Source organism: Streptomyces sp. NPDC052225, from assembly GCF_040679615.1.
In the GTDB taxonomy this organism is placed as follows: domain Bacteria; phylum Actinomycetota; class Actinomycetes; order Streptomycetales; family Streptomycetaceae; genus Streptomyces.
Map to the genome: position 1 here is coordinate 1 of NZ_JBFAVD010000006.1, position 114,443 is coordinate 114,443.

At 72.2% G+C, this 114,443-nt stretch carries 100 protein-coding genes, 1 pseudogene and 1 riboswitch; of the genes and pseudogenes, 62 read left to right on the plus strand and 39 right to left on the minus strand.

The features are described 5' to 3' along the window. The first annotated feature begins 225 nt into the window (after positions 1 to 225). Both AB0L37_RS11060 and AB0L37_RS11065 read left to right on the plus strand, forming a co-directional pair. On the plus strand, positions 226 to 1,245 hold the full coding sequence (locus AB0L37_RS11060) for a hypothetical protein (RefSeq protein WP_365502753.1): 1,020 nt from the start codon (positions 226 to 228) through the stop codon (positions 1,243 to 1,245). Positions 1,246 to 1,258: 13 nt separating this feature from the next. Further along, complete coding sequence (locus AB0L37_RS11065) at positions 1,259 to 2,344, plus strand: hypothetical protein (protein ID WP_365502755.1); 1,086 nt, start codon at positions 1,259 to 1,261, stop codon at positions 2,342 to 2,344. A 66-nt stretch (positions 2,345 to 2,410) separates the two neighbouring features. Here AB0L37_RS11065 and AB0L37_RS11070 read toward each other — a convergent pair. Next, a pseudogene (locus AB0L37_RS11070) lies at positions 2,411 to 2,622 on the minus strand (IS1380 family transposase); the annotation flags it as partial. A 242-nt stretch (positions 2,623 to 2,864) separates the two neighbouring features. Beyond that, a complete protein-coding gene (locus tag AB0L37_RS11075) occupies positions 2,865 to 3,830 on the minus strand; it encodes a pirin family protein (protein ID WP_365502757.1) in 966 nt (321 codons plus the stop codon). A gap of 153 nt (positions 3,831 to 3,983) precedes the next feature. Here AB0L37_RS11075 and AB0L37_RS11080 point away from each other — a divergent pair, with 153 nt between their 5' ends. The 4 genes from AB0L37_RS11080 to AB0L37_RS11095 are packed head-to-tail and all read left to right on the plus strand — an operon-like array spanning position 3,984 to position 7,513. Further along, the gene (locus AB0L37_RS11080; RefSeq protein WP_365503617.1) at positions 3,984 to 4,679 is read left to right on the plus strand and encodes an ABC transporter permease; all 696 of its coding nucleotides are present in this window, start codon (positions 3,984 to 3,986) and stop codon (positions 4,677 to 4,679) included. Next, a complete protein-coding gene (locus AB0L37_RS11085; protein ID WP_365502759.1) occupies positions 4,676 to 5,350 on the plus strand; it encodes an ABC transporter permease subunit in 675 nt (224 codons plus the stop codon). The genes AB0L37_RS11080 and AB0L37_RS11085 overlap by 4 nt, the downstream gene beginning before the upstream one ends. A 50-nt stretch (positions 5,351 to 5,400) precedes the next feature. Then, positions 5,401 to 6,306 (plus strand): ABC transporter substrate-binding protein, encoded by a 906-nt coding sequence (locus AB0L37_RS11090; protein WP_365503620.1) that lies wholly within the window; start codon positions 5,401 to 5,403, stop codon positions 6,304 to 6,306. A gap of 28 nt (positions 6,307 to 6,334) precedes the next feature. Continuing rightward, a complete protein-coding gene (locus AB0L37_RS11095) occupies positions 6,335 to 7,513 on the plus strand; it encodes an FAD-binding oxidoreductase (protein WP_365502761.1) in 1,179 nt (392 codons plus the stop codon). A 31-nt stretch (positions 7,514 to 7,544) separates the two neighbouring features. Here AB0L37_RS11095 and AB0L37_RS11100 read toward each other — a convergent pair whose 3' ends face one another. From AB0L37_RS11100 to rhaI, 7 genes are all read right to left on the minus strand, one after another. Then, complete coding sequence (locus AB0L37_RS11100; protein ID WP_365502763.1) at positions 7,545 to 8,708, minus strand: betaine/proline/choline family ABC transporter ATP-binding protein; 1,164 nt, start codon at positions 8,706 to 8,708, stop codon at positions 7,545 to 7,547. 25 nt (positions 8,709 to 8,733) lie between these two features. Next, positions 8,734 to 9,378 carry an LUD domain-containing protein gene (locus AB0L37_RS11105; RefSeq protein ID WP_365502765.1) on the minus strand — a complete coding sequence of 215 codons (645 nt, stop codon included), beginning with the start codon at positions 9,376 to 9,378 and terminating at the stop codon, positions 8,734 to 8,736. After that, positions 9,375 to 10,853, minus strand: coding sequence for a LutB/LldF family L-lactate oxidation iron-sulfur protein (locus tag AB0L37_RS11110; RefSeq protein WP_365502767.1), 1,479 nt, complete (start codon positions 10,851 to 10,853; stop codon positions 9,375 to 9,377). Before AB0L37_RS11110 ends, AB0L37_RS11105 begins: the two co-directional genes overlap by 4 nt. Next, the gene (locus AB0L37_RS11115; RefSeq protein WP_365502769.1) at positions 10,850 to 11,623 is read right to left on the minus strand and encodes a (Fe-S)-binding protein; all 774 of its coding nucleotides are present in this window, start codon (positions 11,621 to 11,623) and stop codon (positions 10,850 to 10,852) included. The genes AB0L37_RS11110 and AB0L37_RS11115 overlap by 4 nt, the downstream gene beginning before the upstream one ends. A 71-nt stretch (positions 11,624 to 11,694) precedes the next feature. After that, positions 11,695 to 13,134: a rhamnulokinase family protein gene (locus AB0L37_RS11120; RefSeq protein WP_365502771.1), complete on the minus strand. Its 1,440-nt coding sequence runs from the start codon at positions 13,132 to 13,134 to the stop codon at positions 11,695 to 11,697. Between the two features lie 357 nt (positions 13,135 to 13,491). Beyond that, positions 13,492 to 15,531: a bifunctional aldolase/short-chain dehydrogenase gene (locus AB0L37_RS11125; RefSeq protein ID WP_365502773.1), complete on the minus strand. Its 2,040-nt coding sequence runs from the start codon at positions 15,529 to 15,531 to the stop codon at positions 13,492 to 13,494. A 55-nt stretch (positions 15,532 to 15,586) separates the two neighbouring features. Then, on the minus strand, positions 15,587 to 16,753 hold the full coding sequence (gene rhaI / locus AB0L37_RS11130; protein ID WP_365502775.1) for an L-rhamnose isomerase: 1,167 nt from the start codon (positions 16,751 to 16,753) through the stop codon (positions 15,587 to 15,589). Between the two features lie 292 nt (positions 16,754 to 17,045). Between rhaI and AB0L37_RS11135 the strand changes: the two genes are divergently transcribed. The 6 genes from AB0L37_RS11135 (at position 17,046) to AB0L37_RS11160 (ending at position 23,118) form a co-directional block, all read left to right on the plus strand. Beyond that, the gene (locus tag AB0L37_RS11135; RefSeq protein WP_365502777.1) at positions 17,046 to 18,572 is read left to right on the plus strand and encodes a sugar ABC transporter ATP-binding protein; all 1,527 of its coding nucleotides are present in this window, start codon (positions 17,046 to 17,048) and stop codon (positions 18,570 to 18,572) included. Beyond that, a complete protein-coding gene (locus AB0L37_RS11140) occupies positions 18,569 to 19,624 on the plus strand; it encodes an ABC transporter permease (RefSeq protein ID WP_365502779.1) in 1,056 nt (351 codons plus the stop codon). The genes AB0L37_RS11135 and AB0L37_RS11140 overlap by 4 nt, the downstream gene beginning before the upstream one ends. Then, positions 19,617 to 20,612 carry an ABC transporter permease gene (locus tag AB0L37_RS11145; protein WP_365502781.1) on the plus strand — a complete coding sequence of 332 codons (996 nt, stop codon included), beginning with the start codon at positions 19,617 to 19,619 and terminating at the stop codon, positions 20,610 to 20,612. The genes AB0L37_RS11140 and AB0L37_RS11145 overlap by 8 nt, the downstream gene beginning before the upstream one ends. A gap of 62 nt (positions 20,613 to 20,674) precedes the next feature. Then, positions 20,675 to 21,760, plus strand: a complete 1,086-nt coding sequence (gene rhaS / locus AB0L37_RS11150) for a rhamnose ABC transporter substrate-binding protein (protein WP_365502783.1) — start codon at positions 20,675 to 20,677, stop codon at positions 21,758 to 21,760. Positions 21,761 to 21,776: 16 nt separating this feature from the next. After that, on the plus strand, positions 21,777 to 22,097 hold the full coding sequence (locus tag AB0L37_RS11155; protein WP_365502785.1) for an L-rhamnose mutarotase: 321 nt from the start codon (positions 21,777 to 21,779) through the stop codon (positions 22,095 to 22,097). Further along, positions 22,090 to 23,118: a LacI family DNA-binding transcriptional regulator gene (locus AB0L37_RS11160; protein WP_365502787.1), complete on the plus strand. Its 1,029-nt coding sequence runs from the start codon at positions 22,090 to 22,092 to the stop codon at positions 23,116 to 23,118. The genes AB0L37_RS11155 and AB0L37_RS11160 overlap by 8 nt, the downstream gene beginning before the upstream one ends. 32 nt (positions 23,119 to 23,150) lie before the next feature. Here AB0L37_RS11160 and AB0L37_RS11165 read toward each other — a convergent pair whose 3' ends face one another. Continuing rightward, positions 23,151 to 26,252 (minus strand): family 78 glycoside hydrolase catalytic domain, encoded by a 3,102-nt coding sequence (locus AB0L37_RS11165; RefSeq protein ID WP_365502789.1) that lies wholly within the window; start codon positions 26,250 to 26,252, stop codon positions 23,151 to 23,153. A 378-nt stretch (positions 26,253 to 26,630) separates the two neighbouring features. Between AB0L37_RS11165 and AB0L37_RS11170 the strand changes: the two genes are divergently transcribed. From AB0L37_RS11170 to hemC, 4 genes are all read left to right on the plus strand, one after another. Further along, positions 26,631 to 27,659 (plus strand): LacI family DNA-binding transcriptional regulator, encoded by a 1,029-nt coding sequence (locus AB0L37_RS11170; RefSeq protein ID WP_365502791.1) that lies wholly within the window; start codon positions 26,631 to 26,633, stop codon positions 27,657 to 27,659. 89 nt (positions 27,660 to 27,748) lie between these two features. Continuing rightward, positions 27,749 to 29,053 carry an alpha/beta fold hydrolase gene (locus tag AB0L37_RS11175; RefSeq protein ID WP_365502793.1) on the plus strand — a complete coding sequence of 435 codons (1,305 nt, stop codon included), beginning with the start codon at positions 27,749 to 27,751 and terminating at the stop codon, positions 29,051 to 29,053. 215 nt (positions 29,054 to 29,268) lie between these two features. Continuing rightward, the gene (locus AB0L37_RS11180) at positions 29,269 to 30,021 is read left to right on the plus strand and encodes a PIG-L deacetylase family protein (RefSeq protein WP_365502795.1); all 753 of its coding nucleotides are present in this window, start codon (positions 29,269 to 29,271) and stop codon (positions 30,019 to 30,021) included. A gap of 25 nt (positions 30,022 to 30,046) precedes the next feature. Beyond that, entirely contained in the window at positions 30,047 to 30,979 is a 933-nt protein-coding gene (gene hemC / locus AB0L37_RS11185; RefSeq protein WP_365502797.1) for a hydroxymethylbilane synthase, read from the plus strand. Here the strand turns inward: hemC and AB0L37_RS11190 are convergent. Next, on the minus strand, positions 30,867 to 32,324 hold the full coding sequence (locus tag AB0L37_RS11190; protein ID WP_365502799.1) for an MFS transporter: 1,458 nt from the start codon (positions 32,322 to 32,324) through the stop codon (positions 30,867 to 30,869). The genes hemC and AB0L37_RS11190 overlap by 113 nt on opposite strands. After that, entirely contained in the window at positions 32,321 to 32,926 is a 606-nt protein-coding gene (locus AB0L37_RS11195; RefSeq protein WP_365502801.1) for a TetR/AcrR family transcriptional regulator, read from the minus strand. Before AB0L37_RS11195 ends, AB0L37_RS11190 begins: the two co-directional genes overlap by 4 nt. A gap of 130 nt (positions 32,927 to 33,056) precedes the next feature. Between AB0L37_RS11195 and AB0L37_RS11200 the strand changes: the two genes are divergently transcribed. Then, the gene (locus AB0L37_RS11200; RefSeq protein WP_365502803.1) at positions 33,057 to 33,896 is read left to right on the plus strand and encodes an enoyl-CoA hydratase/isomerase family protein; all 840 of its coding nucleotides are present in this window, start codon (positions 33,057 to 33,059) and stop codon (positions 33,894 to 33,896) included. A 42-nt stretch (positions 33,897 to 33,938) separates the two neighbouring features. Continuing rightward, positions 33,939 to 34,370, plus strand: a complete 432-nt coding sequence (locus AB0L37_RS11205) for a PPOX class F420-dependent oxidoreductase (protein WP_365502805.1) — start codon at positions 33,939 to 33,941, stop codon at positions 34,368 to 34,370. A 26-nt stretch (positions 34,371 to 34,396) separates the two neighbouring features. Here AB0L37_RS11205 and AB0L37_RS11210 read toward each other — a convergent pair whose 3' ends face one another. Beyond that, positions 34,397 to 35,296 carry an SDR family oxidoreductase gene (locus AB0L37_RS11210; RefSeq protein ID WP_365502807.1) on the minus strand — a complete coding sequence of 300 codons (900 nt, stop codon included), beginning with the start codon at positions 35,294 to 35,296 and terminating at the stop codon, positions 34,397 to 34,399. Positions 35,297 to 35,346: 50 nt separating this feature from the next. Next, positions 35,347 to 36,366 carry an NAD(P)/FAD-dependent oxidoreductase gene (locus tag AB0L37_RS11215; protein WP_365502809.1) on the minus strand — a complete coding sequence of 340 codons (1,020 nt, stop codon included), beginning with the start codon at positions 36,364 to 36,366 and terminating at the stop codon, positions 35,347 to 35,349. Positions 36,367 to 36,471: 105 nt separating this feature from the next. On the opposite strand from AB0L37_RS11215, the gene AB0L37_RS11220 reads away from it, so the two are divergent. From AB0L37_RS11220 to AB0L37_RS11255, 8 genes are all read left to right on the plus strand, one after another. Further along, positions 36,472 to 37,101 carry an XRE family transcriptional regulator gene (locus AB0L37_RS11220; protein ID WP_365502811.1) on the plus strand — a complete coding sequence of 210 codons (630 nt, stop codon included), beginning with the start codon at positions 36,472 to 36,474 and terminating at the stop codon, positions 37,099 to 37,101. A 97-nt stretch (positions 37,102 to 37,198) separates the two neighbouring features. Then, on the plus strand, positions 37,199 to 38,185 hold the full coding sequence (locus AB0L37_RS11225; RefSeq protein WP_365502813.1) for an NADPH:quinone oxidoreductase family protein: 987 nt from the start codon (positions 37,199 to 37,201) through the stop codon (positions 38,183 to 38,185). Continuing rightward, on the plus strand, positions 38,182 to 39,366 hold the full coding sequence (locus tag AB0L37_RS11230; protein ID WP_365502815.1) for an acyl-CoA dehydrogenase family protein: 1,185 nt from the start codon (positions 38,182 to 38,184) through the stop codon (positions 39,364 to 39,366). Before AB0L37_RS11225 ends, AB0L37_RS11230 begins: the two co-directional genes overlap by 4 nt. After that, positions 39,363 to 40,454, plus strand: coding sequence for an acyl-CoA dehydrogenase family protein (locus AB0L37_RS11235; RefSeq protein WP_365502817.1), 1,092 nt, complete (start codon positions 39,363 to 39,365; stop codon positions 40,452 to 40,454). Before AB0L37_RS11230 ends, AB0L37_RS11235 begins: the two co-directional genes overlap by 4 nt. A gap of 22 nt (positions 40,455 to 40,476) precedes the next feature. Next, a complete protein-coding gene (locus AB0L37_RS11240; protein WP_365502819.1) occupies positions 40,477 to 41,043 on the plus strand; it encodes an AAA family ATPase in 567 nt (188 codons plus the stop codon). Positions 41,044 to 41,168: 125 nt separating this feature from the next. Then, complete coding sequence (locus AB0L37_RS11245; protein ID WP_365502821.1) at positions 41,169 to 42,026, plus strand: phosphatidylinositol-specific phospholipase C/glycerophosphodiester phosphodiesterase family protein; 858 nt, start codon at positions 41,169 to 41,171, stop codon at positions 42,024 to 42,026. A 125-nt stretch (positions 42,027 to 42,151) separates the two neighbouring features. Further along, positions 42,152 to 42,346, plus strand: a complete 195-nt coding sequence (locus AB0L37_RS11250) for a hypothetical protein (RefSeq protein ID WP_365502823.1) — start codon at positions 42,152 to 42,154, stop codon at positions 42,344 to 42,346. Between the two features lie 91 nt (positions 42,347 to 42,437). Beyond that, positions 42,438 to 44,015, plus strand: a complete 1,578-nt coding sequence (locus AB0L37_RS11255) for a hypothetical protein (protein WP_365502825.1) — start codon at positions 42,438 to 42,440, stop codon at positions 44,013 to 44,015. A gap of 4 nt (positions 44,016 to 44,019) precedes the next feature. Here AB0L37_RS11255 and AB0L37_RS11260 read toward each other — a convergent pair whose 3' ends face one another. After that, on the minus strand, positions 44,020 to 45,252 hold the full coding sequence (locus tag AB0L37_RS11260; RefSeq protein WP_365502827.1) for a phosphodiester glycosidase family protein: 1,233 nt from the start codon (positions 45,250 to 45,252) through the stop codon (positions 44,020 to 44,022). A gap of 49 nt (positions 45,253 to 45,301) precedes the next feature. Continuing rightward, on the minus strand, positions 45,302 to 45,658 hold the full coding sequence (locus AB0L37_RS11265; RefSeq protein WP_365502829.1) for a DUF779 domain-containing protein: 357 nt from the start codon (positions 45,656 to 45,658) through the stop codon (positions 45,302 to 45,304). 75 nt (positions 45,659 to 45,733) lie between these two features. On the opposite strand from AB0L37_RS11265, the gene AB0L37_RS11270 reads away from it, so the two are divergent. After that, positions 45,734 to 46,084 (plus strand): hypothetical protein, encoded by a 351-nt coding sequence (locus tag AB0L37_RS11270; protein WP_365502831.1) that lies wholly within the window; start codon positions 45,734 to 45,736, stop codon positions 46,082 to 46,084. A 12-nt stretch (positions 46,085 to 46,096) separates the two neighbouring features. Here AB0L37_RS11270 and AB0L37_RS11275 read toward each other — a convergent pair whose 3' ends face one another. Continuing rightward, a complete protein-coding gene (locus AB0L37_RS11275) occupies positions 46,097 to 47,251 on the minus strand; it encodes a hypothetical protein (protein WP_365502833.1) in 1,155 nt (384 codons plus the stop codon). Between the two features lie 239 nt (positions 47,252 to 47,490). On the opposite strand from AB0L37_RS11275, the gene AB0L37_RS11280 reads away from it, so the two are divergent. The 4 genes from AB0L37_RS11280 to AB0L37_RS11295 all read left to right on the plus strand — a co-directional run bounded on the left by AB0L37_RS11280 (position 47,491) and on the right by AB0L37_RS11295 (position 49,864). After that, positions 47,491 to 47,913 carry an ATP-binding protein gene (locus AB0L37_RS11280; protein ID WP_365502835.1) on the plus strand — a complete coding sequence of 141 codons (423 nt, stop codon included), beginning with the start codon at positions 47,491 to 47,493 and terminating at the stop codon, positions 47,911 to 47,913. 205 nt (positions 47,914 to 48,118) lie between these two features. Next, entirely contained in the window at positions 48,119 to 48,937 is an 819-nt protein-coding gene (locus AB0L37_RS11285) for a SigB/SigF/SigG family RNA polymerase sigma factor (RefSeq protein ID WP_365502837.1), read from the plus strand. Further along, positions 48,937 to 49,170, plus strand: a complete 234-nt coding sequence (locus AB0L37_RS11290) for a DUF5133 domain-containing protein (protein ID WP_365502838.1) — start codon at positions 48,937 to 48,939, stop codon at positions 49,168 to 49,170. Before AB0L37_RS11285 ends, AB0L37_RS11290 begins: the two co-directional genes overlap by 1 nt. A 73-nt stretch (positions 49,171 to 49,243) precedes the next feature. Next, complete coding sequence (locus AB0L37_RS11295) at positions 49,244 to 49,864, plus strand: L-threonylcarbamoyladenylate synthase (protein ID WP_365502840.1); 621 nt, start codon at positions 49,244 to 49,246, stop codon at positions 49,862 to 49,864. A 7-nt stretch (positions 49,865 to 49,871) separates the two neighbouring features. Here AB0L37_RS11295 and AB0L37_RS11300 read toward each other — a convergent pair whose 3' ends face one another. The 6 genes from AB0L37_RS11300 to AB0L37_RS11325 all read right to left on the minus strand — a co-directional run bounded on the left by AB0L37_RS11300 (position 49,872) and on the right by AB0L37_RS11325 (position 57,893). After that, the gene (locus tag AB0L37_RS11300) at positions 49,872 to 50,651 is read right to left on the minus strand and encodes an ABC transporter ATP-binding protein (protein ID WP_365502843.1); all 780 of its coding nucleotides are present in this window, start codon (positions 50,649 to 50,651) and stop codon (positions 49,872 to 49,874) included. Then, positions 50,648 to 51,664, minus strand: a complete 1,017-nt coding sequence (locus AB0L37_RS11305) for an iron chelate uptake ABC transporter family permease subunit (protein ID WP_365502846.1) — start codon at positions 51,662 to 51,664, stop codon at positions 50,648 to 50,650. Before AB0L37_RS11305 ends, AB0L37_RS11300 begins: the two co-directional genes overlap by 4 nt. Beyond that, positions 51,661 to 52,695, minus strand: a complete 1,035-nt coding sequence (locus AB0L37_RS11310) for an ABC transporter substrate-binding protein (RefSeq protein WP_365502849.1) — start codon at positions 52,693 to 52,695, stop codon at positions 51,661 to 51,663. The genes AB0L37_RS11305 and AB0L37_RS11310 overlap by 4 nt, the downstream gene beginning before the upstream one ends. A 64-nt stretch (positions 52,696 to 52,759) precedes the next feature. Then, a riboswitch (cobalamin riboswitch) is annotated at positions 52,760 to 52,956 on the minus strand. Between the two features lie 37 nt (positions 52,957 to 52,993). Beyond that, complete coding sequence (locus AB0L37_RS11315; RefSeq protein WP_365502852.1) at positions 52,994 to 55,144, minus strand: hypothetical protein; 2,151 nt, start codon at positions 55,142 to 55,144, stop codon at positions 52,994 to 52,996. 6 nt (positions 55,145 to 55,150) lie between these two features. Beyond that, a complete protein-coding gene (locus AB0L37_RS11320; RefSeq protein ID WP_365502855.1) occupies positions 55,151 to 56,410 on the minus strand; it encodes an arginine deiminase in 1,260 nt (419 codons plus the stop codon). A 25-nt stretch (positions 56,411 to 56,435) separates the two neighbouring features. Then, positions 56,436 to 57,893, minus strand: a complete 1,458-nt coding sequence (locus tag AB0L37_RS11325; RefSeq protein WP_365502858.1) for a basic amino acid/polyamine antiporter — start codon at positions 57,891 to 57,893, stop codon at positions 56,436 to 56,438. 164 nt (positions 57,894 to 58,057) lie between these two features. On the opposite strand from AB0L37_RS11325, the gene AB0L37_RS11330 reads away from it, so the two are divergent. Beyond that, positions 58,058 to 58,663 (plus strand): FxLYD domain-containing protein, encoded by a 606-nt coding sequence (locus AB0L37_RS11330; RefSeq protein WP_365502861.1) that lies wholly within the window; start codon positions 58,058 to 58,060, stop codon positions 58,661 to 58,663. 15 nt (positions 58,664 to 58,678) lie between these two features. Here AB0L37_RS11330 and AB0L37_RS11335 read toward each other — a convergent pair whose 3' ends face one another. The 4 genes from AB0L37_RS11335 to AB0L37_RS11350 all read right to left on the minus strand — a co-directional run bounded on the left by AB0L37_RS11335 (position 58,679) and on the right by AB0L37_RS11350 (position 61,977). Further along, positions 58,679 to 59,740, minus strand: coding sequence for an ABC transporter ATP-binding protein (locus AB0L37_RS11335; RefSeq protein WP_365502864.1), 1,062 nt, complete (start codon positions 59,738 to 59,740; stop codon positions 58,679 to 58,681). Further along, entirely contained in the window at positions 59,737 to 60,582 is an 846-nt protein-coding gene (modB, locus tag AB0L37_RS11340; protein ID WP_365502867.1) for a molybdate ABC transporter permease subunit, read from the minus strand. The genes AB0L37_RS11335 and modB overlap by 4 nt, the downstream gene beginning before the upstream one ends. Beyond that, positions 60,579 to 61,400, minus strand: a complete 822-nt coding sequence (modA, locus tag AB0L37_RS11345) for a molybdate ABC transporter substrate-binding protein (RefSeq protein WP_365502870.1) — start codon at positions 61,398 to 61,400, stop codon at positions 60,579 to 60,581. The genes modB and modA overlap by 4 nt, the downstream gene beginning before the upstream one ends. 181 nt (positions 61,401 to 61,581) lie before the next feature. After that, positions 61,582 to 61,977, minus strand: coding sequence for a helix-turn-helix transcriptional regulator (locus AB0L37_RS11350; protein WP_365502873.1), 396 nt, complete (start codon positions 61,975 to 61,977; stop codon positions 61,582 to 61,584). A gap of 782 nt (positions 61,978 to 62,759) precedes the next feature. On the opposite strand from AB0L37_RS11350, the gene AB0L37_RS11355 reads away from it, so the two are divergent. Together AB0L37_RS11355 and AB0L37_RS11360 are read left to right on the plus strand one after the other, a co-directional pair. After that, complete coding sequence (locus AB0L37_RS11355; protein WP_365502876.1) at positions 62,760 to 64,028, plus strand: MoxR family ATPase; 1,269 nt, start codon at positions 62,760 to 62,762, stop codon at positions 64,026 to 64,028. 119 nt (positions 64,029 to 64,147) lie between these two features. Next, positions 64,148 to 65,350, plus strand: a complete 1,203-nt coding sequence (locus AB0L37_RS11360; RefSeq protein ID WP_365502879.1) for a VWA-like domain-containing protein — start codon at positions 64,148 to 64,150, stop codon at positions 65,348 to 65,350. Positions 65,351 to 65,354: 4 nt separating this feature from the next. On the opposite strand, the gene AB0L37_RS11365 is transcribed toward AB0L37_RS11360, so the two are convergent. Further along, the gene (locus tag AB0L37_RS11365) at positions 65,355 to 65,849 is read right to left on the minus strand and encodes a PaaI family thioesterase (RefSeq protein ID WP_365502882.1); all 495 of its coding nucleotides are present in this window, start codon (positions 65,847 to 65,849) and stop codon (positions 65,355 to 65,357) included. A gap of 94 nt (positions 65,850 to 65,943) precedes the next feature. On the opposite strand from AB0L37_RS11365, the gene AB0L37_RS11370 reads away from it, so the two are divergent. Next, positions 65,944 to 66,411: a helix-turn-helix domain-containing protein gene (locus AB0L37_RS11370; protein ID WP_365502885.1), complete on the plus strand. Its 468-nt coding sequence runs from the start codon at positions 65,944 to 65,946 to the stop codon at positions 66,409 to 66,411. A 16-nt stretch (positions 66,412 to 66,427) separates the two neighbouring features. On the opposite strand, the gene AB0L37_RS11375 is transcribed toward AB0L37_RS11370, so the two are convergent. After that, positions 66,428 to 68,788 (minus strand): GH92 family glycosyl hydrolase, encoded by a 2,361-nt coding sequence (locus AB0L37_RS11375; protein ID WP_365502888.1) that lies wholly within the window; start codon positions 68,786 to 68,788, stop codon positions 66,428 to 66,430. A 230-nt stretch (positions 68,789 to 69,018) separates the two neighbouring features. On the opposite strand from AB0L37_RS11375, the gene AB0L37_RS11380 reads away from it, so the two are divergent. The 22 genes from AB0L37_RS11380 to AB0L37_RS11485 all read left to right on the plus strand — a co-directional run bounded on the left by AB0L37_RS11380 (position 69,019) and on the right by AB0L37_RS11485 (position 98,687). Next, positions 69,019 to 70,800: a SpoIIE family protein phosphatase gene (locus AB0L37_RS11380; protein ID WP_365502891.1), complete on the plus strand. Its 1,782-nt coding sequence runs from the start codon at positions 69,019 to 69,021 to the stop codon at positions 70,798 to 70,800. Positions 70,801 to 71,277: 477 nt separating this feature from the next. Then, positions 71,278 to 72,765 (plus strand): sugar transferase, encoded by a 1,488-nt coding sequence (locus tag AB0L37_RS11385; RefSeq protein ID WP_365502894.1) that lies wholly within the window; start codon positions 71,278 to 71,280, stop codon positions 72,763 to 72,765. 70 nt (positions 72,766 to 72,835) lie between these two features. After that, on the plus strand, positions 72,836 to 74,152 hold the full coding sequence (locus AB0L37_RS11390; RefSeq protein ID WP_365502897.1) for a nucleotide sugar dehydrogenase: 1,317 nt from the start codon (positions 72,836 to 72,838) through the stop codon (positions 74,150 to 74,152). Further along, positions 74,142 to 75,377, plus strand: a complete 1,236-nt coding sequence (locus tag AB0L37_RS11395) for a glycosyltransferase family 4 protein (protein WP_365502900.1) — start codon at positions 74,142 to 74,144, stop codon at positions 75,375 to 75,377. Before AB0L37_RS11390 ends, AB0L37_RS11395 begins: the two co-directional genes overlap by 11 nt. Next, the gene (locus AB0L37_RS11400; protein ID WP_365502903.1) at positions 75,374 to 76,738 is read left to right on the plus strand and encodes a Wzz/FepE/Etk N-terminal domain-containing protein; all 1,365 of its coding nucleotides are present in this window, start codon (positions 75,374 to 75,376) and stop codon (positions 76,736 to 76,738) included. The genes AB0L37_RS11395 and AB0L37_RS11400 overlap by 4 nt, the downstream gene beginning before the upstream one ends. After that, complete coding sequence (locus tag AB0L37_RS11405) at positions 76,735 to 78,264, plus strand: Wzz/FepE/Etk N-terminal domain-containing protein (RefSeq protein ID WP_365502906.1); 1,530 nt, start codon at positions 76,735 to 76,737, stop codon at positions 78,262 to 78,264. Before AB0L37_RS11400 ends, AB0L37_RS11405 begins: the two co-directional genes overlap by 4 nt. A gap of 2 nt (positions 78,265 to 78,266) precedes the next feature. After that, positions 78,267 to 80,207, plus strand: coding sequence for an asparagine synthase (glutamine-hydrolyzing) (gene asnB / locus AB0L37_RS11410; protein ID WP_365502909.1), 1,941 nt, complete (start codon positions 78,267 to 78,269; stop codon positions 80,205 to 80,207). Beyond that, entirely contained in the window at positions 80,204 to 82,375 is a 2,172-nt protein-coding gene (locus AB0L37_RS11415; RefSeq protein WP_365502912.1) for a bi-domain-containing oxidoreductase, read from the plus strand. Before asnB ends, AB0L37_RS11415 begins: the two co-directional genes overlap by 4 nt. Beyond that, a complete protein-coding gene (locus AB0L37_RS11420) occupies positions 82,375 to 84,321 on the plus strand; it encodes an alginate lyase family protein (RefSeq protein WP_365502915.1) in 1,947 nt (648 codons plus the stop codon). The genes AB0L37_RS11415 and AB0L37_RS11420 overlap by 1 nt, the downstream gene beginning before the upstream one ends. Before the next feature lie 9 nt (positions 84,322 to 84,330). Beyond that, complete coding sequence (locus AB0L37_RS11425; RefSeq protein WP_365502918.1) at positions 84,331 to 85,872, plus strand: right-handed parallel beta-helix repeat-containing protein; 1,542 nt, start codon at positions 84,331 to 84,333, stop codon at positions 85,870 to 85,872. Position 85,873: 1 nt separating this feature from the next. Further along, a complete protein-coding gene (locus AB0L37_RS11430; protein ID WP_365502921.1) occupies positions 85,874 to 87,130 on the plus strand; it encodes an O-antigen ligase domain-containing protein in 1,257 nt (418 codons plus the stop codon). Between the two features lie 2 nt (positions 87,131 to 87,132). Then, on the plus strand, positions 87,133 to 88,374 hold the full coding sequence (locus AB0L37_RS11435; protein WP_365502924.1) for a glycosyltransferase: 1,242 nt from the start codon (positions 87,133 to 87,135) through the stop codon (positions 88,372 to 88,374). Next, positions 88,371 to 89,606 carry a class I SAM-dependent methyltransferase gene (locus AB0L37_RS11440; protein ID WP_365502927.1) on the plus strand — a complete coding sequence of 412 codons (1,236 nt, stop codon included), beginning with the start codon at positions 88,371 to 88,373 and terminating at the stop codon, positions 89,604 to 89,606. Before AB0L37_RS11435 ends, AB0L37_RS11440 begins: the two co-directional genes overlap by 4 nt. Further along, positions 89,603 to 90,397 (plus strand): glucose-1-phosphate cytidylyltransferase, encoded by a 795-nt coding sequence (locus AB0L37_RS11445; protein WP_365502930.1) that lies wholly within the window; start codon positions 89,603 to 89,605, stop codon positions 90,395 to 90,397. The genes AB0L37_RS11440 and AB0L37_RS11445 overlap by 4 nt, the downstream gene beginning before the upstream one ends. Next, on the plus strand, positions 90,394 to 91,041 hold the full coding sequence (locus tag AB0L37_RS11450) for a PIG-L deacetylase family protein (RefSeq protein ID WP_365502933.1): 648 nt from the start codon (positions 90,394 to 90,396) through the stop codon (positions 91,039 to 91,041). The genes AB0L37_RS11445 and AB0L37_RS11450 overlap by 4 nt, the downstream gene beginning before the upstream one ends. 3 nt (positions 91,042 to 91,044) lie before the next feature. Then, positions 91,045 to 92,070, plus strand: coding sequence for an SDR family oxidoreductase (locus AB0L37_RS11455; RefSeq protein WP_365502936.1), 1,026 nt, complete (start codon positions 91,045 to 91,047; stop codon positions 92,068 to 92,070). Next, the gene (locus AB0L37_RS11460) at positions 92,058 to 93,341 is read left to right on the plus strand and encodes a DUF4910 domain-containing protein (protein WP_365502939.1); all 1,284 of its coding nucleotides are present in this window, start codon (positions 92,058 to 92,060) and stop codon (positions 93,339 to 93,341) included. Before AB0L37_RS11455 ends, AB0L37_RS11460 begins: the two co-directional genes overlap by 13 nt. Positions 93,342 to 93,346: 5 nt before the next feature. Further along, the gene (locus tag AB0L37_RS11465) at positions 93,347 to 94,648 is read left to right on the plus strand and encodes a hypothetical protein (RefSeq protein ID WP_365502943.1); all 1,302 of its coding nucleotides are present in this window, start codon (positions 93,347 to 93,349) and stop codon (positions 94,646 to 94,648) included. Next, complete coding sequence (locus tag AB0L37_RS11470) at positions 94,645 to 95,592, plus strand: glycosyltransferase family 2 protein (protein WP_365502946.1); 948 nt, start codon at positions 94,645 to 94,647, stop codon at positions 95,590 to 95,592. Before AB0L37_RS11465 ends, AB0L37_RS11470 begins: the two co-directional genes overlap by 4 nt. Further along, the gene (locus AB0L37_RS11475) at positions 95,589 to 96,794 is read left to right on the plus strand and encodes a polysaccharide pyruvyl transferase family protein (RefSeq protein WP_365502949.1); all 1,206 of its coding nucleotides are present in this window, start codon (positions 95,589 to 95,591) and stop codon (positions 96,792 to 96,794) included. Before AB0L37_RS11470 ends, AB0L37_RS11475 begins: the two co-directional genes overlap by 4 nt. Positions 96,795 to 96,802: 8 nt before the next feature. After that, complete coding sequence (gene rfbC / locus AB0L37_RS11480) at positions 96,803 to 97,354, plus strand: dTDP-4-dehydrorhamnose 3,5-epimerase (RefSeq protein WP_365502952.1); 552 nt, start codon at positions 96,803 to 96,805, stop codon at positions 97,352 to 97,354. Positions 97,355 to 97,361: 7 nt separating this feature from the next. After that, entirely contained in the window at positions 97,362 to 98,687 is a 1,326-nt protein-coding gene (locus AB0L37_RS11485; protein WP_365503622.1) for a glutamate-1-semialdehyde 2,1-aminomutase, read from the plus strand. A 2-nt stretch (positions 98,688 to 98,689) separates the two neighbouring features. Here the strand turns inward: AB0L37_RS11485 and AB0L37_RS11490 are convergent, their stop codons facing one another. From AB0L37_RS11490 to AB0L37_RS11505, 4 genes are all read right to left on the minus strand, one after another. Continuing rightward, the gene (locus AB0L37_RS11490; protein WP_365502955.1) at positions 98,690 to 99,352 is read right to left on the minus strand and encodes a phosphatase PAP2 family protein; all 663 of its coding nucleotides are present in this window, start codon (positions 99,350 to 99,352) and stop codon (positions 98,690 to 98,692) included. A 115-nt stretch (positions 99,353 to 99,467) separates the two neighbouring features. Then, a complete protein-coding gene (thpR, locus tag AB0L37_RS11495) occupies positions 99,468 to 100,067 on the minus strand; it encodes an RNA 2',3'-cyclic phosphodiesterase (protein WP_365502958.1) in 600 nt (199 codons plus the stop codon). A gap of 45 nt (positions 100,068 to 100,112) precedes the next feature. Beyond that, entirely contained in the window at positions 100,113 to 100,862 is a 750-nt protein-coding gene (locus AB0L37_RS11500; RefSeq protein WP_365502961.1) for a dienelactone hydrolase family protein, read from the minus strand. Between the two features lie 85 nt (positions 100,863 to 100,947). Continuing rightward, positions 100,948 to 101,970, minus strand: a complete 1,023-nt coding sequence (locus AB0L37_RS11505) for a DUF475 domain-containing protein (RefSeq protein WP_365502964.1) — start codon at positions 101,968 to 101,970, stop codon at positions 100,948 to 100,950. A 108-nt stretch (positions 101,971 to 102,078) separates the two neighbouring features. Here AB0L37_RS11505 and AB0L37_RS11510 point away from each other — a divergent pair, with 108 nt between their 5' ends. Next, entirely contained in the window at positions 102,079 to 102,525 is a 447-nt protein-coding gene (locus AB0L37_RS11510) for a universal stress protein (RefSeq protein ID WP_365502967.1), read from the plus strand. A 39-nt stretch (positions 102,526 to 102,564) separates the two neighbouring features. Here AB0L37_RS11510 and AB0L37_RS11515 read toward each other — a convergent pair whose 3' ends face one another. Continuing rightward, complete coding sequence (locus tag AB0L37_RS11515; protein ID WP_365502970.1) at positions 102,565 to 103,704, minus strand: helix-turn-helix domain-containing protein; 1,140 nt, start codon at positions 103,702 to 103,704, stop codon at positions 102,565 to 102,567. Positions 103,705 to 103,836: 132 nt separating this feature from the next. Here AB0L37_RS11515 and AB0L37_RS11520 point away from each other — a divergent pair, with 132 nt between their 5' ends. Next, entirely contained in the window at positions 103,837 to 104,847 is a 1,011-nt protein-coding gene (locus AB0L37_RS11520) for a ferredoxin reductase (protein WP_365503624.1), read from the plus strand. A gap of 7 nt (positions 104,848 to 104,854) precedes the next feature. Further along, positions 104,855 to 105,973, plus strand: coding sequence for an acyl-CoA desaturase (locus tag AB0L37_RS11525; protein WP_365502973.1), 1,119 nt, complete (start codon positions 104,855 to 104,857; stop codon positions 105,971 to 105,973). Positions 105,974 to 106,035: 62 nt separating this feature from the next. Here the strand turns inward: AB0L37_RS11525 and AB0L37_RS11530 are convergent, their stop codons facing one another. The 5 genes from AB0L37_RS11530 to xylB form a co-directional block, all read right to left on the minus strand. Then, positions 106,036 to 107,559 carry an aldehyde dehydrogenase family protein gene (locus AB0L37_RS11530; RefSeq protein ID WP_365502976.1) on the minus strand — a complete coding sequence of 508 codons (1,524 nt, stop codon included), beginning with the start codon at positions 107,557 to 107,559 and terminating at the stop codon, positions 106,036 to 106,038. Positions 107,560 to 107,634: 75 nt separating this feature from the next. Further along, a complete protein-coding gene (locus AB0L37_RS11535; RefSeq protein ID WP_365502979.1) occupies positions 107,635 to 108,903 on the minus strand; it encodes a GAF domain-containing protein in 1,269 nt (422 codons plus the stop codon). Between the two features lie 129 nt (positions 108,904 to 109,032). Next, complete coding sequence (locus AB0L37_RS11540; protein ID WP_365502982.1) at positions 109,033 to 109,641, minus strand: peptidoglycan recognition family protein; 609 nt, start codon at positions 109,639 to 109,641, stop codon at positions 109,033 to 109,035. A gap of 219 nt (positions 109,642 to 109,860) precedes the next feature. Then, complete coding sequence (locus tag AB0L37_RS11545) at positions 109,861 to 111,045, minus strand: ROK family transcriptional regulator (RefSeq protein ID WP_365502985.1); 1,185 nt, start codon at positions 111,043 to 111,045, stop codon at positions 109,861 to 109,863. 61 nt (positions 111,046 to 111,106) lie between these two features. Next, positions 111,107 to 112,561: a xylulokinase gene (gene xylB, locus AB0L37_RS11550; RefSeq protein WP_365502987.1), complete on the minus strand. Its 1,455-nt coding sequence runs from the start codon at positions 112,559 to 112,561 to the stop codon at positions 111,107 to 111,109. A gap of 171 nt (positions 112,562 to 112,732) precedes the next feature. Between xylB and xylA the strand changes: the two genes are divergently transcribed. Further along, a complete protein-coding gene (gene xylA, locus AB0L37_RS11555; RefSeq protein ID WP_365502990.1) occupies positions 112,733 to 113,899 on the plus strand; it encodes a xylose isomerase in 1,167 nt (388 codons plus the stop codon). A gap of 257 nt (positions 113,900 to 114,156) precedes the next feature. Further along, positions 114,157 to 114,423: a hypothetical protein gene (locus AB0L37_RS11560; protein WP_365502993.1), complete on the plus strand. Its 267-nt coding sequence runs from the start codon at positions 114,157 to 114,159 to the stop codon at positions 114,421 to 114,423. Positions 114,424 to 114,443: the final 20 nt, after the last annotated feature.

The following is a 114,443-nucleotide window of genomic DNA, read 5'->3' on the forward strand; positions in this document are numbered from 1 at the left end:
GGGGGGCACCGGGCGCAGGACCGGGGGCGCCGGTACCGGACAGGGGCGCCCCGCGCGCCTCCGGATGCGCTTCGCACCTCGTCGCTCTCAGCGGCATCAGGCCATGGGTGGAAGGTTTGTCGCTGGGGTCGCGCCGTCTCAGTCGGCGGTCGGGGACAGGGGTGGCGTGGGCGGTTCCTGCGGCGTGTGTCACGATCTCCCCCAACCTGTGGGGGGTGTTGCTGAATGGCGCAGGACATTGCGCTGCGGCCGGTGGTGGACCCGGCCCTCGAGGGCGCGGAGCGCGCGCTGTTGGAGAAGTCCGCCGACGGACTCTTCCCGGCCTCGCTGCCGCTGCCCGAGGAGCCGGGGCTGGGCGGCCGTACGAAGGCGGACATCTGGGCGGCCCTGGGGGCCTCCGCGGTGTGCGCGCTGCTGCCGGTGACGATCCTGTGGGCGCTGATCGGGGTGTGGCCCGGCCTGGCCTTCGGGCTCGCGGCGCAGGCGGGGCTGATCTGGGTCGGGGTCCAGTTCGGGTTCGAGGCGTTCATCCTGACCGTCGTGGGCGTGCACCTGCTGGCCTGGTTGCTGATCGTCGTCCTCGGCTGCGGGACGGACGAGCGGCAGCGGGTGGCCCGGCTGCGCCACGGCCGCTACTACCTGGCCGAGGACTTCGGCGACGACTCCCTGCGTGAGCTGCTCGGCCACTCGCCGCTGCGCCGGATGGAGCGCGCACAGGCAGCCGTGACGGCGGTACTCCAGTCGCAGGTCGACCGCGACGGGCTGCTGGACGACATCGCCAACGACGTGACGCTGCCGGCCCAGCAGTACGAGATCGCCCAGCGCCTGGCCGAGCTGACCCGGCTGGCGGGGAAGGTGCGCACCGCTGCCGGGGACGCCTCCGGCTCGCGGGTGGAGGAGGTGCTGCGGACTCAGCGGCAGGCGCTGCGGCTGTCGTCGAGCGCGCTGGAGGAGCGGGTGGAGGCGTTGGAGCGGTACGCCGAGAACACTCGCGCGGCGGACGCGGCGTACCGCGAGTGGGAGGCCGTACGAGAGCTGGAGCAACTCGGCGAGGACATGCACGAGTTGGTGGTGAACACGGTGCGGGACGAGCTGGCCGTCGCCGAGATCGAGGGGCTCGTCGACCGGTCCCGACTCCAGGACCTGCACCGGATGCTGGACGAGGCGCGGGAGGCGGGGCTGCTGGCCACGCGGTTCGCCGACGAGCCGGCCGACCGCCGCTCCGGCGACAGCGGCCGGGCGTGAGGGGGAGGACGACATGACGCAGACATCGCAGCCAAGACGCGAGCCGCACTCCGGCCGTGGCAAGAGGACCTTCGACCGGATCCCGGGCGGGTTCTACCTGGTCGGCGCCCTGGTGATCCTCTTCGAGGTGGTCACGCTCGGGGTGGTGGGCCTGGGCCTGGCCATCGGTGACCCGAGCGACGACGGGGCGTCCCCGGACAAGGATTCCCGGGTCGAGGTCACCTACATCGCGACGGGCGACCACCCCTCGGTGGACCTCACCATCGGCAAGGCGGACGACACCCATGTCCCCGCCGGGATCACCATCCTGCCGTACCGCAAGACCTTCACCCTGCCCGCGGGTGACCCGTTCTACCTGGACGTCCGAAGCCGCGAGGACCAGGAGGGGGGCACCCTGACCTGCACCGTGCTGGTGAACGGCAAGGTGGTCCAGCAGGAGCACAACGCCCCGGACTACCCGGAGGCAGCCACCTGCGAGGGCAGCACCGCGGACGCCCCGAAGCCGGGCATCCCCGTGCCCGGCCTCACCCCCGGCGTCTCCCCGCTGCCCGAGGAGCGGCGGCTCACCGGGACCGTCAAGGTGCCGGACTACCCGGGCAAGGGTTCGCCGGTCGTCGGCACCGTCACGGACTCCTTTCTGGAGTACGCGGAGCTGGGCGGCACGTGGGACCGGAGCAGGCCGCTGGATCCCGTCTTCGACGGCTTCACCCGCAAGCAGGAGGGGCGCCAGCGCGCACTCGTGAAGTCCACGCAGGTCGACGAGGACATCATGGCCGCGGCCGGCGGCACCGGGGAGCTGCGGGGTGTGGCGGGCGCGGTGATGGACGAGCGGCGTCGCTACGAGTACCCCCGCGACCAGGCGAGCCTGGTCGACGTCGCCTCGCAGCCGCTGAAGGTCGACGGACATGACGCCTGGCTGCTGGTCAGCGAGGTCCACTTCCACAAACGCGGGGTGCCGTCCACGATGGACCTGAACGCGGTCCTCGTGGTCGACACCGGGCGGGTCCGCCCCTCGGTGCTGTGGGTCGTACTGCCGGAGACGAACAAGAAACTCTGGCCGGACCTGAACACTCTGATCGCGTCCGTCCGGCTCCGCTGACCCGCACCGATACGGGACGGGCCCGGGCGCGCGACGCGTCCCGGGCCCGTCCGGCAGAGCGCGACGCGGGCGGAACCCGGCCGGCCCGGCCCGCAGCATCCTGACAGCCGCGAGGCCGTTCCCGCCCCCTGCGACCGCCAGGGCTCCATGTCCCGCAGGACCTTGGCCGGCTCGTGCACTGCCCGAGCCTTCCGCCACGGCGTGAGCGTTGCGGATGTCGCGGTGTCCAGGCTGACCCTGCAGACGGTGACGTCGCCAACTTCATCCTTAGATGGCAGAACATGGTGCTTTGCACCTCGTTGCCACCACGGAGTCCGGCTGCGGACCTCGGTAGGAAAGTCAGCATCAGGTCAGCATCGGTCCGACTAGACCTGCCCGCGCCTGGCGAGAGCTGCAACTCGCCGCGCTGCGGAACGATGTTGTGCGGAGCGTTTGCTCGCGCGATCGCCAGAGCTCGGGCGAGGGTGAGGGTGAGGATCCCTCGCCCGGCTCCCGGCGATCTTCGTTATGAATGACCAGATCAGCGCACGCGTCCCCGTGGTTTCAACGGCACAGGCGGCAGCTCGGGAGCGTCCAGTGGCGCTCCGTCATACCCCTTTACTTCCCCGAACCTCGACCCGTTCATCCAGTCCTCACGCGCCTGCGTGATCTCGTCCTGGTTGCGCCCGATGAAGTTCCACCACATCACGAGCTCCTCCTCGAACGGCTCGCCGCCCAGGAGCATCACGCCCGCGTCCGACCCGGCGCGCAGCGGGAGTTCGGTGCGGCCGCAGCCGAGGTAGAGCATCGAGCCGGGCTGGAGCGGGACGTCGTCGACGTGGGTCTCGCCGGACATCGACAGGACCGCGTACTCGAAGTCGGGGTTCAGCGGGACGCGCAGGTCCGCGCCCGACGTGAGGGTCAGGTCCGCGCCGACCAGCGGGGTGTACGTCGTGCCGGGGGATGTGGTGCCGTCGAGCGTGCCCAGGATGACCGTCGCCGTGAGGCCGGGGGCCGTCACCGTCGGCAGGGCCGCGTGGTGCTCGAAGCGCGGGTCCGTGTGGCGGTGCGCGTCGGGCAGGGCCACCCAGAGCTGGGCGCCGTGCAGGAAACGGGCGTGGGAGCGCGGGCTCTCCTCGGAGTGGGAGATGGCGCGGCCCGACGTCATGAGTCCGAGTTCGCGGGGGCGGATCGTCTGGAGGCTGCCCGTGGAGTCGCGGTGCAGGACCTCGCCGTCGTGCAGCCACGACACCGTCTGGAGTCCCATGTGCGGGTGCGGCGGCACCTGCATGCCGGGCTCGTCCGCGATGTCGTCCGGCCCGTAGTGGTCGACGAAGGCCCACGCGCCCACCATGCGGCGGCCCAGGTTGGGCAGCAGTCGGCGTACCTCCGTGGACTCGCCGAGCCGCACGGTGCGCGGGCTGAGGAGTTCACGGACCGGCTCCGCCACGACGAATCCCCGTCCGCCGCACACGGAGGGCACCGCCTCGCGATCAAGATTGCTCATGCCGGACAACCTAGCCGGGTGTCCGTCGTGCGTCAGTCCCGTGGTGGGAAGTCGCCCCGCCGGACGGCGTGCGGGCCGCCTCGTCCGCCGCCCGTACGGGTCACCCAGCGCGCCGTGCGCCCCATCTGCCACTGGAATGGTCGGGTGCCCCTCGTGACCGCGGTGCCGGACGCGCCGCCGCCGGACGACTGCCTCGCCCGCAACGACTGGATCTGCGGCGAGTACCTGAGCACGCGTCGGCACATCCTCGTGGACGCCGTGGTGCAGCATCTGCAGATCACCTGCGTCGCCGTGGCGATCGCGCTCGTCATCGCCGTGCCGCTGGCCGTCGTCGCACGCCGGTGGGGCTGGGCCGCCGGGCCCGTGCTCGCCCTGACCACCGTGCTCTACACGATTCCGTCGCTCGCGATGTTCTCGCTGCTGCTGCCCGCCTACGGTCTGTCCGCGACGCTCGTCGTCGCCGGGCTCGTGCTGTACTCGCTGACCCTGCTCGTACGGAACATCCTCGCCGGGCTCCGCGCCGTCCCCCAGGAGACCCGTCAGGCTGCCCGCGGCATGGGGTACGGGCCGATCCGGCTGCTGCTCACCGTCGAGCTGCCGCTCGCACTGCCCGCCGCCCTGGCCGGACTGCGGATCGCCACCGTCTCCGCCGTCTCGCTGGTGACGGTCGGCGCCATCGTCGGGTACGGGGGTCTCGGCAACCTCATCTACGCCGGGATGAACACCTACTTCAAGGCGCAGGTGCTGACGGCCTCCGTGCTGTGCGTCGTCATCGCCGTCGCCGCGGACGTGCTGCTGCTCGGCGTGGGCCGGCTGCTCACGCCCTGGACGAGAGCGAGCCGCGGGTGAAGACCCTCACCGACGCCTGGGACTGGCTCGCCGACTCCGCGCACTGGTCCGGCGACGACGGCATCTGGCACCGGCTCACCCAGCACCTGGTGCTCACGGTGGTGTGTCTCGTCGTGAGTTGTCTGATCGCCCTGCCCGTCGCCCTCGTGCTCGGGCATCTCGGCAAGGGTGGCGCCCTCGCCGTCAACATCTCCAACATCGGGCGTGCCGTGCCGACCTTCGCCGTCCTCGTCCTTCTGCTCCTCACCCCCCTCGGGCAGTACGGGGAAGGGCCCACGGTCGTCGCCCTGGTCCTGTTCGCCGTACCCCCGCTGCTCACCAACGCGTACGTGGGCATGCGCGGCGTCGATCGCGGAGTCGTGCAGGCCGCGCGGGGGATGGGCATGACCGGGTCGCAGATGCTGAGGAAGGTCGAGGTGCCGCTCGCGCTGCCGATGATCATGAACGGGGTGCGGATCGCCGCCGTGCAGCTCGTCGCCACCGCCACGATCGCCGCCCTGGCCGGCGGCGGCGGGCTCGGCCGCATCATCACCGCCGGGTTCAACCTCGCCAGCACCCCGCAGGTCGTCGCGGGCGCCGTGCTGGTCGCCGTGTTCGCGCTCCTCGTCGAGGGGGTCTTCGAAGTCGCCGAGCGGCTCGCTCCGGCCTGGGCGCGGGGGAGGGCCGGGTGACCGGGGCGAGGGGCCGCACGTGGCTCGCGACGGCGGTCGTGGGGGTGTTGATGGCCGCAGTCGGGTGCTCCGGCGGGCCCTCGCTGGAGAACCAGGGAGAGGTGACCGCGCCGCCCGGCGACAACAAGCACCTCGTCATCGGGTCCGCCGGATTCACCGAGAGCGATCTGCTCGCCAACATGTATGCGCTGCTGCTGAAGAACTCCGGCTACGGGACCGAGATTCTGTCCGTCGCCAACCGCGAGCTGTACGAACCCGCCCTGGAATCCGGGCAGATCGACGTCGTCCCCGAATACGCGGCCACCTTCGCCGACTGGCTCAACGCCAAGACCCACGGCGCCGACGCCGCGCCCGTCGGCTCGCCCGACCTCGACGCCACCATGAAGGCGCTGCGGGACCTCGCCCGGCCGCGCGGCCTCGTCGTCCTCGACCCCGGCAGGGCCGTCGACCAGAACGCCTTCGCCGTCGCGTCGTCGTACGCGAAGGAGCACCGGCTGAAGACGCTCAGCGATCTGGGCGCCTCCGGGCTGAAGGTGCGGCTCGCCGCCGGCGACGAGTGTGTCCAACGCCCTTACTGCGAACCGGGGTTGAAGAAGGTCTACGGCATCGACATCACCGGCGTCGACCCGAAGGGCGTCGGTACCACCCAGTCGAAGAAGGCCGTGCAGAACGGGCAGGACCAGATGGTGCTGACCACGACCACCGACGCCACGCTCGGCGACTTCGGGCTCGTCCTGCTCGACGACGACAAGCACCTCCAGAACGCCGACTACATCGTGCCCGTCGTCAACCGCTCCCGGGCCGGCAGCGCGAAGGTCGCCGAGGCGCTCGGCGCGCTCAACTCAGTCCTCACCACCGACGACCTGGCCTCGATGAACCAACAGGTCGACAGCTGGCGCCGGCTCCCCGAGGACGTCGCCCGCACCTACCTTCAGGACAAGGGCCTGGTGAAGTAGAGCGCGCTCAGCGGGTAGACGCACGCCTATGAGCCGAGTCCTTGTCGTGGGCGCGGGCGTGCTCGGCGCCTGCGTCACCTACCATCTCGCCCGCGCGGGCGCCCACGTCGTCGTCGTGGACGAGGCGCGGCCCGCGGGCGGCACCTCCGGCGCCACGTTCTCCGCCGACGTGACCCACCTCAAGACCCCGTACGCCTACTACCGGTTGAACCGGCAGAGCTCCGAAGAACACATCGGACTCGCCGCCGAACTGGGCGGGCCGCGCTGGCGGCATCCCGTGCCGCACGTCCAGTGGGCCGAGCGCGAGGCGGACCGGCGGGCCTTGCGCGAGCGGGCGCAGCGGGCCCGCGGCTGGGGGCACGCGTGCAGGATCGCCCCGGCCGCCGTGCTCAGCGACCTCGCGCCCGCCGTCGACCCGGCCGCCTGCCCCGCCGACGAGGTCGTCGTGCACGAGCGCACCGCCTGGTACGACGCGCCGCGCTTCGTACGGACACTCCTCGACGCCGCCGTACGGCACGGCGGCGTCGAGACGCACTACGGGGCCCGCGTCACCGCACTGCTGCGCGCGGGCAGCCGGGTCACCGGCGTCGTCGCGGGGGAGCGGCACAGGACCGCCGACGTCGTCGTCAACTGCGCGGGCCCCGGCGCGGACCGCCTCGCCGCGCTCGCCGGGGCTCGGCTCCCGCTGCGCCGGGTGCCCGGCCTCGTCGCCGCGAGCCGTCCGCTGCCCGGCGGTCCGCTCACCGCGATCCTCTCCGCGCCCGGCATCGACCTGCGCCCCACCCCCGACGGCGGGGTGCTCAGCCTCTCCTGGGAGGTCGACGCCCGCCTCGACGGCACGGCGGTCGGCGGACTGCCGCAGGAACTCCACCGGCGGGCCCGCACCGTCGTGCCCGCTCTGCGCGGGGTACCGGTCGCCGACGCGCGGATCGGGGTGCGGCCGGTACCGGCGGACGGACTGCCGCTGGTCGGTGAGATACCGGGCGCACCCGGTATCTATCACCTGGTCTCGCACAGCGCGGTGACCCTCGCACCGGTGCTCGGCCGGCTCGCCGCACAGGAGATCACCACTGGTAGGACCGCACCGGAACTCGCCGCGTACCGGCCCGACCGGCCGCTCCCCGGCGACGTACACGACGAGAACCTGCGCGCGATGGACGAGCGGAGGCCGCGGCGCGAAGAACTGAACCCTCAACCTGAAGTCTAGGGTGAGGGTTCAAGGTGGGGCCGGGGTGCGCTCACGCGTCCGCCACCGAGTCGAACTCCACCTCGTCCCGCGCGATCCCCTGCGCGTCCGCGTCGACCGAGCGGCGCAGCGCCTCATGGAGTTTCGCCGGGGTGAGGACACCGAGGAAGCGGGCGCCGTCCAGGACCGCGACCCAGCCCGCGTCGTGCTGGAGCATCACGCCGAACGCCTGCTTCAGCGGGGCGCCGACCGGCACCCACGCGTTCATCCGGTGCGCGAGGTCCGCGACCCGGCCGTCCCGGCCGGCGAGGGACGCCTCGTCGATGCCGACCCAGCCGTGCAGATCGCCCTGCTCGTCGAGGACGACCGCCCAGCGCGCCGACTCGTCGCGCATCCGGGCCGCGGCCTGTGCGGCGGACTCGTCGAGCCGGGCCACCGACGGCTGTTCCAGGTCGTGCGGCTCGATCTCCGTCACCGACAGGCGCTTGAGGCCGCGGTCCGCGCCGACGAACTCGGCCACGTACGGCGTCGCGGGCGTGCCGAGGACCGCGCCGGGCGTGTCGAACTGCTCGATGCGCCCCTGCCCGTACACCGCGATCCGGTCGCCGAGCCGCACGGCCTCCTCGATGTCGTGCGTGACGAGGAGGACCGTCTTGCGCACGGCGGCCTGCATCCGCAGGAACTCGTCCTGGAGCTGCTCGCGCACCACCGGGTCCACGGCACCGAACGGCTCGTCCATCAGGAGCACCGGCGGGTCGGCCGCGAGCGCGCGGGCGACGCCCACCCGCTGGCGCTGGCCGCCGGAGAGCTGTTCCGGATAGCGGCTGCCGTACGTCTTCGGGTCCAGGCCCACCAGGTCGAGCAGTTCGGCGGCGCGCGCCTTGGCCTTCGCCTTCTTCCAGCCGACGAGCGCGGGCACGGTCGCCGTGTTGTCGAGGATCGTGCGGTGCGGGAAGAGGCCGACCTGCTGGATGACGTAGCCGATCCGGCGGCGCAGCTTGACTGGGTCGACCGTCGAGATGTCCTCGCCGTCGACGTAGATGCGGCCCGACGTGGGCTCGATGAGCCGGTTGACCATCATCATCGTCGTGGTCTTGCCGCAGCCGGACGGGCCGACGAGCGTGACCAGTTCGCCCTCGGCGACCTCGAAGGACAGGTCGTCCACCGCCGTCGTGCCGTCCGCGTACCGCTTGGTGACATGGTCGAACCGGATCATGGAGTCACGCTAACCGCGGCCGCCGCTACGCGCTCACCAGGACCACCTCGAGAGTGCGCGGCCCGTGCACCCCCTCGACCCGGTCGAGCTCGATGTCGCTGGTCGCGGACGGGCCGGAGATCCAGGTCAGCGGGCGCGCCGGGTCGAGCCGTCCGAGGGCCTGCGGTACGGAGGACACGACCTGGTCGGGTACGCGGACCACGACGATGTGGTGGTCGGGGACGAGGGTGATGCGGCGACGGCCCTGGTCCGGGCCGCCGTCCAGGACGATCGTGCCGGTCTCGGCGACGGCGACGGCGCACGCGGTGACCACGCTGTCGACCTCGTCGAGTTCGGCGGGGGTGGTCGCCTCCTCGTCGCGGACCCGGGCGGCATCGGTCCCGGCGAGCCACTGCGCGGGCAGGTCCCGCGGGGTCACCAGCGACCGCGTGCCGTGCTCGCGCAGCAGCCGGGCGAGGGTGTCCGCCAGCTCCCCGGCGGTGCACCGGTGCACGAGCGCCCGGTAGTCCGCCAGGTTCTCCGCGAGCAGCTCGACCGTCTGCTCGGTGGTCCGGTCCCCGTGCTCGCGCAGATAGCCGCGGTCGATGTCCTTCTCGTACGGGACCGGAGGCCCGGCCGGGCCTCCGAGGGCCCGCCGCACCCGGCCCAGGATCACGTCCCTGCTGCTCACTTGCCTGTCTCCTTGCCGCCGTCGGTCCGCTGCCACCAGTCGCGGAACGGTTCCGCGGGCACCTGCGGCAGATCCCGTGTCGCCGTCCACGCCCTGCCGGGGCCGGGCACCGTCCGCGGATGGAAGCGGCGGGTGCGCGAGGCGAGGCGCTGGCCGGCGGCGAGGGCGGCCGGGTGGGTGAACGCCCAGCGGGCCGCGCGCATCGCGGCGCGCTCCGCCGCATGCCCCTTGGCCGGCTTGAGCCTCACCTTCGTGCCGCGCAGGGTCACCGCGCCGCCCTCGACGACCCGCTCGCGCAGATGGACGAGGACCTCGGGGATGTCGATGGCGACCGGGCACACCTCGTAGCAGGCGCCGCACAGCGAGGACGCGTACGGAAGTGAGGCGTCGATCTCGCTTGCCGTGCCGCGGAGTTGCGGGCTGAGGATGGCGCCGATCGGGCCGGGGTAGACCGAGCCGTACGCGTGGCCGCCGGCCCGCTCGTACACCGGGCACACGTTCAGGCACGCCGAGCAGCGGATGCAGCGCAGCGCCTGGCGGCCCACCTCGTCGGCGAGGGTGTCGGTGCGGCCGTTGTCGATCAGGACCAGGTGGAACGTCCGGGGGCCGTCGCCGTCCGTGGTGCCGGTCCACGTCGACGTGTACGGGTTCATGCGTTCGGCCGTCGACGAGCGCGGCAGCGTCTGGAGGAAGACCTCCAGGTCCTGCCACGTCGGGACGATCTTCTCGATGCCGACGACGGAGATCAGCGTCTCGGGGAGGGTCAGGCACATACGGCCGTTGCCCTCCGACTCGACGACGACGAGCGTGCCGGTCTCGGCGACCATGAAGTTCGCTCCCGAGATGCCGACCTTGGCGCGCAGGAACTTCTCGCGCAGGTGGAGGCGGGCCGCCTCGGCGAGTTCGGCGGGGGTGTCGGTGAGCCCCTCCGGGGCCGGGCGCCCCCAACTGCCCATCTTCTCGGCGAAGATGTCGCGGATCTCGCCGCGGTTGCGGTGGATCGCGGGGACCAGGATGTGCGAGGGCCGGTCGTCGCCGAGCTGCACGATGAGTTCGGCGAGGTCGGTCTCGTAGGCGTGGATGCCCTCGGCCTCCAGGTGCTCGTTGAGGCCGATCTCCTGCGTGGCCATCGACTTGACCTTGACGACCTCCGACTCGCCCGTCTCCCGCACGAGGCGCGTGACGATGCGGTTGGCCTCGTCGGCGTCGCGCGCCCAGTGGACGGTGCCGCCCGCGGCCGTCACCGACTCCTCCAACTGGACCAGATAGTGGTCGAGATGGCGCAGCGTGTGGTCCTTGATCTGCTTGCCCGCCTCGCGCAGGGCCGCCCAGTCGTCGAGCTCCGCGACGGCGCGGGCGCGCTTGTCGCGGATGGTGTGCGTGGCGTGCTTCAGGTTCGCGCGCAGGGTCGTGTTCCGTACGGCGTCGTGCGCGGCCTTCGGGAAGGCCGGCATGCCGACGAAGGTGCCGCTCATGCGTGCTGCTCCTCTTCTGTGCGCGCCAGGATCTCCGCGATGTGGACCGGACGCATCCCGACCTTCAGCCGGGTCATCGTGCCGCCGATGTGCATCAGGCACGAGTTGTCGGCGGCGCACAGCACGTCGGCACCCGTCGACTCCGCGTTGCGCACCTTGTCGGCACCCATCGCCGAGGAGACATCGGAGTTCTTCACCGCGAACGTGCCGCCGAAGCCGCAGCACTCCTGCGCGCCCGGCAGCTCCACCAGCTCAAGTCCCTTGACCGCGCGCAGCAGTTGGAACGGCCGCTCGCCCAGGCCCAGCGAGCGCAGGCCGTGGCAGGTCGGGTGGTACGTCACCTTGTGCGGGTAGTACGCGCCGACATCGGTCACCTTCAGGACGTCGACGAGGAACTCGGTGAGCTCGTACGTCTTGGGGATCACCGGCGCGAGTGTCGCCGCGAGCCGGTCGCCCCGGCCCTCGGCGCGCGCCCGCTCACCCATCCTGGGGTACAGCTCGCGCACCATCGCCGCGCACGAACCGGACGGCGTGATGATTGCGTCGTAATCACCCGACGCGAGCCCCGGCCCGAAGACATCGGAGTAATGCTGGGCCAGCGGCTCCGCCTCGTGACGGTAGCCCGTGTTGTAGTGCGGCTGTCCGCAACAGGTCTGCGCGGCCGGGAAGTCGACCTCGACGCCCAGCCTGGTCAGGAGTTTCACCACGGCACGGCCCGTGTCCGGATAGAGCGTGTCGTTGACACACGTCAGGAAGAGCGCGACACGCATGGTGGCCCCTTCGTTCGTAGATGCGGCTCGGTCATCGGATGGATGCAGCGTACGTGGTACGGGCGCCTCGGTCACGGGGTCGTGACACGGGCCGCCGCCGCGTCCCACTCGGCGCGCCGGCCGCGCGGCTCGTACCGCGTCAACTCCTGGGTACGGGCGACCAGTCGGCGCATGGCGGCCCGGTCGCCGATGTCGCCCTGGGCGCGGGCCTGCACGAGGACGTTGCCGAGCGCGGCGGCCTCCGGGGGACCGGCCACGACCGGCAGCCCGCAGGCGTCGGCGGTGAGCCGGCACAGCAAATCGTTGCGGGCCCCGCCGCCCACGATGTGCACCACGTCGACCGGGCGGTCGGCGAGGCGGGCCGCGTCCGCGACGGCGCGGCGGTGCGCGAGGGCGAGCGAGTCGAGGATGCAGCGGGTCGTCTCGGCACGGGTGCGGGGTTCCGGCTGGCCGGTGGCGCGGCAGGCGGCGGCGATCCGTTCGGGCATGCCGCCCGGGGCGAGAAAGGCGGGGTCGCCCGCGTCGACGACCGACCGCAGCGGGGTGCTGCGGGCCGCCCCGTCGAGGAGTTCGGCCAAGTCGGCGTCCCGCCAGGTGCGTTGGCACTCCTGGAGCAGCCACAGGCCCATGATGTTGCGGAGGTAGCGGACGGTGCCGTCGATGCCGAGCTCGTTCGTGAAGTTCGCGGCGCGGCTCTCCTCGGTCAGGACCGGGGCGTCGAGTTCGAGGCCGGCCAGGGACCAGGTGCCCGTGCAGATGTACGCGAAGTGCTCCTCGGTCGCCGGGACCGCCGCCACCGCCGACGCCGTGTCGTGCGAGGCGACGGTCGTCACCGGCACGGGTCCGGTCAGGCCGGTCTCGTCGAGGACGTGCGGGAGCAGCTCGCCCGCCGGGTCGCCGGGGCGGCGCAGCGGGGCGAACAGGCCGAGGTCGACGCCGGCGCGCTCCGCGATGCCATGGGCCCAGTCCCCGGTGCGCGGGTCGATGAGCTGGGTCGTGGAGGCGTTGGTCAGCTCGGTGCCCTGCTGTCCCGTGAGCCAGTACGTCAGCAGGTCGGGGATGAGCAACAGGCGGCGCGCGGCGCGGAGTTGGGCCGTGTCGCGGGCGGCGGCGAGCTGGTACAGGGTGTTGAACGGGGCGTACTGGATGCCGGTCGCCGCGTACAGCTCCTCCTGGGGGACGCTCGCCCAGACCTGCTCGGCGGCGTGGTCCGTGCGGGTGTCCCGGTAGTGGAACGGGTTGCCGAGGAGGGCGCCGTCCGCGTCGAGGAGGCCGTGGTCGACGGCCCAGCTGTCGATGCCGAGGGAGCAGACGGGGCCGGATGCGCGCAGGCCGTCGAGGATGCCGGTGTAGAGGCCGAGGATGTCCCAGTGCAGGCCGTCGGGGGTGCGGGTCGGCCTGTTCGGGAACCGGTGGGACTCCGTCAGGGTGAGGGTGTCCGGGGTGACCTGGGCGGTCATGACGCGGCCGCTCGAGGCGCCCAGGTCGATCGCGGCGTAGGGGGTGTGCATGGGTTGCCTTCGGGCCGTTGGGGTTGGGGGAGGGGTGTTGTGGGCTCGCGGGTGCGCCGTGGCCGGCTGGGGATTGTCGGCGGGTGCGCGTTTCGTCGTGGCTGGTCGCGCAGTTCCCCGCGCCCCTGAAATGCCTGCGCTTCGCGCGCATTTCCCCGATAGGGGCTGAGCGGCGAAGTCGCTCGCCTTCAGGAGAGGCACGCCTCCGCGATCGCGCCCTATGAGATGGCGCACGAAGTGCGCATCTCAGGGGCGCGGGGAACTGCGCGACCAGCCCCCACCGGGCCGCAGCCCGCGAACAGACCGCGACCCGGCAGACGAGCGGCGGGGGCCGCTCGCAGGATCAGCGCGCTCCGGTCACCGCAAGAACGCCGCCGCCACCCCGGCATCGACCGGCACGTGCAACCCCGTCGTATGCGTCAACTCCCCACCCGTCAAAGCGAACACCGCGTTGGCCACATGCTCCGGAAGGACCTCCCGCTTCAACAGCGTCCGCTGCGCGTAGAACTCGCCCAGCTTCTCCTCCTCGATGCCGTAGGTCGCCGCCCGCTGCGCACCCCAGCCGCCCGCGAAGATGCCCGAGCCGCGCACGACGCCGTCGGGGTTGACGCCGTTCACGCGGATCCCGTCACCGCCCAACTCGGCCGCGAGAAGGCGGACTTGGTGGGCCTGGTCCGCCTTCGTCGCCGAGTACGCGACATTGTTCGGGCCGGCGAACACCGCGTTCTTGGAGGCGATGTAGACGATGTCGCCACCCATGCCCTGCGCCTTCATCACGCGGGCCGCCTCGCGCGAGACCAGGAAGGAGCCGCGCGCCATGATGTCGTGCTGGAGGTCCCAGTCCCTGGCCGTGGTCTCCAGGAGCGGCTTGGAGATGGAGATGCCGGCGTTGTTGACGACCAGGTCGACGCCGCCGAAGGCCAGGGCCGCGGTCCGGAACGCCTCGGCGATCTGCTCCTCCGACGTGACGTCGACGGTCACCGCCACCGCCTTGTCCGGGCCGCCCAGCTCCTCGGCGACCGCCGCCGCGCCGTCCGCGTTCAGATCGGCGACGACGACGCACGCGCCCTCGGCGGCCAGGCGGTGGGCGATGGCCTTGCCGATGCCGCTGCCCGCGCCGGTCACCAGCGCGACCCGGGTGGCGAGCGGCTTCGGCTTCGGCATCCGCTGGAGCTTGGCCTCCTCCAGGGACCAGTACTCGATGCGGAACTTCTCCGACTCCTCGATCGGCGCGTACGTGGACACCGCTTCGGCGCCGCGCATGACGTTGATCGCGTTGACGTAGAACTCGCCCGCGACGCGTGCCGTCTGCTTGTCCTTGCCGAACGAGAACATGCCGATCCCTGGGATCAGCACGATCGCCGGGTCGGCGCCGCGCATCGCCGGGGAGCCCTCGACGGCGTGCCGCTGGTAGTAGGCGGCGTACTCCTGGCGGTACTCGGCGTGCAACTCCGTCAACCGGTCGACCACCGCGGTGAGTTCGGCGGTCGGCGGCAGGTCGAGGACCAGCGGGCGGACCTTCGTGCGCAGGAAGTGGTCCGGGCACGACGTGCCGAGCGCGGCCAGGCGCGGGTGCTCCGCCGAGGCAAGGAAGTCGAGGACCGCCGGCGAGTCGTCGAAGTGGCCGACCTGCGGGCGGTCGCTGGACGCCAACCCCCGGATGTACGGGGCGAGTTCGGCGGCCCGCGCCCGGCGCTCGGCGGCGCCGAGGGCCCCGTAGCCCTCCAGGGCGGGACCGAAGGGCTCGGCCTTGCCGCGCTCGGCGAGGAACGTCTCGGCGGTGCGGATGATGAACAGGGAGTTCGCCTCGCACTCCGCGGCCGTGTCGCCCCACGCCGTGATGCCGTGGCCGCCGAGAATGCAGCCGACGGCCCGCGGGTTGGCGGCCTTGATCGCGGCGATGTCGAGGCCCAGCTGGAAGCCGGGGCGGCGCCACGGCACCCACACGACCCGCTCGCCGAAGCACTCGGCGGTCAGCTTCTCGCCGTCCGCCGCGCAGGCGAGGGCGATACCGGAGTCGGGGTGCAGATGGTCGACGTGGGCCGCGTCCACCAGGCCGTGCATGGCGGTGTCGATGGACGGCGCCGCGCCGCCCTTGCCGTGCAGGCAGTAGTCGAACGCGGCGACCATCTCGTCCTCGCGCTCCACCCCCGGGTACACCGAGGTGAGCGCTTTGAGCCGGTCGGTGCGCAGGACCGCGAGACCGCCCTCGGTGAGCGTGCCGAGGTCGCCGCCCGAGCCCTTGACCCACATCAGCTCGATGTCGGAGCCGGTGACCGGGTCGGTCTCGATGCCCTTGGCGGAGGTGTTGCCGCCGGCGTAGTTGGTGTTGCGGGGGTCGGCGCCGAGCCGGTTCGAGCGCTCGATCAGCGCGGCGACCTCAGGATGCGTAGCCATGAAAGTCCCTATGTTCCAGGTGAGTTGAAGGCGCGGTCGAAGAGGCGGATGGCGCTCAGGCGCCCCACCCGGCCTGCTCGCCGCCGACCCGCTCGGCCACGATCCGCTCCTGCCAGCCCGACGCCGCGTACCCGGCGACCGGGTCCGGGTTCAGGCCCCGCTCCTCGCGCCACTCGGCGAGCAGCGGCCGCACATCGGTGTTGTAGGCGTCCATCACGACGGCGTTGGCGGCGAGCACGTCACCGGCGGCCTGCGCCGCGCGCAGCGCCTCCTGGTCGACGAGCAGCGCCTTGGCCGTCGCCTCCTGGACGTTCATCACGGAGCGGATGACCGCGGGGATCTTCGCCTCGATGTTGTGGCACTGGTCGAGCATGAACGCCACGTTCGTGGCCGGCTCGAAGCCGCCGTTCTTCGCCACCTCGTGCAGGATCCGGAAGAGCTGGAAGGGGTCGGCCGAGCCCACCATCAGGTCGTCGTCGGCGTAGAAGCGCGAGTTGAAGTCGAAGCCGCCGAGCTTCCCCTCGCGCAGCAACAGCGCCACGATGAACTCGATGTTGGTGCCCGGCGCATGGTGCCCGGTGTCGACGACGACCTGCGCCTTCTCGCCCAGCTTCATGCACTGGAGGTACGAGGTGCCCCAGTCGGGCACGTCGGTCGAGTAGAAGGCCGGCTCGAAGAACTTGTACTCCAGGAGGAGACGCTGGTCGTCGCCGAGGCGCTCGTAGACCGTGGCGAGGGACTCGGCGAGCCGGTCCTGGCGGGCCACGATGTCGTCCTGGCCCGGGTAGTTGGTGCCGTCGGCGAACCAGAGCTTCAGGTCCTTCGACCCGGTCGCGTCCATGATGTCGACGCACTCCAGGAGGTGGTCGACCGCCTTGCGGCGCACCGCCGGGTCCGGGTGACAGACGCTGCCGAGCTTGAAGTCGTCGTCCTGGAAGGTGTTGGAGTTGATCGCCCCCAGCTCCAGGCCGCGCTCCTTGGCGTGCGCGCCGAGCGCGGCGTAGTCGTCGACCTTGTCCCACGGGATGTGCAGCGCCACCTTCGGGGCGATCCCGGTGAACTCGTGCACCTTCGCCGCGTCGTCGAGCTTCTCCTGCGGCGTGCGGGGCACACCGGCCTGCGCGAACACCTTGAACCGGGTGCCGGAGTTGCCGTAGCCCCAGGACGGCGTCTCGATCCGCTGGTTGGAGAGTGCGGCCTTCACGGCAGCGATGTCAGGCATGTCCACCTCTGGGTGCGCGGGTCGTGGCATGAACCGAGTGAATCGATTCATTCGCAGGGGAAGTTAGCCCTGTGTGCCGAGGCCGTCAAGGGGTCGCGCACAAGGTCAACTGCGTTACTCAATCGTGTTGCACGTCGAAGGATCGGGATGTCCACGACCTCTTGACCCGTCCCGACGGGCGGAGCTAGCTTCCGGGCAACTTCACTGAAACATTTCATGCCGCTGGGCGAGCTTCCTACGGGGGAGCCCTGAACGGCCCCGCCCGCCTTCCGCACACTCACGGAGACATGCCATGACGCAACCTGAACCGGAGACGACTCCGGTGCTCGCGCTGGAGGGGGTGAGCAAGTCCTTCGGTGCCGTACGCGCGCTGCGCGGCGTCTCGCTGCGCCTGTACGCGGGTGAGGCGCACGCCCTGGCCGGCGAGAACGGTGCGGGGAAGTCCACGCTCATCAAGGCCCTCGCCGGCGTGCACCGGCCCGACACCGGAACGGTCCTGCTCGACGGCGCGCCCGTGGAGTTCCACGGTCCGGCCGACGCCCGTGACGCCGGCGTCGCCGTCATCTACCAGGAACCGACGCTCTTCCCCGACCTGTCGATCGCCGAGAACATCTTCATGGGGCGCCAGCCGCGCCGCTCGCTGGGCCGCGTCGACCACCGCGCCGTGAAGGACGCGACCGCCGCCCTCTTCCGGCGCCTCGGCGTCGCACTCGACCCGGACCAGCCGGCCCGCGGTCTGTCCATCGCCGACCAGCAGCTCGTCGAGATCGCCAAGGCCCTCTCGTTCGACGCCCGCGTCCTGATCATGGACGAGCCGACCGCGGCGCTCACCGGCAGTGAGGTGGCCCGCCTGTTCGGCGTCGTGCAGGCGCTGCGCGAACAGGGCGCGGCCGTCCTGTTCATCTCCCACCGCCTGGAGGAGATCTTCGAGCTGTGCCAGCGCGTGACAACGTTGCGCGACGGCGCCTGGGTGGCCAGCGAACCCCTCGACGGACTGACCGAGGACGACCTCGTGCGCCGCATGGTCGGCCGCGACCTCGACGAGCTCTACCCCAAGCAGGACACCGAACTCGGCGAAGTGGCGCTCAGCGTACGGCGGTTGACCCGCGAGGGCGTCTTCACCGACGTCTCCTTCGAGGTGCGCCGCGGCGAGATCGTCGGCCTCGCCGGCCTCGTCGGAGCCGGACGCAGCGAGGTCGCCCGCGCCGTGTTCGGCGTCGACCGGTTCGACGGCGGCGAGGTCGAGGTGCTCGGCAAGCGGCTCAAGCCCGGCGCCCCCAGCCTCGCCATGCACGCGGGCCTCGCCCTCGTCCCCGAGGACCGCCGCGCCCAGGGCCTGGTGATGGACATGTCCATCGAGCGCAACATCGGCCTCACCGGATTCGCCGACACCAGCCGCGCAGGGCTCATGAACCGCAGGGCCGAGCGCAGCCGCAGCGTCGACTGGGCCGTGAAGCTCCAGGTCAAGTACGCGCGTCTCGCCGATGTCGTCGGCACCCTGTCGGGCGGCAACCAGCAGAAGGTCGTCCTCGCCAAGTGGCTCGCGACCGGGCCGCAGGTGCTCATCGTCGACGAGCCCACGCGCGGCATCGACGTCGGCACCAAGGCCGAGGTGCACCGCCTCCTGTCGTCGCTCGCCGCCGAGGGTGTCGCCGTCCTGATGATCTCCTCCGACCTGCCGGAGATCCTCGGCATGGCCGACCGCGTCCTCGTCATGCACGAAGGCCGCCTGACCGCCGAACTCACCCGGGCCGAGGCCACCGAGGAGACCGTGATGGCCGCCGCCACCGGACGCACGACCCAGGGGAGGGCGGCATGACCGTCACCGCCCAGCCGGTGCGCGAGAACGCCGCGCCCGAACCCGCCGCCGGACGCCGGCTGCTCGACAAGGTGTTCAAGGCCCGCGAACTCGCCGTCGCAGGCGTACTCGTCCTGATGCTGCTCGCCACCCAGATCTCCAACACGGAGTTCCTGTCCGAGCAGGGCGTCAAGGACCTCCTCCTCAACGCCACGATCCTCGTCCTCGTCGCCACCGGCCAGGCCGTCGTCGTCATCACCCGCAACGTCGACCTCTCGGTCGGCTCCGTGCTCGGCATCTCCGCCTTCGCCGCGGGCAACTACCTTCAGGGCGGCGGCAGTTCACTGATCGCGGTGCTGTACGCCGTCGCGATCGGCGCCCTGTTCGGCGTGCTGAACGGCGCGCTCGTCAGCCTCGGCAAGGTGCCCGCCCTCGTCGTCACCCTCGGCACCCTGTACGTGGTGCGCGGCATCGACTCGATCTGGGTCGGCTCCGAGCAGATCGTCGCCTCCGACCTGCCGGACGGCTTCGTCGACTTCGGCCACGACGGCCTGTGGATCGTGCCCTACCTGGCGCTGCTCGCCGTCGCCGTCCTGCTCTGCGTCGGCTATTACCTGCGCAGCTACCGCAGCGGCCGCGACATGTACGCGCTCGGCTCCAGCCCCGAGGCGGCGACCCTCGCCGGCGTTCCCGTCCGTAAGCGCATCATGACCGCCTACATCCTGTGCGGGGCGCTCGCCGGACTCGCCGGCGCCCTGTACCTGGCGCGCTTCGGCAACGTCGACTCCGCGACCGGCAACGGCTACGAACTCACCGTCGTCAGCGCCGTCGTCGTCGGCGGCGTCGCCTTCACCGGAGGCTCCGGCACCGTCTACGGCGCCGCCCTCGGCGCACTCCTGCTGACCTCCATCAACAGCGTGCTGCCCGCCATCGGCGTCAGCTCCGTCTGGGTCACCGCCATCAACGGAGTCCTGCTGCTGCTCGCCATCGCCGTCGACCGGATCCTGGCGCTGCGCGTCGCCGCCGTGCTGCGCAAGCAGGCCGCACAGATGAGGAGCGCCCGCCATGCGTAAGAACTCCCTTGCCGGCGCCGTCCGTTGGGACACCGCCGTCGGCGCCCTGCTGATCGTGCTGCTGCTCTGCTCGTTCTCGTTCGTCGACAACTTCGGCAACGCCCTGAACGTGTCCTTCCTCATCGGCAACACCCTGCCGATCGCGCTCATCGCCCTGCCGATGACGATGCTCGTCGTCTCCGGCGAGGTCGACCTGTCGGTGGGCTCCACGGCCGGCCTGTCCGGCGCCGTCATGGGCGCGCTGTGGAACGAGGGCATGGCCATCGAGACGATCATCCCGGTCTGCCTCGTCCTCGGCCTCCTCTGCGGCCTGGTCAACGGCCTGCTCGTGACCCGCCTCGGCCTGCCGTCCCTCGCCGTCACCATCGGCACCATGGCCGCCTACCGCGGCATCGCGCAGATCGTCCTCGGCTCCGACTCGGTCACCGACTTCCCCACGCAGTACCTGGACTTCGGCGCCGGACGGATCGGCGACACGTTCGTCCCGTACGCCTTCCTGCCCTTCCTCGTCCTCCTCGGGATCGCCGTCGTCGTGCTGCACGCCACCCGCGTGGGCCGCTCGCTGTTCGCGATCGGCGCGAGCGAGGAGGCCGCCCGCTTCTCCGGCGTCCGCGTCAAACGCCTCAAGCTCTCGATGTTCGTGACGACCGGCGTGCTGTCCGCGCTCACCGGCGTCTTCTGGGCGCTGCACTACGCCAGCGCCCGCTACGACAACGCCACCGGGCTCGAACTGTCCGTCATCGCCGCGGTGTTGCTCGGCGGCATCGACTTCGACGGCGGCAAGGGCACCCTCGGCGGCGCGATCGCGGGCGTGTTCCTGCTCGGCACGCTCCAGAACGTGATGAGCCTGCTCAATGTCTCCGCCCAGTCCCAGATCGTCGTGACCGGCGTCCTCCTGGTGATCTCCGTCCTCGCGCCGCGCGTCGGCCGGCAGATCGCCCAGGCGAGGGCCCGCAGGAAGACCGCCGCGGTGCCGGCCGCCACGTGAGCCCCGTACGTCCGAGCACCCGCACGTCCCTCCCCTCGACCCCCGACCCGTAAGGAACCGCCATGTCCGCCACCGCCCGAACCCGCAGGCTCTCGGCCGCGCTCGCCGTCACCACCGCGCTCGTCCTCGGCGCCACCGCCTGCGGCGGCACCACGAAGGACGACGCGAACAAGGAGGCGGCCAAGTCCCACGCCGCAGGCAAGGCCGACCCCAACGCCGCCACCAAGAAGGGCCTCACGGTCGCCTTCCTGCCCAAGCAGGTCAACAACCCGTACTTCACCACCTCCGACACCGGCGGCAAGAAGGCGCTGGAGGCACTGGGCTCGACGTACAAGGAGGTCGGCACGTCGAGCGGCACCGACACCTCCGGACAGGTCTCCTACGTCAACACCCTCACCCAGCAGCAGGTCGACGCCATCGCCGTGTCCGCGCAGGACCCGGGCGCCCTGTGTACCGCCCTGAAGCAGGCGATGAGGAACGGCGTCAGCGTCGTCACGTACGACTCCGACACCAAGGCCGACTGCCGCAACGTGTTCGTCTCGCAGGCCAGCGCCGAGGACCTCGGCCGCACCCAGGTCCAGGAGATCGCCAGGCAGATCGGCGGCAAGGGCGAGATCGCGATCCTCTCGGCGGCCCAGACGGCCACCAACCAGAACACGTGGATCGACTACATGAAGGACGAGCTGAAGAAGCCCGCGTACAAGGACATCAAGCTCGTCACGACCGCGTACGGCGACGACGACGCCCAGAAGTCGTTCCAGCAGACCCAGGGCCTCCTCCAGGAGCACCCGAAGCTGAAGGGGATCATCTCCCCGACCACCGTCGGCATCAAGGCCGCCGCCCAGTACCTGTCCGGCTCCAAGTACAAGGGCAAGGTCAAGCTGACCGGCCTCGGCACCCCCAACGACATGCGCGCCTACGTCAAGAACGGCACCGTCGAGGCGTTCGAGCTGTGGGACCCGGCGAAGCTCGGCGCGCTCGCCGCGCACACCGCCGTCGCGCTGGAGTCCGGCCAGATCTCCGGCAAGGAGGGCGAGACCTTCAAGGCAGGTGACCTCGGCGAGTTCACCATCGAGAAGGACGGCGTCGTCTCGCTCGGCAAGCCCACCGTCTTCGACAAGAAGAACATCGACCAGTTCAAGTTCTGAACGAAGGACACCGTCCATGCAGCGCGTCTGTTTTCTGCTCAAGGTCAAGGCCGACCGGATCGACGAGTACCGCGCCCGCCACGAGAACGTGTGGCAGGAGATGCGGGAGGCCCTGACCGCCACCGGGTGGCACAACTACTCCCTCTTCCTGCGCGACGACGGACTGCTCGTCGGTTATGTGGAGACGGAGGACTTCGACGCGGCGCGCGCCGCGATGGACGCCACCGACGTCAACGCCCGGTGGCAGGCCGAGATGGGCGCCTTCTTCGAGGACCTCGACGGGCAGGCGCCGGACGCCGCGATGCGGCCGCTCACCGAGGTCTTCCACCTTGCCTGAGCGTTCCACGGTGGGGATCAAGGACGTGGCGCGCGTCGCGGGCGTCTCCGTGGGCACCGTCTCCAACGTCCTCAACCAGCCGCACCGCGTGTCCGAGCCGACCCGCCGCCACGTCCAGGAGGTCATCGCCCGCCTCGGCTACGTCCGCAGCGAGTACGCACGTCAGCTGCGGGCCGGACACAGCCGCATCGTGGCGCTGCTCGTCCTGGACATGGGCAACCCGTTCTTCGTCGACGTCGCGCGCGGTGCCGAGCGGGCCGCGCGCGGCGCGGGACTCGGCGTCATGGTCTGCAACAGCGCCCAGGACCCCTCGGAGGAGGCCGAGTACCTCTCCCTCTTCGCCGAACAGCGGGTGCGCGGCGCCCTGATCACCCCGGCGGACCCGAGCGGGACGACCCTGCGCGACTTCCGGCGCCACGGCATCCCGTACGTCGTCGTGGACCGGGTCGCCGGTGACGAACCCGGGTGCTCGGTCGCCGTCGACGACGTGTCGGGCGGCGCCCTCGCGCTGCGCCATCTCGTCTCCGGCGGCCACCGCTCCCTCGCCTTCGTCAGCGGGCCGCCCCACCTCAAACAGGTGCAGGACCGCAGGGAGGGCGCCCTCAAGGCGCTCGCCGAGGCAGGCCTGCCGCAGACGCTGCTGCGCGAACTGCCCACGGACCGCCTCGACGTGGCCGCGGGCCGCGACGCGGGCGCCCGCCTCCTCGGCCTCACCGACCGCCCCACCGCCGTCTTCTGCGCCAACGACCTGCTCGCCCTCGGGGTCCTGCAATCCCTCTACACGGCAGGGATCCGGGTCCCCGAGGACATCTCCATCGTCGGCTACGACGACATCGAGTTCGCCGCGGCGGCCACGGTCCCCCTCACCTCGGTCCGCCAGCCGGCCCTCACCCTGGGCACGATCGCGGCGGAGCTGCTGTTGCGGGAGACGGGGGAGCGGGCGGCCGAGCACCGGCATCAACATGTCGTGCTGCGGCCGGAGTTGGTGGTGCGCCGGTCGAGCCGCGGGCTCGCCCCGTAGCCCTCCCGGGCACCACCGCTCCCGGCGACGCGTCAGCGCACCGTGCTCGTCACCCGGTACCGCCCCGACGGCACGGTGAACGACGCGACCCCGTCGCGGAAGCCCGCCGCCCGCACCCCCGCCACCCTTCCCAGCGGCGTCCGCCCTTCGCGGACCGCCGACGCGGACACCGCCGGCAGGCTCAGGGTCGCCTCGGTGCCGGCCGGGACGACCGCCTCGTAGGTGAGCGTGCCGTCCTTCGCCAGGGACCATTCGCTCCTGATCTCGCCGTACGGGCAGACGTGCCGGGCCGCGACGCGGCTGATGCGGCCCGTCGGGTCGAGGTGCGGCCGGAGCCGGAAGCGGCGGAAGCCGGGGTGGTCCGGGTCCCGGGCGATGCCCGCCATGTACGCGTACATCCACTCCATGATCGCGCCGTACGAGTAGTGGTTGAAGGAGTTCATCTCGACGGGGCCGAACCCGTCCTCGCGCGAGTACGAGTTCCAGCGCTCCCACACCGTCGTCGCACCGTTCTTCACCGAGTACAGCCAGGAGGGCATGGCGTCCTGGTGGAGGAGTTGGTACGCGAGGTCGGCGCGGCCCTCGTCGGTGAGGACCGGGGCGAGGACGTTCACGCCGAGGAAGCCGACCGAGAGGGTGTTCTCCGCGTACTGGACGCGGGCGCTGTCCGGATGGGCCGCCTTGTACGCGGCGTCGTTGCCGATGTTCTCCGCCAACAGGCCCACCAGAGCGCGGCGTTGGGCCTCGGTGTCGTAGAAGCCGAGCTTGAGGACCCACAGGAGCGCCGACTGGCTGTTGTCCTCGGGGACGCCGCCCATGATCGGCTTGCCGCCCTTGCTGGACAGGACGGTGATCGTGTCGCCGTCCGTCCTGATGTACACGGCCTGGAACGCGCGGCGGATGCGGGCGAACAGGTCGTCGTAGGCGGTGGCGTCGGCGGTGCGTCCCGTGGCCCGCGCCATCTGCGCCATGAGGCGGACGCTGTACGCGTAGTAGACGTCGCTCATCAGCTGGGTGCCGGTGTTCTGGAACGCCAGCCAGTCCGCGAAGACGGCGCCCTGCCCGGCGTAGGTGTCGCCGCCCTTGTGCCGGATCCAGTCGATGTAGCGGACCATGGCCTCCCAGCTGCGGTCGATGATCGTGGCGTCACCGCTCATCTGCCACACCGTCCACGGCACGATGACGCCGCAGTCCGCCCAACCGCTGCACGGCGCGGCCGCGTTGTACCGGTTGCCGGGCGCCACCGCCGTGAACTGGGCGCCGTCGACCCCGTACGTCTTCTGCGACTCGATGAGGATGTCCTCGAAATGGCTGAGGAAGGCCACCGAGTCGGTGTTGTAGAGGCCGGTGTTCGAGAACACCTGCGTGTCGCCGGTCCAGCCGAGCCGCTCGTCGCGCTGCGGGCAGTCGGTCGGCACCCACAGGTAGTTGCCGCGCTGGCCCCAACGCACGTTGCTGATCAGCTGGTTGACGTCCTCGTCGTCGGTGGTGACGTCGCCGATCTCGCGGAGTGCGGACGTGCCGACCTTGCCGGTGACGTCCGAGACGGTGACCTCGGCGCCGGGCGTCGTGACCTCCACCGATACATAGCGGAAGCCGTAGAAGGTGAGCGAGTCCTGATGCGTCTCACCGTCCTTCGCGCCCTTGAGGATGTACGTGCTCGTCGCCTTCGCCGAGCGGAGGTTGGCGCGGTAGAGCGAGCCGGCCGGGCCGTCGGCGCCCTTGCTGTCGTCGTTGAGCATCTCGCCGAATCTGACGACGACTTGGGCACCGGCCGGGCCGCGCAGCGTGTAGCGGGGGACGCCGACCATGTTCTGGCCGAGGTCGAAGACGGCCGTGTCGCCGGGGCGCAACGTCACCGGTCCTGGCCTGCCGCTCGTCGAGCGGTCCGGGTCGGGGACGATCTCGCCCTTGCCGTTGGCGCTCGACGACTCGCCCTTCACCTTGTCGTAGACGGTGAGCGACTGCGGGTGGCGGTCCCATGCGGGGACCAGGCGGGCGGACTCGCCGGGGTAGGCGGTGAGCTTCGCGTCGGGGAACTTGGCGGCGTAGCCGACCTGTTCGACGTCCGCCCAGCCCGCGGTGTCGAAGCCGGACGACGCCCAGCCGTCGAGCTCCTTGCGGGCGTCGTACGTCTGCCCGTCGTAGATGTCGTCGGCGCGGTACGGGCCGGTGTCGGTGGCCTTCCATCCGGCGTCCTGCGCGGTGACGACCGACTGCGTGGAGCCGTCCGCGTACCGGATCAGGAGCTTGGCCTTGAGGGCGAGCGGATTCCCCTCCTTGGACCAGTACGTGCTGCCCTCGGAGACGCGCCCGTTGTACCAGCCGTTGCCGAGGACCGCCCCGAGCGTCACGGTGCGGCCGCCGCGCACCACCGCGTCCGTGACGTCGTACGTCAGGTAGTTCACGGTGGTGTCGTAGTTGGTCCAGCCCGGCGTGAGGAGTTCCGTCGCCTGCCCGTCGCCCTGCGGCGCGGTGACGCGTCGGCCGTTGACGTACGCCTCGTAGACGCCGAGGGCCGTGATGGAGAGCCGGGCCTCGGTGACCTTGCCTGTGCCGAGCGGGGTCTCGCTGCGCAGCAGGGGAGCCCCGGCCGAGTCGGGGGCCTTGCCCTTCATGCCGAGCCACTGGGCGCCGTCCCAGCCGGTGACGCCGTCCGTGCTCATGAGGCTGGTCTCGAACCAGGCCGCGGAGGCGGTGCCGAGAGCGCGGCCCTTCGTGTCCCAGACCGTCACATCCCAGAAGTACCGTGTGGACGGCGTGAGGTGAGGGCCGCCGTAGCGAACCGCGACGGAGTCGGACGAGGTCGTCTTGCCGCTGTCCCACACGTCGGGCCGGCCCGACGCAAGGCGCCGCGCGGAGGACGCGACACGGATGCGGTAGGCGCCCTGCGCGAGGCCGCGCGCGGTGGAGTCGAGCCGCCAGCCGAAGCGCGGGCGGGCCGCGTCGATGCCGAGCGGCAGCACGCGGTGCTCGACGGTCAGGCCGGTGACCGTGCCGCCCTGCGCGGCGGACGGCTCCGCCTCGGCCGCCTGGACGAGCGTGGCCGTGCCGAGGGCGGCGAGGCCGGTGATCACGGGGACGGCGCCCGCGGTCGCGGCAAGGACGGTCCTGCGGTGGATGGCGCTGCTCATCTTTGAGGTTTCCCTTCGTCGTTGAAGGTGCTCTGTCGATGGGTGGGGGAGGAGCGAGATCGTGAAGGTGGGGGAGGTGAGGAGTTGAACGATTTCAAACGATTCAATGTGGGGTGGAGGAACCTATGCGCAGACCGGGTGGGAGACAAGAGGCGTGCGTGCGGGAAACGCACTCGCGCAAGCAGATTGACAGTGGGGGAGGGCTCGCGCAGAGTGGCCCGGGTGGCCACCGGGGCCGGGCGAAACGATTCAAGGCACCGGTGTCGCCGAGCCCCGGCGTCCTCGCCGTCCTCCGGGTGTCCGACTGGCCGAACATTTCGTGGGCCGCCCCACGTACACTCCCCCTGCCGCACCCGCTCACCTGGAGGTCCGTACCCGATGGGACAGTCCGTGGGGATCAAGGACGTCGCCCGCGCCGCGGGGGTGTCCGTGGGCACGGTCTCGAACGTGATCAACCGGCCCGAGACCGTCGCCGACGAGACCCGCTCGCGCGTCCTCGCGGTGATCGACCGGCTCGGCTACGTCCGCAGCGAGTCCGCGCGCCAGCTGCGCGCCGGACGCAGCCGCATCATGGGCCTGCTCGTCCTCGACATGGGCAACCCGTTCTTCGTGGATGTCGCGCGCGGTGCCGAGCGGGCCGCGCGCGACGCCGGGCTCGGCGTCATGGTCTGCAACAGCGCGCAGAGTGCGAGCGAGGAGGCCGAGTACCTGTCGCTCTTCGCCGAGCAGCGGGTTCGCGGTGTGCTGCTCACGCCGGCCGAGGCGACAGGCCGTACCGTCGAACAGTTCCGTCGGCACGACATCCCGTTCGTCCTCGTCGACCGGGTCGCCGAGGGTGCCACCGAGTGCTCCGTCTCCGTCGACGACGTCAACGGCGGCGCGCTCGCCGTCGGTCACCTCGTGGACGCCGGCCACCGCCGTATCGCCTACGTGAGCGGCCCGCCCGCCCTCAACCAGGTCAAGGACCGCCGCCAGGGCGCGCTGCGTGCCCTCCAGGAGGCCGGGCTGCCCGCCTCCGCCCTGCGCGAACTGCCCACCGAGCGGCTCGACGTGGCCGCCGGCCGTGACGCGGGCGCCCGCCTCCTCGGTCTCGGCTCCCGCCCCACGGCCGTCTTCTGCGCCAACGACCTCCTCGCCCTCGGTGTGCTCCAGGCCCTGTACGCGGCAGGGGTGCGGGTCCCCGAGGACGTCGCGATCGTCGGCTACGACGACATCGAGTTCGCGGCCGCCGCCGCCGTGCCCCTCACCTCCGTGCGGCAGCCCGCCGTCACCATGGGCGCCCTCGCCGCCGAACTGCTCCTGGAGGAGATCGAGGCAGCCGACCATCCGGGCCGTTGGCACGAGCACCGTCGCGTCGTGCTCCAGCCGGAGCTCGTCGTACGCGGTTCCAGCCTGGGCCCCCGCTGAGCCGGCCCGCACCCATGTGCTGAACTGGGCGGACGTCCCGGCTGTCCGCAGTACGGGCCGCCCGCACCGCCATCCGTACAGGAGTTGCCTTGAGCGCCGCCCGTTACCGTCAGGCCGGAGTCGTCCTGACCGACCGTCGTTTCTCCGTACCGCTGGACCACGACGCCCCCGACGGCGAGCAGATCGAGCTGTACGCGCGCGAGGCCGTCGCCGCGGGCCGCGAGAACGCCGAACTGCCGTGGCTCGTCTACCTCCAGGGCGGTCCCGGCTTCGGCGCCAACCGGTTCAGCGGCAAGCAGGCCTGGCTCGGCCGCGCCCTCCAGGACTACCGCGTCCTCCTCCTCGACCAGCGCGGCACCGGCGCCTCCGCGACCGTGAACCGCCAGACGCTCCCGCTGCGCGGCGACGCGCACGCCCAGGCGGAGTACCTCACGCACTTCCGCGCCGACTCGATCGTCCGCGACTGCGAACTCGTTCGCCGTGAGGTCACCGGCGGCGCCCCGTGGACCGTCCTCGGCCAGAGCTTCGGCGGCTTCTGCGCCGTGCGCTACCTGTCGTCCGCGCCCGAGGGTCTCGAGGCGGCCCTCATCACGGGCGGCCTGCCCACGCTCGACGGCCACGCCGACGACGTCTACCGCGCCGCGTACCCGCGTATCGAGCGCAAGGTCCGCGCGCACTACGCCCGCTATCCGATGGACGTCGAGCGGGCCCGCGAGATCGCCGCTTACGTCCAGGAGCGGCAGCCCGTCCTGCCGAACGGCTACCGGCTCACCCTGGAGGCGTTCCAGTCCCTGGGCATCTGGCTCGGCGCGAGCGACGGCAGCGACCGCCTGCACTACCTCCTGGAGGACGCGTTCGTCCGCACCCCTGCCGGGCGCGAACTCTCCGACGCGTTCCAGGAGCAGGTCGCCGGGGCGCTGTCCTACGCGAGCCACCCGCTCTACGCGGTGCTGCACGAGGCGATCTACGCGCAGGGCGGGCGCGCCACCGACTGGTCCGCGGAGCGCGTGCGCGGCGAGTTCCCCCAGTTCGACGGCGAGAAGTCGCTGGCCTCCGGGGCGGCGCTGATGTTCACCGGCGAGTCCGTCCACCCGTGGCAGTTCGACGCCGACCCGGCGCTGCGACCGCTGCGCGAGGCCGCACACGCGGTGGCGTCCCGCACGGAGTGGGCCCCGCTGTACGACCCGGCCCGGCTCGCGGCGAACGAGGTGCCGGTGGCCGCCGCCGTCTACCACGACGACATGTACGTCGACACGGAGCACGCGCTGCGGACGGCTCGGTCGATCCGGGGGCTGCGGCCCTGGGTGACCAATGAGTTCGAGCACGATGGGCTCCGGGCCGGTGGGCCGCGTGTTCTTGACCGGCTGCTGGGGATGGTGCGGGGCGAGGTGTAGTTCGTCGTCGGGTGCGGGTGAGTGGGGGCTGGTCGCGCAGTTCCCCGCGCCCCTGAGATGCGCACCTTCGGTGCGGCATCTCCCCGATGAAGGCTGAGCGGCGAAGCCGCTCGCCTTCAGAGGCGCGGGGAACTGCGCGACCAGCCCCCACCGGACCCGCACCCGCCGGACAAACCCCACGCCAACCTCCCCGGCAGGCGCATACCCTGCCCCATATGAGCCTGCCCGAGCAGAAGACCGACCCAGCGCTCCAGCCGATGCCGGAGGACTGGACGCGCGCCCTCGCGATCGTCGCCCACCCCGACGACCTGGAATACGGCTGTTCCGCCGCCATCGCCGCCTGGACCGACGCAGGCAAGGACGTCACGTACGTCCTGGCCACCCGCGGAGAGGCCGGCATCGACACCCTCGCGCCGGACAAGTGCGGCCCCCTGCGCGAACAGGAGCAGCGCGCCAGCGCGGCCGTCGTCGGCGTCGACACCGTCGAGTTCCTCGACCACAAGGACGGCGTCATCGAGTACGGCGTCGCGCTGCGCCGGGACATCGCCGCCGCGATCCGCCGCCACCGCCCCGAACTCGTCATCACGCTCAACCACCGCGACACCTGGGGCGGCGTCTACTGGAACACCCCCGACCATGTCGCCGTCGGCCGTGCCACGCTCGACGCCGCGGCGGACGCGGGAAACCGGTGGATCTTCCCCGAGCTGAAGGAGCAGGGGCTCGAACCGTGGAACGGCGTGAAGTGGGTCGCCGTCGCCGGTTCCGCGCAGTCCACGCACGCCGTCGACGCCACGGCGGGGCTCGAGCGCGCGGTCCGCTCGCTGCTCGAACACCGTACGTACATCGAGGTGTTGACCGACGAGGACCCCGAAACGTATTGCCGTACGTTCCTGACGCAGAACATGCAGATGGCGGCCGAGCGGTTCGGCGGGAAGCCCGCTGTGCCGTTCGAAGTGTTCAACCGCTGAGGCCTCCGTCCCCTATCGTTGCGGGATGGCTGCCGAGCTGATCCGTATCGTCTCCCGTTCCTCACCGATGGCCCTGGCGCAGGTGGAGCGCGTACGCGAGGAACTCGCCGCGCTCCACCCCGGGGTGCGTACCGAGGTCGTCCCCGTCACCACGAGCGGCGACAAGTGGATGGGCGATCTGGCGAAACTCGGCGGCAAGGGCGCCTTCACCAAAGAGGTCGACCAGGCGCTCCTCGACGGGCGCGCCGACCTCGCCGTGCACTGCCTCAAGGACATCCCGGCCGACCGCCCGCTGCCCGAAGGGTGCACGTTCGGCGCGTACCTGAAGCGGGACGACGTACGCGACGCGCTCATCGACCCGCACGGCCGGACCCTCGACGAGCTGCCCGAGGGCACCCGGATCGGCACGTCGTCGGTGCGCCGGGTCGCCCAACTCGCCGCCAGTCACCCGCACTTGGTGTGCGTCCCGATGCGCGGCAACGCCAACCGGCGGCTGGAGAAGCTCGCTGCGGGCGATGCCGATGTGCTGCTGCTCGCCCTGTCGGGCCTGGAGCGGATCGGTCGTACGGATGTCGTGACGGATGTCCTGGCGCCCGAGTCGATGTGCCCGCCGATCGGCGCCGGGATCCTCGCGCTTCAGTGCCGGGCCGACGACACGGACACCCTGGACACGGTGAGCGGGCTCGGCCACCGCGACACCTGGCGGGAGGCGACCGCCGAGCGCATGTTCCTGCATGTCCTCCAGGGGCACTGCAACTCGCCGGTCGCCGGGTACGCGCGGGCCGAGCGCAGCGGCGATCTGTCGCTGCGCGCCTGTGTGTTCACGCCCGACGGCAAGCGGGTGCTCAACGCCCAGGAATGGGCGGGTCCGCTGGATCCGGCGACTCTGGGGATGTCCGTGGCGGTGGCGCTGCTGCGCCAGGGGGCGCGGGAACTGATCGACGGGATCCCGCACTGACCTCAGCGGGCCGCTTCGCCGGCAGCCACCGTGCCGCCAGCGCGGCGGCGCAGGTCACGGCGGCGAGGGCGGTGAGCGTCGTGCGCATCGCGCCGACGAAGTCGGTCCCCGACGCCAGCAGGGTCGTCGCGGTCGCCACGCCCAGCGTCGGACCCACGTTCATCGCCGTCTGCTGAAGGCCGCCCGCGACCCCGGCGTGCGCCTCGGACGCCCGCCGCACGAGGACCTCCGTCGCGCTCACCATGACCGTGCCGAAGCCCGTGCCCATCGCCAACGCGCAGACACCGATGGCGATTTGGGGAGAGCCCTCGGTGAGGTGGCCGAAGCTGAAGACGCCGGCCGCCATCAGGAGCATGCCGCCCGCCGTCGTCGCCCGCGCCCCGTGGCGGCGCAGCAGCACCGCGCTCAGCGGCGCCGCGAGGACCATGCACAGCGCGGCGGGCAGCATCCGCACCGCCGTGGTCAGGGCGTCGAGCCCGAGCACGTCCTGAAGGAAGTACGTCGCCGCGAACAGCGAGCCGAACAGCGCCGCCGACGCCGTCAGCAGGATGCCCAGCGCGGCGGCCGACACCGGTGTCGCGACGACGGCGGGGGTGAGCAGCGGACTCGGCGTGCGGCGCTCGTGCCGTCCGAGGAGCGCCGTCGCCACGGCCGCCCCCGCGAGCCCCGGCGCCGCGCCCGCCCCGGGCAGGCTGACGAGGCCCAGGACCAGGCAGGCCAGTGCCGCACCGAGCAGTACTGCCCCGACCGGGTCGAGCCCCGCGTCCCGTGGCGCGGGGGAGGCCTGCGGATCCCGTACGAGGAGGACGAGCAGCGCGATCACCACGGCGGGCAGCACCCCGAGGAAGAACACCGACCGCCAGCCGAGATGCGCCGTGAGCACCCCGCCCACCAGGGGGCCCGCGGCCGCGGCGATCCCGATGGCGCTGGTGCGCAGCGCGATCGGCATGTCGAGACGGTCGGGGGGATACGCGGCCCGCAGCATGCCGAGCGTCGCCGGTTGCAGCAGCGCCCCGCACACGCCCTGGACGACCCGCAGCGCGATCACCCAGCCGATGCCGGGGACGAGGCCGATGGCCGCCGACGCCGCCGCGAATCCGAGCATCCCGTACGCGAAGAGCCGCCGGTGCCCGAACCGGTCGCCGAGCCGCCCCGCGAAGACCAGCAGGCTCGCCACCGCGATCAGATAGGCGGTGCTCGTCCACTGGACCTGCGTGAGCGAGGCGCTCAGATCGCGCTGGAGCGCGGGCTGGGCGATGGTCAGGACCGTGCCGTCGAGCGCGACGAGCACCGCGCCGACGACGCTGCCCGCGAGCGCGACGCGCCGCTGGGCCTGGCCGCTCATCGCGCCACCGGACCCAGGTGGGCGTCGAGGACGGACGCGAGGAGCGGCTCGATGTCGCCGCTCCCCACGGCCAGTTGGAGGCTTCCCCAGCCCCACAGCTGTGCGACACCGTGCAGATTCGCCCACAACGCGCCCGCGACGACGGCCGGTTCGGCATCGGGGCGGGCGGCCGCGACCAGTTCCACGAGCATCATGAAGAGCGGCAGACTCGTGTCGCGCAGCCCCAACTCGTTGCTCTCCAACAGATCATGACGGAACATCAGCTCGTACATACCGCGATGCCCGGCCGCGAAGTCCAGGTAGGCGCGCGCCAGCGTGGCGATCCGGCCGCGTGGACCGACGTCCTCGGCTGCCGCGCGTACGGCCTCGGCGGCCTGGGCGCCCAGATCCGCGAACCCGCGCCGCGCGATCGCCGACAGCAGCTCCAGATGGGTCGGGAAGTAGCGCCGGGGCGCCCCGTGCGAGACGCCCGCGCGGCGCGCGATCTCCCGCAGCGACAGGGCCGCCGCCCCTTCCGCGTCCACGAGTGCGACACCGGTGTCGACGAGACGGTCCCTGAGCGGGCCGACGCCGTCCTTCGAGTCCTGCTGATCCTGCTGCATGGACACTGTCTACCCGAGAGCGGTAGACAGTGTCTACTCCCGGCTCTTCCCGTGCAGGTCTTCAAGGTCGTACGCGGACCGGTTACGCTGCGCGCCGCCCGCACCCGCCGACGAACCGGCCGGAGGCCACATGATCGACACCCTCGACACCGAGATCCCCGACGGCGAGGCGCGGCGGCTGCGCCTGGACGTCGGGAAGGACGGGATCGGCGTCCTCACCCTGTGCCGCCCGGCCAAGCTCAACGCCTGGAGCTGGGAGTCGAGCCGGCAGCTCGGGCTCCTCGCCGACCGGATCCGCTTCGACGACCGCATCCGTGTCGTCCTGCTGCGGGCCGAGGGCCGCGCCTTCTGCGCGGGCATCGACGTGACCGCGCCCGGCGGCGGGATCGAGGGCGAGAGCGGCTCCGCGCGCAGCCGCGCCTACTACGAGGGCATCCGCTGGGTCCACGAGCGGTTCGCCGCGTTCGCCCGGCTCCCGCAGCCCGTGGTCGCCGCCGTACAGGGGTACTGCCTGGGCTTCGGGTTCGAGCTGGCCCTGATGGCGGACGTGCGGATCGCGGCGGACGACGCCGTGTTCGCGCTGCCCGAGGCCCGGCTCGGCGTCGCCGTCGACGCGGGCGGCGACCTGCGGATCGCACGCGAGGCGGGCGCGGGCTGGGCCAAGTTCCTCGCGCTCACCGGACGGCGCATCGACGCGGACACGGCCCGGGAGCTGCGACTGCTTCAACAGGTCGTCCCCGCCGCCGAGTTGGAGAGCACGGCGCGGGACGTCGCCGCCGAGATCGCCGCCAACGCGCCCCTCGCCGTGCAGTCCGTCAAACGCGACATCGACGCGTACGCCGATGCCGGACTCGACGCGGCCCTCGACCGGGTGGCGATGAGCGCCGCCCTCACCCTCACCTCGGACGACGCGACCGAGGGGTTCGCGGCGAAGGGCGAGCGGCGGCCACCGCAGTTCCGTGGGGCGTGAACGCCGCGGAATCTCCGCCGCGGCGGGCCTGTTGCGGACGGTATGACCACCGCAGACTTCGACCCCCGCGCCCTCCTCGCCGAGAGCCGCCTCGGCGTCCTCGCCACCATCAAGTCCGACGGCCTGCCCCAGCTCTCACCCGTCATGCCCTCCTACGACCGCGCCGCCGAGATCCTCTACGTCTCGATGACCGAAGGGCGCGCCAAGACGGCGAACCTGCGCCGCGACCCGCGGGCGGCCCTGGAGGTCACCGGTCCCGACGGCCGCAGCTGGGCCACCGCCGAGGGCAAGGTCACCCTGATCGGCCCCGGCACCGATCCGCACGGCCCCGAGGTGGAGGCGCTGGTCGCCTACTACCGCGCGGCCGCCGGTGAGCACCCCGACTGGGACGAGTACCGGGCCGTCATGGTCGCCGACCGGCGCGTCCTGATGAGGATGGCCGTCGACCGCGTCTACGGACAGCGCCTCGGCTGACGCCGCTCGCCTTCGAGGACAGGCTCTCAGTGCGGGTCGAACGGGCCGCGCCCCAGCTGCTCCCGGACCGGCGTCACCGGAGCGTTGACCAGATCCCGGCGCTGCCAGTTCGCCCCGTCCACCACCAGGGTGTGGCCGCTGATGAACCGGGCGTACGGCGACGCGAGGAAGGTCGCCGCCCAGCCCAACTCCCGTGGCGCGCCCACCCGGAGAGCGGGCTGGCGCGCGCCCGGGGCGTCGGCCCGGTCGAGGTTCGCGCGAATGTCGGCCGTCATGTCGTCGTGCGGCATCAGCCCGGGCACCAGCCCGTTGACCTGGATGCCGTACGGGCCCCATTCGACGGCGAGGGTCTCCACCAGGTTCTTCACGCCCGCCTTGGCCGCCGCGCTGTGTGCGAACCCCGGGCCTCCGGTCCAGGCGTACGACGCGCCGACCGCGATCACCGAACCCGGCGTGCCCGCCGCCAGGTGTCTGCGCCCGAACTCGCGGGTCATCAGGAACGTCCCGTTGAGTGTGATGTCGACCACCGAGCGCCAGCCGTTCGGCGTCAACTCCTCGGCGGGCACGGGAAAGTTGGCGGCGGCGTTGTTCACCAGGACGTCGGGGGCACGGCCGTGCGCCGCCTCGGCCGCGTCGAAGACCTCGGCGATGCGCGCCGCGTCCCGTATGTCGCAGGTCGCCGCCGTGACCGGGCCCGCGCCCTCGATCCGGCCCAACTCCTCGCGGGCGGGCGCCAGATGCTCCGCCTTCCGGCTGACGATCATCACCGCCGCGCCGAGCCGTGCGAACTCGGCGGCGACGGCCCGCCCGAGGCCGGTGCCGCCCCCCGTCACCAGGACGAGCCTGCCGTCGTACGTGTCCGGAGGCAGCGCCGACGTGCCGAGCGGGGGAGGGGCGGGCAGGCCGGGGGCGGAGGCGGTATCCATGTGGCATGGATACCGCTTGACGGCTCAACCCTCCATGCCCGCAACCAACTTCACGCGGACGCCGTCTTCGCGAGAGCCCGGGCGACCGCCCGCTCGCCCTCCGGGGAGAACACCCCGGACCGCCGCTCCTCGACCGCCCGCTCCAGGTCCGTGTGGAGCAGGTCCATGTTGATGAAGACCCCGGCCCGGTACCCGGCGCTCGCCGCGTTGACCACCTGCTCCGCGGGCCCCGCCGCGTTCCCCACCGCCCACACGCCCGGCACGCTCGTCAGTCCCGTCGGGTCGACGTCGACGAAGGGGCCGGCCGGCGTCTCCTTCGTCCGCGCGCCCAGGGCGGCCAGCAGCGAGTCGCGGGGCACCATGCGGGTCGGCACGACGAACACCGAGCGCGCGACCACCCGCCCGCCGGTGAGCCGTACGCCGGTCAGCCGGTCGTCCTCGACGACGAGCCCGGCGACCGTACCGCTGACGACGCTCACTCCGGCGGCGGCGAGCATCTGCCAGTCGGCGTCGGGGAGTTCGTCCTCGTCGGCCTCGTGCAGGAACAGCGTCACGTCGTCCGACAGCTGGCTGAACAGCAAGGCCTGGTGGATGCCCGACGCCGAGCCGTACAGGACGCCGATCGGCTCGTCCCGCACCTCGTAGCCGTGGCAGTACGGGCAGTGGATCACGTCCTTGCCCCAGCGCTCGGCGACCCCGGGGATCTCCGGCAGCTCGTCGACGAGGCCGGTGGCCACCACCAGGCGGCGCGCGTGCACCCGGCCGCCGCCCGCGAACGCCACGTCGAACTCGCCGGACGCGTCGGGTTCGGCCGCCGTCACCCGGTCCCGGACGAGCTCGACGCCGTAGCCGGTGACCTCGCGACGCACCTCGGCCAGGAACTCCGCGGGCGGCATGCCGTCCCGCGACGGGTAGCCCTGCATGTGCGCGGCCGGCGCGTTGCGCGGCTCGCCCGCGTCGACCACGAGCACCGAGCGGCGCGAGCGTCCCAGGACCAGCGCCGCCGACAGGCCCGCCGTGCCGCCGCCGACCACCACCACCTCGTACGTCTGCTTCTCCGTCCTGACCATGTGCCCACCTCGTCGTCCGTGTCGTCCCGTGTCTGCCGGTACTCATGAAGGTGCATCCGAGCCCGCCGTATTGACAAATGGGTTTGCCGAAACTGCAATGGATGCATGAACCGGCACACGCAGGACCACGACGACGAACCGGCCGAGGCGAGCATGGACTCCGTCCTGTCCGGGGTGGGCCCGCGGCTGCGGGCGCTGCGCAAGGAGCGCGGCGCCACCCTCTCCGGGCTCTCCGAGACCACCGGCATCTCGGTCAGCACGCTCTCCCGCCTGGAGTCCGGGCTGCGCAAGCCCAGCCTCGAGCTGCTGCTGCCCATCGCCCGAGCCCACAAGGTCCCGCTGGACGAGCTGGTGGGGGCGCCGCCGGTGGAGGACCCGCGGGTGCGCGCGAAGCCCATCACGATGGGCGGCCGGACCCTGATCCCGCTGACCCGGCAGCCCGGCGGCCTCCAGGCGTACAAGGTGATCGAGCCGCAGCGCCGGATGGAGCCGGACCCGCGCACCCACGAGGGCTACGAGTGGCTGTACATGCTCTCCGGCAAGCTGCGCCTCGTGCTCGGTGAGCACGACGTGATCCTCGGGCCCGGCGAGGCCGTCGAGTTCGACACCCGTGTGCCGCACTGGTTCGGGTCGACGGGGGAAGGGCCCGCCGAGTTCCTCAGCCTCTTCGGACCGCAGGGGGAGCGGATGCACGTACGGGCACGGCCCGCGCGAGCGGCACGGTCGGAGGAGTGAGGGTCAGAGGCTCCGCAGGGGCATTCACAGATCGGCAAGCGACCGCTTAGTATGCGGTCGAAGCTGGTGTGACGACGCAGTCCCGTGGAGGCCCCGCATGCAGGCATGGCAAGTGCACGAGATCGGCGAGCCGAGCGAGGTGATGCGCCTCGAAGAGGTCGAGCGCCCCGTGCCCGGCGAGGGGCAGGTCCTGCTCAAGGTGCGCGCCGCCAACATCAACTTCCCGGACGCGCTGATGTGCCGCGGTCAGTACCAGGTCAGGCCGCCGCTGCCGTTCACCCCGGGCGTGGAGATCTGCGGCGAGACCGAGGACGGCCGCCGCGTCATCGCCAACCCGGCCCTGCCCTACGGCGGCTTCGCCGAGTACGCCGTCGCGGACGCGCGCGGTCTGCTGCCCGCGCCCGACGCCCTGGACGACGCCGAGACGGCCGCCCTGCACATCGGCTACCAGACCGGCTGGTTCGGCCTGCACCAGCGCGCCCGCCTCCAGGACGGCGAGACGCTGCTCGTGCACGCCGCCGCCGGCGGGGTCGGCAGCGCCGCCGTCCAGCTCGGCAAGGCCGCGGGCGCCCGGGTCATCGGCGTCGTCGGCGGACCCGCGAAGGCGAAGGTCGCGGCCGAGCTCGGCTGCGACGTCGTCATCGACCGGCGCTCCGAGGACGTCATCGCCGCCGTGAAGGAAGCCACCGGCGGGCGCGGCGCCGACGTGATCTACGACCCGGTCGGCGGCGAGGCGTACACGCAGTCCGCGAAGACCGTCGCCTTCGAGGGCCGGATCGTCGTCGTCGGCTTCGCGAGCGGCACCATCCCGAGCCCCGCGCTCAACCACGCCCTGGTGAAGAACTACTCGATCATGGGCCTGCACTGGGGCCTGTACGCGAGCAAGAACCCCAAGCTCATCCCGCACTGCCACGAGCGGCTCACCGAACTCGCCGCGAGCGGTGCCATCAAGCCGCTGGTCAGCGAGCGGGTCGACCTGACCGACGCCGCGGCCGCCGTGCAGCGCGTCGCGGACGGCGTCACCACGGGCCGCGTCGCCGTCATCCCCGGCCTCGCCGCCGCCAAGGAAGGAGCCGCGGCATGACCGTCGACGCCGCACAACTGCGCACGCTCACGCAGGAGTTCCTGGCCGCCCACCCGCCCGCCACGACTCCCCGCGCCGACTTCCTCAGCGCGCGCTTCGACGCGGGCCTGGCCTGGGTGCACTACCCGAAGGGCCTCGGCGGGCTCGACGCCCCGCGCTCCCTCCAGGCCGTCGTTGACGCCGAACTGGAAGCGGCCGGCGCCCCGGACAACGACCCCCGGCGCAACGGCATCGGGCTCGGCATGGCCGCCCCCACCATCCTCGCCTTCGGCACCGACGAGCAGAAGCGGCGCTTCCTCAAGCCGCTGTGGACCGGCCAGGAGATCTGGTGCCAGCTCTTCAGCGAGCCCGGCGCCGGATCCGACCTCGCCGCGCTCGGCACCCGCGCCGTCCTCGACGGCGACACCTGGACCGTCAACGGCCAGAAGGTGTGGACGTCCGGCGCGCACAACGCCCGGTTCGCCATCCTCATCGCCCGCACCGACCCGGACGTGCCCAAGCACAAGGGCATCACGTACTTCGTGTGCGACATGACCGACCCCGGCGTCGACGTGCGGCCGCTGCGCCAGATCACCGGCGAGGCCGAGTTCAACGAGGTGTTCCTCACCGACGTCCGCATCCCCGACGCGCACCGCCTCGGCGCCGTCGGCAACGGCTGGAAGGTCGCCCAGACCACCCTCAACAACGAGAGGGTCGCGATCGGCGGTGCCCGCATCCCGCGCGAGGGCGGCCTCATCGGCATCGTCGCGAAGAAGTGGCGCGAGCGCCCCGAGCTGCGCACGCAGGACCTGCACCAGCGCCTCGTGAAGCTGTGGGTCGACGCCGAGGTCGCCCGCCTCACCGGCGAGCGTCTGCGCCAGCAGCTCGTCGCCGGTCACCCGGGACCCGAGGGTGCCGGCATGAAGCTCGGCTTCGCCCGCCTCAACCAGGAGATCAGCGGCCTGGAGGTCGAACTCCTCGGTGAAGAGGGCCTGTTGTACGACGACTGGACGCTGCGCCGCCCCGAGATCGTCGACTTCGCGGGCCGCGAGGCCGGCTACCGCTACCTGCGCGCCAAGGGCAACAGCATCGAGGGCGGGACGAGCGAGGTCCTGCTGAACATCGTCGCCGAGCGCGTCCTGGGCCTGCCGCCCGAGCCGCGCACCGACAAGGACGTCGCCTGGAAGGACCTCTCCCGATGACCGACCTGCTGTACTCCGAGGAAGAGGAAGCGCTCCGCTCGGCGGTCCGCGACCTGCTCGCCGACCACTGCGACGCCACCGCCGTCCTCGCCCGCATCGAGGCGGAGGCGCCGCACGACCGCGCCCTGTGGAAGAACCTCGCCGAGAGCATGGGCCTCGCCGGTCTCCTGGTCCCCGAGGAGCGCGGCGGTCAGGGCGCCTCGCACCGCGAAGCGGCCGTCGTCCTGGAGGAGTTGGGGCGCGCCGTCGCCCCCGTCCCCTACCTGACCAGCGCCGTCATCGCCACCGAGGCGCTGCTCGCCTGCGACACGGAGGAGGCCGCGACGCTCCTCGCGTCCCTCGCCTCCGGCCGCACCGTCGGCGCGCTCACCGTGCCCCTGTCGGCGACCCCGGGCCGCGACTTCAAGGACGTTCGAGCGTCGGACGGAGCCCTGACCGGGCGGGTCACCGGAGTCGCGGACGCGGCCGCCGCCGACGTGTTCCTGGTCCCCACGGCGGAAGGCCTCTTCGCCGTCGACGCCACGGCCGAGGGCGTCACCGTCGAAGGGCAGACCTCCTTCGACCGCACCCGCCCGCTGGCCACCGTCGCGCTGGCCGGTGCCCCCGGCCGCCTGCTCGCCGACAGCGCCGCACCGGCCGTACGCCGAGCCCTGCGCGCCGGGGCCGGGCTCCTGGCCTCCGAGCAACTGGGCGTCGCCGACTGGCTGTTGACGGAGACGGTGCGCTACACGCGCGAGCGCCACCAGTTCAACCGGCCCATCGCCTCCTTCCAGTCGCTCAAGCACCGCCTCGCCCAGTTGTGGCTGGAAGTCGTCGGCACCCGCGCCGCCGCGCGCAACGCGGCCGACGCGCTGGCCACCGGCAGCGAGGACACCGACATCGCGGTGGCCGTCGCCCAGGCCTACGCGGCGCAGGTCGCGGTGCACGCCGCCGAGGAGGCCCTCCAGCTGCACGCCGGCATCGGCATGACCTGGGAGCACCCGATCCACCTCTACCTCAAGCGCGCCAAGGCCGACTCCATCGCCCTCGGCACGGCGGGCCGGCACCGGGAGGAACTGGCCGAACTGGTCGACCTGCGCGCGCCCTGAGGACGCGTGTGATCATGCCCGCATGACACGCGGCCGGATCATCTTCCTCAACGGCACGTCCAGTTCAGGAAAGTCGAGCATCGCCCGGGAACTGCTCGACGTGCTCGACGACGGCGTCCACTTCCATCTGGCGGTGGACGCCTTCGGCGCGATGCGCACGAAGAGGGAACTGGAACCCGACGAGCTCGACGCCGCCCTGCGCTGCACGAGGGAGGGCTTTCACCGGTCGGTCGCCGCCATGGCCGAGGTCGGCAACGACCTCGTCGTCGACTACGTGCTCAGCGAGCCGTGGCGGCTGCGCGACTGCCTGGCCGTGCTGCACCCCGAGGACGTCGTCTTCGTCGGCGTGCACTGCCCCCTGGAGGAACTGGAGCGCCGCGAGCGCTCCCGCGGCGACCGGCCCGCCGGGCTCGCGGCGCTCCAGTTCGGTCTCGTGCACCGGCACGGCGACTACGACCTGGAGATCGACACCGGCGCCCTTGACCCGCGCGCCTGCGCCGAGCGGATCAAGGCGTTCCTGCCGCGGCGGCCGACACTCACCGCCTTCACCCGGCTCCGCAGGCGCTATGCGGCGGAGCCGACGCGCTGACGTCGATGACCCCGCGGTGAACCGACGGCGGCAGTCCGGCCAACTCCCGTCACGCCACTGCCCTTTGAAGCCCCGTGCCCCGCATACTCACCCGTGTCCCCACCGGCCCACCACGGGAGGCACACATGGCCCTGACCACCCGCCGCAGAGCCCTCGGCACCCTCGCCGCCGCACTCGCCACCGGTGTCGCCGCGCCCGGCCTCGCCCACGCCGGCCAAGGCAAGCGCGACCCCCGCCCGCTGTACCGCGCGCACGCCCACAACGACTACGAGCACCCCCGGCCCCTGTTCGACGCGCTCGACCACCGGTTCAACAGCGTCGAGGCCGACATCTACCTCGTGAACGGCGAACTCCTCGTCGCCCACGACCCGATCGACCTCGACCCGTCGCGCACCCTCGACTCCCTCTACCTGGCCCCGCTCGCCGCCCGCGTCCGGGCCAACCACGGCTCCGTGTACCGGGGATGGCGCGCCCCGCTCCAGCTCCTCGTCGACATCAAGACCGAGGGCGCCGCGACCTACCTCGAACTCGACCGGCAACTGCGCCGCTACCGCGGCCTGTTCACCACGTACGCCCACGGCAAGGTGCACACCGGGCCCGTCACGGCCGTCGTCTCCGGCGACCGCGCCGCCCGCGCCCCCATGGAGGCGCAGCGCCGCCGCAGCGCCTTCTACGACGGCCGCCTCGCCGACCTCGGCACCGCAGCCCCCGCCTCCCTCATTCCGCTGATCAGCGACAACTGGGCGAACAACTTCACCTGGCTCGGCACGGGACCGATCCCCGCGGCCGAACGCGCCAAGCTGCGCGGCATCGTCGACGCCGCCCACGCGCACGGGCAGCGCGTGAGGTTCTGGGCGACCCCCGATCTCGCCGGACCCGAACGCGACGCGGTCTGGGCCGATTTGATCGCCGCCGGCGTCGACCACCTCAACACCGACGACCTCGCCGGACTCGAGGCCTTCCTCGACGCCCGCGACCGGTGACCGCCCTACGGTGACCCGCTGTTAACACCCGTTCGGGGGACAGGTCATGCCCCGGCGGGCGCCCTCCGCTGCGTCACACTTGCGGCCGAAAGCCACGGTGTTGACGTGGCGGAGGAGGTTCGACGGTGTCTCTGTCCATTTCGCTCGTGCTGTTGCTCCTGATCGTCGCGGTGATCTTCCTGCGCAACGGAGCCATGAAGCTGTCGCACGCCCTCGTCTGCGTCCTGCTGGGGTTCCTGCTCGCCGGGACCAGCGCGGCCCCGACCATCCACGACGGGATCAACGCCACCGCCGGTCTGGTCAGCAGTCTCGACCCGTGACCTGCGACCCGATCCGGCTGATCGTTTCGGGTTCGTGAACAACTCCCGTATGCGCATGGACACTTCAAGGGTGGCGACCTAGCTTCGGCGCATGCCGCCTCGCAGACACCTCGCCCGCGCCGCAGTCCTCGCCCTCACCTTCGCGGCGGCCTGCGCCGTGCAGCCTCCGGGGGCCTTCGCCGACGAGATCCCCAAGGCCCCGGGCCACCGCCTCGTCGAGCAGTACACGGGCGCGCCGGCGACCCCGCGGCCCGTCCCCGGCAAGGCCCCCGACCAGCATCCCCACCTCGCGGCCAACGGCCGCAGCGGGATGCACGCGGACGCCTGGGGGAGCGGCACGTACCCCTGGAGCGGACCGAACGGGAAGAGCCCGACGGTCCGCAGCGAGCAGATGGCGGCGCTCGGCGGCGAGTGCGCCACCGTCACCTTCGACAGAGCCGGCCGCATCGTCACCGTCTGCGGCACCTTCACCGGCTTCCTCGTCAAACTCCTCGACCCGCACAGCCTCGCCACGCTCGCCGAGTACCGGCTCCCGCAACGGCCTTCCACCGTCGAGGCGATCACCCGGCTCGACTTCTCGAAGATCTTCAAGGACACGTCGGGCGGCGCCTACTCCTACCTCGACGACCAGGACCGCCTCGTCCTCGCCGACTCCAGGCAGCACATCGTCCGCCTCGCGCACGAGCAGGCGGCGGACGGCAGTTGGCGGTTCACCGTCACCGACGACTGGGACCTCACCGGGCAGGTCCCGCACGACTGCGTCAGCTGGACGAACCTCCACCCGAGCGGCGACTGCGACCCCGTCACGGCCGTGATGCCCGACTGGGACGGACGGATCTGGTGGGTGACCCGGCAGGGCCGCGTCGGCACCGTCGACCCCGCCACCGGCGCGCTCCGCGCGATCCGCCTCGAAGGGGAGGAGATCCAGAACTCGTTCTCCGTCGCCAAGGACGGCGTCTCCATCGTCACCGACCACGCGCTGTACGCGTTCGAGGCCGCCGCCGACGGCACCCCGAAGGCGGTCTGGCGCCAGACCTACGACCGCGGCACCGGCACCAAACCCGGGTCCGTGAACCAGGGTTCGGGCACCACACCCGACCTCTTCGGCGTCGAGGACGACTATGTCGCCATCACCGACAACGCCGACGACCGTATGAACGTCCTCGTCTACCGGCGCGGCGCCGAGGTCCCCGACGACCGCCGCCTCGTCTGCAAGGTCCCGGTCTTCGGCCCGGGCTCCTCGACGACCGACAACTCCCTCATCTCGTACGGGAACAGCCTCGTCGTCGAGAACAACTTCGGCTACGAGAACATCACGTCGCTCACCTTCGGCCGCAGCGTCGTCGGGGGCGTCACCCGCATCGACGTACGCGCCGACGGCAGCGGCTGCGACACGGTGTGGGAGAGCGGTGTGCGCTCGCCCTCCACCGTGCCGAAGCTCTCCACCGCCAACGGGCTGCTGTACTTCTACACGAAGGAGCCCAACTCCCTCGGAATCGACGCCTGGTACCTCACGGCCGTCGACTTCCGCACCGGCGAGACCCGTTGGAAGCGGCTCGCCGGGACCGGCGTCGCGTACGACAACAACTGGGCGCCCGTGACGCTCGGCCCCGACGGCACCGCCTATGTCGGCGTCTTCAACGGCCTGGTGGCCGTACGCGACAACTGACCGGCTACGGACGGGAGTAGACGCCTATGCCGTTCGCGACGGCGCGCTCCGGGGGGTCCGTGGGATGGTTGCGGACGGTCACCGTCGCCGCCCCGGGCTCCCGCGTCACCAGCGTCGAGGAGCCTCCGCCGTCCAGGCTGAACGCGTCGGTCGACCCCAACGACCGCATGGTGTCGGCCACTTCGGCGATCGACAGGCCCGTGCGGTGGGCGGGCGCGCCGTCGAGGGCGAGCAGGATCAGGGTCCGGCCGTCGTCGGCGATCCCGGCGGCGGTGCGCACGGCCGACGTCTTCGCGTCGAGACCGGGCAGCGGGGCGCCGTCGCGCAGCACCGGGTAGCCGCCGACCGCGAACCCGTACGGGATGCGGGAGCCGGCCGCGACCAGCCGGTGCGTGACCCGTACCGGATCGCCCGCGGACAGCTTCCGCAGCCACTGGGCGCCCGCCTCGCGGCCGACCAGGACCGTGCTGTCCGCCGCGATCGGACCGCTGCCCGGGGTGTCGGCCGAGGCGACGACCCGCCCGTGGCGCACCGTCACCTCGTACGTGTCCGTACTGCACGGGGCCGCCCGCTGCGTGTCCGTGCCACAGGTGGCGCGCACCCGGGACACCTGTCCCCAGTCCGCCGTGAACGCGCCGACCGAACCGACCGGCAGCGCGTACTGGTTGAGCCCGCCGAGCGCGACCTCGTCGTCGCGGGTACGGACCGACCCGTCGAGGGCGAGGCTGTCGAGCCGGGCCCGCCGGTCGACGCCCACGCCGAGGACGTCGCGCGTCGAGGTCCCCGGCGGCAGGGCGGGCCCGAACCGCTGCCCGTCCGGGACGGCCGCCTTGAGCGTGTGCCCGTCCGCCACGGCGGGCCCGACCGCCGCGCCGGTCACCGCGACGCCCGGGTGCTGGGTCTCCGTGATGTTGAAGAAGTCCCCGTTCACCCCGGCGACGGCGCCGCTCGCGTCGGCCATCGACGACACGGTGGCCCGCGCCCCGACCGCACCCGGGTGCAGGAGCCCCACCCGTAGGTGCGGATCGCGCAGATCGACCGTGACGACATGCGCGTGCGCCGTGCCCTTGGCCGCCGGTATGTCGAACTCCGTGTACGTGACGCCCGGCGCGACCCGCACCGCGACCGGATCGGCACTGGCCGGCGGCGCCCCCGTCAGGGCGCTGCCGGCCAGCACGCCCGCGACCGCGAGGGCCGCGCACACTCTTCTGTGTCTCTTGCCAACTCTCGTCTGCATCAGGGGAGTTCAGCAGACGACAGCGGTCCCGTCGATGGCCCGGAGAGGGCTAGGTGCCGACGAGGCGGGAACGGATCAGGAAACGCACGCCCTCCGGTGCCTCCAGCGAGAAGCCGCTGCCGCGCCCCTCGACCACGTCCACGATCAGACGCGTATGACTCCACACCTCGTACTGGCTCTTCGACATCCAGAACGACACCGGCTCCGCCACCCCCTCCACCACCAGCTCCGCGAGCAGCACGTCCGAGGCGCCGGTGCGGAACTCGCCCTCGGGGTAGCACATCGGCGCACTGCCGTCACAACAGCCGCCGGACTGATGGAACATGAGCGGACCGTGGGCCTCCCGCAGACGTCGCAGCAGGTCGGCGGCCTCGGAGGTCAGCTCCACGCGCGGTACGTCGGTCATGACAGGGCAGTGAAGCCGACAGGAGGTTGCGACCACGTTGCACGCGCGGCGGCCCCGCGCGCATAGGCTCCTCGCATGGAACAGAGGGAGATCATCCTGCGGGCCATCGGCGTGCTGACCGAGACGCAGGAGATGGTACGCAGGCTCGGTACGGGCGAGGCACTGGACACCGACGTCAACCAACTCGGCAAACTGGTCTCGGAGGTGTTCCCGACCATCGAGATCCCGGCCGGGGCCACCGCCGAGGAAGCGGCCGAGCTGACGATCGCGGCCCTGATGCCGGCGAGCGTGTCGCTCGTCGAGGCGTTCGCGTTCGTGTTCATGCAGCTCGCCAAGGTGCACGACGAGGGGCGCGGCGACGTCACATCCTCCGAGCTGCTCCAGGAGATCGCGCTGCGGATGTCCGACCCCGGCCCGGAGGAGTGACGCGGTATCGCGCTACTTGCCCGTATCCCGAAACCGGCCGAACGCCTTGGTGAAGGCGCTCAGCGGGGAGGCCTCGCCCTTGCCCGCCGAAGCCGTGGGCGGGCGCGGCACCCCGTCGCCGCCCGTCGCCTCGGCCAGCGCGGCCTGGGCCGCCTCTGCCGCCTCCCGGTACAGGTCACGGGACTTGGTCATCGCGTCGAGCGCCTCCGCGTACCGCGTGACCATCTCCTGCGCGTGCGCCAGCTCCTCGTCCGGCGTGAGCAGGTGCCAGCCCTTGCGCAGCCGGGTCAGCGCCTGCTCCGCCTCGGCGGTCAGCGGCCGCGGGAACGCCGCGAACTCGGCGATCCTGGCGAGGAGTTCGGTCTGCTCGGAGCCGTCGAGGAACACATTGCGCACCGTGAAGTGCTCGGCATCGTAGCCCGGCGGCGGGGGAGACGTCGGCAGGACGACGGCGCCGCCGCGCGGCATCCCCGACTTCAGCTCACGCCGCAGCGCGAAGTCCGCGATCTGCGCCTGCTCCGGCGTCGCCCGGTGCTCGATCACCCGGTGGCGCAGGCTCGGCGGCAGATGGGCGGTGAGGGGCCGCTGTCCGCGTGCGTCCGGCGTCATCGCCTCGTGCACCACCACATGCACGTACCAGCTCTGTCTGGCGCAGTCCCGCAGCAGGTGACGCAGCTCGTCGTCGTCCTTGGGCAGCGGGTTCGGCGCCCGCAGCCGCAGCCCGGCCACGGTGTCGTGGTCCCACGGGATCGTGTCGCTGTCCGGCCAGAACATGGTCAGCGGCGACGGCCAGCGCGGGTCCCAGGCCCGCTCGGCCTCGGCGGCGAGCACCCAGCCGACACCGGGGGCGCCGTCCTTGCGGCGCGCCTCGATGTCGTACGTGGTCAGCTGCGCACGCACCGTGACACCCTCGGCCGGGCGCCAGCGGGCCTCGAACAGCCGGCGCGCCGCCGGGCCGGGCACGGCGTCCGCGTCCCGCGGGTGCAGGACAGTGGAGCGCGCGGCATCAGCGGGGCCGAGGTCGAGGAAGTCGTCGAGCACACCCGCCGCCTTGAGGGCGATCAGGTTGCGCCGGACGTCCTGCTCGGGTTCGGGCCCGAGATGGCGCCCGCGTCCCAGCCACGCGGTGTCGGGAACGAGGGGCGAAGGGGTGCTGGTTCTAGACATGGAGTCGTTCTGTGAGCGGACGGGGTGGGACCAGTATGGTCCGCCGCCGCCCCGGACGGTGCAGGCAGGGGGTGCCGGGCGCGCCATCGCCGCTGCTTCCTGTCACGGTTCGCCGGGTGTGAGCGGAATCTCCGTGGAACTCGTGTGCACAGAGGACTCAGAGGTGATGCACATGATGTCGCCGCGTTGGGCAAGGCGCCCTCCGGAGTGCGGTCGGCCGGTACGGAAGGGCAGCGGTGATGGGTGACGGTGACAGGAGGGCGAGCGCCGACCAGGTGGCGGCGACCGTGGTGAACGGTCTCGATCCACGGGGGGTGACCGACGCCCGGCTGTTCGCGGCCGACTACCTGGACACACTGGCCCGCCGGGTCCCGCCCGACGAGCCGGACAGCCGCGACGACGCGCTGCTGATCGTCGACGAGCTCGTCGCCAACGCCGTGCAGTACGCGCCGGGGCCCGTCACCCTGACGCTGCGCCGCACCTTCGACGGCCTGCACCTGACCGTCGGCGACAGCAACCCCGAACCGCCGACGCCGCGCCCCGCGGACCCGCGCCGCGGCCCCGGCAACATCGGCTGGCACCTGGTGCGCGCGCTCGCCCGCCAGGTGCACGTCGTCCCGAATGCCACCGGCAAGGAGATCCACGTGTTCCTGCCCTGGTGACAGGGGCGCCCGCGGAAGCGCTTCCGGAACTCGCGGCACGGCCCCCCGTTTGCGGTGCGGGGGCCGGGGCAAACGGGAGTCGTGCTTCGGACAGGAGGCGCGTTCGCGGGAGAGGTGTGTCCTTTCCCGGGGACGTCCGCTCCGCCGGTCGTCCCCGGCTCCCGCGGTGACCTGCCAGCAGTTATCCGTGGAGGAGCGAATCTTCATGATGACCCAGACCGCCGCACACCCTGCCCCGCGCACCTCGGCCCCCGGGCGTCACCCGCACGACGACGCGCCCGACACCGCCGCGCTCTTCGCCCGGCTCGCCACCCTGGAGGCGGGCCCGGAATACGACCTGATCTGCGAGGAACTCGCGGCGGCCTGGCTGCCGATGGCCCACCGCATCGCGGGCCGCTACCGCGACCGGGGCGAGAGCCTGGACGACCTCAAGCAGGTCGCCGCCGTCGGCCTGCTCAAGGCGATCAAGCGGTTCGACCCGGAGCGCGGCGCCTTCGAGAGCTACGCCGTGCCGACCATCACCGGCGAGCTGCGCCGCCACTTCCGCGACCGCACCTGGGACCTGCGGGTGCCGCGCCGGGTGCAGGACCTGCGCAACAAGGTGCGGGCCGCGCGCCGCGACCTCGCGGACGCGCCCGGCGCCGGCGAGCCCAGCATCGCGGACATCGCCGAGCACACCGGGCTGACCGAGCAGGAGGTACGGGACGGCCTCGAGGCCCTGGAGAGCTACACCGCGCTCTCCCTCGACGCGGAACTCGCCACGTCGGACGACGGATACAGCCTGGCCGACGTGCTGGGCACCTCGGACCCGGGCTTCGACCTCGTCACCGACCGGGAGGCCGCCCGGCAGGGTCTGCGCGAACTGCCGGAACGCGAACGCGCCATCCTCTACATGCGGTTCTTCGAGGACATGACGCAGAGCCGGATCGCCGAACAGCTCGGCATCTCGCAGATGCACGTCTCGCGGCTGATCAACCGCAGCTGCGACCGCGTCCGCCGCAGCGCCACAGGGGAGGCGGCCTGATGCTCATCCCGCACCCCACCGTGCTGCGCAGACTCCTCGCCGAGTACCGGCAGTTGAGCGAGGGCGCGGCCCCGGGCGGCGCGCCCGTGGACGCCGTCACCCGCCAGCGCCTGGAGGACCTCGGCTACACGCTGTGCGTGGTCACCGGCACCCGTCACATCAGTGCCGCCCTGCACACCGCGAACCGGCTCCTCGCGGGCAGGGCCGCCGGGGCCGAGCCGGTCCCCGAGTGAGGGGTCGCGCGCCCGGCCCGGTTCACTCCGCGTGCACCGGGCCGGACCGCGGGTGATCCCGTACGCTCGGCGGATGGCCAGGTACTTCGACGTGCACCCCGACAACCCGCAGACGCGCATCATCAGTGCGGTCGCCGACAGCATCCGTGACAGCGCCCTCGTCGCCTATCCGACGGACTCCTGCTACGCCCTGGGGTGCCGGCTCGGCAACCGTGACGGCGTCGAGCGGATCCGCTCCATCAGGCACCTCGACGACAAGCACCACTTCACCCTGGTCTGCCAGGACTTCGCGCAGCTGGGCAAGTTCGTGCAGATCGACAACGACGTGTTCCGCGCGATCAAGGCGGCCACCCCGGGCAGCTATACGTTCATCCTGCCGGCGAGCCGGGAGGTGCCGCGCCAGTTGCAGCACCCGAAGAAGAAGACGGTCGGCGTGCGCATCCCCGATCACGTCGTGACCCAGGCGCTCCTCGCCGAGCTGGGCGAACCGCTCCTGTCGAGCACCCTGCTGCTGCCCGGCGAGGACGAGCCGCTCACCCAGGGCTGGGAGATCAAGGAGCGGCTCGACCATGCGGTGGACGCCGTCCTTGACTCCGGCGACTGCGGCACCGAGCCGACCACCGTCATCGACTTCTCCGGCGGGGAGGCAGAGATCGTGCGGCGCGGCGCGGGGGACGTCGAGCGGTTCGAGTAGGGCGCGCTCAGCCCGTGACCGTACCCAGGAAGCGGATGTGCGGGCGGTCCGCGGGGCCCGGCCGGCTGACCTCGGCGCGTACGCCGTAGACGTCGGCGATCAGCTCCGCGGTGAGGACGTCACCCGGTGCGCCGCCCGCCACCACCCGGCCGCCGCGCAGCACGACGACCTGGTCGCAGTACGCGGCGGCCAGGTTCAGATCGTGCAGGGCGACGACGCAGGTCAGGTCGAGGCCGCCGATCAGGTCCATCAGGTCCAACTGGTGCTGGATGTCCAGGTGGTTGGTCGGCTCGTCGAGGAGCAGCTCGCGCGGCTCCTGCGCCAGGGCACGGGCGATCTGCACGCGCTGGCGCTCACCGCCCGACAGCGTGTGCCACAGACGGTGCGCCCGGTCGGCGAGTCCGCTGCGCTCCAGGGCGGAGCGGACCGCCGCCTCGTCCGCCGCGGAGGCGGGCGACCAGGCGCGGCGGTGCGGGACCCGGCCGAGCCGCACGACGTCGGCGACCGTCAACTCGACCTGCGTGTCGGCCTGTTGCTCCACCATGGCGATGCGTCGCGCGGCCGTTCTGCGGCTGACCGAGGCGAGCGGGTCGCCGTCGAGCGTGACGACACCGCCGGCCGGGGCGAGCACCCCGGCGAGCAGTCGCAGCAGCGTCGACTTGCCCGAACCGTTCGGGCCGAGCAGTCCCGTGACGGTGCCGGGGCGCGGGGCGAGGCTCACCCCGTCGAGGACGAGCGCACCGCCGGGCGACCAGGAGACGCGCTCGGCGCGCAGCCCCGGGTTCACCGCACGCTCCGGCCGCGGTAGAGCACGAGCACGAACGCGGGCACGCCGATCAGCGACGTCACCACCCCCACCGGAACCTCCTGCGGTTCGAGGACCGTACGGGCCAGCGTGTCCACCCACACCAGGAACACCGCTCCGGCGAGCGCCGTCACCGGCAGCAGCCGGGTGTGCCCGGGGCCCACCAGGGCACGCGCCGCGTGCGGCAGCACCAGACCGACGAAGCCGATCGCGCCCGCCGCGCTCACCAGCGCCGCCGTCAACAGGGCCGTCACACACAGCAGGGCGAGCCGGGTGCGGGCCACGTGGACGCCGAGCGCGGCCGCCGCCTCGGACCCGAACGCGAACGCGTCGAGGGTGCGCCCGTACCCGAGACAGACGGTGAGGGCGACGACGAGGACCGCGAGGCACAGCCACACCTCCGTCCAGCCCACGCCGCCGAGCGAGCCGAGGAGCCAGAACAGCACACCGCGCGTGGTCTCCGCGTCGGCCGCCGTCAGGACCACGAACGACGTCAGCGCGGAGAACAACTGCATGGCGGCCACCCCGCACAGCACCACCCGGTCCGTGCTGCCGCCGAGACTGTGGCTGAGCAGCAGGACCAGCGCGAACGAGCAGACCGCGCCCGCGAACGCGCCGCCGGACACGGACAGGGCGCCCCCGCCGACGCCGAGCACCACGACGAGCACGGCGCCGGTCGACGCCCCCGACGACACCCCGAGCACGAACGGGTCGGCGAGCGGATTGCGCAGCAACGCCTGAAGCACCGTGCCGCACACCGCGAGGCCCGCACCGCACACCGCCGCGAGCAGCGTGCGCGGCAGCCGCAGGTTCCACACGATGCCGTCCCGGATCGGCGACAGGTCCGACGTGCCCCAGCCGAGCCTGGCCCCGACCGCCGCCCACACGTCGGCGACGCCGATGTGCGCGGGCCCGATGGTGATGGCCACGGCGACGGACGCGCACAGCGCCGCGAGGCCCGCGGCCCCGTACAGGCCCGGCCGCAGGACGCTCACTTGGTGAGGCCGTACGTGCGCAGCGCGGCCGCCACCTTCTCCACGCCGTCCACGGTCCTGATCGTCGGATTCATCGCCTGCCCGCTCAGCAGCACGTACCGCTTCTCGCGCACCGCCGTCATGTTCTTGGTCACCGGGTCGGACTCCAGGAACCTGATCTTCTGCGCGGCCGACTCGGCGGACTGCGAGCGGCGGGTCAGATCGCCGATGACGAGGACGTCGGGGTCGCGGTCGGCCACCGTCTCCCAGTTGATCTGCGGCCATTCCTCACGCGTGTCGTCGAACACGTTCCGCGCGCCGATCTCCTTCGTGATGATGCCGGGCGCTCCGCAACACCCCGCCATATAGGGCGAGTCGGAGTTGGCGAACCAGTACAGGAGGCTCACGTCGGGCGCGTCGAGGCCCGAAGTGGCCTTGCGGACACGGGACTTCAGCTCGGCGACCAGCTTCTCGCCGCGCGCCTGAACGTCGAAAATCCGCGCCAGGTCCCGTATCTCGCCGTAGACGGTGTCCATACCGAGCGCCGACGTGCGCACCCCGTCGCCGTCCCCGCTGTTGTCCTTGCCCGCGCAGTCGGTGGGGGAGAGGTACGTGGGCACGCCCAGCTCCTCGAACTGCTCGCGCGGCGCGACGCCGCCCTTGCCGAGGGTGTACGTGAAGGAGGCCGCGGCGAAGTCCGGTTCGGAGTCCAGGACCTTCTCGAAGGACGGGTAGCGGTCGGCGAGGCGCGGCACCTTCGCGTTCGCCTTCTCCAGGCCCTTGAGGACCGGGTCGGTCCAGGTGGCCGTGCCCACCATCCGGTCCGCGAGCCCGAGCGACAGCATGATCTCCGCCGACCCCTGGTCGAGGGCGACGGCCCGGCGCGGCGCGTGCGGCACGCGCACCTTCGTGCCGCAGTTGTCGAGGGTCACGGCGCGCGCCCCGCCGTCCGGCGCGCCGGCGGCACTCCCGGTGTCCGCACATCCGGTGAGCGCCAGCAGGGAAGCCGCCAACAGCGCGGCGGTGAAGGGAAGGTGACGTGCGAAGGGCACGGGAAGTCCTCAGCGTCCAGGGCTCATACGCGGAGCCGGCCTACGGTGCACCCCCGCCCGCGGGTCGCCGCCGGAGGCTGCCAGCAGGTCTTCGGACTCGGGGTCGTCCGCGCGAAGCGCCTTCCCGGGCCGATGGCCCAGTGGCAGTTGCTCCGCCCGTCACCCTCACCGCTGCGCGTCAGTTCCGGATTCCCACCGGATTCCCTGACCCGTGTGCGTCGTTGAACGCACAAAGGTACGACTGGCTCGGCGAAATTATCACAGGGCGGACGTCTCGGACGGGGCCGGGGTCATCCGGTCAGCGCTCCGAGTTGAGCGCCGCCACCGCACCGCGCGCGTCACCGATCGTCGCGTAGTCCACGGCGACGAAGTTCACCGGCCGGCCGCGCTCGCGCTCGCAGCGATGGGCCCGGTCGAGCACGAAGCGGCGGGTGTTGACCGTGCCGGCGTCCAGGCGGCTGCCACCGTTGTCCGTGATGAAGTGGTTGAGCAGGAAGAGCCGCTTGTCGTCGCCGCCGCGGTGCGGCACGCACGTCATGTCGCCGGGGGAGCGGAAGGCGAACGGCGTCTCCATGCCGTACCGGTAGAAGTTCCGGTACCAGGGCGCCGGACCGTCGGCCTGCTCGGCGAAGACGACGAGGCGGCGGCCGCCGTCGATCAGTTCGCCGAGCGTCGGCCAGGGCCGTGCGGGATCGGGGTCGGGGGTGAACACCAGGTCGTCCACGCCCGCCTCGGCGAACGCCTGCGCCGTGTCCTCACCCGAGATCGCGTCCTGCACGATGAACGTGACCACGTCGGTCGGGTGGGCCCGCATCCAGTCGCCGATCGCGCGCAGCGTGGGCACCAGGGCCACCGCCCCGGCCCGGCACACGGCATGGCACAGCCACAGTCCGTCGCGCGGCGGGTTGACCGTGTTGACCGCCGACCGGACCAGGGCCTGCTGCGCGGGCGTGAGGTCCGAGTCGGAGAGCCGCCCGGCGATCTCCTCCGGCCGCTCCCACCGGTACGTGTCGAGCTGGAGGGCGCGCACCCCGTCGTCCAGCTGCGCGGTGATCCCCGGGTCCTGGAGCGGCCCGATGAACCGGTCGACCGTCGTCGACATGGCGTTGTGGGTCGTCAGATACGCCACCTCGTCGTAGCGCCGGTCGCACAGGGCTGCGCTGCCCTGGCACACGCGCGGACCGTCCGGACTGATCAGCGGCGGCAGCGCGACCATCCCCGCCACCGCCAGGGCGGCCGCGCCGAGCCCGAGCACGGGCACCCGCCGCGACGACACCGTCCGCTCCCGATCGCTTGCCAGCCGCATCCCCACCGCGGCGAGCAGCACCCCGATCGCGACGGGCACGAGGGCCGCGACGACCGCGGTGGTGGTGAGCCGGCCGACAGCGGTGCCCTGCACGTCGTCGACCAGGCGGGCCAGGCTCGGCGGCCACGCGGCGGGCGGATCGACGACGCGCCCGTCGGTCAGCAGCCGCACCGCGCCCACGGCCACCAGCGTGAGGACGCCTCCGGCGACCAGCGGCAGGCCGAGCCGTGTCAGCCGCCGCCCGGGCAGCGGCGATCCGGCCCACCACAGCACCGCGAGGGACGCCACGAGCAGCACGGCCGCGAGCGCCTCGACCAGACCGAGCCCGACCGCCGTGTACGGGCGTACGTCGTGCAGCGTGGCCAGGTCGTTGCCGGAATCGCGCAGCGCCGCGCCCAGGTCCCATGTGCCGTCGTCGACGAGCCCGCGCAGCTGGGCGAGAGCACCGTCCGTGCGCTCCGACACGGCGGCGGGCGCCACGGCGGCCAGCGCCGTCGCGACGTCCCCGCCGGCCAGCGCCGCCCTCACCTCGGGCCGCAGCGCCGCACGGTCGGACTCGGGCACCGCGGACAGCAGCGCGTCGGCGACCCGGTCGGCCTGCTCCTCGGTGAGCGGCAGGGCGGGCAGCCCCGCGGGTGCCCGGCCCGCCGCCAATTCCCGCAGCGCCGCCGACACATCGGCGGTGAACCGCTCGAAGTCCGGCTCGGCGGTGCCCTGCACCCCGGCGACGAGGTCACCGAAGTACGTCTGCGCGAGATCGTCGAGGTTGGCGAGGACCGGACGCAGGTCGACGGTGAGATCGAGGGAGCCGCGCGTGCCGTTGAGGTAGCCGACCACCGTCTCCACCTGCTGGAGCGTCAGGTCACGCACGGTCTCCGGCGGCAGCACCAGTTTGATGTTGGACGTCACCTGGGCCTCCGGCACGGCCAGGTCCGCCAGCAGGTCACGGGCGAGCGGGGCCGCCCGGGGATCCACCAGGACCTCGTTGTAGAGCCGGTCGTAGGCGTGCTCCTCGTCGAGGACGGACGCGTGGAAGCCCGGGTCGAGGACGGTGCCGCGCACCGTCGCCGTCGTGAGGACCGTCAGCGTGGCGAGCGCCGCCACCACGCAGGCGACCGCGCGGATCGCGGCCCGTCCGGTCACGCCGCCTCAGAAGTCCACCGGGTCGCGGACGATCGGGCAGGTCATGCAGTGCCCGCCGCCGCGCCCCCGCCCGAGTTCGGCACCGACGATCGTGATCACCTCGACGCCGGCCTTGCGCAGCAGCGTGTTGGTCTGGGTGTTGCGGTCGTACGTGAAGACGACGCCCGGCTCGACCGCGACGGCGTTGTTGCCGCTGTCCCACTGCTGCCGCTCGGACGCGTACACGTCGCCGCCGGTCTCGATGACCCGCAGACCCCCGCTCAGCCCCAGGGACTTGGCGACCACGTCGACGAACGGTGTCGTGCCCTCGTCGGTGATGTCCAGGCCGGGCGCCTTGTCGCTCGGGCGCAGCGAGAACGTGTGCACCGAGTCCATGATCCTCGGGTACAGCGTGACGATGTCCCGGTCGGCGAACGTGAAGACGGTGTCCAGATGCATCGCCGAGCGCAGCTTCGGCATCCCGGCGACGATGACGTGCTCGGCCGCGCCGTTCTCGAACAGGGCCGCCGCGACCTGCGTGATCGCCTGCCGCGAGGTGCGCTCGCTCATGCCCATCAGGACCACGCCGTTCCCCACCGGCATGATGTCGCCGCCCTCGAACGTGGCCTGCCCCCAGCTCTTCTCCGGATCGCCCCACCACACCGTCGACCCGACGAAGTCCGGATGGAACCGGTACACGGCCTTCATCAGGAGCGTCTCGTCGTGCCGGGCCGGCCAGTACAGCGGGTTGAGGGTGAGTCCCCCGTACAGCCAGCAGGTGGTGTCGCGGGTGTACAGCGTGTTGGGCAGCGGCGGCATCAAGTACTCGCGTACGCCGGTGGATTCCCGCGCGAGGGACACGTAGGCCGAGCGGTGGTCGTCGGGCAGATCCGTCGTCGCGAGACCGCCGATGAGGTACTCGGCGAGCTGGCGCGGCTCCAGCGACTCCAGGAACGCGCGGGTGTCGTCGATGAGGCCGACACCCACCTGGTTCGCGACGATCTTGCGGTCCAGGAGCCAGGACTTCGCCTCGGGGATCGCCATCGTCTGCGCGAGCAGTTCGTGCAGCTCCACGACGTCGACGCCGCGCCCGCGCAGCTTGTTGACGAAGTCGGCGTGGTCGCGCTGCGCGTTCTCCACCCACATGACGTCGTCGAAGAGCAGGTCGTCGGAGTTGGTCGGGGTGAGCCTGCGGTGCGCGAGCCCCGGCGCGCAGACGAGGACCTTGCGCAGCTTGCCCACCTCGGAGTGGACGCCGTAGGAGGCGGAAGCGGGGGTGTCGGTCACGGGGTGCCTTCCAGGGGTGAGGGGCTCAGAGACTGATCCAGCCGGCGGCCAGGGCCACGACGCCGACCACGGCGCCGACGACGGAGACGACGAGGATGACCAACTCCCGCGGGGAGAACAGGCGTCGGCCCTGCTCCCTGCGGGCCATCACGAACAGGATCGTGGCCGGGGCGTAGAGGATGAACGACACCAGGACGAACTTCAGCCCGGCCGCGACGAGCATGAACGCCGTGTAGAGCACGGCGACGGCCGCGATGGTCATCTCACGGTTCGAGGTGCGGCCGCCTTCGGTGAGCGGATCGGAGCGGGTCCCGAGCTTCACGGCGAACCCGGCCGCCAGGAGGTACGGGATGAGCGACAGCGCGCTGGTCAGGTCGAGGGCGAAGTTGAACGCGTCGTCCGAGAAAGCCGTCACGATGAGGACCAGCTGCGAGAGCGCCGTGGTCAGTGTCAGCGCGGGCACCGGCACGTCGGCCCGGTTCGCGCTGCGCAGGAAGCGCGGCATGTCGTCGTCCTTGGCGGCGACGAAGAGCACCTCGGCGGCCATCAGCGTCCAGGCCAGATAGGCGCCGAGCACCGACACGATCAGACCGACGCTGATGAACACCTCGCCCCAGTTGCCGACCGCCTCCTCCAGGACCCCGGCCATCGAGGGCTGGCGCAGCTCGGCGATCTCCTCCATCGGCATGATCCCGTAGGACACGATCACGACGGACGCGAAGACGGCGAAGACGCTCAGGAAACCGAGGACGGTGGCCTTGCCGACGTCCGAGCGCTTCTTGGCGTGCCGTGAGTAGACGCTCGCGCCCTCGACGCCGAGGAAGACGAAGACGGTGGCGAGCATCGTGCCCCGGACCTGGCTGAACAGGGAGCCCGCGTAGTCGGCGCCGCCCCAGTTGTGGGCGAAGACGTCGGCCTTGAAGTAGAAGAGCGCCAGCAGGACGAAGACCAGGATCGGTACGACCTTGGCCACGGTCACGATCTTGTTGATCGCCGCGGCTTCCTTCACACCCCGCTTGATCATCAGGAAGAAGGCCCACAGGCCGGCCGAGGAGAGCACCAGCGCGAGCAGCGTGTCGCCCTCGCCGAGCGCCGGCCAGATCGCCCCCACCGTCGACATGATCAGCACCCAGTACGTCACGTTGCCGACGCAGGCGCTGGCCCAGTAGCCGAACGCGGAGAAGAAGCCCAGGTACTCGCCGAACCCGGCCTTCGCGTACGCGTAGACGCCCGCGTCCAGATCGGGCCTGCGCACGGCCAGGGACTGGAAGACGAACGCGAGCATCAGCATGCCCGTGCCGGCGATGGCCCAGGCGATCAGCGCCCCCGCGACGCCGGTCTCCTCGGCGAAGCGCCGGGGCAGCGAGAACACCCCCGCGCCGACCATGGACCCGACGACCATGGTGGCCAGGGTGAACAGTGCCAGCTTGGCCGGGGGCGGGGACTGTGCCGGTTCTCCGGCGGTGGTGGCGGCCTTCTCCATGTCGTCCTCACGATCGCGCTGCGGAGCCAACGGGACGCTCGGGCAACCAGTCTTCCCATGAAGCGCCTTGTGTCGCACCTTTTGTTGGTATGAGCGCATAAATGGCGAGTGATGCCACTTGTGGGCAGCATGGGGCGAGCCGCCCAAGAAGAGAGGTCCCCGGTATGCCACGCACCCTTCGGTCGCTCACGCTGGCCCTGTGCGCGACCGCGAGCGCCCTGGCGCTCGCCGCTTGCAGCACCGACACCGGCAACGGCGCCGACGCGAGCGTCACCCCGCGCCCCACCTCCCCGAACGCGTCGAACTTCTCCGGAGAGCCGCCGTCCGCGCTGGCGTCGAGCGCCGCGTCCAAGAAGGCGGAGGTGAAGAAGTCGGCCTCCGCGGCGGCGGAGTCGGCGTCGCAGCGCGCCCACGACTTCGAGGCGTCCGTCTCCGCCGATGTGGAGCGCAACCGTCAGGAGTTCACCAAGGAACTCGACAAGGCCGATGGACAGGGCAACGCCATGCGGGACGTCTCCCTGACCGGCAAGCCGCTCGCCGAGACCAACAACGTCCGCGCCCTCGTCGTCAACATCACCAACCGCACGGACGCGACCGCCTCCTACGCGGTCCAGGTCGACTTCAGCGACTCCGACGGCAAGGTCGTCGAGTCCACCGTCGTCGGCGCCAAGGACCTGAAGCCCGGCGAGAAGGCGCAGCCCCTGGCGATCAGCACGAATCCGCCGGAGCCGCACCTCACCGCGAAGATCGCGAAGGCGCAGCGCTACTGACGCGGTCCCGCGAGGTCAGGCGGGGTACGCGTGGGTCTGCGTGGCCTTCACCGTCGCCCACACCGTGACCCCGGGGTGCAGCCCGAGTTCGGCCGCCGCGACCGTCGTCAGGTCGGCGGCCAGCGGCAGTTCACCGGTCAGGGCCGCCCGGATTCGGTCGCCGTGCGTCTCCATGCCGCTCACCTCGCACCGCCACAGATTGCGGGCGCTGGAACCGGTGGGCCGCTCCCGGTGCAGCGTCACGGCGCCGGGCGGGAACGCGACGAACACTGGCCCGTCGAGTTCCTCGGTCGTGGTGATCGCGGGGCCGCCGTCGGAGACGTGGACGGTGTGCCCCTCGGCGCGGCCCCGGTACAGGTTGAGGCCGACGAGCTGCGCGATGTAGTCGGTACGCGGACGGCGCGCGATGTCGGACGGCGCGCCCTCCTGGACGACGTGGCCGTGCTCGATGACGACGAGCCGGTCGGCGAGCACCATCGCGTCCAGCGGATCGTGCGTCACCAGGACCGCGACGGCCTCGAACTCGGCCAGATGGCGCCGGAGCTGTGCCCGTACCTCCAGGCGCGTACGGGCGTCGAGCGCGGCCAGCGGCTCGTCGAGGAGCAGCAGGCGGGGCCGCGTGGCGAGCGCCCGGGCGAGCGCGACGCGCTGCGCCTGACCGCCGGAGAGCCGGCGAGGCTTGGCCCCCGCGTGCGCGGCGAGACCCATCCGGTCGAGCCAGGCGGCCGCTTCGGTCCGGGCTTCCGCCTTGGACCTGCCCTGGCAGCGCGGCCCGAAGGCGACGTTGTCGAGCGCGGTCAGATGCGGGAAGAGCAGGTAGTCCTGGAAGACGACGCCGACAGGCCGCGACTCGGGCGGTGTGCCGTCGAGCTCGGTGCCGTCCAGGCGCAGCCGGCCGCCGTCGAGCGGGGCGAGGCCCGCGAGGGCGCGCAGGGCGGTGGTCTTGCCCGCGCCGTTCGGGCCGAGCAGGGCGACAACCTCGCCGGGCGCCGCGGTCAGCGCGATGTCGAGGCGGAAGGCGCCCCGCTCGACGACGAGCCGCGCGTCGAGCCCGTCGGCGGCATCCAGGGTTGTCATGAGGCGGTCATCCAGCGGTCGCGCAGGCCCGCGAGCACCGTGACGGACACGGCGAGCAGGACCAGACTGAGGGCGATCGCCGCGGCCGGGTCGCTCTGCATGGCGAGGTACACGGCGAGCGGCATGGTCTGCGTACGGCCGGGAAAGTTGCCGGCGAAGGTGATCGTCGCGCCGAACTCGCCGAGGGCGCGGGCCCACGCGAGCACCGAACCGGCCGCGATCCCGGGCGCGATGAGCGGCAGCGTCACCCGGCGGAACGCGGTGAACCGCGAGGCGCCCAGCGTGGTGGCGGCCTCCTCGTAGCGCGGGTCGGCGGCCCGCAGCGTCCCCTCCACGCTGATCACGAGGAACGGCATCGCGACGAACGCCTCGGCGATCACCACCCCGGTCGTCGTGAACGGCAGCGTGATCCCGAACCACTGGTCCAGGTACTGCCCGACCACTCCGTTGCGCCCGAGCGCCGTCAGGAGCGCCACGCCCCCGACGACCGGCGGCAGCACCAGCGGCAGCGTCACCAGGGCCCGTACGAGACCGCGCCCGCGGAACTCGGTCCGCGCGAGCACCCAGGCGAGGGGCACCCCGAGCACCAGACTCACCAGGGTCGCCGACGTGGCGCACAGCAGGGAGAGCTGGAGCGCCTGCCACACCTCGGGGCTGGTCAGCTGCTCGGGCAGCTCCCGCCACGGCGCCCGGACGAGGAGCGCGAGGAGCGGCACCACGAGGAACGCGAGACCGACGAGCGCGGGCAGCAGCAGCGGCAGCGGCGCCCCGCGCGTACGGCGGCGCCGCGGACGGCTCTGAACGCTCTCGGCCGCGGCGCCGGGCTTGTGCGGGGACGTCACGGCTTGAGGAACCCGGCCTCGGCCAGGACCTTCTGTCCCGCGTCGGACGCGACCAGCGCGATGAAGGCCTTCGCGGCCTCCGCGTTGGGCGCGTCCTTGAGCAGGGCGATCGGGTAGTCGTTGACGGCGTCGGCCGCCTCGGGGAAGTCCACGCCCGCCACCTTGTCACCTGCCGCCTTCACATCGGTCCGGTAGACGACGGCCGCGTCGGCCTCCTTCAGCTCCACCTTCGTCAGGGCGCTCTTGACGTCCTGCTCGTACGAGACCGGGGTGAGCCTCAACTCGCTCGCGTCCAGGGCGGTTTGCGCGGCCGACCCGCACGGCACCGCCTTGTCGCACAGCACGACCTTCAGGTCCGAGTCGGTGAGGTCCTTGAGCGAGGTCACCTTGTCGGGGTTGCCCGGCAGCGTCGCGATCTCCAGCCGGTTGCGCACGAAGGTCGTCGGCTCGCCGGAGGCGTCGCCCCGGTCCGTGACGATCTTCATCGTCTTGGGGCTCGCCGCCGCGAACACATCGGCCGGGGCGCCCCCGGTGATCCCGGCGGCCAGCGAGTCGCTGCCGCCGAAATTGAAGGTGACCTTCGTGCCCGGGTGCTCCTTCTCGAACCGCTTGCCCAGCGTCGTGAAGCTCTCCGTGAGGGAGGCGGCGGCGAACACGTTCACCGTGCCGGAGAGTTTCTTCGCGGAGCCGGCGGGCGCCGAGGCGTCCGAGGAGGAACCCGAGCCGGACGACCCGCACGCGCTCAGGGCCAGCAGCGCGGCGGCGCCGAGGCCGCCCGCCTGCGACAAGCGCCGGGTGCGGCGCGCGGGACGGGTCATCACGAGGTACTCCTCTGGGCCGGGACGAAGCAGGGGCACGGCGGGTGGCCTGCGCGGACCATACTGCCGCAGATGCGAGGGGTAAGTCTCCTGTCTCATCGCATGAGCGCGCCCGGAGGTCGAATGCCTTGGCATGTGCGTTTGTACGGAGCCGTGACCGCGGACGCGGACGCCTCCCCGCTCAAGTGCGGTCGATGTGGACGTTCGTCGACTTCACGCGGGCGGTGGCCTCCATGCCGACCTCCAGGCCCAGTTCCTCCACCGCCTCCCGGGTCAGCAGCGACACAAGACGGTGCGGGCCCGCCTGGATCTCCACCTGGGCGGCGACGTCGCCGAGCTTGATGGCCGTGACGATGCCCGGAAAGGCGTTGCGCACCGACGTGTACGAGGCGTCCTCCTCCGTGGCCGCGCTCTTGGCGAGCTCCACGGAGAAGGCGGCCAGATCCTTGCCGTCGACGAGGCGCCGCCCGCTCTCGTCCCGGTGCGTCGCCACCCGCCCCGCGTCCGCCCACCGCCGCGCCGTGTCGGGGCTGACGCCGAGCAACTTGGCCGTCTGGCCGATCGTGTATGCCTGCATGGTCGCCAAGACTAGGACCGGTCCGTGGCGGAAACGGGACTGACAGATCGACTTGGGCGTGGTTACGATGCCGGGGATGACGAACTTCTCCTCGTACCGATTGGGGGATTCATTCGCACACGGTGAGCGCTGATGGCACTTCACCCCGCGAATGAGATTCCACCCCGCCTTCTGATGTGGCAGCGCGTACGCGAGTACGCCGTGCCACCGTCCATGATCGAGACCGCGGCCGCACGGCGTGCGGCCGGCGACTGGGCCGGCGCCTGTGCCGCCGCGTCGATCACGGCCTCTTCCGGGCGGGCCTGGTCGACGGCAACCCACTGGCCCTCGAAGCACCCAGGCTTCCCCGTCCTGAACGCCGGACGCCCGTCGGGGTGCGCCGGAAACGGGGGCGCCGCGTGCGTCTCCGCACCGGTCGGACGTAGCCGATCACAGCCGCAGGACCGCACGTAGCTGCCCTGCGGCGCTCCGGGGGTGGACGGACGGTGCGGCGTGATCGGCGCGCATCCGGCCGAACCGCCGCGACGTCCGGCCGTCGGCGCGGTGCCGTACCGGCCCGATGTGCCTGGTCACGGCTGACCAGGTCCCGCCCGGCCTGTCGGCCGCGCCACTGAGCGCGGCCGGCCCCACCCCGCCCCTGCACGACCGGCAGGGCGATGCGTGCCGCCGCTTCCCGTGCGCCCCGACGCGAGCCGGTATCGGGCGCGCTGTATCCCCGTACGCCTTTTCCCTCTCCGGAACGCCGGACACGTCGTTCCCCGACTCTCCCCCAGGTGATGCCCATGACGCCCAGCCCCAGCACCCTCCTGCCCGCCCCGGCCCCCGCGGCCGCACCCGGCCGCGATCTCGCCGTCGCCGACGACCTGCTCACCCTCCTTCGTACGACGCGTACCGAACCCCGCCCCGACGAGCAGCTCGAAGCGCTCACCCTCGCTGTCTCCGCCGATCTGCCCGTGCTGCTGTGGGGCGAGCCAGGGATCGGGAAGACCGCGGCCCTGACGCAGCTCGCGCAGTCGCTCGACCTGCCGTTGACCACCGTGATCGCGAGCGTGCACGAACCGTCCGACTTCTCGGGGCTGCCCATCGTCGGTGAGGACCCGGCCGTGCGGGGCGTGCCGATGGCGCCGCCGCAGTGGGCCGTCGAGCTGGTCCGGGCCGGGCGCGGGCTGCTCTTTCTCGACGAGTTGTCCACCGCCACCCCCGCCGTGCAGGCCGCGCTGCTGCGGGTCGTCCTCGAACGGCGGGTCGGCGCGCTCCAACTCCCGCCCGGCGTACGGATCGTGGCCGCCGCCAACCCGCGGGCCTCGGCGGCGGACGGCTGGGAGCTGAGCCCGCCGCTGGCCAACCGCTTCGTGCACCTGTACTGGGTCCACGACCGGGACGTCGTCGTGCGCGGCCTCGGTGGCGTCTGGCCCCGCGCCGAGCTGCCCCGCCTCGCACCGGAGCGGCTGCCCGAGGCGGTGGACCTCGCGCGGCGCGCGGTCTGCGGCTTCCTCGCGGCGCGGCCGACGCTCATCCACCGGCTGCCCAACTCCGAGACCCGGCGCGGCGGCGCCTGGCCCTCGCCGCGCAGCTGGGACGCCGCCCTGACCCTGCTGGCGTTCGGCACGGCCGCCTCCGTGTCCCGCGAGGTCCTGGCGCTGCTCGTACGGGGCGCGGTCGGAGACGGCCCGGGGCTCGAACTCCTCGCCCACCTCGACCGGATGGACCTGCCGGACCCGGAGACGTTCCTCGCCGACCCGGCGGGCGCCGAGCTGCCGGAACGCGGTGACCTGCGCCAGGCCGCGCTGGAAGCGGTCGTCGCCGCCGTGGGGGCGCGGCCGGAGCGGGCGCGCTGGGAAGCCGGGTGGGCGGTGCTCGTACGCGCCTTGGAGACCGGCGCCCCCGATCTCCTGGTCGCCCCGGCGACGGCGCTTGCGGGGCTGCGCCGCGACGACTGGGAGGTGCCCGACACGGTGCGGCGCCTGGCCGGGGTGATCGGTCTCGCGCAACGGGCGGAGCGCTCGGTGAGCCGCGTCGAGGCGAACCGCGCGAACGGGGCCCGCCGATGACCGGGACCACGCGGCGGCCGCTGCCCCGCCCGATGCCCAGGCCCGCGCCCCCGCGCCCGGTGCGCGTCGCCCCGCCGACGCCACGGGCTCGGCCCGATGAACCCCGCCGACCGTTGGACATGGAGAAGTTGCTTGCCGCCCGGCTGCACGCCGTGAAGGTCCGCCCGTATCTCGCCGACGCGCTGTTCGCGCTGCACGTGATCGAGGACCACGCGGTGCCGACGATGGGCGTGGACGTGCACTGGCGCTGCTACGTGTCCCCGGGCTTCGTGGCGCGGATGACCGTGGAGGACCTGGCCGGGGTCTGGGTCCACGAGGTCTCCCACCTGCTGCGTGACCACCATGGGCGCAGCGAGCGCCATGCCCGCGAGCACGAGGAGTTCGGGCCGGGGGAGAGGCTGCGGCGCAACATCGCCGCCGACTTCGAGATCAACGACGACATCTACGGCGACGGGCTGCCGCTGCCGCTCGGCGCGGCCCTGCCGTCCATGCTGCGCCTGCCCGACGGGCTCCTGATGGAGGAGTACCTGCGGTCGGCGTCCATGTCCGGGCTCGCCCCGAGCCTGGCATGGCTGGACTGCGGCAGCGGCGCCGACGGACACGAACGGCCCTGGGAACGGGGTCCCGACGGTGCCCACGGACTGACCCGGCAGCAGCGCGACGCGGTCCGCTTCCGCGTCGCGGAGGGCATCAAGGGCCGGCCCGGGGACGCGCCGGAGGGATGGCGGCGGTGGGCGCGGGACGCGTTCCAGCCGCCGCAGCCGTGGCGGCAGTTGCTGGGCGCGGCGATCCGGTCGGCGGCGGGCGCGCCGGGCGTCGGCGAGGACCACACCTACCGGCGCCCGTCCCGGCGCTCCGCCAGCCTGCCCGGCGTGGTGCTGCCGAGCCTGCGCCGCACCCCGCCCCGCGTCTGCGTCGTCATCGACACGTCGGGTTCGGTGAGCGACGCCGAACTGGGCAGCGCCCTGATCGAGGTCGCGGCCATCTCCCGCGCGGTGGGCGGGCGGCGCGATCTGGTCTCGGTGATCTCCTGCGACGCTGCCGCCGGGATCGCCGTCCCGATCTGCCGCGCCGAGAGCCTCGAACTGGTCGGTGGCGGCGGCACGGACCTGCGCTCCGGCTTCACCCGCGCCCTGCGCTCCCGGCCCCGCCCGGACGTGATCGTCGCCCTCACCGACGGCCAGACGCCCTGGCCCTCGGCGCCGCCGCCGTGCCGCACCGTCGTGGGCCTCTTCCCGCGCCCGGGGTACGTGGGCGAGGAGGATCCGGACTACGTGCCGGACACCCCGCCGACCTGGGCGCGCGTCGTCACCATCAACTGAGAGGTCACGCGGCGGGCAGCGGGAAGATCATGCACGTACTGGTCGCATGGGCCAGGACGTGGTCCGTCGCGTCGACCAACTGCGCCTGCGCCAGCGCCGTTTGACGCCCCGCGCTGATCACCGTACCGACGGCACGGACCCGGCCCGTGTCCACGGTGATCCGGCGCAGGAACTTCACCGTCAGGTCCAGCGACGTGTACCCCGTGCCCGGCGGCAGCATCGACTGGACCGCGCAGCCGGCCGCCGAGTCGAGCAGCGTCGCGAAGACGCCGCCGTGCACGCTGCCGATGGGGTTGTAGTGCTCCTCGCCGGGGACGAAGGAGAACACCGCGCGGCCCTTCTCCACCTCGTCGAGGGTGAAGCCGACCGTGGCGCCCACGGGTGCGGCGGGCAGCGTGCCCGCCTGGATCTCGCGGAGGAAGTCCAGGCCGGAGGCCTGCCCCACGGCCGCCGCGGTGCGCCCGGGATCCTCCCACTCGTACGTGCGTGTCCGTCCCACAGTCCCGCCCTTCTCCGTATTTGGCTTCGGAAAATGAAGCTAGCCGGGCGTCATCTGGCTGTCAATCATGAAGCCAGGGCCCTACGATGGCGGTATGGAGTGGGTGGAGACGAGCACGGAGAACTGTCCGGTCCAGCTCACGCTCGACGTCGTCGGGGAGAAATGGACCCTCCTCATCCTGCGCGACGCGTGCAACGGCGTGCGCCGGTTCGACGCGTTCCGCCGCCACATCGGCCTGTCCGAGGCGGTCCTCAGCGACCGGCTGCGCAAGCTCACCGCGGCGGGCATCCTGCGGGCCGTCCCGTACCAGGAACCCGGCAGCCGCTCCCGCAACGAGTACCGCGTGACCCGCAAGGGCTGGGACCTGTGGCCGGTCCTCGTGGCGCTCAAGCAGTGGGGCGAGGCCCACACGGACGCGGGCCCCGAGCCGGTCCTCGACCTGCGGCACACCGACTGCGGCGCACCGGTCCGGGTGACGGTCGGCTGTGAGCACGGGCACGCCGCGCTCGCCCCGGCCGAGGTGACCGCCAGGCCGGGGCCGGCGGCCCGGCCCGCGTCCTGACGGTCACCCGCACCCGTCAGTCCTGCGCCACCGCGGGCGGAGCGGCGTCGACGCCCCACCGCGTGGGCCGGTCGGACAACGTGACACTGATCGTGCCCGAGCGGAGCAGGTCCTCGTGCGACAGCCAGCTGCGCGGCGACGCGCCCCGGTCCGTGCGCACCGACGCCACGTACTGGAGCTTCGACGCGTTCGCGCCCGGCGCCTCGATCCGGATCGCGCGACCGTGCGCGGGCCGGATCTCGACCTTCTCGAACATCGGCGCCGACAGGACGTAGCGCGCCGAGCCCGGCTGTGCCTCGAAGACGCCCGCCATGGCGAAGACGAGCAGCGACGACGTCGCGCCGAGATCGTCATTGCCGGGCATGCCGTACGCGTCGTCCGTGAACAGCGTCCGCATCGCCCGCAGCACCGCCGACGTCTTCCACGGCGCGCCGGTCCACGCGTACATCCACGGCGTGTGGAAGTCCGGCTCGTTGTTCGGGTTGAACGCGAAGTTGTTGTGGTAGTCGTACGCGCCCGTCACCCAGGACTCCGAGGCGGCCTTCGCCGGGTCGGTGAGCACGGTCGGCATGTCGAAGAACGTGTCGAGCCGCTGCTCCGCACCCGACGCTCCGCCCATCAGGCCGAACAGGGTCTTCGGGTCCTGCTGGGCCAGCCACTGGTACTGCCACGCGGTGCCCTCGTGGAACGCGCCCGACTGCGTCGGGTCCGGGTCGCCGGCGACCGTGCCGTCCTCGTTCCGCGTGACCGGGAACCCGGTGAAGCCCTTCGACGTGACGCCGCTGTCCCAGAGCTTGCTGAAGTTGTCGCAGCGCGCGGCGAGCGTCGCCGCCTCGTCCCGGTGGCCGAGGCCCGCCGCCATCGTGGACAGCGCGCAGTCGCCGAGCGCGTACTCGAGCGTGGCCGAGCCCGCCTGCCGGCTGTCGCCGAACTTGTAGCCCGGCAGATTCCGATAGCCGATCCAGCCGTTCTTCACGTACGTCGGATTGCCGTCACGGCCGCGGAAGACCGACTGGTCGGCCGGCACCTCGTTGGCGTTCTTCCACAGGGCGTCGAAGAGACCGCGCGCGGTGCTGTCGTCGAGCAGGCCGCGGTTGTAGAGGTCGACCACCCAGGGCGTGACGGGGTCCCCGCTCATCACGTTGGTCTCGCCGCCGCCGAGCCCCCAGCGGGGCAGCCAGCCGCCGTCCCGGTAGATGCGAAGCACCGACTTCGCCATGTCCGCGGCCTTGTCCGGGTGCAACAGGGCCACCAGCTGGTTCTGCGAACGGTAGGTGTCCCACAGCGAGAACATCTGGTAGTACGGCGCGTCCGCCCGGTGCACCTTGTCGTCGAAGCCGCGGTAGCGGTGGTCGACGTCGGAGCCGATCGAGGGGTGGAGCAGCGAGTGGTAGAGCGCCGTGTAGTACGTGCGCTGGTCGGCGGTGCTGCCGCCCGCGACGCGCATCCGGTTCAGCTCGCCGCGCCACTTCGCGTGCGCGGCGCCGCGCGCCGCGTCGAACGACGCCGGCTGCTCGGCCCCGCGGTTCAGCCGCGCCCCGTCGACCGACGTGTAGGACAGGCCCACCGACGACCCGACCTGCCGCCCCTGCGCCGCGTCGAACGACAGCCACGCGCCCGCGCGCTTGCTGCCGCGCGACGCCTCCCGCTGCCCCGGCGTGAGGGTCCCGTCGGTCCAGGTGCCGAATGTCTTGAACGTACGGTCGAACTTGGCGCTGAAGTAGACCCGGTAGCGCTCCTTGCCGGTCTCCCAGCAGAAGTTGCCGCCCTGGACCCAGCCCTCCACGGTGTCGTCGCCGACCACCTTGATGTCGCCGGCGAACGTGTTGCCGTTGCTCTCACCGGCCTCGATGAGCACGTTCTGGGTGCCCGCGTCGGCCGGGTACGTGTAGCGGTGCTGGCCGGTGCGCTGCGTCGCGGTGAGCTCGGCCTCGATGCCGTTGGCGAACGTCACGCCGTAGTAGCCGGGGGAGCGGGTCTCGTCGGCATGGCTGAACTTCGCCTTGTACTGCTCCGGATCGGACGAGGTGACCGCGCCCGTCGTCGGCATGAAGCGGATGTTGCCCATCGTCTGGCAGCCGACGCCCGAGAGGTGGGTGTGGCTGAAGCCGAGGATGGTGTCCTGCGCGTAGTCGTACGACGCGTACTTGTTCAGCTGGGTGTCCGGGCTCAGCTGGACCATGCCGAACGGTGCGGCGGCGCCCGGGAAGGTCGTCCCGTCGCCGTTGTTGCCGACCGACGTGTCGACCAGCGCGGTGGGGTCGGCGGCGAACCGCGCGCCCCGTTCCTGGGCGGTGGCGACGCCGCTCGTGAGCGACGCGGCGGCCACGGTGGTGAGGATCAACGCGGTCGTCACCCCGCGTCTGAGGGCTCTCATCGGTCCCATCGGTCGCATGACGAACCTTTCGTACTCGACAACGTTGTCAGAGTGATGCCTGCCGATCTTCGTCTCCGGGACGCGCATCCGTCAATGCCTCGTCCGCGCCCGCCAGTTGGCGTCGGGGTGTGCCGCGAGGGGGCCGAACGGACGAGGGAGCGCAGGCGCGCCGCCGCCGATCGGCGGACCATGGGGGGAGCAGATGCGCCGAGCAGACGGGAGTGCCGCAGGTGGGTGGTGGGCGCGAGCACGGCGATGCCGAGGGGGCCGACGCGTACGACGCCGAGATGCGCCAGGTCGAGGAGCTGAACCGGATGGCGGGCCCGGCCGCGGGCGGATCGGCCCGGGTGACCGAGCGGATGCGCCACCGGGGCGCCGACCTGCTCGTGACGGGGCACGCCCTCGCGCGGGTCGAGTCCCTCGGCGAGGCGCTCACGCTGATCTCCCGGCTCACCGATCCCACGCTGCCGCTGTGCGGGCAGGCCGTGTTCCGGGCCGACCGGGAACTCCTGCACTGTGTCGGCCAGTTGGGGCTCCAGGAGGGGGAGGGGGACGCCTACCGGCTGTCGCTGGGCACCGCCCATCCGGCCACCCAGGTGGCGCGCACCGGACGCCCCGTGTTCCTGGCCTCCCCGCAGGAGTTCCGCGACCGGTTCCCCGCGACCTGGCAGCTCTCGGACCGGCAGGGGTACGCGGCCTGGGCGTTCCTGCCCCTGACCACGTACGGCCGGCTCACCGGTGTGTGGATGGCGGCCTTCGACGCCCCGGTCCGGATGACAGGCGGTCTCGGCGCCTTCCTGCGGACCGTCGCCGCCCTCCTCGGCCAGAGCATCGAGCAGACCTACGACGAGCAGGCCGACCGCGCGCTCTCGCAGAGCCTGCGCAGCAGCATGGGCCGGGTCGGCTCCGGCACGGAGGGCCTCACCGTCGCCGCCCGATACCTGCCCACCGGCGGCGGCCTCATGGTCGGCGGCGACTGGTTCGACTGCATCGACCTGCCCAGCGGACGCCTCGGTGTCGTCATCGGCGACGTCCAGGGGCACGACGTCCAGGCGGCGGGCCTGATGTCCCAGCTGCGCACCGCCATCCACGCCTACGCCGCCGAGGGGCACGGCCCCGACGCCGTCCTGGTCCGCGCCTCGCACTTCCTGGCGTCCCTGGGCGAGGGCCGCTTCGCCACCTGCATCTACCTGGAGGCCGACCCCGCCACCGGCACCCTGCGCATCGCCCGGGCCGGACACCCGCACCCCGTCCTGCGTCTGCCCGACGGCACCTGCCTGCTCAAGCACGTACGGGGCGGACTGCCGCTCGGTCTCGACCTCGGGGAGGACGACTACCCGGTCAGCGTCGTCTCCCTGCGCGAGAACGAGATCCTCATGCTGTGCACCGACGGGCTGATCGAGTCCGGCGGCCACGACATGTACTCCGGCTGGCTCCGGGTCCGCGACGCGCTGACGCCCGGCGGCCCCGACGACGTCGACGGCCTCGCGGACCGGCTCCTGAACGCGGTGGTCGCGCCGCACGCCGGTCAGCCCGCCTCCTTCACCGAGGACGACATCGCCCTGCTCCTGCTGCGCCGCGACCCGTCCACCGCCCACGAGGACGCCACCGGACGGCATCTGCGCCTCACCCTCGAACAGGACCAGGCGCAGGGCCTCGCCGACGCGCGCATCGAGCTCCAGGGCCTGCTCCACGACTGGGCGCGCCCCGAACAGGTCGACACCACGGTCCTGCTCGCCTCCGAACTCCTCGGCAACGTACTCATCCACACCGAACAGTCCGCCGTCCTGCGGGCCGACATCAGCGGGCCGCAGGGACACCGGCGGCTGCGCGTGGAGGTCACCGACCGCAGCGACGAGGTCCCGCACCGCCGCGCCCCCGGCGAACTCTCCTCGTCGGGCCGCGGACTCGTCCTCCTGGACCTGCTGGCCCACCAGTGGAACGTACGCCCCGAACCGGAGGGCAAGACGGTGTGGTTCGCGCTCGACGAGGACGGTCCCGAGGAGCCGTGAGAGCGCCTGGGCCCCGCCCGCCGTCCCGCGTCACCGGGGCCACTTTCCGCTTCCGCTTTCATGGGCGAGAACAGGCCCCGGGCATCGGTCATCCGGACATGCTGTGGTCGGCGGCCGGACAACTTCGTTGATGTCCTTGGTAGTTGAAGCTGTCGGAAGCCTCGCTGTCGTCGCAGGTCAAGCGGTACGACTTCGTTGTCATGGCGCCGACTCGCCTGCCAGGGCTCAGGTAATGACCTTCAAATCTTGGGCACGAATTCCACACATGCCTCTCTCCAGGGGGGTTCCGATGGTCTAGATTGACCGTGCTTCACATGCTGGGACACGAGGCGACAAATGATGATCTATTGCCGCCAGGGTGGGCTGTTCCCGTTGCGGTGGAGCGGCCGGGTTGCCATCCGCGGGGGCGGGGGCCGCCCGGGGGGAGGAACGGCGTAAAACGACCACGTCGTACCACTGGGGACCGGGGGGGGTTCTGTGCGTCAGGGGGGATTAGTCGGCCCTTTTCCGTCTGCGCGCGGGCGTTTGGCCAATGGAGAGTTCGGCCAGCTCGCGCATGACTGGGAACAGCGGTACCGGCTCACGGTGATCACCACCGACACCATCGCCACCGCATTGGTGGTGGCGGGCATCGGGAATTTCTTCGGGGCCCGCGACGCGGCCAACTGGCATGAGAAATGGGGCATTCTCGCGTTCGGCACCGAGATATTGGTCCTCGGTGCGCTCGCGGTCAGCAGAGCCTGGGCGCCGGCCGTGCTCGGCCAGGGCGCCGAGGAGTTCCGCAGACTCGGGCGCTCGCTGTTCACGGCCACAGTCGTCCTCGCGCTCGGCGGCATCGCCCTGACCTCGCGCAACATCAAGCTCTGGATCTTCGTCGCGATCCCCGCGATCGCCCTCGTCACCATGACCGCGCGCTACGTGCTCCGCCTGTGGCTGCACCGGCAGCGCAAGGACGGCTGGTGTCTGCGCCCGGTGCTCGCCGCCGGAAGCCCGGAGACGGTGCGCGATCTGATCGCCCGTACCCGCAAGTTCCCGCACCTCGGCTGGCGGGTGGAAGCGGTCTGCACGACCGGCGGGACGGGGCCCGACGGCGACGTCCCCGTCGACCTCGACGGGGTGCCCGTCGTCGGTCGACTGGCCGATGTGGCCAGCCATGTACGGCGCGACGGCTACCGCGTCGTCGCCGTCACGCCCGACCCGCACTGGTCCCCCGACCGGCTCCAGCGGCTCGCCTGGAACCTGGAGGGCAGTGACGCCGAGATGGTCGTCGCGCCCGTCCTGATGGAGGTGGCGGGACCGCGGCTGCACGTCGACGCCGTGCTCGGCATCCCGCTGCTGCGGGTCAGCATGCCGACCTTCAGCGGAGGCCGCCGAGCCATCAAGGGCGTCGTCGACCGGCTGGGCGCGGCCGTCCTGATCGTGCTGCTCGCACCGCTGATGATCCTCGTCGGACTGCTCGTCCTCGCCGACAGCCGCGGCGGGGCGCTGTACCGCCAGCGCCGGGTCGGCAAGGACGGGCGCGAGTTCACCATCTTCAAGTTCCGCACCATGGTCTCCGGAGCGCACCAGGCGCGCGCCCAGCTCGCCGACCGCAACGAAGGCGCGGGACTGCTGTTCAAGCTCCGCGTGGATCCGCGGGTGACACGGGTGGGAGCGGTGCTGCGCCGCTACTCGCTCGACGAACTCCCGCAGCTGTTCAACGTGTTGAGCGGTTCGATGTCGCTCGTGGGCCCGCGGCCCCCGCTGCCGGAGGAGTCCGCCGCGTACGGCCCGGACATCCGGCGCCGGCTCCTGGTCAAGCCGGGACTGACCGGCCTGTGGCAGATCAGCGGACGCAGCGACCTGCCGTGGGAGGAGGCGGTCCGCCTCGACCTGCGCTACGTCGAGGACTGGTCCCTCGCCCTCGACACGGTGATCTTGTGGAAGACGCTGCGTGCGGTGCTGCGCGGGCAGGGGGCGTACTGATGCGGGGACGTCGCACCGGCGCCGCGCGGAGCGCAGGCCGCAAGGGCCTGCCTGGGGGGAGGAACGCGTCATGAGAGTCAGCGTTTTCGGGCTCGGTTACGTGGGCTGCGTGTCGGCCGCGTGCCTGGCCGGCATGGGCCACGAGGTCATAGGCGTCGACGTCAACCAGGTGAAGGTCGACCTGGTCAACGACGGCAAGGCGCCGGTCGTCGAGGAGCGGATCGGCGAACTCACCGCCGATGTCGTACGCACCGGCGCCCTGCGCGCCACCGTCGATGTCCGTGAGGCGATCAGGAACAGCGAGATATCGCTGATCTGCGTCGGCACCCCGTCCGAGGCCAACGGCAGCCTGTGCACCACCTACTTGGAGCGGGTCACCGAACAGATCGGCGCCGCGCTCGCCGAGCGGGGCGGGCGGCACACCGTCGTGTTCCGCAGCACGATGCTCCCCGGCACCTGCCTGAACCTGCTCCTGCCGATCCTGGAGAAGCACGTCGGCGGCACGGCCGGAGTGGACCTGGGCGTCGCGGTCAACCCGGAGTTCCTGCGCGAGGGCACCAGCGTGCGGGACTTCTTCGACCCGCCCAAGACCGTCGTCGGTGAAATCGACAAGGCCAGCGGCGACGCCGTCCTCGCCCTGTACGGCGGCCTGCCCGGCGAGGTGTTCCGGGTACCCGTCCCGGTGGCCGAGGCCATCAAGTACGCGGACAACTCGTTCCACGGACTCAAGATCGGTTTCGCCAACGAACTGGGCGCGGTGTGCCAGGCACTCGGCGTCGACTCGCACCAGGTCATGGACGTGTTCCTCGCCGACCGCAAGCTCAACATCAGCCCCGCCTACCTGCGGCCCGGCTTCGCGTTCGGCGGCTCCTGCCTGCCCAAGGACCTGCGCAGCCTGGTCCACGCGGCACAGCGGGCCGACATCTCCGTACCGATCCTGTCCCATGTGCTCGCCTCGAACGCCGACCACCTGCAACGCGCGGTGGACCTCGTCGAGCGCACCGGCAAGCGCCGCGTCGGCCTGTTCGGGCTCTCCTTCAAGCCCGGCACCGACGACCTGCGCGAGAGCCCGCTCGTCGAACTGGCGGAGCGGCTCCACGGCAAGGGCTACGACCTGCGCATCCACGACGCCAACGTCAGCCTCTCCCGGCTGATGGGCGCCAACCGCGAGTACATCGAGACCCGCCTTCCGCACCTCGCGCAACTGCTCGCGGACTCCGTCGACGAAGTCCTCGACCACGCCGAGGTGTGCCTGGTCGGCACCAAGGACCCGGCGGTCCTGTCGGCGCTGCCGCACGGCGGCGGCTCCGTGATCGTCGATCTCATCCGCCTTCCCGACGCGGAGACGCGCCGGACCGAACCGGGGTACGTGGGCCTTGCCTGGTAAAGCAACGAGCGGCGACCGGCCCGGCCGGCGCGCGCTGATCCTCGTGGAGAACCTGTCGGTCCCCTTCGACCGGCGGGTGTGGCAGGAATGCACGACCCTGCGCGACGCCGGCTGGAGCGTGGACGTCATCTGTCCGCAGGGGAGCAAGAGAGACACCGAGGCCGAGGCGGTCATCGACGGGGTGCGGATCCACCGCTACCCGCTGCAAGCCGCCACCGGAGGCCCGGCCGGATATCTCAAGGAGTACGGAACGGCGCTGTGGCACACGGCCCGCCTGGCCCGCAAGGTCGGACCGGTCCATGTGGTGCACGCCTGCAACCCGCCCGACCTGCTGTTCCTGGCCGCCCGATGGCTCAGGCGGCGCGGCGCGCGATTCGTCTTCGACCAGCACGACCTGGTGCCCGAGCTGTACCTCTCGCGCTTCGGCCGCGGCAAGGACCTGCTCTACCGCGCCGTGTGCGCGCTCGAACGGCGCACCTATCGGGCCGCCGACGTCGTGCTCGCCACGAACGAGAGCTACCGTGACGTCGCCATGGACCGCGGCGGCAAGCGCCCCGAGGACGTCTTCGTCGTACGCAGCGCACCGCAGGTCGACCGGTTCCAACCGGTGCCGCCCGAGCCGGAGTTGAAGCGCGGCAAGGAACATCTGCTGTGCTACCTCGGCGTGATGGGACCCCAGGACGGCGTCGACTACGCGCTGCGCGCCCTCGCGAAACTCCGTGACGAGTGCGGCCGGAGCGACTGGCACGCCGTGTTCGTCGGCTCCGGCGACGCCTTCGACGCGATGGTGGAGCTCTCCCGGGGGCTGGGGCTCGACGACCAGGTGCAGTTCACCGGGCGGATACCCGACGCGGATCTGGTGCGCTACCTGTCCACCGCGGACATCTGCCTCTCGCCCGACCCGCGCAACCCGCTCAACGACGTGTCGACCATGAACAAGGTCCTGGAGTACATGGCGATGGGCCGGCCGATCGTCTCGTTCGACCTGAAGGAAGCACGCGTCTCCGCGGGCGAGGCTGCCGTCTACGCGCCCGCGAACGACGAGGCCGCGTTCGCCAAGCTCATCACGGTCCTCATGGACGACCCGGAGAAGCGCGCCCGCATGGGCACGATCGGCCAGGAGCGGATCAGCGGGCCGCTGTCCTGGAGCAATTCGCAAGCGTCGCTGCTCGCCGCCTACGCCGCCGCCTGCCGTGACCGCGCAAGGAAGAGGCCGCGCACGTGAGCGAGGACACGATACGCCTGGTCACGATCGGGCGGATGTTCCACCGGCGGTGGCGGGTGCTCGCCGTCGCCGCCGTGGTCGGCGCGCTCGTCGGCTACGGCATCTCCGTGGTGTTCCCGCCGCGGTACACGGCCTCCGCCTCGGTGCTGCTCCCGGGGCAGTGGGAGGAGCGCGAACTGCTCACCCAGGTGGACATCGCGACCAGTTCGGTGGTCCTCGACCGCACGGCGGCGGGGCTCCACTGGAGCGGCGTGCACGGAACCGACCTGCGCGGGAAGGTCAGCGCCAAAGCCGCCGACGGGAACATCATCAAGCTCTCGGGCACGGCCGACACACCCGCGCGCGCCCAGCGGCTCTCCGACCGGCTGGCCAAGGAGTTCGTCTCCTACGCCCTGCGGATCGCGGGCGGCGGCACGTCCGAGGCGGTCTCGGCGCCCGAGGCGCTGCGCAAGCAGGTCAGGGCGACCAACAAACGCATCACCGAGCTGGCCGAGTCCGCCGACCCGGGGCAGAGCGTGGAGAGCGTGCAGGCCCGCACCGCGCTCGAGAAGCTGCGCACCTCGCTGGAAGAGGCCATGCGCAAACTGGACGAGGCCGACCCGGCGAACATCATGGCCAACATGGTCGTCATGGGCCCCGCGGCCCGGCCCACCGAGGAGGCGCCGCCGACCCGGATCCAACTCGTCGTCGCCGGGGCGCTGTTGGCGTTCCTGCTCGCGATCGTCGGCCATCTCGTCGCCGCCCGGATGAACCGCCGGCTGCGCACCGAGGCGGAGATCACCGCCGCACTGGGCTCGACGCTGATCGGCACCGTCGACGTACCGGACGAGCGCGGCGCACACCGGGCCGAGGGCCACGGCAAGCGGGCCCGGCTGCGCCGGCTGCTCGGCGCGGACACGCGGTGGGACCTGCCCGCGCCCCTACGCTCGCGCGACGCGGCGGGACGGCGCATCCGCTACGGGCGGGTCTGCGCCCGGCTGCGCGGTGAACTGCCGCACGCCCGGCGCCTGTTGCTCCTCGTACCGGAAGGCGACGAGATCGCCCTGCGGGCCGCGGAGCAGCTCGTCGCCGAGGCACACGGCGATCCGGCGCTGCGCGCGGTGACGGTCTCGCTCGACCTGCCCCTGGTACCGGACCGCGACACGGAGTCCGGCGCCCTCGTCGTCCTCAGCGCCGGCAGCTGGACCGCGGCGGAGCTGACCGGCCTCGCCGAGGCGTGCGCCGACGGCGGGCACGAGGTCGTCGGCGTCGTCGTCGCCGACCCGGTCCGCGCCCTTCCCGAGCGCTCCACCGGCGACGGGCCCGACCGGGCCGCGCCGGTGCTCGCGGGGCGCGGCCAGTCGACGGGAGGGCCGGCATGACCAGCACACGTACGAACACGACTGCGGAGCCGTCCGCAGCCGTCCCCCTCTTCGACCTCCAGGGCCTGGTCGTGGCGGTGCGCAGGCGCCGTCGCCTCTGGTACGCCATGGCGCTGCTCGGCCTGCTGGCCGGCGCCGCGGTGGCGGTCCTGCTGCCGCCGCCTCCCAGCGCCGTGACCAAGGTCCTCGTCGCGCACAAGGAGGACCAGCCCAATGACACCGGCACGCTGATGCGCACCGACGTCCAGCTGCTCGGCACGACCCGGATCGCCGAGTCCGCCCTGAAGTCCCTGGGTTCCCGGGACAAGGCCGAGGACTTCATGAAGGACTACCGGGGCACCGGCCTGACCAACAACCTGATGCAGATCGACGTCACCGCCGACAGCGACGCGCAGGCGGTGGCCCGCGCCAAGGCCCTGGCCGAGGCGTTCGTCACCGACCACGTGCAGCGGATGAAGGACACGGCGAAGGCCGAGTCCAAGGCGCTGACCGACCAGCGCGACCGGATGCGCAAAGAGCTGGAGCAGGTCAACGCGACGATCGGGGAACGCTCGCCGGAGAGCGACCCGCAGAACGCGGCGAGCATCGAGTCCCTCTTCGCCCGCCGGGCCGAACTCAACTCGCGGATCGCCGACTTCGACCAGCGCGCCGACGAGGCACGCACCGGCACGCCCGACGTCATCGCCGGTACGCAGATCGTGGACGCCGCGCGCGCGGTGCACCACTCCCTGCCGAAGGCCCTCGTCACCGACGCCCTCATCGGCCTCGTCCTCGGCCTCGTCGCCGGACTGGCCCTCGCGGCCGTCGGCGTCGTGGTCCGCGACCGGCCCGTGCTGCGCCGGGACATCGCGGCCAACCTGGGCGCCTCGGTCATCGCCGAACTGCCCCACCGCTCGGGCCGGTTGTGGCGGCGCCGACGCAACCGTACGGCGGGCGAACGCCTCACCGCGCATCTCGCCCGCACCGTGCGCGGCTCCACCGAACCGGTGTCCCTGCTCGAACTGGGCTGCGCCCGCAACGCGAGCGCGATCGCCCTGGACGTCGGCCGCGCGCTGGTCGCGGAGGGGCCGGTCACCGTCATCGACGGCCTGCCCGGCAGCCAGCTCGCGCGCCGCCGGAAACAGCAGGGAGACCCGAGCGTGGTGGGCGGCGAGCGGGCCGCGACCGTGTCCGACCAGGAACGCCGCATCGGAGTGGGATCGGTCGCGCCCGGCACCGCGTGGACCGACCTGCACTACCTCGGCACGCAGACCGTGCTCGTGGTCCGCGCCGGGCACGGCAGTGCCGCCTGGCTGCACACCGTGGCGCGGCAACTCGCCGACCAGCACATCCCGGTGATCGGCGTCGTGCTGATCGACCCCGACCCGCGGGACCGGACCGACGGCACGCTGTGGGACGGGCTGCACACCGCGCTGCGCGGCCGCAGCGAGCGGCTGCCCCGGCAGAACGGGACGGAGCTGCGCCGCACCGAGCGGCAGCCGATCTGGGCCGCACAGGGCCGGGACAACGACCAGGAGGCGCGGTAGTCATGTGTGGCATCGCAGGGACGTACCGCTGGCCCGACGGGAAGGCCGTCACCGACCGGCTCACCGACACCCTCGCCCACCGCGGCCCGGACGCGGCGGGCCGCTACGGCCACCCCGCCGGCGACGGCGAGGTGCAGCTCGGACACCGCAGGCTGTCCATCATCGACCTGTCCGAGACCGGGGCCCAGCCCATGGTCAAGGACGGCCTCGCGCTCACCTACAACGGCGAGCTGTACAACGCGCCCGAGCTGCGCGCCGAACTCGCCGCCACCGGCGTCCGCTTCCGCGGCACCTCCGACACCGAGGTGATCCTGGAGGCCTGGCGGTGCTGGGGCACGGACTGCCTGCCTCGGCTGCGCGGCATGTTCGCGTTCGGGATCTTCGACGAGCGCACCGGCGAACTGGTCCTGGTCCGCGACCAGTTGGGCATCAAGCCGCTGTTCCTGCTGCGCCGCGGCGACGGTCTCGTCTTCGCCTCCGAGCTCAAGGCGCTCGCCGCCGCGACCGGCGGCACCCTCGACGTCGACCCGGCGGCCCTGGTCGCCTCCCTCCTCTACTACTGGGTGCCGGACTCGCGGTGCGCGTACCGCGAGGCGGAGAAGCTGCCGCCGGGGAGCTGGCTGCGCTGCCGGCCCGACGGCCGGGTGGAGCGCGGCCGTTACTGGAACCTGAAGGACGTCGCCGCCGAGGGCCGGGCCCGGGCCCGGGCGGGGGAGCGCCCGGACCTCGCCGCGATCGTCGAGGAGTCGACCCGGCGCCATCTGCTCTCCGACGTGCCCGTGGCGACCTTCCTCTCCGGCGGCCTGGACTCCAGCTGGCTGACCGCGCTCGCCGCCCGCCACCAGCCGGGCATCTCCGCGTACACCATCGGATTCCGCGCCGAGGACGCCAAGTTCGAGGCGATGCCGGACGACCTGCGCTACGCCCGCCAGGTCGCCCAGCGGTTCGGCGTCGACCTGCACGAGATCGAGATCGCCCCGGACGTGCTCGACCTGCTGCCGCGGATGACGCACCACCTGGACGAGCCGATCGGCGACCCCGCCGCGATCAACACCTTCCTGATCTGCTCGGCCGCCCGCGAGGCCGGGGTCAAGGTGATGCTCTCGGGCATGGGCGCCGACGAGCTGTTCGCCGGATACCGCAAGCACTTCGCGAACCTGCTCGCGCTGCGCTACCAGCGGGTCCCGCGGCCCCTGCGGCGCGGCCTGTCGGCGGCCGTGGACCGGCTGCCGGTCGCGACGAGCCGCCGCGGCTACCGGTCGGTCCGCTTCGCGAAGCGGTTCCTCTCCTTCGCCGACCTGCCGGAGGAGACCGCGTTCCGGCGCAGCTACACCATGTACGACCAGGGCGAGTTGCTCGACCTCGTCAACCCGGACCTGGCCGGCACGGTCGACGACGTGCTGACCGAGCACGCGGACGTCTACGCGGACAACGACCTCGACGACTTCGTCAACCGCATGTGCCTGGCCGACGCCCGGATGTTCCTGCCGGGCCTGAACCTCGCGTACACCGACCGCTCCAGCATGGCGGCCTCCACCGAGGTGCGCGTGCCGTACGTGGACGTCGAGGTGGTGAAGGCGGCGTTCACCGTGCCCGGCGACCGCAAGATCGTCGGACGGCAGGGCAAGGCCGCCCTCAAGGAGGCGGCCACCTCCATCCTGCCCAGGGAGATCGTCTACCGGCCCAAGGGCCTGTTCAGCGCCCCGCTGCGGGCCTGGATGAGCCGGGACCTGGCACCGCTGGTGCGCGAGGTGGTCAACGACGGCCTGCTCGTACGCGACGGATTCCTGCGGCGCGACGCGCTGCGGCGGATGGTCGCCGAGGACGCCGCGGGACAGCGGGACTTCTCCAAGCATCTGTGGCATGTGCTGACCCTCGAGTACTGGTACCGCGACGCGACCTCCGGGTCCACGACGGCAAAGAAGCAAGGGGACTTCCGGTGAAACAGGTTGTGCAGAACTACAAGAGCGGCGAGCTGGCGCTGCTCGACGTCCCGGTGCCGGGGTGCAAGCCGGGCGGCGTGCTGGTGCGCACCGCCTACTCGCTGATCTCCACCGGGACCGAGCTGATGAAGGTCTCCGAGGCCGGCATGTCGATGGTCGGCAAGGCCCGTTCGCGCCCCGACCAGGTCGCCAAGGTGATGCAGAGCGTCGCCACGAACGGCGTACCCGCGACCTACCGCAAGGTCATGGGCAAGCTGGACTCCTACACCCCGCTCGGCTACTCGCTGTGCGGCGTGGTCGAGGAGGTCGGCGCAGGCGTCGACGACGTGAAGGTCGGCGACCTCGTCTCCTGCGCGGGCAACGAACACGCCCTGCACGCCGAGCTGAACTGGGTGCCGAAGAACCTCTACGCCCGGGTGCCCGACGGCCTCGCCGCCCGCCACGCCGCCTTCGGCACCGTCGGCTCGATCGCGTTGCAGGGCGTGCGCCAGGGCGAACCGCAGCTCGGCGAGAGCGCCCTGGTCATCGGCCTCGGCCTGATCGGGCAGCTGGTCGTGCAGTTGCTCACCGCGTCGGGCGTACGCGTCGTCGGCGCCGACCCGGACCCGGCGCGCTGCGAACTGGCCGAGAGCCTCGGCGCCGTGGCCTGCGGCGACCCCGGCTCCGCGGCCGTGGAGAACGCCGTCGCCGACCTCACCGACGGGTACGGCGTCGACCAGGTGTACCTGGCCGCCGGCGGCGGCAGCAACCAACCCGTCGAGCTGGCCGCGCAGTTGAGCCGCGACCGCGGCCGGGTCGTCGACATCGGCAAGTGCCGCCTGGACCTTCCGTGGAACGCGTACTACGAGAAGGAGCTCGACGTCCGGTTCTCGCGGTCCTACGGCCCCGGCCGCTACGACCCGGAGTACGAGCTGGAGGGGCGGGACTACCCCATCGGCTACGTGCGCTGGACCGAGCGCCGCAACCTGGCGTGCTTCCTCGACCTCGTCGCCCGTGGCCGCGTCGACGTGGAGCCGCTGGTCACCCACACCGCCGCCTTCGACGAGGCCGTCGAGACGTACCAGCGCCTGAAGGACGGCGAGTTGAAGGCCGTGACCGTCCTGTTCCGCTACCCCGAGCAGGAGGCGGCGACGGTGCCCGCCCCGGCGGTGACGGTGCCCGCCGCGCGCGTCGCGCCGAGCCCGGCCCGCGCCGCGAGGACGCCGGTCCGCCTCGCGTTCGTCGGCGCGGGCAACTACGCGACGTCGATGCTCCTTCCGCACCTGGCCGGACGCGAGGGCGTCGAGCTGGCCACGGTCGTCACCACGACGGCCCTGTCCGCGGCCAACGCACAGCAGAAGTTCGGCTTCGCCGAGGCCACCACCGACCTCGACGCCGTCCTCGGCGACACGTCGATCGACGCGGTGTTCGTCGTCACCCGGCACAGCTCGCACGCCGACCTGACCCGCAAGGCCCTGCTCGCCGGCAAGGCGGTCTTCGTGGAGAAGCCCCTCGCGCTCACCGAGGAGGACCTCGCCGGGGTGCTCGCGGCCGTGGAGGAATCCGGCAACGACCGCCTCCAAGTCGGCTTCAACCGCCGCTTCGCGCCACTGCTCCAGGAGGCCAAGCAGCGGTTCGGCGCCCGCACGGGACCGGCGAGCCTGCGCTACCTCGTCAACGCGGGGCGGCTCCAGCACGGCAGCTGGTATCTGCGCCACGGCAGCGAGGGCTCGCGGTTCGCCGGCGAGGGCGGCCACTTCATCGACACGGCGAGCTGGCTGCTCGACGCCGACCCGGTCTCCGTGTACGCGGTCGCGCCCGACGGCAACGAGGACCTCCAGGTCGTCCTGCGCTACCCCGACGGCTCCACCGCCACCCTCAGCTACCTGACCACGGGCCCGTCGAGCCTGCCCAAGGAGACCCTCGACCTGGTCGCCGACGGACGGGCGCTGCGCCTCGACGACTTCGTCCGCGCCTCGGTGTACGGACGCAAGAAGTGGGTCAGCTCGAAGCTGCCGAAGGCCCGCGACAAGGGCCAGAACGCCGAACTCGCGGCGTTCGTCAAGGCCGTCCGCACCGGCGGACCCATGCCCGTACCGCTGGAGTCGCTGGTCGCCACGACGGCGGCCACCCTCGCCGTGCAGACCGGACTCGCCGCCGGCGCCCCGGTGACGTTGGCGAGGCCGTGATGACCATGAGCGCGGGCTGGTACCTCCGGCGGCTGTCCCGGATGGGGCCGCAGGAGGTCGTCGGCCGGGCCGGTGACGCGGTGCGCCGACGGCGCTGGCGCACGGCGCATCCGGTCTGCCCCACCGTCACCGACGCCCGGTTCACCGCGGTGCTGCCCGCGGGCACGGTCGCCGCGATCGCCCCGGACGCCGCGAAGCGGCTCGTCGCCGAGGCGGACCGGCTGATGTACGGGCACATCGAGTTCTTCGGCATGGTCCGCGACGACCTCGTCGACCCGGACTGGTGGTACGACCCGAAGACCGGCCGGCGGGCCCCGTTCGGCTACTCCTTCGGCGTGCCCTACCGCGACGAGGAGGCCGTCGGCGACATCAAGCAGATCTGGGAGCTCTCCCGCCACCAGTACCTGACCGTGCTGGCCGCCGCCTACGCGGTCACCGGCGACGACCGGTACGCCGAGCGCGTGGCCGACCATCTGCGGTCCTGGTGGGCGGCCAACCCGCCGCTGCGCGGGGTGCACTGGATCAGCGGCATCGAGCTGGGCATCCGGCTCCTCTCCTGGGTGTGGGTCCGGCGGCTCCTCGACGGCTGGCCGGGCGCGGCCGAGCTGTTCGAGGAGAACCCGGTGGCGGTGCACCAGATCTGGCACCACCAGCGCTGGCTGGCCGCGTTCCCCAGCCGGGGCTCCTCGGCGAACAACCACGTCATCGCCGAAGCGGCAGGGCAGCTCGCCGCCGCCTGCGCCTTCGACTGGTTCCCGGCGTCCGCGCGCTGGCGGGCCGCGGCCCTGCGCTCTCTGGAGCGGAACCTGCGCGCCAACACCTTCCTGTCCGGCATCAACCGCGAACTGGCCTCCGAGTACCACGGCCTCGTCCTGGAACTGGGCCTTGCCGCGCTCGCCGAGGCCGACGCCTCCGACGTGCCGGTCCCCGCGACCGTCCGTCTCGTCCTGCTGCGGATGACCGACGCCCTCGCCGCCGTCGTCGACAACCGGCTGCGGCCCCCGCGCCAGGGCGACGCGGACGACGGCCACGGCCTGGTCGTGGACGGCGCGGGCACCGACCGCTGGGGCTCGCTCCTCGCCACCGGCGACGCGGTGTTCGGTCGCCTCGACTGGTGGCCCGAGGTGACCGGCACGGATGTGCGCACCCCGCTGCTCGCCGCGCTCATCAAGCCCGGCGCGCTGTCCGCGTCCCGCCCGGCGCGCCGCCCCGACCACTTCGCCGACGCGGGGCTGACCATCCTGCGCGGCCCCGAGGAGATCTGGTGCCGCTGCGACGGCGGCCCGCACGGCTTCCTGTCCATCGCCGCGCACGCCCACGCGGACGCCCTGTCCGTCGAGGTCAGGCACGACGGGGTCGACGTGCTCGCCGACCCGGGCACGTACTGCTACCACGGGCAGCCCGCGTGGCGGCAGTACTTCCGCTCGACGCTCGGCCACAACACGCTCCAGCTGGACGGCTCCGACCAGTCCGTGTCCGGCGGCCCGTTCCTGTGGACCCGGCACGCCGGCACCCGCGTCCTGGTCGCGGACACGACCGGCGCGGTCGCCCGCTGGACCGCCGAGCACGACGGCTACCAGGAGTCCGTACACCGGCGGCAGGTCGAACTCGACGCGGAGAGCGGGGAGTTGACGGTCAGCGACGAGGTGCGTGGTCCCGCGCGGTCCGTGCGCCTCGCGTTCCACCTCGGTCCCGCGGTCTCCGCGGACCTGACGGGACGCCGGGCCCGGCTCAGCTGGACCCGCGACGGCGAGGAGCGCTCCGCCGTGCTCGACCTGCCCGAAGGGCTGACCTGGCAGGCGCACCGCGGGGAGAGCGAGCCGCCGCTCGGCTGGTACTCCGCCGGATTCGGGCGCAAGGAACCCGCCACGACGCTGATCGGCACCGGTACCCGTACCGCCGACGGCACGGACGGTTTCACCACCGTGCTCAGGTTCGACGGCTAGGGGGAGCGCGTGGGAAAGAAGAGGCGGCCGTGGGCGTCGGCGGTGGCAACGCTGGCGCTGGTCCTGCTGGCGCCGACCGGCTGTGACAGCAGCACGTCGGACGCCGGAGCCAAGCCGAGCGCCGAGCCGACGACCGCCGCGCCGGCGCCCGTGCCCGTCGCCCGGATCTGCGCCGAGCCCGCGACCGGACCGGCGAAGGCCCCGGCCGGCGCGGTCACCGTCGACCCCTCGGTCGTCGGCGACCTCGCCGCGAAGACCAAGACCAACCCGCCGGACACCACCTTCTGGCTCGCCCCCGGCAAGCACCGGCTCGAACCGGACCGCTACGCCCAGGTCGTCCCCAAGAAGGGCGACCGCTACCTCGGTGCGCCCGGCGCGGTCTTCGACGGCGGGGGGAAGAACCAGTACGCGTTCGCTGGCGACGCCCCGAACGTCACGATCCGCTATCTGACGGTGCAGCACTTCGTCGCCCCGCACGACGAGGGCGTGGTCAACCACGACTCCGCCGACGGCTGGGTGATCGAGCACGCCACGATCCAGTACAACTCCGCCGCCGGTCTCATGGCGGGCGCCCGCCAGCAGGTCCGCGCCAGCTGCCTGCGCGAGAACGGCCAGTACGGCATGAACGCGTACAAGGGCAACGGACGCCTCACCGGCCTCGTCCTGGAGGGCAACGAGATCGTCGGCAACAACACCGGCGACTGGGAGCGCAAGCGCGAGGGCTGCGGCTGCACCGGCGGCGTGAAGTTCTGGGCCGTCAACGGCGCGGACGTACGCGGGAACTGGGTCCACGACAACCGCGGCACCGGCCTGTGGGCGGACACCAACAACAACGACTTCCGCATCGAGAAGAACGTCATCGAGGCCAACGACGGCGCCGCGCTGATCTACGAGACCAGCTACAACGCGGTGATCCGCGACAACACGATCCGGCGCAACAACTGGGTCGACGGCCGCAGGCAGGCGAAGGACGGCGACAACTTCCCGTTCGCCACCCTCTACGTCTCCGAGTCCGGCGGCGAACCCCGGGTCAAGGCCCGCACCGACAAGATCGAGATCTACCGGAACGTCCTGGAGAACAACTGGTCCGGGATCACCCTGTGGGAGAACGCCGACCGGTTCTGCAACTCCCCGGCCAACACCTCGTCCGGCGACTGCACGCTCCTGGTCAAGAACGTCAAGCGGTGCGTGAAGCCCGCCATCGCCAAGCCGCCGCTGTACGAGGACTGCCGCTGGAAGACGCAGCGCGTCGACATCCACGACAACCGCTTCGTGCTCGACAAGTCCGTCGTCAAGTGCACTCAGAAGTGCGACCGCATGGCCGTGCTCGCCAACTTCGGCACCTACCCGGACTGGTCGCCGTACAAGGGCGAGAAGGTGGCGAAGGCGATCACCCGCGAGCAGCACAACCGCTGGCACGACAACACCTATGTCGGCGCGTGGAAGTTCGTCGCCCAGGACACCAGCCAGGTCGTCACCGCCAAGCGCTGGCAGGGCACCTCCTTCCGGCAGGACGCGGGCAGCACCTTCCGCGCACGGGCCGGTGGTTGAGATGAGCGAAGACCTGCGGCAGGAGACCGCCACCCCGAAGATCATCGGGACGGTGTGGGGACTCCTCATCCTCAACACGCTCGGCTCCGCCGGCGCGAAGACCATCGTGCCGCTGCCCCGCTCCCTCATCCAGATGGTCACGATGGGCGCGCTGGTCGCCGCGTTCACGCTGGCGCTCGCCGTCAACCTGCGGCTGCGCGTGCGCCCCAGCGCGTACGTCTTCCTGCTCACCCTGCTCCTCGTGCCGAGCATCGTGGCGAGCGCGGATCTGGAGTCCGGGTTCGGCGCGCTGTTCCGCTGCTTCCGCTTCGCGCTCTTCGTCGCCACGCTCTGGCTGCTCAGCCGCTGGTGGGACGGCGGCCTGGGCTTCGTACGGCACCACATCCGGATGTACTTCGCGGTGCTCGGCTCGGTCGCCGCCGGGCTGGTCATCTCGCCCGGCGCCGCCCTGCCCGAGCTGTACGGAGGCCGGCTCGTCGGCGCGCTGTGGCCGCTCACCCCGCCGCAGATCGGGCAGTACGCCGCGGTGATCATCGGCCTCACCGTGCTGCTCCTGCTCGGCCGCAGGACCGACCGGACCAGCGCCGCCGTGGTCATCGTGCCGTCCCTGGTGCTGCTCGCGCTGACGCATACCCGTACGGCCACGCTCGGCCTGATCATCGGCCTCGCGCTGGCGATCTGCTCACTGCTGCTCACCAGCGCGGCCGCCCGGCGGTTCTTCACCTGGGCCGTGGTGATCGTCGTGGTCGCGGCGGTGGGGTTCGCCTCCATGCTCCAGGCGTGGTTCCTGCGCGGGCAGACCCAGGAGAACTTCTCCAACCTCACCGGCCGGGCCAAGGTGTGGGACGCGCTCCTCGCGGCGCCCCGCTCGACCGCCGACATGGCGTTCGGCACGGGCCTGGGCGACAAGTCCTTCGGCGGCCTGCCGATCGACAACAGCTGGCTGGCCGTCTACCACGAGCAGGGTCTGATGGGCGTGTCCCTCGTGGCGGCGATCCTCCTCGTCCTCGGCGGCGTCGCCCTGCTGCGGCCGCCGTCGCTCCAGCGGGCCTGCGCGATCTTCCTGATCAGCTACTGCGCGATCGCCTCCTACACCGAGGCGGGGCTCGGCGACGCCTCGCCCTATCTGCTCCATCTGGCGCTTGCCGCCTCGCTGCTGGCGGCGCCGGCCCAGGCGCTCGCGCCGCCGCGCCGGTCCGTACCCGTAGCCGAGAAACGACCTGTGCCGCGCTGGGCCCGGGACCGGGAGGTGACCTGAGCATGCACGTCCTCGTGGTGCACAACCGCTACGCGTCGGCCCAGCCGAGCGGCGAGAACAAGGTCGTCGACCAGGAGGTGGAGCTACTGCGCTCGGGCGGCCACCGGGTCGAGCTGTTCGAGCGGCGCAGTGACGACATCGCCGCCCGCTCCCTGCCGGGCAAGGCCGCGCTGCCGCTGCTCGTGCCGTGGAACCCGGCCGTGCGCAAGGAACTCGCGGCCCGGCTGCGCGCCGAGCGGCCCGACGTCGTGCACGTCCACAACGTCTTCCCGCTCCTGTCGCCCGCGGTCCTCGCCGCGTGCGCCGACGCCGGGGTGCCCGCCGTCGCCACGCTGCACAACTACACGCAGATCTGCCCGCCCGGCACGCTGCAACGCGACGGGAAGCCGTGCACCGAGTGCGTCGGCTCGTCGCCGCTGCCCGCAGTGCGGCACGGCTGCTACCGCGGGTCCCGGCTCGCGACGGTGCCGCTCGCGGTCAGCCTCGCGGCCAACCGGCGGCGCTGGTGGACGGGCGTCGAGCGGTTCCTGTGCATCTCCGCGGCCCAGCGCGACGTCCTCGTGGCCGCCGGGATGCCGGCCGAACGTCTCGCGGTGAAGCACAACTTCGTGCCCGAGCCGGGGATCGAGCGGACCGGCGAGGGCGAGCACGTGCTCTACCTCGGCCGGCTCGCCGAGGCCAAGGGCGTACGGCTGCTGATGACCGCGTGGGACGAGCTCGCCGCGGGCGGCGGGGTGGGCGTGCCGCTCGTCATCGCAGGGGCGGGACCGCTGGAGGACGAGGTGACCGCCTGGGCGGCGGGCCGCGACGACGTGCGCTGTGTCGGCCTCTACGACACCGAGCAGTGCCGGCGGGCGATCGCCCGGTCGGTCGCCGTCGTCGCTCCCTCGACCTGGCTGGAGGCGTTCGGCCTGGTGGTCGTGGAGGCGATGGCGGCCGGCGTTCCGGTGGTCGCCGCCGGCCACGGCGCCTTCGTCGAACTCGTCGAGGACGGCAGGACCGGGCTGCTGCACCAGCCCGGCGACGCGTCCTCGCTCGCGGCCGGCATCCGCCGGATCGCGGAAGGACCGGCCCTGGGCCGGGAGATGGGCCGGGCGGCCAGGGACCGGTACGAGCGGGGCTTCAGCCCCGCCGTCGGTCTGGAGCGCCTGCTGGAGGAGTACCGCACCGCGATCGCGGGTCGGTCAGTACTGACTCGTCGCGGGGAGACCCGCGCGAGCAGGGGGGATGGGGACAGTAGATGACACGATGCCGACTGTGCGGCTCGGAGGCGACGGCGAGCGTCGTCGACCTCGGCGCCACACCACCGTGCGAGAGCTTTCTCGCCGCCGACCAACTGGACAAGCCGGAACCGGCGTTCCCGCTCCACCTGCGGGTCTGCACCGACTGCTGGCTGGCGCAGATCCCGCCGCTGATCACGCCTGAGGAGACGTTCAGCGAGTACGCGTACTTCTCCTCCTTCTCCACCTCCTGGGTGGAGCACGCGCGCACCTTCGTCGAGGGCGCGGTCGACAAGGCCGGTCTGGGCGCCGACGCCTTCGTCGTCGAGGTCGCCAGCAACGACGGCTATCTGCTCAAGCACGTGGTGGACCGGGGGATCCGCTGCCTCGGCGTCGAGCCGTCGGTGAACGTGGGCGCCGCGGCGCGCGAGGCAGGGGTGCCGACCCTCACCGCCTTCCTCAGCCCGGAGACCGGCGCGGCCGTCCGCGCCGAGCACGGCCCGGCGGACCTGGTCGTCGCCAACAACGTGTACGCGCACATCCCCGACGTCGTCGGCTTCACCCAGGGCCTGCGCGCCCTCGTCGCCGACGACGGCTGGGTCTCCGTCGAGGTGCAGCACCTGCTGACCCTGATCGAGGAGAACCAGTACGACACGATCTACCACGAGCACTTCCAGTACTACACGGTCGCCTCCGCGATCCGGGCGCTCGCCAGCGGCGGACTCGCCCTCGTGGACGTCGAGTTGCTGCCCACGCACGGCGGCTCGATCCGGCTGTGGGCCCGGCCGCAGGAGGTGGCCGGCGAGCCGTCGCAGCGGGTCACCGATGTGCTGGCCCGCGAGAAGGCGGCAGGTCTCCAGGAGCTGTCCGGGTACGCGGAGTTCGCCGCCCGCGTCGCCAAGGTCCGCCGCGACCTGCTGAAGTTCCTCATCGAGGCGGCCGAGCAGGGGAAGACGGTCGTCGGCTACGGCGCCCCCGGCAAGGGCAACACCCTGCTCAACCACTGCGGCATCCGGCCCGACCTGCTCGCCTACACGGTCGACCGCAACCCGTACAAGCACGGCAGGTACACCCCGGGCACCCGCATCCCGATCCTGCCGCCCGAGCGGATCGCCGACGACAAACCCGACTACGTCCTCGTCCTGCCGTGGAACCTGCGCGAGGAACTCGTCGAGCAACTGGCGTACGTGCACGAGTGGGGCGGCCGCCTGGTCTTCCCCATCCCGGAACTGAGCATTGTCGAGGTCACGCGATGAAGGTCGTCCTGTTCTGCGGCGGTTACGGGATGCGCATGCGCAGCGGGGCCGCCGACGACGTGCCCAAGCCCATGGCGATGGTCGGCCCCCGCCCGCTGATCTGGCACGTCATGCGCTACTACGCGCACTTCGGGCACAAGGAGTTCATCCTCTGCCTCGGCTACGGCGCGCACCACATCAAGGACTTCTTCCTCAACTACGAGGAGACGACGTCCAACGACTTCGTGCTGCGGCGCGGGCAGACCGAACTCCTGTCCACGGACATCTCCGACTGGACGATCACGTTCGCGCAGACCGGCGTCGAGTCCCCGATCGGCGAGCGGCTGCGCCGGGTCCGCCACCACCTCGAAGGCGACGAGATGTTCCTCGCCAACTACGCCGACGTCCTCACCGACGCCCCGCTGCCCGAGATGATCGACAAGTTCGCGAAGCGCGACGCCGGCGCGTCGATGACGGTCGTGCCGCCGCAGTCCTCGTTCCACTGCGTCGACCTCGGCGAGGACGGTCTCGTCGGCGGCATCACGGCGGTGAGCGAACTGCCGCTGTGGGAGAACGGCGGCTACTTCGTGCTCCGCCAGGAGGTCTTCGACCACATACCCGAGGGCGGGGACCTCGTCGCCGACGGCTGCGCGGGCCTCGCCAAGGAGGGCCGCCTGGTCGCGCACCAGCACCGCGGCTTCTGGAAGCCGACCGACACCGTCAAGGAACGCGCCGCCCTCGACGCCGCCTACGCCCGCGGCGACCGCCCGTGGGCCGTGTGGGAGCACGACACCGCAGGGGTGAGCGCGTGATCCGTCTCGGTGCGGGGCCCCTGGAGCGGATCGTCGCCGTCGGCGCGCACTGCGACGACATCGCCATCGGCGCCGGCGGCACGCTCCTGACGCTGTGCCGGGCGCGGCCCGGCCTGCGCGTCGACGCCCTGGTGCTGTCCGGCGGCGGCACCGAACGCGAACAGGAGGAGCAGGCCGCGCTCGCCGCGTTCTGCCCGGGCGCCGACCTGCGCCTGACCGTCCTGAAGTTGGACGACGGCCGGCTGCCCGCCCAGTGGGAGGAGGCCAAGGCCGCCGTGGAGGAACTGCGCGCACAGAGCGACCCGGACCTCGTCCTCGCGCCGCGCACCGACGACGCGCACCAGGACCACCGCGGCCTGGCGCAGTTGATCCCCACGGCCTTCCGCGACCACCTCGTGCTCGGCTACGAGATCGTCAAGTGGGACGGCGACCTCGGCCGGATGGCGGCCTATCAGCCGCTCTCGGTGGAGACCGCCGAACAGAAGGTCCGGCTGCTGCAGGAGCACTACGCCTCGCAGCGCCACCGCCCGTGGTACGACCGCGAGGCCTTCCTCGGCCTCGCCCGGATCCGCGGCATCGAATGCCACCAGCGCTACGCCGAGGCGTTCGCCGTCACCAAACTCACGCTCGACCTGGGGGATTGACCCGTGCGCGTACTACTGACCGGACATCAGGGCTACCTGGGCACCGTGATGGCCCCCGTCCTGGCCGCCGCCGGACACGAGGTCGTCGGCCTCGACTCCGGCCTGTTCGCCGACTGCGTCCTCGGCGAACCGCCCGCCGACCCGTCGGGCCACCGCGTCGACCTGCGCGACGTCACGGCCGACCACGTGGCAGGCGTCGACGCGGTGATCCATCTCGCCGCGCTCTCCAACGACCCCCTGGGCTCACTGGCCCCCGAACTCACCTACGACATCAACCACCACGCCTCCGTCCGCCTTGCCCGGCTCGCCCGCGACGCCGGGGTGCGGCGCTTCCTGTACGCGTCCACCTGCTCGGTCTACGGCGCCTCCGGCGGCGACGACCTCGTCACCGAAGACGCCCCGCTGCGCCCCGTCACCCCGTACGCCGAGTCCAAGGTGCGCGTCGAGGACGACCTGCACGTGCTCGCCGACAGCGACTTCACCCCGGTGTTCATGCGCAACGCCACCGCGTTCGGCTACTCGCCCCGGCTGCGCGCCGACATCGTCCTCAACAACCTGGTCGGCCACGCACTGCTCTCCGGCGAGGTCCTCGTCCTCTCCGACGGCACGCCCTGGCGCCCCCTGGTGCACGCCGCCGACATCGCCCGCGCCTTCACCGCGGCCCTGACGGCCCCTCAAGAGGCCGTGCACGACAGGGCGTTCAACATCGGCAGCGAGACCAACAACGTCACCGTCGCCGAGATCGCCGAGCAGGTCGCCGAAGCCGTGTCCGGCGCGAAGGTGCGCATCACCGGCGAGAACGGCGCCGACCCGCGCTCGTACCGCGTCGACTTCTCCCGCTTCCGCGACGCGATCCCCGGCTTCGACTGCGAGTGGACCGTCAAGCAGGGAGCGCTCGAACTCGCCGACGCCTACCGGAAGTTCGGCCTGACCAAGGAGGACTTCGAGCGGCGCTTCACCCGGCTCGCCGTGCTGCGCTCGGCGAGCGAGGCCGGCACGGTCGACGACACCCTGCGGTGGCGCGGATGACCACGACGGGCGAGGAGATGCACGCCCTGGTGGAGCGGCTCTACCCGCTCTGCCGGAGCATCACCGGCGACGGCGTGCGCGCCACGCTGGACATCGTCGGTGAGTACCTCCCGCTCCAGGTGCACGAGGTGCCGACCGGGACGCAGGTCCTGGACTGGACGGTGCCGCAGGAGTGGAACATCCGGGACGCGTACATCGCCGACGCCACAGGACGCCGGGTCGTCGACTTCGCCGCGTCCAGCCTCCACGTGCTCGGCTACAGCGTGCCCGTGTCCCGGACGATGCCCCTGTCCGAGCTGCGCGCGCACCTGCACACGCTGCCCGAGCAGCCCGACCTGGTGCCGTACCGCACCAGTTACTACAAGCCGGAGTGGGGGTTCTGCCTCAGCCAGAACACCCTGGACGCGCTCCCGGACGGCGACTACGAGGTCCGCATCGACTCCACCCTCGCAGACGGCCACCTCACCTACGCCGAGCACGTGGTCCCCGGCCAGGTGCCCGACGAGGTGATCGTCTCCTGCCACACCTGCCACCCGTCGCTGGCCAACGACAACCTGGCCGGCATCGCCGTCGCCACGTTCCTGGCCCGGACGCTGGCCGAGCAGAACCCGTACCACACCTACCGGTTCATCTACGCGCCCGGCACCATCGGCGCGATCACCTGGCTCGCCCGCAACAAGGAGCGGGTGGAGCGGGTCAAGCACGGCGTGGTCCTCGCCTGCGCGGGGGACCGCGGGCAGCTGACGTACAAACAGAGCAGGCGCGGCGACGCGGAGATCGACCGGGTGATGCGGCACGTGCTCACCGCCTCCGAACGGCCGCACGAGACAAAGGAGTTCACGCCGTACGGCTACGACGAGCGGCAGTACTGCTCGCCCGGGTTCGACCTGGGCGTCGGCTCGCTCACCCGGACCCCGTACGCCGGCTACCCGGAGTACCACACCTCCGCGGACAACCCGGAGTTCGTGTCCCCGGAGGCGATGGCGGACACCCTCGCCGTCTGCCGCGAGGCGTTCGCCGTCCTCGACCGCAACCGGACCTACCTCAACCTCAGCCCTTACGGGGAGCCGCAGTTGGGCCGGCGCGGCCTGTACGACGCCCTCGGCGGCCGCAGCGACACCAAGCAGGCCCAGCTGGCCATGCTCTGGGTGCTCAACCTCTCGGACGGTACGCACAGTCTGCTCGACGTCGCCGAGCGGTCCGGGCTCGCCTTCGACGCCGTCGCCACCGCTGCCGACGCCCTGCGCGGCGCCGGTCTGATCAAGGCGTGAGACCGATGACCACCGAGGGGGAGAAGATGACGGCGGCGGCCGGACCCGCCCGGCGGACCGCCACGCGGGCCGTCGTCGGCCGGCTCTCCTGGGGACTCGCCGACCAGGCGGCCTCCAGCATCTCCAACTTCGCGGTGGGCATCTACGTGGCCCGCTCGCTCGGGCTGAAGGCGTTCGGCGTGTTCAGCCTGGCCTGGGTCACCTACGGCGTGGTCCTCAGCGTCTCGCGGGGCCTCGCCACCGACCCGCTCGTGGTCCGCTTCAGCGGCGTCGCCGACACGGCCTGGCGCGGGGCGGTGGCCCGGTCGGCGGGGACCGCGCTGAGCGTCGGCACCGGCGTCGGCGCCGGCTGCCTGGCGGTCGGCCTGGCCGTCGGCGGCGACGTGGGGCCCGCGTTCGCGGGACTCGGCGTCATGCTTCCCGGACTGCTGCTCCAGGACGCGTGGCGCTACGCCTTCTTCGCCGCCGGCACCGGCCGCAAGGCGTTCCTGAACGACCTGGTGTGGGGCGTCGCGCTCGTCCCCGCCATGGTGGTGGCCGCCCACGTCGGCGGGGTCGCCGCGTTCGTGCTCGCCTGGGGCGGGTCCGCCGCGGTGGCCGCCGTGTACGGCTGCTTCCAGTCCGGGATCCGGCCCCGGACGGCAGGCGCCCGCGGCTGGCTGCGCGACCACCACGACCTCGGCTACCGCTACCTCGTCGAGAACGTGGGCGTCAGCGGCGCGAGCCAGCTGCGCGCCTACGGACTCGGCGCGATCGTCGGGGTCAGCGCGGTCGGCGTCGTCCGCGGCGCCGAACTCCTGCTCGGCCCGTTCATGGCCGTGCTGATGGGCCTCTCCCTGGTCACCGTGGCGGAGGCCGCCCGGGTGGTGCGCGAGGCCCCGCGCCGCCTCGGCCGCTTCTGCCTCATGCTCGGCGCCGGACAGGCCGTCGCCGCGCTCCTGTGGGGCTCGGCGCTGCTCCTGATGCCGGACCGGCTCGGCGGGTTCGTGCTCGGCGGTGTGTGGAGCTCCGCCGCGCAGCTCATCGTGCCGGTCACCCTCGGTGTCGCCGGCGCGGGCCTGGGGACCGGAGCGGCGGCGGGCCTGCGCGCCCTCGCCGCGGCCCCGCGCAGTCTGCGCAGCCAGCTGGTCGCCTCCACCTTGTACGTCATCGGTGGACTCGGCGGAGCGGCAGCGGCCGGCACGGTCGGCTCGGCCTGGGGCGTCGCCGGCGCGACCCTCGCCAGCTCGGCCGTGTGGTGGCTGCATCTGCGATCCGCCCTGCGCGAGCACCACCAACCCCCCATCCGTGAAATGAGGACGCCATGACCCCCCATCCTCGACTGAGCATCGGGCTGCCCGTCTACAACGGCGAGGAGTACCTGGCCGAATCGCTCGACGCCCTGCTCGGCCAGACCTACGAGGACTTCGAGCTGGTCATCACCGACAACGCCTCGACGGACCGGACCGAGGAGATCTGCCGCAAGTACGCGGCCATCGACTCGCGCATCCGCTACCTGAAGCTGCCCCGCAACATCGGCGCCGCCCCGAACCACAACTACGTCTTCACCCAGTGCCGCGGCGAACTGTTCAAGTGGGCGTCGCACGACGACCTCTACGCCCGCGACCTGCTGCAACGCTGCGTCGATGCGCTCGACGAACGCCCCGACGTCGTCCTCGCCCACTCCGGCCAGGCGGTCATCGACGGCCAGGGCCAGGTCACCGTCCCCTACGAGTACGGGATCGCCACCGACGGGCCGAGCGCCCCGGAGCGGTTCCGCAGCTTCCTGTTCGCGCCCGGCGGCGACGACTTCTACGGCGTGATGCGCGCCGACATGCTGCGCCGCGTGAAGCCGCACGACAGCTACCACCACGCGGACCGCACCTTCGTCGCCGAGATCGTCCTCAACGGGCCGTTCCACCAGGTGCCCGAGCTGCTGTACTTCCGCCGCGACCACCCCACCCGCGCCGAGCGCGCGAACCCGTCCAAGCGGTCCCGCTGCGTCAACCTGGACCCGCGCCGGGCGGGCGCGCTGCACCCCACGCCCCGGCTGCTCGCCGAGTACGTGTGGGGCTTCGCCTCGGCGATCCGGCGGGCCCCGCTGACCGCGGCGGACCGGCGTGCCTGCTTCCGCCACCTCGCCGCGTGGATGGCCAGCCGCACCCGGCCCGGCGCGGGGGAGCGGGTCGAGGACCGCGCCCCGGTCGACCCCGCCCAGCTCACCGTCTCCGTGGACGCCCTGGTCGCCGGCCGTGAGGGGCGCCGGGCATGAACTCCGCGCCACGGATCGGGGTGTTCGGGCTCCTCGGCTCCGGCAACCTCGGCAACGACGGCTCGCTGGAGGCCGTCCTCGGCCACCTGCGCAGCGCGCACCCGGACGCCGTCGTGGACGCTTTGTGCGGCGGACCGGAGAGGGTCGCCGCCCGCTACGGGATCCCCGCGACACGGCTGCACTGGAACCGCGCCGAGTACCGCACCGCGTCCCGCGCGGGCGCGGTCGCCGCGAAGGGCCTCGGCAAGGCCGTCGACGCGTTCCGCACCGCCGCCTGGGTGCGCCGGCACGACGTCGTGATCGTGCCGGGCATGGGCGTCCTGGAGGCCACCCTGCCCCTGCGGCCCTGGGGCTTCCCGTACGCGCTGTTCCTGCTCTGCGCGAGCGGGCGGCTCTTCGGCACCAAGGTCGCGCTGGCCGGGGTCGGCGCGGGCCCGATCGGCAACCGGCTGACCCGCGCCCTGATCCGCCGCTCGGCACGGCTCGCCGCCTACCGCTCCTACCGGGACGCCCGGTCCCGGGACGCGCTGCGGGAGATGGGCGTGGACACCACCGGCGACGCGGTCCACCCCGACCTCGCGTTCGCCCTCCCGGCCCCGCCCGCGGGCCCGCCCACGGGCACGGTCTGCGTCGGCGTCATGGACTTCCACGGCAGCGACGACGACCGGGCCCGCGCCGAGCAGATCCACCGCCGCTACCTCGACGGGGTCACCCGGTTCGTCCGCGCCCTCGTCGAGGACGGCAGGCCGGTGCGGCTGCTCACCGGCGACGCGTGCGACGGGCACGTGGTGACGGCCATCCTCGACGCGGTGGACTCCCCGCTGGTCACCGCCGCCGAGACGGCCTCGCTCGCCGACCTGATGAAGGAGACCGCGGCCGCCGACAGCGTCGTCGCCACCCGCTACCACAACCTGATCTGCGCCCTGAAGACCGGCACCCCGACCCTCGCGCTCAGCTACGCCGACAAGAGCGACGCGCTCCTGGACCTGATGGGTCTCGGCGCGTACGTCCACCCGGCCCGCGAGGTCGACGCCGACCGACTCCTCGTGCAATTCCGGGAGTTGGAACGGCACTCGGCGGAACTGCGCGCCACGCTCGCCGAGCGCAACCAGGTCGTCAGCCGCCAACTCGCCGCCCAGCTCGCCGCGTTGAGCGCGGCCCTGTTCCCCGCGACCCACTCCCTGCCCGCCCCTGCCCTGTGAGAGGCCCCATGAAAGCGACCGAAGTCCCCGAGATCGCGGGCGCGTTCCTCTTCGAACCGACGCCGCACGCCGACGAGCGCGGCTTCTTCAGCCGCACCTTCGACGCCGACGTGATCCGCTCGGTCGGCCTCGACCCGCACGCCTTCGTCCAGGACAGCATCTCCCGCTCGGTCCGTGGCGTGATCCGCGGCCTGCACCTGCGCTCCGGCGCCGGTGAGGCCAAGCTGGTGCGGTGCTCGTACGGGAAGGTCTTCGACGTCGTCGTGGACCTGCGGCCCGACTCGCCGACCTACCTGAAGCAGGCCCACTTCGAGCTGTCCGGCGAGACGCAGGCGACCGTGTACATCCCCGCGGGCTGCGCGCACGGCTTCCAGGCGCTGACCCCGACCGCCGACACCTCGTACCGGATCGACCGCCCGCACGATCCCGCCGAGGACGTCACGATCGCCTTCGACGACCCGGAACTCGCCGTTCCGTGGCCGCTGCCGGCCACCCTGATGTCCGCACGCGACCGGGAGGCGCCGAGCCTCGCCCAGGTCCTGAAGCAGAAGGAGGCGTGACATGGGCATCGACACCGAGGAGTTCGACCTCCCCCTGTCGCGAGCGGCGAACGAGCGCCTGCACGCCCTGGTCCCCGGCGGTGCGCACACGTACGCCAAGGGCGACGACCAGTACCCGGAGAACCTGGCGCCGGTGATCAGCCACGGCCGCGGCGCCCATGTGTGGGACATCGACGGCAACCGCTACCTCGAATACGGCTCGGGCCTTCGGTCCGTCAGCCTCGGCCACGCCCACCCGCGCGTGACCGAGGCGGTGCGCCGCGAACTCGACCGGGGCAGCAACTTCGCCCGCCCGTCGATCATCGAGGTCGACGCGGCGGAGCGCTTCCTCGCCACCGTGCCGACCGCCGACATGGTGAAGTTCGCGAAGAACGGCTCCGACGTCACCACCGCGGCGGTCCGCCTGGCCCGCGCCGTCACGGGACGCAGCAGGGTCGCCCTCTGCGGCGACCACCCGTTCTTCTCCACCGACGACTGGTTCATCGGCACGACCCCGATGTCCGCGGGCATACCCGCTTCGACCACCGAACTGACCGTCTCGTTCCCGTACGGGGACCTTGCGGCCACGGAGGAACTTCTCACCCGGTACGAGAACGAGGTGGCCTGCCTGATCCTCGAACCGGCCGGCCAGGCCGAGCCGCCCCCCGGTTACCTGGAGGGCCTGCGTGACCTCGCGCACCGGCACGGTTGCCTCCTGGTCTTCGACGAGATGATCACCGGCTTCCGCTGGTCCGAGGCGGGCGCCCAGGGGATGTACGGCGTCGCCCCCGACCTGTCCACGTTCGGCAAGGCGCTGGGCAACGGGTTCGCGGTCTCGGCCCTGGCCGGGCGCCGCGAACTGATGGAGCGGGGCGGACTGCGCGACTCCCGCGAGCGGGTGTTCCTGCTGTCGACGACCCACGGCGCCGAGACCCACTCCCTGGCGGCCGCGATGGCCGTGCAGACCACCTACGTGGAGGAGGGCATCAGCGCTCAACTGCACGACCTGGGCGAGCGGTTGGCCACCGGGGTCCGCGACGTCGCGGCGAGCATGGGCGTCGGCGAGCACGTCCTCGTCCGGGGCCGGGCCAGCAACCTGGTCTTCGCCACCCTCGACGAGCACGGCCGCCCCTCGCAGGAGTACCGCACTCTGTTCCTGCGCCGGCTCCTGGCGGGCGGCGTCCTCGCCCCGTCGTTCGTGGTGAGCAGCGCCCTCACCGAGGCCGACATCGACCGCACCGTCGACGTCGTGGCCCAGGCGTGCGCCGTGTACCGCAAGGCGCTGGACGCCGCCGACCCGTCACCCTGGCAGGGCGGCCGCCCGGTGAAGCCGGTCTTCCGCCGCCTCGCCTGAGGTCAACGGCGCCCCCGGCGGCCGGAGTCGGCCACCCGGTCGACGCACCACGCGGTCGCCGGGACCACCGCGAGCGCCGTGCACCAGCCGGCGAGCACATCGGTCGGATAGTGCGCGCCCAGCGACACCTGCGCCCACCCCATGGCGGCGCCGGCCGCCAGCGCGACGGCGAGCACCAGCACGGTGCCCGCCGTCCGCCCGAGGCCGCGCCACCCGCTCACGATCAACGCCACCACGACGGCGAGCGCGGTCGCGAAGGCCGTGTGCCCGCTCGGGTAGGACAGGTTGTCCGGGCCGTGGATGGTGCGCCCCACCACGTACTTGAGCAGCGTCGTCGCGACCACGGCGACAGCGGCGCCGGCGACGAGCAACGCCGCCGCGCGCGGCCGGCGCCGCAGGAGACACCCCGCCACGCCCGCCGTGATCAGGAGCGCCGAGCCCGCTGGCTCGCCCCAGAAGTCGATCGCCAGCGCGACGCCGCGCCACGCGCCGCGCACGCTGTCGTCCGTCGGCAGCACGAACCACCGGTCCACCGCGCCGGGTTGGGTGTGCCCCGCGTACATGGCCCCGACCAGGACGACGACCACCGCGGCGAACCCGGCGACGAGCCCGAGCGGGACGCGCAGCAAGGGGGCCAGCACCGGGACGGCCGACCGTGCGGGCACGTCCCGTTCCGCTTCACGCAGGCCGTCCAACGCCGTTCCCCCCGTCGCGTCCGACCCCACCGGTGTCGGGATCGTCCCTCCTTGTCACCCTAACCAACAAACGGGCCCCGGAGGGTCAAAGGCCTTGGCGGGCCCCCGAGTTGGCCAGGGCCCATGCGTCGACGTCCTGATAGCGCCGCGGGCCCGAGTGGCCGCGCACCGTGCTGCCCACCAGATGCAGCCGTTCCGTCCGCCACGTACGCCCGGTGAAGCCGTCGAGGCGGGCGGCCGCCGACGTCACGGACCCGTGGTCGGAGCGGCGCGCGCGGGCCAGCGTGAGATGGGGACGCAGCGGCCGTTCGGGGAAGCCGACACCGCACTCCCTCACCCGTGCGCGCACCGCATCGGCCAGCGCGTGCAGCTGGTCGAGATCGCCCTCGACACCGCTCCACAGCACGCGCTCGTCGAAGTGCCCGCCGCCGACCAGGGCCAGGTCGAACGAGGGGCGGGCCGCCGTCAGGTCGGCGAGAGGGGCTCGGAGTCCCTGGACGGTCCGCACCGGCAGCTCGCCCAGGAAGGCGAGGGTGATGTGCCAGTCCTCGATCCGGTTCCAGCGCAGGTCAGGGCAGTCGGCGTAGGCCGGGCGCAGCGCGTGCGCCAGCTCGTCCTTGGCGTCGTCGGGCGGGGCGAGGGCGAGGAACGCGTACTGGGTGGCGGTCCGGGGCGGTTCGGTCACGGATGCCTTCCTACCTCATCCCACCAGGCCTGATCCCACCAGGCCTCATCCCTCCAGGTTCTCGGCGAGCAGGTCGACGACGTCGCGCCAGGCCCGCCGTGCGTGCCGCGGGTGGTGGCCGACGCCCGGGACCGTGGGGTGGTCGACCGGCGGATGGTGGAAGGCGTGCAGCGCGCCGCCGTAGACGGTGAGGCGCCAGTCGACGCCCGCGGCCTGCATCTCGGCGATGAACGCCTCCCGTTGCGCGGGCGGCATGATCGGGTCCTCCGACCCGACCCCGGCCCACACGGGGCAGCGGATGCGCGCGGCCTCGCCCGGGCGGCCCGTGGTCAGCGCGTTGACCGTCCCGATCGCGCGCAGGCCGACGCCGTCGCGCCCGAGTTCGAGTCCGACGGCGCCCCCGGTGCCGTAGCCGACGGCGGCGATCCGGTCGGGGTCGGTCCGCGGTTCGGCGCGCAGCACGTCGAGCGCCGCACGGCCGATGTCCCTCAGCCGGTCGGGATCGGCGAGCAGCGGCAGGCAGCGGGCCAGCATCTCGTCCGGCTCACCCAGATAGCGCCCGCCGTGCAGATCGAAAGCCAGCGCCACATACCCCAACTCGGCCAGAGCGTCCGCCCTGCGGCGCTCGACATCGCTGAGCCCCATGCCCTCCGGGCCGATCAGCACCGCGGGCCGACGGTCGCTCCCGGCCGGGAGGGCGAGGTGCCCGCGCATCGTCAGACCGTCGGCGGAATAGGTGACGGTACGCGTCGTGATCGTGGTCGTGATCGTTGTCTTGGGGGTCGTCGTGGTCATGCGACGCGACTGTAGTGATCGTCGGGCCCGGCCCGGCCGGGATTCTGCCGGGGGCAGAGGGGCCGGCCCGCGAGGGGCGTGCCCTTCATGGGCCCCGGCGATTGCGCACGAGCGACGAGAGGAACGCGGCCGTGATGAGGGCCACGCCGACGCCGCTCGTGACCGCCTGGGCAACGTCGTAGCGCAGCGTCAGGAAGAGGATGACGGCGAGGGCGCCGATCGCGTAATGCGCCCCGTGCTCCAGGCAGACGTAGTTGTCCAGGGTGCCCCTGCGCACGAGGTGCACGGTCAGGGAGCGGATGAACATCGCGCCGATGCCGAGACCGAGCGCGATCTGGAAGATGTTCCGGCTGATGGCGAACGCGCCCACCACACCGTCGAACGAGAAGGAGGCGTCCAGCACTTCGAGATAGAGGAAGAGGAAGAACGCGGCTCTGCCCACAGCGCCCACGGCCGTTGTGCCGTCGCTCGTGCGCCCTTGCTGCTCGAAGTGCTGGGACAGGCCGCCGACCAGCAGATAGGTGAGCAGCCCCAGAAGCCCGGCGACCAGTGTCGTGGTCAGGGCCTCCGGCTGCGCCAGTGTCACCGCCGAGACGAGCAGAACGCCGAGGGCGAACAGCACCGCCGCCCGGTCGAGCCGCCCCGCCCGTGCCAGGGCGCGTTCGAGGGGAGCCAGCCACCGGATGTCCCGCTCGGTGAGCAGGAAATCGGCGGCAATCATCAGCAGGAACATGCCGCCGAACGCGGCGATCGCCGGATGAGCCCGGTCGAGGTGCTCGGCGTACCTGTCCGGATCCCGGACCGCCATGTCGAGGACGGAGCCCGGACCGAGACGGGCGGCCGCCGACACCACCAGGAGCGGGAGGAACAGACGCATCCCGAAGACGGCGATCAGGATGCCCACCGTCAGGAACATCCGCTGCCAGAAGGCGCCCATCCGGCGCAGCACGGTGGCGTTGATCACGGCGTTGTCGAACGACAGCGACACCTCGAGCACACCGAGGACCGCGACCGAGGCCAGCGCCCCCGGCCCCCAGACGACCAGGGTGGCGACGAGCACCGCCGCGGTGACGCCCGCGGCCCAGCCGAAGGTGCGCAGGACGGTCATCGGGCCTCGCCCTCGGGCCGCGTGAGCAGCACGTCGAGGGCCGGGCGTCGAGGCGCGGGCGCGCCCTGGACCGCGTGTCCGAGCCGGAGGATCATCTGGGGGTCGGATGTGCCCGCCGACGAGGGCGGCGACGTCGTGCTCGGCCTCGACCTCGACGACCCGTGCGACGACGTCATCGACTTCGCCTTCGAGGCGGCGCGACTGCGGGGCGCCCGCCTGCACGTGGTGTCCGCCTGGCACGACCCGAACTTCCTGAGCGTCGGCCCCGGCGAAGTCGCCCTGGCCAAAGGCCCGTTGCGGGCCCGCGAATGGGACGGCTTCCAAGAGGCGGTGCTGCGGATCTGGCGGGACAAGTATCCCGGCGTCGAGGTGGCACGCACCGTCGTCGAGGGGCGGGCCCCGGCGCCGCTCCTGGCGGCCGCCACCGGTGCGGCCCTCGTGGTCGTCGGCCGGCGCCGCCACCTCGAACCCCATGTCGGCCCGCGCACCGGCCCCGTCGCCCACAGGGCGATCCACCATGCGGCCTGCCCGGTGGCGGTGGTCCCGCACGACTGAAAGGCCGGGTAAGCGGTCGTGGCCGGTCCCGCGTACGCGTCAGCCGGCCCGAAGACCGACCGCCAGCGTCAGTTCCAGGACCCGATGGGGCGATGAGAGATCCGGAAACAGCTCCCGCAGCTGTGCCATCCGGTACCGGACCGTCTGGGGATGGACGAACAGCGCCGCCGCCACCTCGTCCCGCCTGCCCTGGTGCAGCAACCAGGCCCGCAACGTCTCCTCCAGCCGCCGGGCGGTCGCCACAGGCAAGGTCCGCAAGGGTGCCAGGGCCCGCGTACGCAGATCTGCGAGCGCCTCCCCGTCGGCGCTCAGCACCAGCTCGGGCAGATGGTCTTCGGTGTCGCGGATGTCGGAGGAGAGGGAGCGCGCGCGTGCGGCGCGTGCGTACGAGGCGGCCGCACGTGCCCAGGGCCTGGCCGGGCCGACCACGGCGGTGCGGTCGGTCAGCTGCCGCAAGAGACGTGATCGGTCGGCGTCCGGGACGAGCAGCACACCGGTGGCGTCCGGCAGATCGTCGAGCACGAGGGTGCCCGGGTCGAGCGCGCGGTAGGCAGGCCGGGCCTGTGCGGCGGGCAGCAGGACCGCGGTCAGGGAAACCGGAGGCTGCCACCCGGCCCGTTGCGCGGAGGCCAGCAGTACATCCGGGCTCGCGCCGGCGAGGAGTTCGCGGGCCAGGTGTTCCAGGTGGAGCTCGTGGGCCCTGCCCCGGGCGGCCAGCTCGTCGGCATGGCCCGCGGCGCTCGCGGCGGAGAGCTCGTCGATGTAGGCGAAGGTCAGCTCGGCGAACTTGGCGACCTCGGCGGCGGGCAGACCCGCGGGTACGGCACCCGCCGCAAGGCATCGCCAGGCCACGCGGGCGCCGACGCGGTAGGCGCTGAGCAGGGCGTCCATCGAACGGCCGTCGCGCACCTCGCCGCGGCCCAGCTCGTAGGCCGCGTCGCCGCCGTCGCCGCCCGTGACGTTCCCGCTCGCGAGATCCAGGTAGTGCCCCAGGGCGGTGCGGACGGCTCGGCGGATGGTGGCGCCCATGTGGCCCGTCAGGGCGTTGGCGTAGGGAGGGACCTCGTCGATGATCGCTTGGACGACCTCGTCAGCGGTGGTCGTCAGTGCGGCCCGAAGCGCGGTGACCGTCGTCTCGTCCAGGGCCAGTTCGCTGGCCCTCCGGATTGCATGACTCACGTTTTTGTTCCCTGCGAACAATTGTGCCGACCGGATTTACGTCCTGCGGTCAGGACTTTACGCCTTGAGGCGCAGCAGGCTGGAGCCATGACGAGTACAGCCCTCCGCAGCAGGGCGTGGAAACTGCTGGAGATGGTCACGACACCGCTGTTGCCGTCGGACTACCTCGATCTGGTCAGCCCGCTGCGTGCGGGCGCCGACCTGCGGGGGCGCATCGAGGCCGTGCACCCGGAGACGGGTGACGCCGCGACCCTCGTGATCAGGCCGGGACGGGGCTGGCGCGGCCACACGGCCGGTCAGTACCTGCGGATCGGGGTCGACGTCGACGGGGTGCGCCTGTGGCGTGCCTACTCCCTCACCTCGCCGACGCACCGCCAGGACGGTCGCGTCACGATCACCGTCAAGGCGATCCCGGGCGGCAAGGTCAGCAATCACCTGGTCCGCAGGGCGAAACCGGGCACGCTGATCCACCTGGATCAGCCGACCGGCGACTTCGTGCTGCCGCAGGCCAGGCCGGCCAAGGTGCTCTACCTGACGGCCGGCAGCGGCATCACGCCCGTGATGGGCATGCTGCGCGACAACGTGTTCGACGACGTCGTCATGATCCACTGCGCGCCTCGGCCGCAGGACGTGATCTTCCGCGACGAACTCCACGGCCTGGCCGCCGACAAGAAGCTGCGGCTCACCGAGGTGCACACCGCCACGGACGGCCTGCTCGACATCGCCCGTCTCGACGAGCTCGTGCCCGACTGGGCCGAGCGCGAGACATGGGCCTGCGGGCCCGCGGGTCTGCTCGACGCCGCCGAGAAGCACTGGGCCGAGCACGGCATCGAAGAGCGCCTGCACACCGAACGCTTCCGCCCGAGCGTCGTCGTCGCCGGCGACGGGGGCGAGGTCACCTTCAGCGGCACCGGCAAGACCGTCGACGCGGACGGCGCCACGCCGCTCCTCGACATCGGCGAGGAGGCCGGCGTGCTCATGCCGTCCGGCTGCCGCATGGGCATCTGCTTCGGCTGCGTCACGCCGCTCAAGGCGGGCGCCGTCCGCGACCTGCGCACCGGCGAGATCACCGAGGCCGAGCCGGGCGTCCTCATCCAGACCTGCGTGTCCGCCGCGGCGGGCCCCTGCGACATCGAACGGTAGGAGCATCTTGACCGCCATTGACCCCACCGCCCACCTGAGCGCGCAGCAGATCGAGGAGCTCGGCCGCGAACTCGACGCGATCCGCGACGAGGTGATCGCCGGCCGCGGCGAGAAAGACGCCGCCTACATCCGCAAGGTCATCTCGGCGCAGCGCAAGCTCGAGCTGGTCAGCAGGGGCGTACTACTGTTCTCGATCTTCCCGCCCGCCTGGCTGCTCGGCACCGCCGGCCTGTCCGTGGCGAAGATCATGGACAACATGGAGATCGGCCACAACATCCTGCACGGCCAGTGGGACTGGATGCGGGACCCGAAGATCCACTCCACCACCTGGGAGTGGGACCACGTCTCGCCGGCCGACCAGTGGAAGCACTCGCACAACGAGCTGCACCACACGTACACCAACGTGATCGGCAAGGACAACGACCTCGGCTACGGCATCATGCGCGTTGACGAGGACCAGAAGTGGCACCCGTTCCACCTCGGCCAGCCCCTGTGGAACTTCCTCAACGCCTGCTTCTTCGAGTACGGCATCGCGGCGTACGACCTGGAGCTCGGCAAGAACCTGCACAAGCGCCGCCGCAAGAACCCGGAGTTCCGCGCGCGGGCCAGGGCCGTCGGCCGCAAGATCCGCAAGCAGGTGCTCAAGGACTACGTGATCCACCCGCTGCTTTCGGGCCCGTCGTTCCTCCCCACGCTCGCCGCCACGTTCACCGCGAACCTGGTCCGCAACATCTGGACCCACTCGGTGATCATGTGCGGGCACTTCCCCGAGGGCGTGCAGGTCTTCGAGCGCCGGTCGATCAACGGCGAGACGCGCGGCCAGTGGTACCTGCGCCAGATGATGGGCTCGGCGAACATCAGCGGCAGCAGGGCCATGCACTTCATGACCGGCAACCTGTCGCACCAGATCGAGCACCACCTGTTCCCGGACCTGCCGAGCAACCGGTACGCCGAGGTCGCGGTGAAGGTGCGCGCGCTGTTCGAGAAGTACGAGCTGGAGTACGTCACCGGGCCGCTGCCCAAGCAGGTGTTCTCCGCGTGGCACAAGGTCTTCCGGCTCTCGCTGCCGAACAAGAGGCCCGGCGTCACGACGCCGGACCGCGAGCAGGAGCTCGTCGCGGCCTGATGCTCCAGTGAGGGAAGGCGCCTGACGGGCGAACGTACGGGTCAGGCGCCTTCACCCGTGGCCTAGAAGAAGCCCAGCTTCTGCGCCGAGTACGACACGAGCAGGTTCTTCGTCTGCTGGTAGTGGTCCAGCATCATCTTGTGGTTCTCGCGCCCGATCCCCGACTGCTTGTACCCGCCGAACGCCGCGTGCGCCGGATACGCGTGATAGCAGTTCGTCCAGACGCGGCCCGCCTGGATGGAACGGCCCGCCCGGTACGCCGTGTTGATGTCGCGGGTCCACACGCCCGCGCCGAGGCCGTACAGCGTGTCGTTGGCGATCTTGATGGCGTCGTCGTAGTCGGCGAAGGAGGCGACCGAGACGACGGGGCCGAAGATCTCCTCCTGGAAGATGCGCATGCGGTTGGAGCCTTCGAAGATGGTGGGCTGGACGTAGTAGCCGCCCGCCAACTCACCGTCGTACTCGATGCGTTGGCCGCCCGTGAGCACCTTCGCGCCCTCCTGCTGGCCGATGTCCAGGTACGAGAGGATTTTCTGGAGCTGGTCGTTGGAGGCCTGGGCGCCGATCATCGTGTCGGTGTCCAGGGGGTGGCCGGGCTTGATGGCCTCGGTGCGGGCGATCGCCGCGTCGAGGAACTCGCTGTAGTGGCCCTGCTGGATCAGCGCGCGGGAGGGGCAGGTGCAGACCTCGCCCTGGTTGAGGGCGAACATGGTGAAGCCCTCGAGGGCCTTGTCGCGGAAGTCGTCGTCCTTCGCCCAGACGTCGTCGAAGAAGATGTTCGGGCTCTTGCCGCCGAGTTCGAGGGTGACCGGCTTGATGTTCTCCGAGGCGTACTGCATGATCAGCCGGCCTGTCGTCGTCTCGCCGGTGAAGGCGACCTTCGCGACGCGGGACGAGGAGGCGAGGGGCTTGCCCGCCTCCACACCGAAGCCGTTGACGATGTTGACCACGCCCGGCGGGATGAGGTCCTTGATCAGGTCCATCCAGACGTGGATCGACGCCGGGGTCTGCTCGGCCGGCTTGATGACCACCGCGTTGCCGGCCGCGAGGGCCGGGGCGAGCTTCCACGTCGCCATCAGGATCGGGAAGTTCCACGGGATGATCTGCGCGACCACACCCAGCGGCTCGTGGAAGTGGTACGCGACGGTGTCGTCGTCGATCTCGGAGAGGCTGCCCTCCTGCGCCCGGATCGCGCCCGCGAAGTAGCGGAAGTGGTCGATGGCGAGGGGGATGTCGGCGGCGAGGGTCTCCCGGACCGGTTTGCCGTTCTCCCAGCTCTCGGCGACGGCGAGCAGTTCGAGGTTCTGCTCCATGCGGTCGGCGATCTTGAGGAGGATGTCGCCGCGGGAACCGGGGGAGGTGCGGCCCCAGGCGGGCGCCGCCGCGTGCGCCGCGTCCAGCGCGCGCTCCACGTCCTCGGCCGTGCCCCGCGCGATCTCGGTGAACGGCTGCCCGTTGACCGGGCTGGGGTTCTCGAAGTACTGGCCACGGGCGGGCGGCACGTACGCGCCGCCGATGTAGTGGTCGTAGCGGGCCTGGTAGGAGACGACGGAGCCCTGCGTGCCGGGCGCTGCGTAACGGGTCATGGTGAGGGGCCTCCTGTGCGTGCTGTCCGCCGTTGGGCAGCTTTCGCGAGGAGGCTAGGAAGCGCGACGTTGCAGCTACGTTGCGTACGGGGACGGGGCGCCCTGTTCCTCGTCGATGGCCGCGAGGCGGGCCAGGACCGGCGCCGTCGGGCGGACCGCGGCGAGCGCCTGCCATACGTCCAGGTCGTCCTCGCCCCACGGGGCGTGCGCCCAGTCGGCGAGCAGGTCGGGGTCGCCGCGGGCGATCAGCGCCGCGCGGAGCTCGTCGGCGATCCTGCGTCGTACACGGGCGACCGCCGGGGCCTGCGACGCGGGCAGCAGCGGCCCGGTGTACGCGGACGCCGCCGCCGTCACCGCCCCGGAGGCCAGGCGCCGCTCGACCGTGGCCAGGTCCGAGTCGACCGGCTGCGCGAGACGGTAGGGGCGCGACGTCAGGACGTCGGGGCCCAGCACCCGGCGCAGGCGCGCCAGTTCGGCCCGGAGGGTCACCGGTGTCACGGACTCGTCCTCGTACAGGAAGCAGAGGAGTTCGTCGCCGGTCAGGCCCTCGGGGTGGCGGGACAGGAGGACGAGGAGTTCGCTGTGGCGGCGGCTGAGGCGGAGTTTGTGGCCGGAGGGGGTGAGCAGGAGGGCCTCGTCGCGGCCGAGGACGTTCAGGCGCAGGCCCGCCTCGGCCGTCGACCGCGGGGCGAGCAGGGCGAGTTGGGACTCGGCCGCGCGGGCCACCGCCTGCACGAACGCCAGGCTGTGCGGATGCGCGAGCCGGTCGCCGCCGGTGATGTCGACCGCGCCGAGCAGCCGGCCCGAGTGCGGGTCGTGCACCGGGGCCGCGGCACACGTCCAGGGCTGCACCTCCCGGATGAAGTGCTCGGCCGCGAACACCTGCACCGGACGGTCCACCGCGACGGCCGTACCCGGCGCGTTCGTCCCCATCGCCGACTCCGACCAGCGGGCCCCCGGCACGAAGTTCATCCGGCCCGCCCGCTGCCGCGTCCCCGCGTGCCCCTCCACGTACAGGAGCCTGCCCTGCGCGTCGCAGACCGCGAGGAGATGCTCGCCGTCCGTCGCGAACGTGCCCATCAGTTCGCGGAACAGCGGCATCACCCGGGTCAGCGGGTGCTCCGCGCGGTACGCCCCGAGGTCGCCGTCGGTCAGCTCCACCGCGGCCGACGCGTCCGGGCTGACGTGCGCGCCCGCCGAGCGGCGCCACGACGCCGCCACCACCGGACGCACCGGACGGGCGACCGTGCCCGCCGCGGTGAACCGGTCATGGGCGCGGCGCACGGCCCGCACGCGCTCGGACGGATCGGCACCCGGCTCCAGGGCGACCCACGGATCGGTCAACTCGGCCTCCCTGCACGGTCCCCCGACGACGGTGGTGCCATCGTCGCTCCCGGGGCGCGGGCCGACAAGGAGCCCGGCGGCACGGGCCCGAGATGGCACATGCCGCACACGGGCGGGTCGCGGTGGTGGTCAGGCGAAGTTGACCATGCGGATGTAGCGCGTCCAGTCCCAGTTCGGGCCCGGGTCGGTGTGGTCGGTGCCGGGCACCTCGACGTGGCCGATGATGTGCTCGCGGTCCATCGGGATGCCGTGGCGGGCGCAGATGGACGCGGTGAGCGCCGCCGACTGCTCGTACATCGCGTCGGTGAAGTAGGAGGGCTGGTCGATCCACCCTTCGTGCTCGATGCCGATGCTGCGCGTGTTGTAGTCCCAATTCCCCGCGTGCCAGGCGATGTTCTTCTCCCGCACCAGCTGCACGACGTGCCCGTCGGCGGAGCGGACCACGTAGTGCGCGGAGACCTTCTTGTCCGGGTTCTGGAAGATGGCGAGCGTGTTGGCGTACGTCTCCTGCGTGACGTGGATGATCACGTAGTCGATCGGATACGACGAAGGGCGGCTGGACACCGTGTAGTTGGAGGTGCTGGCGGGGACGGACTCGGCGGGCGGATAGTCGACCGCGAGCGCCTGCGCGCCGGCGCGGCCCGCGGGCAGCAGCGCGGCCGGCACCGCGGCGGCGGCCCCGGCCTGGAGCAGGCGGCGCCGGCTCGGACGGCCGGGAAGATGTCTTGCTCGGTCCATGACGATCCTGCCTTTCGGCTGGCTGGCTCGTAAGGAGGGGACGGTGGGGGGAACCGGTTCCGGGGTCTCGCGTGAAGTACGGTACGGGGCCCTCGGGCACGGGCGGAAGAGGGCGCGGCCGTGCCTGTGGAGAACGCGCAGAATGTGCACAACTGCACGTCAGAGGTCCGAACCACTGGCGTCCGCCGGGTCAACGAGGCCTGTGTCGCGCCGAGTTGTTCAGACCGCGCCGAGGGGATCGTCGAGGACGCCGCGCACCACCGAGTGCGCCGCGCCGAGCAGCGGGCCGTGCGACGCGAGCCCCGACACGACGACGCCGTCGGCCGGTGTCGCCGTGCGGCGCGTCAACTCACGCTCCAGAGCGGGCAGAAGCCACGGCGCGAGCCGGGCCAGCGCACCGCCGAGCACCACCGCGCGCGGGTCGAGGAGGTTCACCGCGCCGGTCAGCGCGATGCCGAGGGCGGCGCCAGCGCCACGCAGTGCCCGACGGGTGGCGGCGTCGCCGGCGGCGGCCCGCTCGGCGAGCAGCGACACGCGGTCGGGGCCCGGCTCGACCCCCGCCGCGCGCAGCACCGCCTCCTCGCCCGCGTACTGCTCCAGGCAGCCGCGCCCGCCGCACGGGCACGCCGGGCCCTCGGGCCGCACCGGGACATGGCCCAGTTCGCCCGCGAACCCCCGTGTGCCGCGCAGGAGTTGACCGTCCACGACGAGGGCCGCGCCGATGCCGATCTCGGCCGACACGTGCAGGAAGTCCGCGGGGGCCTCCGCGGCCAGCCACAGCTCGGCGAGCGCGCCGAAGTTGGCCTCGTTGTCGACCGTGAGCGGCATGTCGACAGGGAGCAGCGCGGCGACGTCCGTGTCGTGCCAGTCCAGGTTCGGAGCCCGTACGACGGTGTGGGTGTCCCGCGCGACGAGGCCGGGCACTGCGACTGCGAGACCGGCCGGGCGCAGCCCTTCTGCCTCGGCCCGCGTGCTCACGTCCCGTACCAGCGCGGCGAGTTCACGCAGTACCGGACCCGGCGCGCGGCCCCGGTTGCTCACCCGGCGCTCCGCGCGCGCCCGCACGGTGCCGCTCAGGTCCACCGCGCACACCGCGAGATGGTCGACGCCCACCTCGGCGCCGAGCCCCGCCGGGCCCCGGCCGCTGACCGCGAGCGCCGAGCCGGGGCGGCCGACACCGCCGGGTCGCTGCGGGCCGAGCTCCTCCAGGAGCCCGGCCCGGATCAGCTCGTCGACCAGCGTGGAGACGGCGGCCCGGGTCAGTCCGATGTGCTGTGCCACCGCGGCCCGCGACAGCGGACCCTCGGCGGCGACCGCGTGGAGCACACGGGACAGGTTCCGGCGGCGCATGCCGTGCTGGGTGTCGGGCGTGCCCTCCCGGGGCCGGTGCACTGGAGCGGTCATGGCGACATGGTCCCAGGGTGCGCGGGGTGAGCTTCGGCCGGGGCGCCCCGGCCCGCGTCCCTCACGCCTCCTCCAGGAGCGGCGCGGCTCCCGAGAGGACCCCCGAGATGCGCTCGAGGGTCGCTTCGTCGCGCTCCACGGCGTCGAGCACGGGGCCGCGCGCCGTGTTCCAGCGGCGGGCGACGGCCGCCGGGTCCTCGCCGGTGAGCAGGCCCGCGGCCTGGGCGGCGGCGCCGAGTGCCACCAGTTCGCGGGCCTCGGGCACCTGCACGGGGCGGCCCGAGAGGCGGCGCACCGTCTGCTGCCACGCGTGGCCGCGCGCGCCTCCGCCGATGAGCAGCAGGGGAGCGGTCGGGTCGGCGTCGGCGGCGTCGTTCTCCAGGACCCGGTCGAGCGCGCCGAGCAGTGCGTGCACCGCCCCGTCGTACGCGGCCTGGAGCAGCTGGCCGCCCGTGGTGTCGTGCCGCAGGCCGGTGACCAGGCCGGACGCGTTCGGCAGGTCGGGGGTGCGCTCGCCGTCCAGGTAGGGCAGGACCGTCGCGGTGCCGCCGGCCTCGACCGCCTCCCGGTCCAGGCCGAGCAGGGCCGCGAGCCGGTCGACGGCGAGGGTGCAGTTCAGGGTGCAGGCCAGCGGCAGCCAGTCGCCGCGCGCGTCCGCGAACCCGGCGACGGTGCCGCTCGGGTCCGTGGGACGGCGCCGTGACACCGCGTACACCGTCCCGGAGGTGCCGAGGCTGAGCACGGGCGTGCCCGGCAGCAGCCCGAGACCGAGCGCGGCCGCCGCGTTGTCACCCGTCCCGGCGGCCACCAGGGTGCCCTTGGCGAAGGGGAGCTCACCGCCCCCGGCATGGACCGTGCCCGCGACCTCGCCCGGCCCGACGACCCGGGGGAGCAGCTTCGGGTCCAGGCCCACCCGGCCGAGCACGTCCTCGTCGTACGCCTCGGTCGCCGACGCCCACCATCCCGTACCGGACGCGTCGCCGCGGTCCGTGGTGCCGTCGCCCGTGAGGCGGCCGGTGAGGTAGTCGTGGGGCAGGCGCACCGCGGCCGTCGCCGCCACCGCCTCGGGCTCGTGCTCGGCGAGCCAGGCCCACTTCGACACGGTGAACGAGGCGCCCGGCACGCTGCCGAACCGCTCCGCCCAGGCCTTCGCGCCGCCCAGTTCGTCCACCAGGCGGCGGGCCTGCGGAGCGGAGCGCACGTCGTTCCACAGGAGGGCCGGACGGACCGGGCGACTCTGCGCGTCCAGCGTGACCAGGCCGTGCTGCTGGCCGCCCACCGCCACCGCGGAGGCGCGCCGGGCGGCGTCACCGCAGGCGGCGAGCGCCGTGCGCAGCGCCCGGTACCACTCCTCGGGGTCACTCTCGCGGCCCGCGCCCGACGTCACCGTGTGCGGCGCCTGGCCGCTCGCCACGACGGCGCCCGTTGCGGCGTCCACGACCAGGGCCTTCGTGGACTGCGTGGAACTGTCGATCCCGACGACAAGGGGCCCTTCGGCGCCATCGGCAGCTGACATGCGGCTCTCCTGAGTACGAAAGAAAACGAGTCCGCGTACGTGAGTACGCACGGCGGTCCGGGGCTGGCTCTTCCCAGCGGCGTGCTCGCATACTAATTTGTAAAGTGCCATGACGAAATAGGCGGGCGCACGATGCTGCTGTGTGCCCGGCGACGGCGAGGGAGCCGCGAGATGAACTATCAGCCCACCCCCGACGACAAGTTCAGCTTCGGCCTGTGGACGGTCGGCTGGCAGGGTCGCGACCCGTTCGGTGACGCCACGCGCCCGGCGCTCGACCCGGTCGAGACCGTGCAGCGCCTGGCCGAGCTCGGCGCGTACGGCGTCTCGTTCCACGACGACGACCTGATCCCGTTCGGCTCCTCCGAGACCGAGCGCGAGGCGATCGTCAAGCGCTTCCGGCAGGCGCTCGACGCGACGGGCATGAAGGTGCCCGCGGCCACCACGAACCTGTTCACGCACCCGGTCTTCAAGGACGGCGCCTTCACCGCCAACGACCGTGACATCCGTCGCTACGCGATCCGCAAGGTCATCCGCAACATCGACCTCGCCGTCGAGCTGGGCGCCACGACGTATGTCGCCTGGGGTGGCCGCGAGGGCGCCGAGTCCGGTGGTGCGAAGGACGTGCGCGACGCGCTCGACCGCATGAAGGAGGCCTTCGACCTGCTCGGCGAGTACATCACCGAACAGGGCTACGACCTGCGCTTCGCGATCGAGCCGAAGCCGAACGAGCCGCGCGGCGACATCCTCCTGCCGACCGTCGGCCACGCGCTGGCGTTCATCGAGCGCCTGGAGCGTCCCGAGCTGTTCGGCGTGAACCCGGAGGTGGGGCACGAGCAGATGGCGGGCCTGAACTTCCCGCACGGCATCGCCCAGGCCCTGTGGGCCGGCAAGCTCTACCACATCGACCTCAACGGCCAGAACGGCATCAAGTACGACCAGGACCTGCGCTTCGGCGTCGGCGACACGCGCGCCGCGTTCTGGCTCGTGGACCTCCTGGAGTCGGCCGGCTACAGCGGCCCGAAGGTCTTCGACTTCAAGCCGCCGCGGACCGAGAACTTCGACGGCGTGTGGGAGTCGGCCGCCGGCTGCATGCGCAACTACCTGATCCTCAAGGACCGCGCGGCCGCGTTCCGAGCCGACCCGGAGGTGCAGGAGGCGCTGCGCGCGTCGCGGCTCGACCAGCTCGCGCAGCCGACGGCGGCGGAGGGCCTGGCCGAGCTCCTCGCGGACAAGGCCGCGTTCGAGGAGTTCGACGTGACGGCCGCCGCCGAGCGCGGGATGGCGTTCGAGCGCCTCGACCAGCTGGCGATGGACCACCTGCTGGGCGCCCGCGGCTGACGTAGCGGGGCGGTGTCTCGGGAGGGTTTCCGGTGGGGCGGTTCGGCGCCAACTTCCCTCCAGGGGTCGCGTGTTGACGCGGCGGCGGGGACCCTGGGGGGATGGCCGTCCCTCCGCCTCCGCCGCAGCCGCCCCCGCCGCCCAGTGACCTGCCGCCTCCGGGCGGCGGGTACGGCCCCCCGCCCGGAGGGTCCTTCGGGGCGCCGCCGCCGGACGGCCCGCGGGGCCCCGGCAGGCGCCCGTACCTTCTCATCGCCGTGCTCGTCGCCCTCGTGGTGATCGTCGGCGCGGTGGTCCTGGTGATGACCCGCTCGTCGGGCGACGACGACGAGCCGTCGCCCGGCAAGAGCAGTCACACCAGTCAAAGCGGTTCGCCGAAACCGTCGTTGAGCATTCCGAGCGAGATCCCCAGCGAGCTGCCGAGTGAACTCCCGAGCGGCCTGCCGTCGAAGATTCCGACGAAGCTCCCGAGCGAGATTCCGAGCGGGCTGCTGCCCAGCGACGTGGAGAGCCTGCTGCCCTGAGGCGGCGAGGACCCCTGGAG

Bases quoted from the DNA above. Each gene is read 5' to 3' on its own strand.
- AB0L37_RS11355 (WP_365502876.1), top strand. From the start codon at position 62,760: ATGACGCCCAGCCCCAGCACCCTCCTGCCCGCCCCGGCCCCCGCGGCC.
- AB0L37_RS11430 (WP_365502921.1), top strand. From the start codon at position 85,874: ATGAGCGAAGACCTGCGGCAGGAGACCGCCACCCCGAAGATCATCGGG.
- AB0L37_RS11545 (WP_365502985.1), bottom strand. From the start codon at position 111,045: ATGACCGCTCCAGTGCACCGGCCCCGGGAGGGCACGCCCGACACCCAG.
- AB0L37_RS11125 (WP_365502773.1), bottom strand. From the start codon at position 15,531: ATGGCTACGCATCCTGAGGTCGCCGCGCTGATCGAGCGCTCGAACCGG.
- asnB (WP_365502909.1), top strand. From the start codon at position 78,267: ATGTGTGGCATCGCAGGGACGTACCGCTGGCCCGACGGGAAGGCCGTC.
- AB0L37_RS11135 (WP_365502777.1), top strand. From the start codon at position 17,046: ATGACGCAACCTGAACCGGAGACGACTCCGGTGCTCGCGCTGGAGGGG.
- AB0L37_RS11245 (WP_365502821.1), top strand. From the start codon at position 41,169: ATGGCCCTGACCACCCGCCGCAGAGCCCTCGGCACCCTCGCCGCCGCA.
- AB0L37_RS11440 (WP_365502927.1), top strand. From the start codon at position 88,371: ATGACACGATGCCGACTGTGCGGCTCGGAGGCGACGGCGAGCGTCGTC.
- AB0L37_RS11470 (WP_365502946.1), top strand. From the start codon at position 94,645: ATGACCCCCCATCCTCGACTGAGCATCGGGCTGCCCGTCTACAACGGC.
- AB0L37_RS11375 (WP_365502888.1), bottom strand. From the start codon at position 68,788: ATGAGAGCCCTCAGACGCGGGGTGACGACCGCGTTGATCCTCACCACC.
- AB0L37_RS11120 (WP_365502771.1), bottom strand. From the start codon at position 13,134: ATGCACACCCCCTACGCCGCGATCGACCTGGGCGCCTCGAGCGGCCGC.
- AB0L37_RS11145 (WP_365502781.1), top strand. From the start codon at position 19,617: ATGCGTAAGAACTCCCTTGCCGGCGCCGTCCGTTGGGACACCGCCGTC.
- AB0L37_RS11290 (WP_365502838.1), top strand. From the start codon at position 48,937: ATGCTCATCCCGCACCCCACCGTGCTGCGCAGACTCCTCGCCGAGTAC.
- AB0L37_RS11115 (WP_365502769.1), bottom strand. From the start codon at position 11,623: ATGCGTGTCGCGCTCTTCCTGACGTGTGTCAACGACACGCTCTATCCG.
- rhaI (WP_365502775.1), bottom strand. From the start codon at position 16,753: ATGCCTGACATCGCTGCCGTGAAGGCCGCACTCTCCAACCAGCGGATC.
- AB0L37_RS11350 (WP_365502873.1), bottom strand. From the start codon at position 61,977: ATGCAGGCATACACGATCGGCCAGACGGCCAAGTTGCTCGGCGTCAGC.
- AB0L37_RS11530 (WP_365502976.1), bottom strand. From the start codon at position 107,559: ATGACCCGTTACGCAGCGCCCGGCACGCAGGGCTCCGTCGTCTCCTAC.
- AB0L37_RS11210 (WP_365502807.1), bottom strand. From the start codon at position 35,296: ATGGATACCGCCTCCGCCCCCGGCCTGCCCGCCCCTCCCCCGCTCGGC.
- AB0L37_RS11370 (WP_365502885.1), top strand. From the start codon at position 65,944: ATGGAGTGGGTGGAGACGAGCACGGAGAACTGTCCGGTCCAGCTCACG.
- AB0L37_RS11325 (WP_365502858.1), bottom strand. From the start codon at position 57,893: ATGGAGAAGGCCGCCACCACCGCCGGAGAACCGGCACAGTCCCCGCCC.
- AB0L37_RS11330 (WP_365502861.1), top strand. From the start codon at position 58,058: ATGCCACGCACCCTTCGGTCGCTCACGCTGGCCCTGTGCGCGACCGCG.
- AB0L37_RS11275 (WP_365502833.1), bottom strand. From the start codon at position 47,251: ATGTCTAGAACCAGCACCCCTTCGCCCCTCGTTCCCGACACCGCGTGG.
- rhaS (WP_365502783.1), top strand. From the start codon at position 20,675: ATGTCCGCCACCGCCCGAACCCGCAGGCTCTCGGCCGCGCTCGCCGTC.
- AB0L37_RS11420 (WP_365502915.1), top strand. From the start codon at position 82,375: ATGACCATGAGCGCGGGCTGGTACCTCCGGCGGCTGTCCCGGATGGGG.
- AB0L37_RS11220 (WP_365502811.1), top strand. From the start codon at position 36,472: ATGAACCGGCACACGCAGGACCACGACGACGAACCGGCCGAGGCGAGC.
- AB0L37_RS11200 (WP_365502803.1), top strand. From the start codon at position 33,057: ATGATCGACACCCTCGACACCGAGATCCCCGACGGCGAGGCGCGGCGG.
- AB0L37_RS11265 (WP_365502829.1), bottom strand. From the start codon at position 45,658: ATGACCGACGTACCGCGCGTGGAGCTGACCTCCGAGGCCGCCGACCTG.
- AB0L37_RS11435 (WP_365502924.1), top strand. From the start codon at position 87,133: ATGCACGTCCTCGTGGTGCACAACCGCTACGCGTCGGCCCAGCCGAGC.
- AB0L37_RS11260 (WP_365502827.1), bottom strand. From the start codon at position 45,252: ATGCAGACGAGAGTTGGCAAGAGACACAGAAGAGTGTGCGCGGCCCTC.
- AB0L37_RS11335 (WP_365502864.1), bottom strand. From the start codon at position 59,740: ATGACAACCCTGGATGCCGCCGACGGGCTCGACGCGCGGCTCGTCGTC.
- AB0L37_RS11155 (WP_365502785.1), top strand. From the start codon at position 21,777: ATGCAGCGCGTCTGTTTTCTGCTCAAGGTCAAGGCCGACCGGATCGAC.
- AB0L37_RS11215 (WP_365502809.1), bottom strand. From the start codon at position 36,366: ATGGTCAGGACGGAGAAGCAGACGTACGAGGTGGTGGTGGTCGGCGGC.
- xylA (WP_365502990.1), top strand. From the start codon at position 112,733: ATGAACTATCAGCCCACCCCCGACGACAAGTTCAGCTTCGGCCTGTGG.
- rfbC (WP_365502952.1), top strand. From the start codon at position 96,803: ATGAAAGCGACCGAAGTCCCCGAGATCGCGGGCGCGTTCCTCTTCGAA.
- AB0L37_RS11170 (WP_365502791.1), top strand. From the start codon at position 26,631: ATGGGACAGTCCGTGGGGATCAAGGACGTCGCCCGCGCCGCGGGGGTG.
- modA (WP_365502870.1), bottom strand. From the start codon at position 61,400: ATGACCCGTCCCGCGCGCCGCACCCGGCGCTTGTCGCAGGCGGGCGGC.
- AB0L37_RS11180 (WP_365502795.1), top strand. From the start codon at position 29,269: ATGAGCCTGCCCGAGCAGAAGACCGACCCAGCGCTCCAGCCGATGCCG.
- AB0L37_RS11465 (WP_365502943.1), top strand. From the start codon at position 93,347: ATGACCACCGAGGGGGAGAAGATGACGGCGGCGGCCGGACCCGCCCGG.
- AB0L37_RS11095 (WP_365502761.1), top strand. From the start codon at position 6,335: ATGAGCCGAGTCCTTGTCGTGGGCGCGGGCGTGCTCGGCGCCTGCGTC.
- AB0L37_RS11475 (WP_365502949.1), top strand. From the start codon at position 95,589: ATGAACTCCGCGCCACGGATCGGGGTGTTCGGGCTCCTCGGCTCCGGC.
- AB0L37_RS11280 (WP_365502835.1), top strand. From the start codon at position 47,491: ATGGGTGACGGTGACAGGAGGGCGAGCGCCGACCAGGTGGCGGCGACC.
- AB0L37_RS11295 (WP_365502840.1), top strand. From the start codon at position 49,244: ATGGCCAGGTACTTCGACGTGCACCCCGACAACCCGCAGACGCGCATC.
- AB0L37_RS11065 (WP_365502755.1), top strand. From the start codon at position 1,259: ATGACGCAGACATCGCAGCCAAGACGCGAGCCGCACTCCGGCCGTGGC.
- AB0L37_RS11445 (WP_365502930.1), top strand. From the start codon at position 89,603: ATGAAGGTCGTCCTGTTCTGCGGCGGTTACGGGATGCGCATGCGCAGC.
- hemC (WP_365502797.1), top strand. From the start codon at position 30,047: ATGGCTGCCGAGCTGATCCGTATCGTCTCCCGTTCCTCACCGATGGCC.
- AB0L37_RS11235 (WP_365502817.1), top strand. From the start codon at position 39,363: ATGACCGACCTGCTGTACTCCGAGGAAGAGGAAGCGCTCCGCTCGGCG.
- AB0L37_RS11540 (WP_365502982.1), bottom strand. From the start codon at position 109,641: ATGGACCGAGCAAGACATCTTCCCGGCCGTCCGAGCCGGCGCCGCCTG.
- AB0L37_RS11090 (WP_365503620.1), top strand. From the start codon at position 5,401: ATGGCCGCAGTCGGGTGCTCCGGCGGGCCCTCGCTGGAGAACCAGGGA.
- xylB (WP_365502987.1), bottom strand. From the start codon at position 112,561: ATGTCAGCTGCCGATGGCGCCGAAGGGCCCCTTGTCGTCGGGATCGAC.
- AB0L37_RS11100 (WP_365502763.1), bottom strand. From the start codon at position 8,708: ATGATCCGGTTCGACCATGTCACCAAGCGGTACGCGGACGGCACGACG.
- AB0L37_RS11500 (WP_365502961.1), bottom strand. From the start codon at position 100,862: ATGACCACGACGACCCCCAAGACAACGATCACGACCACGATCACGACG.
- AB0L37_RS11390 (WP_365502897.1), top strand. From the start codon at position 72,836: ATGAGAGTCAGCGTTTTCGGGCTCGGTTACGTGGGCTGCGTGTCGGCC.
- AB0L37_RS11285 (WP_365502837.1), top strand. From the start codon at position 48,119: ATGATGACCCAGACCGCCGCACACCCTGCCCCGCGCACCTCGGCCCCC.
- AB0L37_RS11165 (WP_365502789.1), bottom strand. From the start codon at position 26,252: ATGAGCAGCGCCATCCACCGCAGGACCGTCCTTGCCGCGACCGCGGGC.
- AB0L37_RS11360 (WP_365502879.1), top strand. From the start codon at position 64,148: ATGGAGAAGTTGCTTGCCGCCCGGCTGCACGCCGTGAAGGTCCGCCCG.
- AB0L37_RS11140 (WP_365502779.1), top strand. From the start codon at position 18,569: ATGACCGTCACCGCCCAGCCGGTGCGCGAGAACGCCGCGCCCGAACCC.
- AB0L37_RS11190 (WP_365502799.1), bottom strand. From the start codon at position 32,324: ATGAGCGGCCAGGCCCAGCGGCGCGTCGCGCTCGCGGGCAGCGTCGTC.
- AB0L37_RS11405 (WP_365502906.1), top strand. From the start codon at position 76,735: ATGACCAGCACACGTACGAACACGACTGCGGAGCCGTCCGCAGCCGTC.
- AB0L37_RS11110 (WP_365502767.1), bottom strand. From the start codon at position 10,853: ATGAGCGGCACCTTCGTCGGCATGCCGGCCTTCCCGAAGGCCGCGCAC.
- AB0L37_RS11060 (WP_365502753.1), top strand. From the start codon at position 226: ATGGCGCAGGACATTGCGCTGCGGCCGGTGGTGGACCCGGCCCTCGAG.
- AB0L37_RS11075 (WP_365502757.1), bottom strand. From the start codon at position 3,830: ATGAGCAATCTTGATCGCGAGGCGGTGCCCTCCGTGTGCGGCGGACGG.
- AB0L37_RS11230 (WP_365502815.1), top strand. From the start codon at position 38,182: ATGACCGTCGACGCCGCACAACTGCGCACGCTCACGCAGGAGTTCCTG.
- AB0L37_RS11205 (WP_365502805.1), top strand. From the start codon at position 33,939: ATGACCACCGCAGACTTCGACCCCCGCGCCCTCCTCGCCGAGAGCCGC.
- AB0L37_RS11255 (WP_365502825.1), top strand. From the start codon at position 42,438: ATGCCGCCTCGCAGACACCTCGCCCGCGCCGCAGTCCTCGCCCTCACC.
- AB0L37_RS11505 (WP_365502964.1), bottom strand. From the start codon at position 101,970: ATGACCGTCCTGCGCACCTTCGGCTGGGCCGCGGGCGTCACCGCGGCG.
- AB0L37_RS11225 (WP_365502813.1), top strand. From the start codon at position 37,199: ATGCAGGCATGGCAAGTGCACGAGATCGGCGAGCCGAGCGAGGTGATG.
- AB0L37_RS11195 (WP_365502801.1), bottom strand. From the start codon at position 32,926: ATGCAGCAGGATCAGCAGGACTCGAAGGACGGCGTCGGCCCGCTCAGG.
- AB0L37_RS11270 (WP_365502831.1), top strand. From the start codon at position 45,734: ATGGAACAGAGGGAGATCATCCTGCGGGCCATCGGCGTGCTGACCGAG.
- AB0L37_RS11520 (WP_365503624.1), top strand. From the start codon at position 103,837: ATGGTCACGACACCGCTGTTGCCGTCGGACTACCTCGATCTGGTCAGC.
- AB0L37_RS11240 (WP_365502819.1), top strand. From the start codon at position 40,477: ATGACACGCGGCCGGATCATCTTCCTCAACGGCACGTCCAGTTCAGGA.